The organism is Virgibacillus salinus, from assembly GCF_900102415.1.
GTDB lineage: Bacteria > Bacillota > Bacilli > Bacillales > Amphibacillaceae > Lentibacillus > Lentibacillus subterraneus.
Map to the genome: position 1 here is coordinate 403,223 of NZ_FNKD01000003.1, position 115,343 is coordinate 518,565.

Below are 115,343 nucleotides of genomic sequence, written 5' to 3' on the forward strand. Positions count from 1 at the left end.
AGGATTAACGGTACATATTTGATATAAAATGCGACGTACTTTTTAAAAAATTTGAGTGCTATTATGACGCTTCGGAAATACACTACGCTTTCCGCGGGCTCGTGGTAAGCCCACGGAAAGCGAGTATATTCAAGCTGCGTGGTTAGAGATTCTCACTAAATACTTCTAATCGTATCTATGTCGCATTTTATATCAACTACAAAATAGGAAAATTTAAGCGGTTTTGCTAAAGACAGGAAGGAGGTTAAACAAAAAGGGCGCCCTAAATTAAAGGGAGCCCCAAATATCGTTACTAATTGTTAATATCTTTCTTTCAGTTCTGGTAATTCGACTGTTTGTGTAACATACTCTTCTGACATATCATAAACTTTCATTTGGCTTAGGGAGAATGTGTATAATGTGTTCCCAACAGATACCATCCGTTTGATTTCAGATTCCCATTTTGGATGCTGCATTTGTTCCATTTTCTGCTGATGTGTAATGGTATCTTTTACATTAATTCCATTTTCAGGTGTAATGTTGTATAAAAAGGCACCTTCGTAAACTAGTGACTGTTCTTCATACGTTGCATCACCTTTATGAACTGTTTTAGTTTCAAACAATGTTGCTGGGAAGCCAAAAATATTATCCTCTGGATGCTTGTATAAAGCATTATGATTATGGTTGAGTTCCGTATAGGAGTGTCCCTGACCGATAATCTCACTAAATTCCTCTTTTGGATTTGTTGGATCAGCCACATCAAATACTGATATTTTCAGTCCGTTAATTCTGACTCGCGGCTCACGTTCATCCTTGGTTTCAACTAACTTTGTGTTTTGACCGAAACCAATTACATGGTTATCATCTAAGGGGTGCAAGTAGTTGCTGAATCCAGGGATCTTTAATTTGCCGAGAACAGCAGGTTTTTCTGGATTCTTTAAATCGATAACAAAAAGTGGATCAACCTGTTTAAATGTTACCATGTACGCAACTTCTTCCATGAATCTGACGCTATAGATTCGTTCGTCCTTGGCTAAACCTTCTAGTTTTCCAATCGGGTTCATCTGTAAATCGAATGTATACAGGTTATTGGTAGAAGGTTCTTTTTCATTCCACATATCTCCCTTTGTTGTTGCCACACGAAATGTTTTGTTACGTTCATCCATGGCAAACTGATTAATTAGTGTACCATTAACAACCGTAGAAGCATTATACGTTATTTTTCCGCTATCGATTTTAAATTGATTGATTTCTGTATTTGCCGGCGGTCTTGCAATAGCAATATCAGTTGTACTTTCACCAGCATCGTTTTCATCTTTTTCCTGGTAATTATATTTATTTACTGCAATATAGATATTTTCTTTGGACATATACATTTGATTGGAGGCACCAAGGTAGGATTCCATAGATATTTTTTTATCCATATTGTCTAAGTCAATTGAACCTAACAGCAAGAAATTCTCATCCTCACTTTCAGGGAAAAAGTACATGGAATCATAATCCAATGGCTTTACTTCGTTACTAACAGCAGTATCCTTAACAAATGGTCTTACATCAGTATCTATAGACTCCTCTTCAAGAATACGATATGGGGGATGCTGATTTGCAATTAAATACATATGTCCATCCATCAATCGCGAAGCTGTAAGAGATCCTTCAAATGATATTTCCCGAACTTCCTTTGGGTTGTTTTTGTCAGAAACATCGTAAATTAGCACTGAAGTTTGCATACGGTGCAGAGGAAAGCGTTCTACGCTACCAGATTTGGCTGATTGTTGTTCTCGGATAGGCTCCGATTTATGTCCAATCATGATCAGTTTATCTTTGTGTAAATAAAGTTCAGCTGGACGAAAGCTTTCCTGGGAAATCGTGCTTAATACGTTACTATTATCTTTATTAGCATTGGTTATCACAACGTCAGATTCTCTAGCAAAATACACAAATTCGCCATCGGTTTTGATAATATCACCTTCATCAATACCATCAACTTGAACATTTGTTGTAGAGGCTTTTTCACCACTGCTTGCTGTGTCCATTGCTGCATCACCACTAGAACTTTCTTCTGTTGAGCTATCATTTTGCTGTACAGTCATTTCTTTTCGTTGTTCCATTCGTTCGTTAAGTAATGTCATTAGTTGTTCATTGTCTTTTATGTTTGGTATTCTTGCTACAGCTGTGAAAGAGTGCGTAAATGTATTGTCCAATTGACTACCTGCAACTGTTTCAACTTCAGCAGAAACGGTTATCATATACGTATGGTCAATGTTATACCCGTCATTAGGTGCTTGTAGTGTCAATACCGTATTATCTTCATTCCATTTAAATGAAACATCAACTTGTTCGTTGTTGTTGTTCTTGACTGTTACAGTTTCGCTTGTAAACGTATCGGGATTCATCTTTTTGGAAAAATGAATAGTCCAATCTTTGAATGTAGGTGCGTAACTTGATTTGGAAGGAATGTTTGCTGTTATTGTGTTGGAAAAGAAGATAAACGCCACTGAAATAATAACAATAAAACTTGTTCCAATTATCCACCAGATTTTCTTTTTCATAATTTAGTCACCTCTATATTTTTTTGCGTCTTTAATTTGTTAGACGACAGAAGGGGAATAATGTTACAAGATTATTACAAAAAATACTGACCCAGACTAATTGGATCAGTATCTATAATTACTTATATTCTTTATTTAAGAAGAAAATTGCGATCGTTCCTGGTCCCGCGTGAGATCCAATAGCTGAACCGACCATTTCAATTACAATATCGTGAGCGCCAAATTTATCTTTAAACATTTCAGCATATTTTTCGGCTGTCTCCAAGTCGTCGCCATGACTGATGCCAATCGTTTGGTTTGTGAAGTCAGTTCCGCGTTCCTCCATAATTTCAAGCATACGGTTTAATAACTTTTTTGAGCCTCTTATTTTTTCGAGAGGGACAAGCTTTCCGTTCTCGACATGCAGAATTGGTTTTATTTTTAGGAGCGTACCAACAAATGCCGCTGTCTTACTTACACGACCACCACGATAGAGGTATTCCAAATCATCAACAGTAAAAATATGTTCCATATGTTCTGCATGATATGTAGCTGTTTCGATGATTTCATCAACACTTGCGCCATCTTTAGCAAGTTCGGCAGCACGGAGGACGATTAGTCCAAGTCCGATTGATACACATTTCGTATCAATAACATGAATAGATGCGTCAGGGTATGTTTCTTTAACTTCCTGTTCCATCATCTTTGCTGTTTGGTATGTACCGGATAACTCTGATGATAATGCCAGGTAGATTAATGGCTGATTTGATTCTGCATACGATGTGAAAATAGTTTTAAAGGATTGTGGAGCAACTTGAGATGTCTTGGGACTCTTTTCTTCTCGCATAGCATCATAGATTGCTTTAGGCTTTATTTCTCTACCATCTGCAAATTCATTCTCGTCTAAATGGACCGTTAATGATACCATTTCGATGTCATATTCGTTATAATGTTCTTTTGAGAGATCACATGCTGAGTCTGCTAGAATTTTAATACTCATTATAATCACCTTCATTCATATAAAGTACTTGTATATACTTAAGTTTAAAACTATATGGAAAGATAGTCAAAGTATATTTGTAAGAAATGTAAAAATAATGATAAAATTAATCGAAGCTCACAAGAGGGAGGTAGCTATGTTTTTATTTGAAGCAAGACGTATTATAATTGTAATATTCGGAGCAATGCTGAATGCTATGTCACTAAACTTCTTCTTAATTGGAGCAAATGTTTACGCAAGTGGCTTTACAGGTGTTGCACAGCTTATTTCCAGTGTATTCAATGATTTCCTGGGAATCGGTGTTAGTACAGGTATTCTATTATTCATATTAAATATTCCAGTTGCCATATTAGGCTGGTATAAAGTTGGTAAAGGATTTACCGTATATAGTGTTATTTCTGTTGTTTTTACGACAGTATTTTTAGAGCTGTTGCCTATTGTAATTTTTTCAGAAGATATTATACTTAATGCTGTTTTCGGCGGGGTTTTAGCTGGAACAGGTGTTGGAATTACATTAAAGCTTGGTGCTTCCACAGGTGGTATGGACATTGTAGCGATGGTTTTATCCCGTATGAAAGATAGACCAATCGGAACTTATTTTCTGTTGTTAAATGGAATAATCATCGCAATGGCTGGGTTCCTTTATGAACCTGAAAACGCACTTTATACATTGTTAACACTCTATGTTACAACACGTGTAATTGATGCGATCCATACCCGTCATGAGAAAGTGACAGCAATGATTATTACACTTAAGGCAGATGAATTGCAAAAAGCGATACATGATACTATGGTCCGTGGAATTACAATAATTCCAGCTAAAGGGGCATACACGAAAGAAGACAAAAATATGATGTACCTTGTTGTAACGCGGTATGAGTTATATGATCTGGAACGAATAATTGGTGAAGTTGATCCGAATGCATTTACTAATATAGTTCAAACAACAGGCATATTTGGTTTCTTCAGACGTGACAATTAAAACGGTACATTACAAGGGGTAGTTAAAAATGAAAAAGTTTATCATCACATTACTCTGCGCATTTGCTCTGGTGGCGGCTTGCAGCAGTGAAGAAGGAACTAGCTCCGAATCTGCTAATGAGAATAGCGAAGAAGAGAATGACTCAGAATCAAACGGTGAGAAGAGTGCAGAAACAGAGGGAAGTGCAGCGGTTCAATTTAGGAATGTTGAAATGAATATTCAAGAAAGTACTATTAGGGTTTCGGGTGAAGCCAAAGCTATGGACAATACATTCTTCTATAAATTTGAGCAGGGGGATTCAGTAATCGTGAAGGAAACTGCTGTTGACCTAGAAAAAAATGATCAAGGCTGGGGTAGTTTTCAGCTTGAATTAGAACTTACCCAAAAGGTAAGAGAAGCACAAGTAATGCCAGTTATTACGTTGTATGATAAAAAAGAAGATGGAACAATGGTAAATAAAAATTATCTTCCAGTCGATTTAAGAAATCTACAAAATCAGTAAAAAATTAGAGGTACATATCATAATTTTGATTTGTACCTCTCTTTGTTTACATATTACTTATGTAATTTAATATCCGTGTTTTTCAAATACTTCTTTAACTTTTGTTTCAAGTTGATCCCATTCTGCATCAAACATTTTATTTATCGTAATAAAGTTTTGGTATCCAAAAACATTATCAACACCGTCAAGTTTCATCATATCATTTAGTATCTCATGCTCACTTGTATCTCCAGGCATTACAGAAATACTACTGTCTCCTTGAAATATAAGTTTGTCCGTTGTAAATTTTAGTGCATTTGGATTAGGTGTAGCTTCAGCTCTAACTCCCATTGTTAATTACCTCCCTAGATAATACCTACTTAATTTTATTTTAGCAGAAAATCAATCGGGACAAAAGGAAAACACCCTTACCATTAAAATGTGGTAAGGGTGTTTATTTTGCACGTTATAATCCCTTGTCATCAGAAAAATGATTTGAAAATCAGTAACGCACATTTAATGGAGGTTAACTTAATTGGTTGTGTTGACGTAATTGCTGCTCAAGTTGCTGTAGTTGCTGTTGCTCTTCAGGAGAACTTTCGGCTTTAGCTGACTGTATGGCGTTTTGTGCAGCCTGTTTATCCTTTTGGTTTGCTGCTCCTCCTTGAGCATTCGTTATGCGGTTAACGGCAGTTTTAGCTTGTTGAAATAAATTATTTTCCATCTAAAACCCTCCTACTGTGTGGCTGTCCGCTTCCTCACGTTTCCGTTCAACATCGCTGAATCGTGATCGGTAAGGAAATCGTTCATCATGTTTTTTAACAGAATCAGCACTGTGTTGACTGAATCGCCTTGATTTGTTACGTTTCCCCATCGGTGATTCCTCCTTAGAAAAACAGTTGCAAACACTTGCGAAAAGTGATTGGTAAAGTTTATCTATTCCGGAAGTCAACAAAAAAGTAGTGAACGCTTTGATGCGCTCACTACTAGTATGGTTCAATATTTGTTTTATATTAAAGGAAATTTTTAGAGGGCTTCTGTAACTGAAGCTTTAAATAATCCTCAAGAAAAACACCAATGCCATCTTGTTCATTAGTGGCTGTTACATGTTTTGAAATAGATTTTAATTCATCTATTGCATTTCCCATTGCGACACCTACACCTGCATAGTCAATCATTTCCAAGTCATTATCTTCATCACCAAAAGCAATAATTTGCTCTTGCGGGATATGATAATAATGTGCAATTTTTTGAAGTCCTACTGCTTTATTCATACCTTTTCGGACAATTTCAATTATGTTCCATGGCGCACCCCATTTACGGTGCTCGATAAGTTCGGCATGATAATCATCTAAATGGCTTCTTAATTTATGAATATGTTCTTCCTTTGGGTGAATTAGCAAGGATGTTGGATCTTCTTTCAGCTCATTTTTAATACTGCCAATTGTAAAAGGTGGATCCTGTTGAGTTGTTTGAAAAATGTCGATAATTTTTTCGTCGTATTGATCAAGATAGACAGTATCCATAACTTCGGCTAAAACGTTATTAACGTTCAAATCATGGCATGCATCAATGATTTTATGCGCTGTTCTGATTGGCATTGGACTATGCAATGCATCCCACTTATGATCTGTTGGATGGTGGATTAATGCACCATTGAAATTAACCATTGGCGTATCCATACCGAGCGCATGGTAATAATTAATACTTGCACGGTGTGGTCTGCCGGTTGCTATAACCACAATATGCCCATCATTTTTTGCCTGTTGAAGCGTTTGCTGATTACGGATACTAATTTCTTTATTATCTGTCAGAAGCGTTCCATCTAAGTCTAACGCAATTAAGTGCCGTTTATTTTTCATAAGTTTTCACCTCATATTAGTTTAGTTTATAAGTCATTTCCATATATGTAAAGGATTATATTACTTGTCGCTTGCAATTTACACAAATTTAATAATATGATGTTCAGTAAATAATATTATATGAGAGGGTCCTGAGAATGATTGGGATATTTCACAAACAAATCAAATCCATTCCGTGTTTAATCATTGTTGATTCAGCAAAGGAAAAGGAACCATTACCAACACTTACATATTTCCACGGATTTACCAGTGCAAAAGAACATAATCTTCCTTTAGCCTACTTGCAAGCAGAAAAAGGATATCGCGTTATTCTTCCAGACAGCATGTACCATGGGGAACGCGAGGCAGAGATTTCCACAAATAAAAAGCAAATCTCCTTTTGGGATATCGTAATGCAAAATGTAAACGAATTAAAATTTATCAAGGGTGCATTAGATGAAGAAAATTTAATTTTGGATGATCGGTTTGGAATTGCTGGCACAAGTATGGGAGGAATTACAACTGCCGCTGCTTTAACACAATTTCCTTGGGTTAAAGTTGCTGGCGTATTAATGGGATCACCAAAAATAACAACTTATGCAAAAACGTTAGTAAACAGCTTTAAAAAAATGGGTGATTTACCAGTGACAGACGAAATGATTGATCAGCTGTATGAACAGTTGCAGCATTATGATTTATCGAATCATGTGGAGAAGCTTCAGGAGCGCCCATTGCTATTTTGGCATGGGGAAAACGATTCTGTTGTGCCATTTGATCATTCATATACGTTTTTTGAAGATGCAAAGCAGCATTATTCTGACCAGGGGAAAATTCAATTCTTGAAAGAAACAAATACTGGCCATAAAGTAAGCCGTTATGCAATACTCGAAACAGTAAAATGGTTTGAAAAACATCTATAGTGTGAGTTATATCATTTAAAAATTACTAAAAATATGTTTAAATAAAGGTAGTATAATGAAGGAGGTAATGGTTATGGATGAAGCTCTGAAGGAAAATATGATGGGCGCACTTGAGAATGTAATTGACCCTGAGCTAGGTATTGACATAGTTAATCTTGGGCTAATATATGACGTTGATTTAAATGAAGAAGGTATCTGTGATGTTACAATGACATTAACAGCAATGGGTTGTCCATTAGCTGCACATATCGAACAGGATGTAAAACATGCACTATCAGATATACCTGAGGTTAAAGAAATTAACGTTAATATCGTATGGAATCCCCCATGGGGCAAAGATAAAATGTCACGTTATGCCAAAATTGCACTTGGAGTTCCAGATTGATTTATTAAATACGAGGTTGGTTCATACGAAATGAATCGGCCTTTTTTTATATAGGTGCATTTAAGCAGTATTGCTTTTATAACTGTCAAAAAGCTAAAGACTGTGATGGGTGGGAATGTGGATAATTACTGAAATGCTATACACCGCTTCGGAAATACACTACGCGCACCTTAGGGCAACGCTTCAGCTGTTGCTGTTCCCGCTGGAGTCTCCATGTATTTCCTCCGCTGGATTCTACTCACTTTATCTTGACAAATAAAATGCATATTATGATGGATAATATCAAGAATATTCAAACCATAATACCAGCAGTTGGAATTTGCGATATTCCTGTGGGACAGCGATCCTAATAGCCCCAAAAGGGAGCATTCTTTGTGAGCGAGACAGACTAAGTACGCCACGACTATGCATTTACACTAGCACGTCCTATGCGTCGGAGGCTCGTGGTGAGGCCGCGGAAGGATATTCCGCGTGGTCAGTGTGCCACACTAAATACTACGAATTGGTTACCTTAAGCTATATCGCAGTTTATATTAACTGCGAAGATTAATAAAGCAACAAAATTTACAAAAAGATCCTTCTATAAAATGAGGTAAAAGTATGCAAATTTGTCAGATAGTTGGTTATAAAAATTCGGGGAAAACTACGGTAATGAATAATTTGATTCGTTACTTTTCATCAAGTGATATGAAAGTTGGTACACTAAAACATCATGGACACGGTGGCGAGCCAGATATAGTGGAGAATACGGATAGTACGATGCATATTGAATCTGGTTCACTCGTAAGTGGTGTCCAGGGTGAGACTATAACCCAATTGACTTTCCATATGAAGATGGAGCTGGATGAGCTCATTCAGATGTATAACAATTTTTCGATTGATTTACTATTAGTTGAAGGATATAAAAATGCTTCATATCCGAAGATAGTAATGGTGAAAAATGAGCAGGATTTTTCGCTTTTAAAGGGATTATCCAATATAATTGCAATAGGAACATGGGATGAGGGTTTATTTAAAAATAGTGGACTCCCCACATTTAGTATAAATAATATTGATGAAAACATAGTTCAACTAGCTGAATACGTAAGAAGGTGTTAAGATGAATAACAATTTTTGGATTACAGATAAGCCGATTCAAATTAATGAATGCATTGATAAAGTAGTCCGGGCCGAAGCAGGGGCAGTTAATACGTTTATTGGTACAGTTCGTGAGTTCACCAAAGGAAAAAGGACGTTATACTTGGAGTATCAGGCATATAAGGAAATGGCCGAAAAGAAATTGTCCCAAATTGGTGAAGAAATTAATGATAAGTGGAACGATGCTGAGACAGCGATTGTTCACAGGGTTGGCCACTTGGACATATCAGATATAGCGGTAGTGATTGCTGTTTCTACACCGCATCGAAATGATTCTTTTGAAGCAAGCAGGTACGCAATTGAAAGAATTAAAGAAATTGTCCCCATTTGGAAAAAAGAGCATTGGGAAGACGGTACAAAATGGATAGGTGATCAGAAGGAACAAACGACCTATATACCTTCCGAGGAGGATTTGCGAAATGATTGATGTATTATTTTTTGCCGAATTACAGGAGATTGTAGGTAACGAGAAAGTCTCTGTTGAAGCGGATGGAATTACCGTGACTGAATTGAAAAACAACCTTTTATCAACGTACAATTTGGATAATCTGAGCAATGCAATGGTTGCAGTAAATCAAGAATATGCGCAAGCGGATGCAACCTTAAAGAAGGGTGATGTTGTAGCGTTTATCCCACCGGTTAGTGGAGGGTAAATACAATGAATTACCTGTTAGTAAAAATTAAAAAAGTATCGTTCGGCACAATCTAAGTAGCCGTTCGATACTTTCAACAGATTAATTAGCGCATTCCAAGCATTTCCTTAGCACGATCACTCATTTTCACTGGGGTCCATGCCGGTTCCCATACAAGATCAATTTTTATTTCACCAACACCCTCAACTTGACTGACACGGTGCAGAACACCCGATTTAATGCTGTCATGCATTGGGCAGCCAGGAGTTGTCAATGTCATTACAATTCTAATATTGTCATCAAAGTCAACTTCGATTCCATATATAAGTCCAAGATCCATTATATTAACGCCAAGCTCTGGGTCAATTACTTCGAATAAAGTAGCTCCAACTCTTTTATCCAATGACATAAAGAAAGTCTCCTTCCATTTCACTTAATTAAAACTTGAATAATTGATAAAGCGTATAGCAAGGATGTAAACGCAAGTAGTCCCTGAAATATAAATACGAAAAATTCGATATACAATAAGCCGCTTCCGGTTAGGCCAAAGACGCTGATGACAAATAACGTAAACAGAATGACAGCGTGTTTTTCATTAATCATTTCTTTCAGTGTAGGTACCTTTTCTTTACCGATTTTGTCTGCGTATTTATGTGTCCACCACAGAAATGGGACGATTTTATACAGATAGCCCAGGATACTAAAGATTATCCAGCTCATAACATATAAAAATATCAGCCATCCCCAAACAGCAGATTCACGAATACCACTAACACTGAACACGAAGGCTAGCATATGAACACCCAATCCATTGAAAATAGCTAAAACAGAAAATGAAAAAGGCTTATCTAATTTTTTCTTCAGCCGTTTTGCTAAAATTTCTCTTATATCAAGAACAAAAAAGAAAAATCCTGCTAAAAGTAAAAACCAGCCAGTTGATTGGACAAGTGTATTTTCTATCCAGAATGAACTAATTAAACTTATTAGGCCTGCAATATATGTGATGAATGCGGGTTTCGCCCATTTCATCGAATAACCATGTGACAAACTGAACATTGGAACAAGCTTATAGGAAAATCCAAAGATCAATAATGTGAACCATCCAGAAACTCCAAGGACAATGTGAGACGATAAAATTGTCCCATGACTGCCGATACTGCCAATTGAGACGTTCCATGCCAGTAGAAAGCCAGCGACAATTGTAAGGAAAAAGCTTGTAATTGCCCCAATTACAAATAGTGTCATAGTGTTCTTTTTCTTTTGCTTAAAGATGGTATTCACCATTTGAATAATAAACATCATAATTCCGATGATGGCAACTATCCCACCGTATAATGCGAATTCAGGCATTACCCCAAGTAATATGGAAAAAGCTGTTACACCAATTGCAGTTACTAGAAACTGAATAAAGCCAAACGTTTGATTCCAGATTGGTGTTAAGAAGGCAACAGGAACGAGCTGATACATCGCTCCCATTGCAATCATTACCGCATACCCTAACAGCAAAAAGTGTGCTCCCATCCAAATGTCTGGGATCCTGAACTGTCCCGCTGCAAGTACATCATTATTTAAAAAAAGAACTATTTGTGAAATAACCAGTGCCGCTAGTGCATATAGGATAAAGGCTAGTGGCAATTTTATATTTGTGTCTGAATTAAGGCTTCCGCCAGCCATCATGTTATTCACCAGATTTCGTTATTGTAATTTTAAAGCTTCCATCCTCTTGTTCTTCTGTATCGTGCTGGTAACCTCGATCGTTCAATTCTTCATATAAAAATAACGGGCGCCGGTCATTAATGATTGAAAATGACGTACCGTATTCCATTTTATCCAGTGTCTTTAGAGTACGCATCATAGGTTGAGGTGGTTCAAGACCACGATTATCAATAATCATTTTACGACAGCCACCTTTTTTGTATAGGTTACTTTCCAATGTTTTGACTCTATTTTTTCAACGATGCGTTCAAATCCTTTACGTCTCAATATTGCATGCAGCGGAACCGGGTTGAACGGTGCGTGCAGGATAAATGATTCACCATCGTTTACCTCCTTGACAGCTCCCATGATTTTATCAAAAGGCTCCTTCTTCATGCGCAAGTCTTCACGGACATCGAGCTCAACAAATTTTACATCTGCTTTCATGAAATCACCTCATATTTTATTCTGAATCTAATATCATGATAATGATTTTCAATTAAAAAAGTAGTGACTTGTATCACGTTTTGATAATTTTATTAGAGGAGAGCGAGAACATCGACAGAAGAGGGCGAACATCGACAGAAGAGCAGGGAACATCAACAGAAGAGCGAGAACATCAACAGAACAATGAAACAAAAAATCACCCCTAATTTTGGGGTGATTTTTCTCTTTGGTTAAAACAGTTCTTCTTCTAATGCATCAGTATCTAGAATGAACGATCCTGACTTATCGGAAACTATTAGATTTTGTTTTTTTAACTGTGTGAGCGTACGGCTGACGGTCTCACGACTGGAACCTATCATGTTGGCAAGTTCACGGTTTGTGAAATGTGTTGTTATTTTAATCATTTCATCCTTGGTTTCTTTTCCATAGTCTTTGGCAAGTCTTAAAAGTAGCATAATAATCTGTTCATATGTGTTATGTAGAATTTTTTCTTCTAATCTATTATGTAGGTCCATAATTTTGTCGCCTAAAACACGGAAAAGTTTAATACAAATTTCAGGATGGGTAATTAGGAAGTTCTCGAAGTTCTTAATAGGAATATAAATTAGTATAGCATCTTCCAGTACTTCGGAGTGTGCCGGGCAATCACCTTGTCTAAAAAAACCTTGGTGCGGAAACATATCGCCAGGTTGCAGAACGTTAACAATCTGTTCTTTCCCATGAATGTCAGTTTTGTAAATTTTGACTTTTCCTTGATGAATAAAGTAGACGTTTGTCAATGGATCGCCTTGCATAAATATATGTGTGCCATGACGGTACATGCGGTGTTTAGCTAGTTCAACAATTGGCTCCATTTCATAGTCAGTCAAATCTTTAAACAATGGAACCTTTTGTAATAATTCTTGAATTGTATGTGTATTCAATTTCATACTCCCTTCTTCAATAATAAACAACAGCACTTTATTTTAGTATTAGTCCAATTACATTTTATCACTTTATATAGATTCCTATAACCAATAAGTGTGAAAATTATTTGTCAGCGTGATAAATATCATGTCAAGGTGTGTTCTCACTCACAACTAAGAATAGAATTTGCGTTTATGATGAAGTTGGTTAAAGGTTATCAAATCTTAATTTGGAGGGAAAAGCAATGAATGATACTCAGTTTGCAGTGAAAATTCATGCACCGGAAATAGAGCCAAGGTTTAGGCATCAAAAAATATTTGAGGTATTTGATGAGCTGAAATCAGGAGAGTTTATGGAGCTTTCCAATGATCATAATCCAAAACCGCTTCATTATCAGTTTATGATTGAACGTGAAGATACATTCTCATGGGAGTACTTAGAAGAAGGTCCATCTCTGTGGCGTGTAGCAATAGGTAAACAGTAAAATTGTTAAGCCCTTGGTGGTTAATCCAAGGGTTTTAATTTGCAGTTAAGAAGGTATTAATATCCTTTTTAAGTTTTCGCATTAAAACTTGGCGATTTTATGACATTTACATATTAGTGAGAAATGTCACATCTGGTCACAAGGGAAATAGGTAAGCTAGATGCAGCAACTAATTTAGGAGGGGTAGCATGTTTCCACAAGATTATAATGAAAACCCGTTTATCGTTATTTGGGAATTGACACGTGCCTGTGAATTGAAATGTCTGCATTGCAGGGCAGAAGCACAATACCATCGGCACCCATTAGAATTATCATTTGAAGAGGGAAAAAAATTAATTGATGATATATATGAAATGAATAATCCGATGCTTGTTTTTACAGGCGGTGACCCATTAATGCGTCCGGATGTCTTTGATATAGCTGAATACGCGGTGAAAAAAGGTGTACGTGTATCGATGACACCTTCTGCAACACCGAATGTAACGAAAGAAGCAATGGAAAAGGCGAAGAATGTTGGGCTAGCAAGATGGGCATTTTCCATCGATGGACACTCTGCAGAGGTTCATGATCATTTCCGTGGTACGTCAGGTTCGTTTGATTTAACAATGAATGCGATAAATTATTTACATGAGCTGGAAATGCCCCTCCAGATAAATACAGTGATTTCAAGATATAATGTCGACTATCTGGATGAAATGGCTGAAATGGTGGAGAAATTAGGTTGTGTGCTTTGGAGTGTGTTTTTCCTTGTGCCAACTGGTCGTGGAAAAGAAAGTGATATGATTTCACCTGCTGAACATGAGAAAGTATTACGCTGGCTATATAAACTGTCAAGACGTGTTCCATACGATATAAAAACAACCGCAGCACAGCATTATCGCCGTGTTGTTATTCAAGGAAAAATGCGCGAGAATAAAGATCATGATGATGCGATTCGTTATGAAGACGCACTAATGAGCGGCAAGACAGGTCAAATTGATGGGCTCGGTCGTGCACCTAAAGGGGTCAATGATGGCAACGGCTTTGTGTTTATTTCACATACCGGTGATGTTTTTCCAAGTGGACTGTTACCGATAAAAGCAGGAAATGTACGCGAGACACCACTTGCAACGATTTACCGTGAATCAGAAGTGTTCCAAAACTTGCGTAATCCCGATAAATATAAGGGGAAATGTGGAGTATGTGAATTCCGGCATGTATGCGGTGGATCAAGATCAAGGGCATATAACGTAACCGGTGATTACATGGAGAGTGAACCATATTGCGTTTATATTCCAAAAGCAATGCGGAAAAAGAAAAAACAAGCTAACTAAACTGCAAAAACTTCTAGCAGGTATTTGGCTAGAAGTTTTTTCTTTTATTGGAGAATTGAAAGGCGTGTATTAATTTTATAACAGGTCGGGCGAGTAGTTGCGCACTGCCCACGATAAATAAAATGGCGCCTGCAGTTTTTAAAGGTTCAAAAAGAAAAAACACACTTCCAATAAGAAACCAAAGCCCAAGTGTGAAGTCATTTAATAAAGATATCAGTCGGTATTTTTTGTTAAATGAAAGTTCATAGGTACCGAGATGGATATCCAGGAAATTTTTTTCATCTTTTATAAAAGCCATAAAAATCCCTCCATAGGGTTTAAATACCCAATTGGAGGGATCAGCAAAACATAATTATAGGAAGAGAATGACAAGTATACCTACGATAAAGCAATAGAATGCGAAGTATTTAAGGTTTCCGCGTGCCATTACATTCATAAACCAGCGTAATGAATAATAGGAGGCAACAAGTGATGCTGCAAATGCCAGGATATAAGGTATCGCTAGTACGCTTATGTTATCATCTCCAAGAATTTCACCGGCAGACATAACCGTTATTCCTAAACTTACTGGAATATAAAGCAGGAATGAAAAACGTAAAGCTGTTTCTGATTTCATGCCAACAAGCATTGCTGCGACAATCGTTGCACCTGAACGGCTAATCCCTGGTATTAGAGCAACAGATTGAGCTAAACCAACAATAATTGCGTCCTTTATGGTTATATCACCATCATTCTTATTGCCACGTAAATTGCGAATGATCCATAAAGCAAGTCCAGTTATAAGTAGTGTATAACCGATTACGGATACTGTGCTTAACTCTTCTTCAATATAATCTTCAAATAATACACCAAGAATACCAGTTGGAATCGTTGCAATAATGAGAAACAGGATAAATTGAAAATCACTTTTTGCAGCGTTATCCTTCGTTGAAATATACCGAACCCCATTTTCAACCAACCGATATATATCTTTTCGATAAATAACAAGGACAGCAATAAGTGAGCCAAAGTTAACCAGTATTTCGAACGATAGCCCTGTTACCTCGGTTACACCAAATAGCTCGCGTAAAATAACAAGATGGCCGCTTGATGAAATCGGAATAGGCTCAGTAAAACCTTGTATCAATCCTAAAAAAGTATATTTTATTAATACCCAAAGCGAATTAATTACTTCCATTGTGTTTCCCCCAAACGAAGATGGATTTTCAACCATAACAAGTCACCAACCTATAGGCAATTGAATAGTCTAGTTGGTGAGGAGGTTGAAAATATGAATCAGAATTATCAACAAATGTATGAATTATGTAAGAATCATATGCATTCTTATGTACTGGTTGAAATGAATGATGGAACAAAAGTAGATGGCATCATAACAGGTCTTGATGATGAATATGTATATGTTGCAGTTCCAATAGGGCAAGGAGATGAGCAGCATGCAAATGCATACCCGTCTGACCAACAACAGCGCCAATTTGGTTTCGGGTATCCCGGCTATGGTTATGGGGTCGGGTATCCCGGTTATGGCTATGGTTATGGGTTCGGTTATCCTAGAAGAAGATTCAGACGACTTATCTTACCTTTGGCAGCACTTACTGCATTAAGTGTATTACCCTGGTATTAAAACAAAAACCCTTGCCATTCGTCACCTTGAAGGCAAGGGTTCATTTCAACAGTTTAAATGACTGCTTAAGTACAATTATGACACTCGCCATAAAAGCCTAGTTAATGCCAAGTTTTCTAATAAATTTTAAATTATATTATTGTTCACTTTCACTTTTTAAAGCACCTTCACCCAAAATGCTGATAGCAATTGTAACGATTACGGCAAGTATAACTGTGTTCATCAAATTGAATGGGTTGCCAGCCATACTACTTAAAACGTATGAAATAACACCACTAATTAAAAGTGCCCAAACTAATGGAAGTAGAAACCGCATAATTTACACCTCTTTTTTTATTTACGACAAGTACTGATTCGTGAAACTTTCCTCATATAGTTTATCAAATCCACATAAAAAATAAAAGTATTTATTAGTTAAGAATAAAAGTGAAGGATGGATATTCATGTTATTTTTAGTAGAGAACTGTTTTCAATGGGTTGGTTTTCATATTGTTAATTGTTTACTGGAAAATGGTTATAAAGTAGATGGAATTGACGATCTCTCCTCAGATAAAAAAAAGCACCTATCAATGTTTGTGGGAAGAAATTCATCATTCCAGCATATATTTTCTTATAAAAGGGATGCAACGTACGATAGTTCAATTAAAATCACAGAAAATCAACTTGATTTAACACTTCAACAGAATACAAGCCATTTAATTAAACTTCCAATACTTTTTGGTGAATGGATGCCTATGAAAATTAATGGAATGTATCATAATAACTCATTTATACCGTTTGATTCGGATATTTTTTTGAATGAAGCAATTTATATAGGAGACTTTATGAAAAGCCTTACCCAGTGGATAAAGTCGTCTCAATTACCAGAAATCTTAGAAGTTAAATCAATAAATAATAAACAAAGTGAGGAGATAAAACTTGAAAATTCCGTCTATATTCGAAACAATAGAACTATAGAAGAAAATCTAAAAATGGTTATAAAGCACTATGAGAAATTTGAAGACGTTTATTAATATCCTGAGTATTAACAGGTAATTAGCATTTTTCAAGTTGTAGTTTATGGTTAAAATACAGACAAGCAATCATCAATCCGGATTGGAGTGCGCGCGTTGAAAAAAGTTTCCATTGTTATATTAACAGCTATTATATTTATGATTTTATCGGGATGTTCAAATTATTTTGATCAAGGTAAATTGCAGAAGGCAGGAATGCTGGTTGAAACATCTATTCACGATCAGCCATGGGGGAAAAAGGGGTATCAAGGATTACTTGAAATAGAGGAAGAGTTTAATGTTGATGTTTTTTTCAAAGAAGGTATTCAAACCGAACAGGAAGTTAACGAGGCAGTTGATGAACTGGTTAATCAAGGGGTAAATCTTATATTTGGACATAGCAGTACATATGGGAAACACTTTAAAGATATTTCAACAGCATACCCAGATGTTCATTTTGTCTATTTTAACGGTGGTCAGTTTGATGAAGATTTGACGAGTCTGAATTTCAACTCACATGCCATGGGGTTTTTTGGTGGAATGATTGCAGCAAGGATGACCGAAACGGATAATGTAGGGGTTGTTGGAGCGTTTGAATGGCAGCCTGAGATAGAGGGTTTTTATGAAGGGGCAAAATACCAGAACCAAGAAGTTGAGGTACACTTAAGTTATGTAAACAACTGGAATGAAAGTCAACTTGCATTGGAAAAGTATGAACACATGCAGAACAAAAATGTGGATGTATTCTATCCAACTGGAGATATGTTTAGTGCTTCTATTATTAAACAGGCAAGTGAAGATGACTTGTATGCTATTGGATATGTTTCAGATCAATCATATATCGCTGAAAATACAGTTTTGACAAGTACAATCCAGCATGTTGAAAAATTATATGTTCTTACTGCGGAAAAATTTGATGAGGGAGAGCTTCGTGGTGGGGTGTTAACGTTTGATTTTAAGGATGAAGTTATCTCTTTGGGAAAATATAGCCCGGATGTCCCTGAGGAATTTAAGGATAAGATGAAGGAAGCAGTTGAGGAATATAAGGAAACTGGATTATTACCGAATGAACAAGAGTCAGATTAATTCTTTTTCTTGCACATTGGGAAAGAATGCATTAAAATTAGTACCAAGTCATAAGATTTGATATTAACATTAGTTATAAGGGGATGAAAATATGAATGTTGGTCTTTTAGGCACTGGACATTACGTCCCAACCAACGTAGTGACGAATAAAGATATGGAAAAAATTGTTGACACAAACGATGAATGGATAAGAACAAGAACTGGTATTGAAGAACGCAGAATAGCAAGTGATGATATAAATACTTCAGATATGGCCTTTTTTGCAGCACAGGAAGCATTGAAAGAGTCAAATGTAAAGGCAGAAGATATTGATTTAATACTTGTTGCTACTGTAACACCAGATACACCGTTTCCATCAGTATCATGTATGATCCAGGACAGATTAGGAGCACGTAAAGCTGCGGCAATGGACATAAGTGCAGCTTGTTCAGGATTTATGTACGGGGTAGTTACAGCTAAACAGTTTATCGAAACAAATGCCTATAAAAACATTTTAGTAGTTGGTGCAGAAAAGCTATCTAAAATTACCGATTGGTCAGACCGTAATACATGTGTGCTTTTTGGTGATGGAGCTGGCGCGGCAGTAGTAGGACCGGTTTCAGAAGGTAAAGGAATTCTGTCCTTTGAACTTGGAGCAGATGGTTCAGGCGGAAAAGAATTATACCAAAATGATGAGGATCACCTTATGATGAATGGTAGAGAAGTATTTAAATTTGCTGTGCGACAAATGCCGGATTCGTCGGTAAATGTCGTTGAGCAAGCTGGATACAACAAAGAAGATGTTGATTATTTAGTACCACACCAGGCGAATATTAGAATCATGGAAGCGGCCCGGGAAAAATTAGGAATTTCAGAAGAAAAAATGGCGACTTCCATTAAACGATATGGAAATAATTCGTCTGCTTCTATTCCGATAGCTTTATCTGAAGGTGTAAAGAGTGGTAAGATAAAAGATGATGATTTAGTCGTTTTAGTTGGCTTTGGCGGAGGATTAACGTGGGGTGCTATTGCGCTTCGCTGGGGCAAATAACTTAGTTTACGTCATAGGAGGAATACGCAATGGAGGAAAGAAGAGTAGTTATAACAGGACTCGGATCAGTTTCCCCCGTAGGAAATGATGTACAGACAATGTGGGATAACGTTGTCGCAGGGAATTCTGGAATTGATTATATAACTAGACTTAATAAAGATGATTTTCCCGCACATGTAGCTGCAGAAGTGAAGGATTTTGATCCAACACTTTTCATGGAGAAAAAAGATGCAAGAAAGATGGATTTGTTTACACAATATGCTGTGGCTGCTTCTAAAATGGCAATTGACGATGCAAATCTTACAATCGATGAAAACAATGCTAATCGAGTTGGAGTTTGGATTGGGTCTGGCATTGGTGGTATGGGAACATTAGAAGATCAGCATACGAAGTTTTTGGAAAAAGGATATCGTCGTGTGAGTCCTTTCTTCGTGCCAATGATGATTCCGGATATGGCAGCAGGTCAAGTATCAATCCAGTTTGGTGCAAAAGGAATTAACTCATGTACTGTAACAGCATGTGCATCAGGCGCAAATTCAATTGGTGATGCCTTTAAGGCTATTGAGCGCGGTGATGCTGACTATATCATCGCAGGCGGAACCGAAGCACCGATTACAAATATGGCATTTGCGGGTTTTTCTTCGGCAAAAGCATTATCAACAAATGAAGATCCAAAAAAAGCAAGCCGCCCATTTGATTTAGATCGTGATGGATTTGTAATGGGTGAAGGAGCAGGTATTCTAATTTTAGAAACACTAGAATCTGCACAAGAGCGTGGTGCGCACATTTACGGTGAGATTGTTGGCTATGGTGCAACAGGTGATGCGTATCACATTACTGCTCCAGCAGAGAATGGTGAAGGGGCTGCACGTGCCATGCAGCATGCAATTGAGGATGCAGGAATTTCCCCTTCAGATGTCGACTATGTGAATGCACATGGAACAAGTACACATCTTAATGATAAGTTTGAAACAGTAGCAATCAAAACGGTTTTTGATGAATATGCTTCTAAACTGCCAATATCGTCGACCAAAGGGGTCACAGGGCATTTGTTAGGTGCAGCTGGTGGTATTGAATCAGTCATATCTATTAAATCGATTGCGGACGGTCAAATCCCTGGGACAATGAACTATGAAACACCAGACCCGGATTGTGATCTTGATTATGTTACCAACGGATCTCGGAAACAGGATGTCAACGTCGTGATGAGTAATTCACTTGGATTTGGTGGACATAATGTTTCGTTAATTTTTAAAAAGTTTAACTAGTCTAAGCAAGAGGCTGGCCTGAGGAGGTCAGCCTTTTTTATGGCGGTTTAGAAACTATAAATACTTTTTACTGGAGGTTTTAAGAAAGCAATTTACGATTTCATAAGAATACCTTTAACGAATGCCAAGTTTCTGAGATTTGGCAGGGGGAAGCGTGTGGAGTGGCCGGACCGCGAATAGTCGTACAAGAGTTGTATCACTTCGCTCTGCTTACAGCTATTCATGTATTCCATTGCCCATGCATAAAATAAAATAAATGCACTGGACAAGCATGGGTGGTGGAAAAAATGGGGACTGTCTTTTTATTTTTGATAGGCTTTGGACTGGCTGTTACAGGTGGGGTAACAACGATAGCATATATGAATTTCCTGCCTTCTGGGATTTCTTGGGGGGATTATTTAATTTTCATCACAGGACGGTTGGAATGTTATTTTTTACCAATAGGCTTTATATTAATGGCAATTGCACTTTTTCGATACCCTCACAATATGTAAACTTCTCGCAAATCGAATATTTTTTTGCATGATGGTCATAATGTATTTTAAATGATTTCATTTTAGAAAAAGACAAAGTGCAAAGAAGCGAGGGTTGTATATGTTGTATTTACACGATGTTTGGGTTAATTGGTTTGAAGGTGAAGAAAATGGCTATAGTGTTTGCTATTTTCATGAGTGGCGAAAAGAAGACGGGATAGAGCTGTTAGATCAGGTTCCACTACTATACATATCTGAAGTGCTTTATAACTACATAGAAAATGACATGCATGATTTACCTAAAGGACTTCTTGATATGATTCACAAACGTGCCTATGTCCGCAAAGGCCAGGAGAGAACGGTACTTGATTACGCATGTGTTGTTACCGATGGCAAGGATATTATTGCTTTTGATTCAATAGGCTATCGGATACCTATTCGTAAAAGCAGACTTATTCCACGTCAAGAGCAGCTTGTGTTTGATATGATTAAAACCACCAAACCAGAATCGTTTAAATTTGAAGGAGAAATCGTCGAAAAAGAATATCATATGCTTTCGATGGCTCCAGAACTTGTTCATGGATTGACACGCAGAGAAAGGCAGCTCAAGCAATTGTTGATGATTGCCCTTGATCAATTGAGAACTGCAAATAACCTGGAAGAGCTTCGCTACTGGCTGACCGAATGGGATCCGAAAAAATACCCTTATATTCGGTATATGAACGAGGATAAAGTGTGGGAAGCACTTTATGAGGGTGTTAAGCAAGGGTGGAGTATTGGGCATGAAGAATTGTGCAGCAAGATGATTAAAGGACAGCCATTTCTGGAAAGAATGTGGGAGCTTGAACAAGCGCCTGAGCAAAATACATCGAAGCAGAAGTAGAGCATTGGCGGGCTCGTCGAATTCACGGCGGATATAGCTGAAACGATAAAGTTCGACACAGAATCGATAAAGCCACCTCAGAATTGATGGAAGTTAAACTCGGAATAGATAAAGTTCGACAAGAAAACGATAAAGTTCACCTTTCACGAAAAATAAGGGGTGCTCCGATTAAATAAAATCGGAGCACCCTCTCCATTTAACGCTTTTTCTTCACGCGTCCTAATCCCATTGCTTTTTTAGCTTTTGCTAATGATTTATTAGCTGTTAATGAAGCCTTTTCTGCCCCTTTATCTAAAATCTCATCCAATGCTTCTGAATTGATTAACTCGTTGTAGCGCTCCTGAATAGGTTTCAGTACATCCACAATAGCATTCGCAACGTCCTGCTTAAATTCACCATATCCTTTACCTGCATAAGCAGCTTCGATAGCTTCTACTGATTTACCACTACAACTAGCGTAAATAGTCATCAGGTTAGAAACGCCAGGTTTATTTTCTTTATCAAACTTCACAATGCCCTCTGAGTCAGTGATAGCACTTTTAATTTTTTTCTCAATTTTCTTCGGTTCATCAAGCATGGAAATAAATGATTTTTCATTTTCATCTGACTTACTCATTTTACTTGTTGGTTCCTGCAATGACATAATGCGGGCCCCGACTTTAGGTATGTGGACTTCAGGTATCGTGAATATGTCATTGAATTTATTATTGAAACGTTGTGCCAGATTTCGTGTCAGCTCAAGATGCTGTTTTTGATCATCACCAACAGGGACAATATCTGTCTTATATAACAAAATATCCGCAGCCATAAGAGGAGGGTATGTTAGTAATGAAGATGAAACGGTTTCTTTACCTGCTGATTTATCTTTAAACTGTGTCATCCGCTCCAGCTCACCGATATAGCTGATGGACTGCAGCATCCAGCCCAGCTGTGTATGTGCTGGAACTTCTGATTGAATAAACAAGGTTGATTTATCCGAATTAATTCCAGCTGCAAGGTATAAAGCTGCTAGTGAACGAATGTTTTGTCTTAGCTTCAGTCGATCCTGAGGTACGGTTATTGCATGCTCATCCACAATACAAAAGTAGCAATCGTGATCCTCCTGAAACTCTACAAATTGCTGAATTGCACCTAAATAATTACCAATCGTTAATGTTCCACTCGGTTGAATTCCAGAAAATATTGTTTTCATTTTCCACACTCCAATATATTTTTTTCCATTAAAAAAAGCCCATTTATCCCTATCGAAAAGGGACGAATGAACCGCGGTGCCACCCTGATTATCCTACATGTGCAGGATCACTTACTGTTAAATTAGCTCGAAAGTCCAATTCCAATTCACCGTGGTACTTGTTTCCACCAGCCACAAGCTCTCTAAAAATCCAGCGGGTAATTGTACTTTATCTTTGTCAACGCTAAGTGTATTAATTTTGCTTTATTATATATGAAGATAGAGGAGAAAATCAAGTCTCATTGATCAACTGGTATATTTACAGGAAGTAGATGATGGGACAATTTATTTTTAGTAAAAGAATTTCAGAAAAGTACAGGAAGCCGTTTAACAAATTAACATAATAATTCTAATTATGATAAAATACAGGTATAAATTGAGCACTAATCTTAAAGATTGTTGAAAGGAAGAATAAGCTTGAAACGTAGAGTTGTGATTACAGGGACGGGTGTTATTTCACCATTGGGAAATGATACAGAAACCCTTTGGGATAACATAAAGAAGGGAAAGTCCGGTGTTAAGCGACTGGAATCCGAGGAATATGAGGATATTAACACAAAAATTGCGGGTTACATAGATGATTTTCATGGGGAGAAGTACCTTGAATCTAAGGAAATAAAACAGTATGATTTGTTCACACAATATGGGTATGCTGCTGCAATGCAAGCATTAGAACAGTCAAAAATAAATTTGGATGCGGTGGATAAGGATCGAGTTGGAATTTATATTGGCTCCGGTGCTGGAGGTCTGCAAACTCTATTACATAATCATAAAACAATGCTGGAAAAAGGAGCCAAACGGGTGTCCCCATTCTTAATCCCAACGTCTATAAATAATATAGCTTCGGGATTAGTTGCGATTAAGACAGGGTTTCGTGGACCTAGTTTTGCAACAGTTTCTGCCTGTGCGACGAGCAATCATGCTATTGGAGAAGCTTATTTAAATATAGCTCATGGATATTCAGATGCAATTTTAGCAGGTGGGGCAGAGGCTACCATTACACCACTTTATTTTGCCGGGTTTTCAAAAATGCGTGCAATGTCAACTAAAAATGATACACCTGAAACGGCTTCTCGTCCATTTGACCTTAACCGTGACGGCTTTGTTATGTCAGAGGGAGCAGGTGTTTTATTTTTGGAAGAATATGAACATGCAAAGAATCGTAGTGCACCTATACTTGGTGAAATTATCGGTTTTGGAAGTACAACAGATGCATACCATATTACAGCGCCGAATTATCAGGGGGCTGTAAAAGCGATGAAGCTGGCAATCGAGCGGGCACAGATTCAGCCGGAAGATGTGGACTATATCAATGCCCATGGGACAAGTACTCCGGCGGGTGACATTTCCGAGACAAAAGCGATTAAAGAAGCATTTGGGGAACATGCGCAACATCTCAAAGTCAGTTCTACGAAATCCATGACAGGTCACTTGTTTGGTGCAGCAGGAGCTATTGAGGCCGTGATTACACTGAAAAGTATGGCAGAAAATATTTTTCCGCCGACAATTAACCTGGAAAGTCCAGATCCAGAATGTGACTTGGATTATGTAGGAAATAAAGCTGTGAAAGGTAACATTACTATTGCTTTATCCAATGGTTTCGGATTTGGCGGTCATAATGCTGTGATTGCTTTTAAGAAGGGCTAACTCTTTTGTCTTACTGCATAAGTGCAACTGAGGCTTATCTATATTAAGGCACTTGGCGATAAGCCAAGTTTTCTAATGATGTTTGCTTCTAAAAGTTTGTGATATTTTCATAAAAACATGAAGGAGGAGTATGAATGTCTTCAATATCAAATCAAACGACTCTAAGTCAGAGTGTTTCAGTAAGACGAAAGGCACTAGAGGAACGTTTTCCGGTATGGCCGCGGGATACAATTGCAAGACACTTTTCAAAAGCATGTATTCAATATAAAGATAGACCTTATATCTACATAAATAATGAAGTAGTTACATATGGAGAAGTCTGGGACAGGGCAGTTCAATATGCAAAGGCATTTATAAAACTAGGGGTGAAGCGAAGAGATCATTTGGCGATTTTAATGGATAATGATTCCACCTTCCCATCATTGATGATTGCCTCTTCTCTAGTTGGAGCAGTATTTATTCCAATCAATGGGATGCTTACGAAGGATGAATTGAGATATATAATTTCTCAGTCAGATACCCAGTATTTAATTTTAGAGCAAATGATAAAGGATAAACAACATGGTGAAGCGATTTCCGAATTACTGGATGAAGCGGATTTTCAAGAAAATAGTGAATTAAAGCAAGTTATTTGCTTTGAAAATGAAAAACAGGATTCCGTCAAAAATCATTTTCTAACATGGGATGATTTTATCAAAGGATCAGAATCCGTTACATATGAGGAATTGGAACAAAGGTGGGGTGAGTCCCGTTATCCAGATGAAGTTGCTATTATAATGTATACATCCGGTTCTACCGGGAGCCCAAAAGGTGTAATGCTTACAGATGATATGCTTCTTCGTTCTGGATATGGTACATGTATGAGCAGGGCGATTGAAGAAGGACGGGTGACGTTTGCGCCTCTGCCATTTTATCATTGCTTTGCTATTATTGAAGCAATTTTTGCGATGTCCTTTGTCGGTGGTTCGTTCATATCAGCACTTGGGGCATCTCCGCTTTTATCACTGCAGTTAATGGAGAAATACAAGGCAAACGATTATCTGTGTGTACCTTCCACATTGGTCCCATTATTGAATCACCCTCGTGTTTCCGAATTTGATTTATCCAATCTTTTTGCCATGTGGTGTGGTGCAGCGCCAGCTCCAGTTCCTGTATGGAAAAAGGCAATAGACGTACTTGGTTTAACCGAAATAATTACTGGATATGGTCAAACAGAGGTGGCGTCATCAGGGGTCACGACGGAAATTGGTGATTCGCTTGAACGCATCTCATCAAGAGTTGGTCGTCCGAAGCTCAATGGGAGCAGTGGACTTCCGGAATTTAATGGCAGTGCAGTTCAGTATAAAACGATTGATCGGGATACCGGGGAAGACTTGCTTGCTGGTTCTGTAGGAGAACTTGCAGTTAGGGGTGCTACGGTTACCCATGGCTATTATAAAAAACAGGATGAAACGGCAAAGGCAATTGATAAAGATGGATGGCTCCGTACAGGGGATGTTGGAAGAATTGACGAAAATGGTTATCTGCAGGTTCTTGGCAGAAGTAAAGAAATGTATAAGGTATCAGGAGAATTGGTATCCCCTCGTGAGGTGGAAATAGCAATCTCCCATCATCCAGCAGTCAGTCAAGTAAACGTTATTGGTGTACCAGATGCCTTAACAACAGAAATAGGTGCTGGTTTTATTGAGCTAAAAGAGGGTGAAACCTGTACAAGAAGGGACATTATAGATTGGTGTTCTTCCCGTCTTGCCCGTTTTAAAATCCCTCGTCATATTTGGTTTATAGATTCTACTGAGTGGCCAATGACGAGCACAGGGAAAGTGCAAAAATTCCGTTTAACGGAAGTAGCAGAAGAAAAACTATCAAGAAACAATTGATAAAATTTTCATGACGGGAGGATTAACAAATGGCAGAAGCCTGGCAACAGGAAAAGATGCGTGTCCAGTATAAGGATACGGACCAAATGGGTATCGTACATCATGGCAATTATGTAACCTGGTTTGAAGTTGGCCGTACCGAATGGATGCGTCATTATGGGATTGCTTATAAAAAGATGGAAGTCCTAGGTCTTCTTCTCCCGGTAATAGATGTAAATGTAAATTATAAAAAATCTGCCCACTTTGACGATTGTATCGCTATTTATACAAAAATAGCCAACGCTTCTCCAGTGCGTTTGGAGTTTTTATATGAAGCCAGAAAAATTAGTGAAGCAGAATTCAAACAAAGCGAAGGGAAAGAAACAGTTGTACCTTCCGGGGAGCTGCTTGCAAAAGGTTCAACAATGCATATGTGGGTAAATCAGGAGTGGAAACCAGCACGCATCAATAAAGTTGCTCCTGAAGTTTATGCTGTTCTCCAAGAGCTAATATAAGAAATTAGCGAGCGAAAAAGACAGGAAAACGATATTATTATTAAATACTGAAATGACCATCAATTTGGTGGTCATTTTTTAGTGTTACTTTTGAAACAGTGTGTACTCTTGATTTTATTACTAGGCGTTTTCATTTTCCATATATCATAGGTTCTATAGTAAAACAAGACTTAGCGTTTATGCTAATATTTTAATTGTAATTAATGAAAAAGAGTAAAGAATATGACATGCACTATTTACTTAAATAGCTGAACAAACGACATAATCATTTAACCAAAATTGAAAGGAGTCTTACTTGATGAGAAATGAATTAATGGAAATGCTGGAAGAACGGAAAGATGAAATGATCGAAATCCGTCGCCATTTACACGAGCATCCTGAACTTTCTTTTAAAGAAGAAAGAACAGCAGCCTATATTGCCGATTTTTATAAAGGAAAGAATGTTGAAGCAGAAACGAACGTCGGAAATGGATATGGAATCATTGTAACGTTAAAAGGTCAATTGCCAGGCAAAACCATCGGCCTTCGTGCTGATTTTGATGCGTTGCCAATCACAGAAGAAACAGCTTTTTCGTTTAAATCAAGCAATGAAGGTGTGATGCATGCGTGTGGACACGATGCCCATACAGCGTATATGTTAATTTTGGCAGACTGCCTCATCCAATTAAGGGATAACATCAAAGGAACCATTAAAATTATTCATCAACATGCAGAAGAGCAACCTCCTGGTGGTGCAAGAAGCATCATTGATTCTGGAAAACTTGGTGAGTTAGAGGCAATCTTTGGCATTCATGTTTTACCAATGGCGAAAGCAGGAACAGTTGGCTATCATAGTGGATATTCATTTAATGGGCGTACTTATTTTAAGTTGCGGATTCAGGCAAGCGGAGGGCATGGATCATCCCCTCATAAAGCAAATGACGCTATTGTGGCAGGATCCTACTTTGTAACAGCAGTACAAACAATTATCAGTCGTAGAGTAGACCCGCTTGCTACAGGTGTCGTAACGATTGGTTCATTTGATGGAAAAGGTAGCTTCAACGTTATTAAAGATAGCATTGAGCTTGAAGGTGATATTCGTTATTCGAATGATGAAACACAAGCGGTTATCGACAAAGAATTTCATCGGATTGTGGGTGGAGTGGAAGAATTGTTTGGGGTAACTTGCGAGCTAACGTATACACCTGACTATCCACCATTATATAATGATCCTGAATTGACTGCATTTGTTGCAGAGACCTTGGAAGGGGTTAAGGATAGAAACATTACAGAAGTCAGAGAATTTCCTAGGATGGCACCATCAGATGATTTTGCGTATTACTTGGAAAAAATCCCTGGTTCTTATTTCTTTATTGGATGTACCCCAAAAGGTGTTACAGACCCTTACTTTAACCACCACCCAAAATTCGATATAGACGAGGATGCGATTCTTATTGCAGCCAAATCAATGGGTCATGTTGCTTGCAGTTATTTGGATATGGATTAAATGACTCGTTTCGTGACACATGAACCCGAGTGCCACCCTGATTCGGAGGGATGAGAGCGCGAAAGAGGAGCTGAAGCAGTCGAAAGGTTTCTCATGAAAGGGATGAGAGCGCAAAAGAGGTATTTAAGCCAGTAAAAAGTCCTTCATCGAGGTGATGAAGGACTAAAGGCATCATGAAATTTTATTCGTAGTAAGTCCACTGATGAACCCCGACAACATGAAAATTAGTTGCCAGTATTTGTCGAATCGCCCTTTTCGATTGTACTACTTGGCACCAGTCATGAATGGTATTGGTGGTAATCTTTTCGTTTAGGAATAGAATCTTAAATTCTTTTACACTTCTTAATACAGTGCTTGTAATTGGCTCTGTGAATCCACATTCGTGACAAACACATTTCCTTTTCATTATAGACACGGAAAATGAATCACATTTAGCACAGGTAGTCCCTTTTTTTAGTTGGTCATAATCGTAGGAAGGTATTTGTTTATAAGGAGAATCGGTGTTATTCAACGACAATAATTTTTCTGCAAGTTTTTTAGCAGATAAGAAAGTATAACTACTTTCTTACTGCATAAGTGCAACTAAGGCAATTCGCCCAAAGGCTTGGCGAATTACCAAGTTTTCTAATGACTTTCAGTTAATTTTGAAGGTATTATATTTAAATTTTCCATGTATTGCTTAACTTGAGTTGGAAAAATAATTGGTTTATCTAGAGGCGCTTGGTATAAGGTGAATTTAGGATTAATAAAGACTATGGAAGCATCAATTTGGAGTTTGAATCCGAGGCTGAGAAGTAACTGACGTAGTAAGGATTCGCTTCTACTCAATTGGAGATATGGATTAATAACTTCTAAGTTGGGTTTCTTGAATAGCTTATCATACTCATAATAATAATCGCCTTCATAGTTTTTCACTTCAAAAAAATAGATTTTACCTGCCAAGATAATGAGGGAGTCAATTTGGAATGTGGTATTATTTACTATCAGTAACAAATCATTTAATATCAAGCATTCACACTGTAGTTTTTCTGTTAAGCTATCAAATAACACCTCTCCTTCGTAGCCTTTTTTAAGATTGAAATAGTGCTGTGCTGCCTTACCTTGCTATCTAAATTCATTCGTTTGCTTAATAATTCTATGATTATTAATTCATTCGATTTCGTACGCGATTTATAGGGCATAGTCCACCTCCTCTTATTTATAGAACTGATTTTATTATACTATAATAGAATATTGAAATGGAATACAAAAGGAGCATGAAGCTAATGATTGACATCGAGTCTGTATTATAACTATAATATGAACATATACCGATATAAACATATATAAAGCTGAATTGAAACGGAAGGCGAGGGAATTATAATGGAGGAAAATAAAGAAGCTGAAGAAAACGAACTAAGAAAAGACTTGGATGAAGAAACATTGTTTGTGGTATCTCAAACTTTCAAGGCATTAGGGGATCCAACAAGAATTCGGATTCTTCATTTACTCTTTAATAAAGAATACTCCGTAAATGAGATAGCAGAAACGCTGCACCTTAGACAATCTACTGTTTCACATCAATTACGCTTCCTGAAAAATTTACGACTAGTTAAATATCGTAGAGCGGGTACGACGTTATTTTATTCTCATGATGATGAACATGTAATGAATATGTTAAAACAAACATTGGATCACGCTTGCCATCATTAATAAAATCACACATTTAATATGAGCGAATTGTTGCATAGGAGGTGTTACAAAAATGGGACACGACCACGGTCATGATCATACACATGGTGCAAACAAAAAAGCTTTAATGATTAGTTTTTTAGTAATCACGGCTTATATGATTATTGAAGCAATAGGAGGATTCCTTACTAATAGTCTTGCATTGTTATCTGATGCAGGTCATATGTTAAGTGATTCCATATCACTCGGAGTTGGCCTGTTAGCCTTTAAATTCGGGGAAAAAGTAGCTAATTACAGCAAGACTTACGGTTATAAACGATTCGAAATACTAGCAGCTGTGTTTAATGGGGTCACCCTCGTACTTATTTCAATTTATATTTTCTACGAGGCTTACAGAAGATTTACAGAACCACCTGAAGTCGCAACGACTGGGATGTTAATTATCGCTTCTATCGGCTTATTGGTTAATATTTTTGTAGCATGGATATTGCTTCGTGGAGATACAGAAGAAAATTTAAATTTACGTGCTGCTTTTCTTCATGTGTTAGGTGACTTATTGGGTTCAGTCGGTGCAATTACTGCTGCATTGCTAATCATATTTTTCAATTGGGGATGGGCCGATCCACTAGCAAGTGTTATCGTTGCTGTTCTCGTGCTTATAAGTGGCTGGAGAGTTACGAAGGATGGAATTCACGTGTTAATGGAAGGAACACCAAAGAACGTAGATTTAGATGACATCATAAATACGATGGAAAGCGCTGAAGGCATTAAAAGCATACATGACTTGCACGTTTGGAGTATCACTAGCGGACAAAATGCACTCTCTTGTCATGCGGTAGTAGATGGAGACTTATCTGTTCATGAAAGTCAGAGGCTGTTACGAACGATTGAACATGAATTAGAGCATAAAGGTATTGGCCACGTGACAATCCAGATGGAAAATAATGAACACCCACATGAAGATTCGCTGATGTGTCAAAATGACCATGAACAGTTGGGTCATCAACATAATCATTAGAAATCTTTATAAAAAACCTCCATTGAAGTATCAATGGGGGTTTTTTGCCATAAGAAGTAAGTTCTATTCATCCATTTTATATCGTAAACTTTAATATATAATGGATTATATCCATTACTAAAACTAGCATATTAACATACACTACTTTCTCCTTAATTACAAGTAAAATTGAACGAATTTTTTCGACAAATTTTGAAATATGATGTTCTAAATTTCCTCGTTATCCGTTATAATATAATTAAAATGTGAATGGGAGATTGATAGAAAATGGAGAAAAAAAACATCATGATCATAGCAACAATAAGTGTTATTCTCCTACTTGGGATTGCAGTTCCAATGACTTTACATACAAGCAGTGGTGAGGAAGTCTATAAAGCTAGTCCACATTTGGAAAGACAGACAAACATAACCCTAATTGACACGAGCAAAAAATTGCAGCGTTTTACATATGATGCCGGGGTAGACTTTGAGTATCCAGATGCCGTTCGTGGTATTTATGTTACAGGACCATCTGCTGGAGGAAGCAGATTTGAAAAACTTACTAGTTTAGTAGAAAATTCGGATTTAAATGCAATGGTAATTGACGTAAAAGAAGATCATGGTAATATAACATTTAAGCCAAAAGAAGGTTCACCATATGAGGATATTGGAATTAATTATATTAATGAACCACGAAAATTACTAAAAGTCCTTGAAGATAAGGGGATTTATCCAATAGCAAGAGTAGTAGTTTTTAAAGATTCCGTTTTAGCTAATAAACGTCCTGATTTATCTTTTACTAAGAATGGAAAAGTTTGGACTAATAATAAAGGGGAAGCTTTTGTTAATCCATTTGAAAAAGAAGTATGGGAATACAACTTAGAAATTGCCAAGAAAGCAGCTGAGCTCGGTTTTCAGGAAATTCAATTTGATTATGTTCGTTTTCCGGAGGGCTTTGAAAATTACGATAGTGAATTGAGTTATAGCCAAGGTGATTATAAAGATGATAAAACGAACAATATTAAACGGCGTGTGAAGGCGGTAACTGACTTTGTTTCATATGCAAAGGAAGAATTGGAATATTATGATGTAGATGTCGCAGTAGATATATTTGGTTATGCTGCAACAATTCAAGAAGCGCCGGGTATTGGACAGAACTTTACGAAGATTTCAAAGAATGTGGATATCATATCTTCTATGATTTACCCAAGTCATTGGACATCTTATTTTGATATTCCTGTGCCTGATAAAGAGCCATATAAGTTAGTAACGGAATATGCTAAAGTTGAGAATAAAGTGTTAGGAAAATTGGAAGAACCACCAACTTCCAGACCATGGATTCAAGATTTTGAAGCACCATGGTTATATAGTGGCGCAACTAAACAGTATGGAAAAGCTGAAGTAGAAACACAAATAACTGCATTAAAAGAAAATGGAATTAATGAATTTCTAATTTGGAATGCAGGAAATACTTATACCGAGAATGTTGATTATACACCTCTCAATTAATATAATAGTACAAACTCATATAACCATTATGAACAATCGGGCTTCTTTAACGTATAGAGCCCGGTTTTTTTACGTATAATAAACTTTAAAATCGATCTGTGGAAATAACTGGCTATCTTTAAAAAATAAGAGGATAATGGACTCTGTAGAAGATAAATCATGAATTTATCCATTATTTGTTATTCATAAGCCATATTCTCTATCAAAATCGATTTAACAAAGGCAGGCTCATTCGTTATAATGTAAAAGACTACTAAAGATTAAGGAGTAGATCTATGAATTGGTATCAAAAGCTAAACAAATATTTTCCAATCGAGGAAATGAAGTCCAAAGAGCATATGGATATGCTTTTAAAGGAGAAAGGTGACGTCTATTATAAGGATGAAAGCCCTGAGCATGTTTTGATGTATGCTGAGTTTAATTCATTTCTATTTATAGATTATGTCTGGGTCTCTTCGAACTCAAGAGGCAAAGGAACTGGACATAAGCTGATAGAAAAGCTTAAAGAAAAAGATAAACCAATCATTCTAGAAGTGGAACCAGTTGATTACGATGACACAGACACAGCGAAGAGACTTCATTTTTATAAGCGGGAAGGTTTTACCCACGCACAATCCATTGGTTACAATCGCCGCTCATTAGCTACAAATGAGGATACTCCTATGGAAATCCTGTTTTGGTCTCCAAGTGATGATTCCGAAGAGGAAATTTATGAAAAAATGAAAAAGATGTACGAAGACATTCATACCTATAAAGACGAAGAAATATATGGTCGAGCATATCAGCCTGTCGATGAAGTACTAAGTTACGATGAAGATCGTGAGTCTGATAACATATTTGAAAATCTAAAAGAAAAAGCATGAACAAGTTTTAGCCTCTTGTTATTTTAGCAGCAAGAGGCTAAATTTTTTAGGAAGTTTAGTATAAATACCTTCTTACTGCATAAGTGCAACTAAAGCTTGGCGATAAGATAAGTTTTCTAATTATTTTTCAATTAAAAGGTTTAATTTAAAATGAATTAGGGTAAGTTAAAAATACATGAGAACATTTCATGAACATTTATCAACACAGTAAATTTTATAGGAAATACTCTACCTTTCGTTTGACAAATGTAGTATAATTATACATATTGGTTATTTAAACTTATTTTAATCTAATAAGTTATTCAAATGTTTATGAAATGACCATATACACTTTTAGATTGAGGAGTGAAGTTTCATGGTAACACTTTATACCTCACCAAGTTGTACATCTTGCAGAAAAGCAAAAGCATGGTTAGAAGAACATGATATACCGTTCACAGAACGTAATATATTTTCCGAACCATTATCGCTGGATGAGATAAAGGAAATATTACGTATGACTGAAGATGGTACAGACGAGATTATATCAACACGATCAAAAGTCTTTCAAAAATTGGATGTCAATATTGATCAGTTGCCGATGAAAGATTTATTTAATCTAATCCAGAAAAATCCTGGATTATTACGTCGACCAATTATTCTTGATGAGAAACGTTTGCAAGTAGGGTATAACGAAGATGAGATTCGCAGGTTCCTACCTAGAACCGTAAGAACTTTCCAACTACGTGAAGCTCAGCGGCTGGTAAACTAAGTAATCGTCGATGTATAACAATTACTAACAAAAACGCAGAACCTGAAGTTAGAGGTCTGCGTTTTTTTTCATTAAAAGCTAGTGACAAATTGAACGAAATAGGTTAAAATATGAAATTAATTATTAATTTATAGGCATATGAATTTTCAATTTGTATAAGATGTCATACAATAATAATATAAGATAAAGAATGGTTAATAACGTGTAATAAAGGGAACACGAATAATAATAAACATTAAAGGTGAAGTAGTCTCTTCCACCATTACTATTGACCGTGTAGTCAAGCTTTTTCTAATAGAAGGGAGAGAAATAAGATGGAAATAGAACGTATAAATGAGAATACAGTAAAATTCTATATATCCTATATCGATATAGAAGATCGTGGATTTGAACGTGAGGAAATTTGGTATAATCGCGAACGTAGTGAACAATTATTCTGGCAAATGATGGATGAAGTTAATTATAAAGAAGACTTTAATGTCGAAGGGCCATTATGGATTCAGGTGCAAGCCTTGGATAAGGGGCTAGAAATTGTTGTAACCAAAGCACAGGTATCCAAAAATGGTGAGAATATCGAGTTGCCAACTGAGAATGGAAAGACAATCGATATCTCAGTTGATGATAAGATTGAGGATATGCTGGATGACAAGTTTGGTGAAGGTGATGAAAATTCATCCAAGTCCAAAAAAGAAGAGGACGAAGATGGAAACTTATCACTAAGTGTAATGTTTAATGACTTTGAAGATGTTATTCAGTTAAGTCATTATTTCCAAGATAACAAAGATAAAACAGATAAAATAGAAGATACACTCTTCCATTACGACAATAAATATTATCTGTATATAGAATTCCCACAGGATGAGGAAATTAAAGATGAACATCAAGAAGATTTGATTAGTCAGATTTTTGAATTTGCGAACGACACGGAAGTAACCATTCACTTTCTGGAAGAATACGGGAAACAAATATTTGCCGATAACACATTTGAACAAGTACGTTCCCATTTTCCAGCTATCATTGGACGCTCTTAATAGAGTGTCTTTTTTTATGGCTGTTTTTCTATTAGTTGATGTTGAATAGAAAACTTGAAGCGTTGCCCTAAGATATGCGAGGTGTATTTCCGAATCGGTGTCGTAGCACTCAAGTATTTTTCCACATTATGTCAAAGCTTATATCCAACTACGAAGATGAAAAATAACAAGACTTACGAAAAGAGCCTATTTTAATTGAAGGAATTTGTCACTCTCTGTCGAATAATTATAAAATGGAGGTGTAAAATTAATGCTTCAGGCTAAAACTAAATATGGAACCGTTGTTACGCCAGCAACCTTATCTAAGTCGGAAATTAAAGTACTAAAAGAGCGAGAAGAGTTCAGCTGTCCAACCTGTAATGAGCCAGTAATGATGAAAGCAGGCACGCAAATGATTCCGCATTTTGCTCATCATTCCAAAAACAATTGTCCTTCGAGTGAAGGTGGAGAAGGGGCATATCATGAGAGGGGAAAAATGCTGTTATATCAATGGCTTAAGCATCAACAGCTTACTGTTCAGCTGGAGGCGTATTTACCAGCGATAAGGCAGCGGCCAGATATTTTAATTTCGATTAACAATAAACTCGTAGCAATTGAGTATCAATGTGCACGGGTTCCGGTTGAACAAATCCGTGAACGTAATGAAGGGTATCTCAGTGTAGGTATAACCCCAATTTGGATTTTGGGTGCTAATCGTCTGACACAACATAATCGCAATCATTTAAAAATTGATCAGTTCCAGCTTCAATTTATTCATCAATTTTCTTCTGTTTTACCACTCATGTTATTCTACTTTTGTCCCAATAGTCTTCAGTTCATTTCATTTAAGGATTTTTACTTTTCCAAAACACAAACGGCAATAGGTAAATTTCATACGAAAAAATTGAATCAAATGTCATTTAAAGATATGTTCCAAGCTAACTTCTATTCTAAAAACGAATTGTTTCATTCTTGGAAGAGAGAAAAACGTTCATTTCGGCTAAAGAAGGCAAACCGCTTATATGGACGGGAATTGAATTGGCACGAATGGATTTACCTTAAGCGGACACACAAGGAGTTCCTCCCATCAATAATCCACCTGCCGATTTGCACACAATTTATGATGAAAACACCACCATGGGACTGGCAAAGCAGAATTTGTCTTGAAGTCATAGATCCGCTCCCAATAGAAAGCCATGTTTCAATTAAATCGTGTCAGTATCTACTTAGACGTCATATCCATCATCCTAAAGAATTCCCCTTAATCAAGCAAGCGGTGAACCCGGTTCATCAATACCTTCAATTGCTGGAACAGTTAGACGTAATCCAGCAAGTTTCTCCTAATTATTTTGCCAAAAAGAATCCTATAAAATTTCATAAAAATATTGAGCAGGCCTTGGCTGGCGACGAGAAGCTGCTAAATTTGTTAATTACAAACAAATTACGAGCATGATTACCAATTATTTCGTTATACTAATTAGAATGAAGGAATTTTTTCATTTTATCTAGAATTAGTAAGGAAAGAGGATAAAGGAGGAAACCATAGTGGCAAAAGCAACAAAGGAGTTACCAAAAAGAAGTGAAATTCCACAAGAAAAAACGTGGAAGCTGGAAGATATTTTTAAAACGGATGACGCATGGGAGAAAGAACTGCAAGCACTGAAAGATGACATCCCATCAATTGAAAAATTTCAAGGAAAAATAGCGGAGTCTGCGCAAAATCTGTATGATGTATTAAGGCTTCAGGATCAACTGTCAGAACGAATTAGCAAGCTATTTACATATGCACATATGCGATCTGATCAGGATACAACAAATTCAACATATCAGGAGATGAACTCAAAGGCTGAGAATCTGCTGACACTTGCATCAAGTTCAATGAGTTATATTGTTCCTGAAATCCTGGCAATGAACGAAGAAAAACTGCAAAGCTTTGTTAAAGAGAAAAAGGAATTAAAGTTCTATGATAAAACACTTGATGAGATTTCACGTCAGCGGCCACACGTGTTAAGTAAAAAAGAAGAGGAATTACTAGCTGAAGCGTCAGAGCCGATGTCTAGTGCAGAAAATACGTTTGGAATGCTGAATAATGCCGATTTAACTTTTCCAACGATTAAAAATGAAGATGGGGAAGAGATTGATTTAACCCATGGGCGTTATATAGGATTTTTGGAATCCAAAGATCGCAGTGTGCGTGAAGCTGCTTTTAAAGCAATGTATGAAACGTATGGCAAGTTTAAAAATACATTTTCTGCTACATTAACTGGCACGGTTAAAACAGATAATTTTAATGCAAAGGTCCGTAATTATAATTCCGCACGTCACGCAGCTTTAGATGGTAATAATATTCCGGAGCAGGTGTATGATAATCTGATTGAAGCAGTTAACGATAAATTATCATTGCTACATCGATATGCTGAACTGCGTAAGAAAGTGCTCGGACTCGATGAATTACACATGTATGATATGTATACACCACTTGTTAAAGATGTTGATATGACAATTCCTTATGAAAAAGCACAGGAATATGTGATTGATAGCTTTGCACCACTTGGTGAGGACTATGTGAGTAAAGTAAAAGAGGGCTTTGAGAGCCGCTGGATTGATGTCGAAGAGAATAAAGGTAAACGAAGCGGTGCATACTCATCAGGCGCGTATGGTACTAATCCATATATATTACTGAATTGGCAGGATAAAGTGAATGATTTATTTACTTTAGCACATGAACTTGGACATTCGTTACACAGCTATTACACACATGAGTCGCAGCCATTTCGTTATGGAAACTATTCAATTTTTGTAGCAGAAGTAGCATCGACATGTAATGAAGCGTTACTAAATGATTATATGTTAAACCATGTGGACGACGAGAAACAAAAACTTTATCTGTTAAATCACTTCCTTGAAGGATTTCGTGGGACTGTTTTCCGTCAAACAATGTTTGCAGAATTCGAGCATGACATTCATAAACGCATGCAGGAAGGTGAGGCTCTAACTGCAGAGAAGCTAACGGAAATCTACTACGAATTGAATAAAAAATACTTCGGAGATGAAGTTGTTTCGGACGAAGAAATTGGTCTAGAGTGGGCGAGAATTCCACATTTTTATATGAATTATTATGTCTATCAGTATGCAACTGGATATTCGGCAGCTACTGCACTCTCCAATCAGATTCTTAATGGGGAAGAGGGCGCGGTCGATCGTTACCTTGACTTCCTGAAAGCAGGAAGCAGTGATTATCCGATTGAAGTCCTGAAGAAAGCGGGCGTTGACATGACATCCAAAGAGCCGATATTGGCAGCACTTGATGTGTTTGAAGAAAAGCTTAATGAAATGGAAGAACTGCTGTTGAAATAAGGAAATGGGCTGTCACCGTCTTAATTGTGGGTGACAGCCCTCTTTTAACAATGCATAAAATCAACTAAGTTTCGTCATTAAAGCTTGGCCATAAGCCATGTTTTCTAATAAAACTCATCCTCGCATTCCTCCACGGTAAACATTTCTATGTGTAAACGTATAAATGGTTAGATAAATTGAAATAAATAACATTGGTAATGTAATATATAGTGGTATCAACTGCATTAGACCGAGAATGTTTAAGAAGATGACAATAACTGTTGTGATTAAAAAGATAAATGGGAGGAAATCCTGCATGATATCCACTCCAATCATAGTATGTTAGTATATCATATGTGACAGAAAAATGAATTAGAAGTGTGACATTTTTGTGAAAAGGTTCACCTGCGATTGAAAAAAACTCCTGCTGTTGATAACATTATAAATGTGAGATGAATCACAAACAAAAACCCCTTTTGTTTGATCATGAAACTTTCTCCCATCCCCCCTTTTGTTTATAATAAAGGTCGGAGATCTATTTAGGATATACGCTGCCCCGTATATCCTTTTTTATTGTTTGACTATGATTTTCCCCGTTTTCGCTGGCTGTCTTCCGAGTTTTCACCAATAGAGGAGAGCCATTAAAATCAGACAAAAAAATACCCAAAGCACAATCAACTCCATGCTTTGCGTATTATTCATCATTATATCTCCAAAATGTCCCGTATTTCACGGGGATTTTTTCTACTGACCGCCTTAACAATAATTTCTTCATTTCTTTTTCTGTCTTAGCTGTTGTCCAGTCATATACTACCGAAATTTCTTTGTTACCGACAACACCATAATTTTTAAGGAAGTTTTCCAATGGTGGTTTGCTTGAAGGTACTGGGTCTTTCTGTAGAATCTGTTTCAGCACTTGGACATAAATATCATATGGATAAAGACCGGAAATTTTAATCCCTTCTTCTTCAGAAGCTTGATTAAAAAACACAATCGTCGGGATATAGTCTACTTCCATTTCCTTTGTCAGCTTTAAATCACACTGAAATGCCTTTTTAGCTGAAGTAGAATATAAATCATCTTCAAATTCGTCAATGTCGAGATTTGATTGTTTTGCACATTCCATCAATACTGCTTCATCTGAGATGTTCTTCTTTTTCAGGAAGACATTCTCCTGTATTTTTCGTAAAAAGATTCGTCCCGCTTTTTTCCCTTGCAGTTCGGCTGCTTTTATTGCAAGCGATGCAATCCATGGTGACGAAACCGGATTCTCAATCCATAAATCACCATCACAACTCATACCTGTGCGGTTAGCTGTTTTTTCCCAAATATCTTTTAACCGCTTCGGTTTATCAAATTTATCTTTATTAAGTGTATTTAAATGCCCGCTGATAATCGGACGTATAGTGAAAAATCGTCCATATTCGATAGATAACTTTTTTAGATAAGGTTCCAGCGACCAGCATTCGGGACAAAGCGGATCTACAAAAACATAAATTTCAATTGGTTTTTTTACAAAATCAAAGTAGCTATATTTTGCCGATGTGTTTGTACTTTTTGAGCTTATTAGCCCAGATTGACTCCAACTCACATCGATTCTCCTTTCTATTATTACGGTGTATTCATCATATGGTGTGCCGTCATGGTCAGTTTTTCAAATATAGCTGTCTTGTACGGTTCCTCAATTTCTGCTTCTTCCAATGCTGCATTCATACATTCCAACCAAGCGTCTTTTCGTTCAGGTGTAATTTCAAAAGGTAAATGACGTTTGCGCAGCATCGGATGACCACGTTCTTCGGAATATAGTCTTGGTCCACCGAAAAATTGTGTTAAAAACATTCTTTGTTTTCGGGCGGTTTCCGTTAAATCATCTGGAAAAATTGGAATCAGCTTCGGATGATTACCTACTTTTTTATAAAAAGCTGTTACTAGTTTATCGATTGAATCAAAGCCGCCAATTGCTTCGAACATTGTTCCAGGTTTGGTCATACAGTTATTCTCTCCTACTATGTTTGTTTTAATTGTAGCAACGTAAAATTTTAAGAGCAACTAATCTGATTTATTCTACTGAATAATTGCTGTCGTTATTAACCTTGGAAGAGAAGAAACGTTGTATCTTATTAGGTGTTTGACGTTGTTTAATATTAAATTTTTCCAATATATCCTGCATCATCTTAAGACCAATTTCCTGGGAAGTAGCTTCTATTTCCAATTCATAGTCAGATGTGTCACCATATGAACTATAATCAAGTACTAATAACACGTCTTGATAATTTAGCTCACGTCGTTTGGTCGTCAAACTTCCGAAGTATTTTAAATCATCTAGATAAATACCCTTATTTTCCAATTGCTTGGAAGTATACTCTTTTGCTACAAATTCCCCGTTTATCCATTGAACAGCTTCCGGTTTTGTTAAGGTATCATGAGTTTCAAGCAAACCGGTATCATGTGGTTCTTTTAATGTTAGTGTAAATGTGTTATTTTTTTCCCTGATCCTTAGTGCACATCCATTTTTTTTAAGAGAAAAGTCAGCCGTTTCAAAATAATGATTTGTTTGTGTTTGCGCTCCATTTGGAAAAGGTAAACTATATAAGATGCGTTCAAACTCGTCTTTTGTTAATAAATTTTTATATTCGATTTCAATTTCCTGTGCCAATTAAAAACCTCCAAATATGAAAATTAATAGAAGTTTAAAAAGTTAAAAGGATGGTTGAATTTGTTTAAATAATAGAAATAGCTACATCCAATAACCAGTCACTTTCACTTTTGTTAATTATGGCGAATGATATACAAATATGCAAAGATTATCCATTTTCATATATTATGATAAAATGGGAAAAAAGATGATATAGGTGGTGTAAGGATGAATTGGGATGTAATACTTGCCCCTTATTCACAGGCAGTGGAAGAATTAAAAGTAAAATTAAAAGGAATTCGTGCACAATTTGAACACGAATCAAGACATTCGCCAATTGAGTTTATTACGGGGAGGGTAAAACCAGTTCCCAGTATCTTAGAGAAAGCAGAAAGCAGACAAATATTACTGGACCGGGTCGAACAGGAATTGCAGGATATTGCGGGAGTTCGAGTTGTTTGCCAGTTTGTTGATGATATTTATACAATTGTAAACATGATCAAATCACGTAACGATTTAAAGATTGTTGAGGAGAAAGATTATGTATCAAGAAAGAAGGAAAGTGGCTATAGATCTTATCATATGATTATCGAATATCCAGTTGAGACGATACATGGCGTGAAGATGATAGTAGCTGAAATTCAAATTCGCACATTGGCAATGAATTTCTGGGCAACAAACGAACATTCATTAAACTATAAGTATAAAGGCAGCATTCCATCGAATATTAAATCAAGACTGCAGCGAGCTTCTGAAGCAGCATTCAAATTGGATGAAGAGATGTCTATTATTAAAAATGAGGTACAAGAAGCACAACGAATATTCCACCGAAAGTAAGGAGAGAGTTGACTGTGAAATTTGCAATAGTATCAAAAGGCGATGAAAGATCAAACAAAATTAAAGCTACTATGAAACAATATTTAACAGATTTTGATTTGGAATATAATGAAGATGATCCGGGATTAGTTATTTCTGTAGGCGGCGATGGCACGTTCCTTGAGGCTTTTCATCGCTATGTGCATTGCATTGATTCAACCGCGTTTATTGGAGTACATACAGGCCATTTAGGATTCTATGCTGATTGGGTGCCAGATGAAGTTGAAAAATTAATTATTGAAATTGCCAAGACTCCTTTTCAAATTGTTGAGTATCCATTATTAGAAGTGATTATTCGCGGAAAAAACGGTGGAAAAGAGGATCGTTTCCTCGCTTTAAATGAAGCTACAATTAAAACGACAGAAGGGTCAGTTGTATTTGATGTAGAAATTAAAGGGGATCATTTCGAAACATTCCGGGGTGATGGCTTATGTATTTCAACCCCTTCAGGCAGTACAGCGTATAATAAGGCGCTAGGTGGCGGAATTATTCACCCATCACTTGAGGCGATTCAGCTTACTGAAATGGCGTCAATTAACAATCGCGTCTTCCGTACGATTGGTTCACCATTAATTTTGCCGAAACACCATACATGCCTGTTGAAGCCGGTTGTGGACCGCAGCTTTTTAATCACGATCGATCACTTTACGCAAAATTATACACATGTAAAATCAATCCAATGCCGTGTGGCAAAAGAACGAGTCAGATTTGCAAGGTTTAGACCATTTCCATTTTGGGACAGGGTGCGCGATTCATTTGTTGCAGATGATGATAAGGAATTTTAGTAATAAGGTAAAGAGTGTGGCAGGTGAAGTGTGTTGAAGTGGATAATTGAAAATGAATATCAAGGACTGATTATTCGAGAATATTTAAAGCAGGTACAAGCTTTCTCCAGAAATGTAATTAAAGCAATCGTTCATGATGGTGGGGAAATCTATGTGAATGGGTCACCCAAAACAGTTCGCTACCAATTAGAAGTTGGTGATACACTTTCGGTTACATTTCCAAAAGAGAAAAAAGGTCCTTTTATGACACCTGAAGAAATACCGCTTTCGATTGTTTATGAGGATGAGGATGTATTAATTATTAACAAGCAGCCACACATCGCAACTATTCCATCCAACATTCATCCTTCTGGAACTATTGCAAATGGGGTTCTTTTCTATTACGAAAACCACGATATACCATACACAGTTCATATTGTGACACGACTAGACAGGGACACCTCAGGGTTATTACTCATTGCGAAACACCGCTACAGTCATTCGATTATGGCGGCATCACAAAAGGCAGGCAGGATAAACCGACGTTATCATACAATAGTAGAAGGCCATTTAGAAAATAAAAAAGGATCCATCGATGCACCTATTGGACGCAAAGAAGGTTCCATTATTGAAAGAACAGTAACAGCAACAGGGAAGCCTGCTATTACGCATTATAATGTTGTAGAAGAGTCGCTAACCCATTCACTCCTGGATGTTCACCTGGAAACGGGGAGGACCCATCAAATACGCGTACACTTTTCTGATTTAGGCTATCCAATAGCAGGTGATGACCTGTATGGAGCTTCCACTGAGGTGATAAACCGTCAGGCACTTCATTGTTATCAGCTTTCATTTGTACATCCTTTAAGCAAAGAGAGAATGAATTTCACAATACCTATAGCTCATGATATGGTCGAATTGATTCACTCAAAATAATGAAATTTCTCCCCGACTAAAGGCTGTATTGATGGTACAGAAACGATTTTTTCCTCGGGTAATCGAAAAGCAGTCAACATATTTCCAAATACACATCCAGTATCAATATTAATTGTTTTATTAATTATACGCGGCTCTTTTATCGGTGTATGGCCATAGACAATCCAGTGACTACCTTGATAATCCTGGGCCCAATCGCGTCTAATCGGACGGCCATCCTCATCAAACTTTCCAGTAATATCACCATAAAGTACAAACGTTTTTACTCGATTATCTGTTCGTCCTATATATGCTTCTTTAATTCCTGCATGTGCGACAATAGTTTTTAATTCTGGTATTTCCAGATATAATGGAGTATTTTCGTATAACTCGATAAACTGTTCTTTTAACGTTTGCTGTTCAGACTTCGGTAATGATGTATATTCCGCTACCGTTGTTTCCAAGCCATAACGCTGCATGACATCGTTTCCTAAAAAGTAACGATATAATTTGTTGCAATGGTTACCTGGAACATAGTAAGCTTTCTTGTGTACGATTACCATCTCATATACAAGTTTAATTAACGCTATGGAATGTGGACCCCGATCGGTAATATCACCTAGAAATACAGGAGTTCTGCCGTCAGGGTGCAAGAAGATTTGTTTTTCATGTCTGTAGCCTAATGTATGAAAGAGCTCTTTAAGCTCATCCATACATCCATGTACATCACCGATAACATCTATTTTCATTATTCTTTCCACCTAGCCTCGCTAAACATATATTCTTTCGTTCTAGAATGCACATTAAGAACAATACCAATAGACAGCATATAGGTGATTGTTGAACTGCCGCCGTAACTTATGAATGGGAGTGGGAGTCCTGTAATAGGTAACAGCTGGATTGACATACCGATATTTTGGAAAATTTGATAGGCAAACATACCAACAAGACCTGTTACAAGATAGCTGCCATAAGTATCGTTACTTAACAATGCAATGTGGATCAGACGATAAACTAATAAGAAAAATAACATTACAACAAGACTTGCACCGACAAAGCCAAATTGCTCTGAAATTGCTGTGAAAATCATATCTGTATGGCGTTCCGGTACATAAACCTCCATATCACCAATGCCTTTTCCAAATAACTGGCCTGATCCTATTGCCATCATCGCCAATATCAATTGATAGCCCGCATCATAATTTTGCTGCGGATTTAGCCAGCCGTAGAATCTACTTGATACGTGGTCAAACACTGATTCTTCCAGGTAAACAGCAATTGGCCCAGGAAATAAATACCATAGGACAATAGCCAGTAACACGATATCAATTACGATAAAAGCTATTGAAAAAAGAATTCGCCATTGGACACCTGATACGAGAATCATAAAGCCAGTTATCGCTATCAGCACTAACAATCCACCCAAATCTGGCTGTACTGCCAATAAAGCCATTGGGGGAGCAGAAATTATAATTATTTTCGCAAGCAGTCCTAAATCACTTTTAATCGTTTTCTCAATATATTTAGTGTTATGACGAACCATTACATGTGCAAGTGTCAAAACAAGGATTACCTTCATAAATTCACCAGGTTGGATCGTTCCTATCACCGGAAATTTAAACCAGCTGACAGCACCATTTGCTTCATGGACAATTCCAGCCGGAAATCCAGCGAAAAGCATAAGCAGTGAAGTTAATCCAATCCCATATAGTATCCAGGTGATTTGATGAAAACGGTCATAATCAATAAGCATGACTGCAGTTATTACGATCCCCCCAGCTATGAACCATAATGCTTGTTTAAGCATAAAATTTGACCCGTCATATTTTTCCGGTAAGCTGGGTTCGATTGTAAATAAAGTAAATAGACTTACTAAACCTAAGAGTATTAAGATGAATACTAGCGTATAATCAATATTAAGATTTTTCATATTTAACCATGCTTTCTGTATAATCTAGTTTGTTTCTATCCTTTAGCAATTTTACACGATAATGACAAATAAATTAAGTCCTCATTTCAAAAAGAAATAAGCAGGAACATATTGGGAGTTAATTTTATAAATGCTATAATTACTGGAGGACAAAGATAGAAGAAGGATGTGATCATATGGAACATATAGATAACCAATTGCAGACCCTTATAAAAAATGAGCAAATAGAAGCATTCCGAGATGAATTTCTGGATTTGCATCCATATGATCAAGCCGTGTTTTTTATGGAACAGCCAGAAGATATTCGACTAAGAATTTATATGTACTTATCACCTGAAGAAACAGCGAATTTCATGGAAAACATAGATCTTGAAGATATTGAACCGTTTTTCATGGAGATGGATCCACGTTTTGCAGCGATGGTATTTGCGGACATGTCGACTGATGACGCGGTAGATATTTTAAATGAATTAGAAAAAGATGCCGTTGTTAGTTTTCTCACCATAATGGACAATAAAGCTGCCAACGAAATTAAACAATTACTGCATTATGAGGAAAAAACTGCCGGTAGTATTATGACAACGGAGTTTGTAGCGATATATCAAACCAAGACTGTAAAAGATACAATGCAGTATTTGAAGGCTGAAGCTCCAGTAGCTGAAACAATTTATTATTTATACGTAGTTGATCAAGATAAACGGCTTGTTGGGGTGCTATCGTTACGCGATTTGATTATTGCTGATGATGATACACTGATATCAGATTTAATGAGTGAAAAGATTGTTTCCGTATCGGTTGCAAAGGACCAGGAAGAAATTGCTCAGATGATGCGTGATTATGACTTCCTCGCCTTACCGGTAGTTGATTTTCAGAACCACTTATTAGGAATTATTACTGTCGATGATATTTTAGATGTAATGGATGAGGAAGCAAGTGATGACTATTCTAAACTGGCTGGTGTATCCGATATCGATCGACCAAATGATAACGCGTTTATTTCAGCAAAAAAACGCCTGCCATGGCTTGTAATATTATCGTTTTTGGGAATGTTTACAGCAAGCTTGATTGGTCAGTTTGAAAATACACTTGATGAGGTTGCAGTTCTAGCGATTTTTATCCCGTTAATAGCAGGAATGGCCGGAAACACGGGTACACAGGCACTAGCCGTTGCAGTTCGCGGACTTGCGAATGGTGATTATGGCAAACAGGGAAAGATGAAGCTGGTATTGCGTGAAGCTGGAACAGGGCTAATTACTGGGACAGTTTGCGGACTAGTCATTACTATAATTATTTTCCTGTGGCAGGGCCAGTTCTTTCTCGGATTACTAGTAGGCTTATCGATTATGGCAACGCTAATTGTTGCCACGCTAGCAGGATCACTAGTACCAATTTTGATGGATAGACTTAATATAGATCCGGCTGTTGCATCTGGGCCATTTATCACAACAATCAATGACATCATTTCAATTCTTATCTATTTTGGGATGGCAACAGCATTTATGAGCTTTTTGGTATAGGCATAGGCGAAATACACATATTCGAAACTGGGTTCATATAATGGTCTGACTAATGGAATACAAAGGAGAGAATGCATGATGGGAGAAAAAAAGTTTGCCAAAAGCCCATTACTCTATATTCATCAGCCATCAATAGGAACACCAAAAGCTCCAATGCAACATCAATACACAACGCCAAAAAATGCACCAGCTGAACAGGTGGTGGCTCAGGAAACCAAAAGTGTGCAGAAGCGTCCCTTAAGACGAGATCATTTTAATAAAAAAAGTGACGGGGAAGCAGAAGATACAAATGAAGAAGCAGATGAGAGTGATGAAAGCTCAGATCAAGAGCGAAAGAAATTTAAGGATATGACATTAAATGAGCGTGTTGACTATTTTGTTAATCCACCCAAGCATGTTCCTGCAATGAAATGTGAAGTTAAAACAGAAGAACGAAATTATCGCGGTACCATTGTTGATTTTCTGGAAGATAATGTTATCATGCGTCTTGGCAGAAGAACATCAACAACAGAAATACCTTTTGATTCGATAAATGATATTCGTCTTATTGGTTTCTAAAAAAAGAAAGTGCGCCGCATTGCTGCTGGCGCACTTTTTTGGGTTTATTGATTAGTTAAAAGCTGAAACTGCAGGAAGGCATGTTATATGACAGAAGCAATTTAGATCAACCGTCAAGCAGATTCCTGTAGCACGTAAAGGTTTCGTTTCCTGGTCTACTGGGTCCTTTGGATTGTCGTCATTGTCACCTGGGTCTCTTAATAATTCCACTACAGCACAGCAATCATCCATCACACGCTTAACGCGGAAGTAAAAGCTTGCCTGAACATCCCCAATATCATCTGGATGAGCACCGAAGCCTTTAAAAGGTTTACAGCTATCTTTACAGTATAATATTACTGGTACTGTGTCTAATCCATTGCCATTGTCTGTTTCCCCAAGCAAATCACTGATGGACCGTTCGCAGCTCGTGTCACAGCAATTCTCTACAACATCATTTTGTGCATCAACTATTTCTCTTAAAATATCGCATACACAGTTACCTGTATCAAAGTCTTTTCCACAACCCATGAATTATATCTCCTTCCTAAATATTATTGACTTGTTGTCTTTAATAGGATATGTGTCAGTAGGTATATGGTGTGGGCATTCGTCAGCATTATTGAGATATTTATAATAGAAATCTTTTTTAATTTGGGGCATTTGTCTATACCCATTGAAAAAAGATACATAGACTAATAGCGACCATGAATCTCAAAGGGAGTGTTAATGAAATGTCTGATAACAGAAAAGTTATTCATGTTAAGGATTTAGTAATAAAAGCAGATAATGTTTACTTTGACAGACCTGATCGTCGTCGTAGAGATCCTTTTTTCGGAGGTAGACAGGATGATGATGAGAGGGTAGAAGGTTTAGAAAGCTCAGGTCATCGGCATCGGGACCACGATGATGAAAGTTCAAGTTCCGATTCTAGCGACAATGATAATCGTGGACCATTTTCCTGGATATAGTAAGCAGAAGGTTGCAGACAGCTTTGGGTAGCTGTCTTTTTCTTAGTTTAGAAAATTATAAAATATAAGTGTTAATGATAACTGGACTTTCGAATCAGCAACGTCCAGCTCCAGCGTTTACGATAAGAAATAAAGGATGTTTGACTAAAACTCCCGCATCTTGTGGCTACATCCAACTGCCGGGATAAGCTGTCGCAGTCCATACGGTGCACTTACGCTATTGATCTAAGGGAGTGAATGAGAGTGAAGCGTGACATTCGTTTGCTTAAGCAGTTGAAAATAATTGAAAAACATTTAGCTAAAAATGAAAAATGGTTCCAATATCCAGAGAAGAAAATGCATGTTTTTGAGAAGGAAATGGATGACTGGAATAAAGAATTTTTGCAAGGGGTTTCTGAATTTGAAAAAATAATGCATGAATTTGAAAAAAAAATGGAATAAATTCTACTAATAAAGGGTATTGTTATATAGTTATCGAATATATAGATATAAAATGGTGTTCTTGGCGATAAGCCAAGTTTTTTAATACAAATAAATTTAAAAACAGGTAGAAGGGGATGTTCACGGTGGGTTATATTTTACCGATAAATCATTATCAGTATAAAGATTACCAGCAGCGTGTAACTGAAGATAAACAGGATCCTTATTACATTGAGAAACCATACAAAGCAATGTTGGAAGCAAAACACCTGGATATAGCTAGGCAAGAAGGGCGGCTCAGAACAATTAAAGACTCTGGATACAAGCTATCTGCTGTAAAATCACCAACTGCCGAAAAAATACTAGCTGATGTTACAGGAAAAGGCCATCATTTTAGTGATAGTATATAATAGTAAAAGAGAGCCCTTGCCAATTAAGGCTGGGCTCAATTAACCAGGCTTTCTTGCCTGTTAAATATATAATTAGGTTTTAACCATTAAATTCTTGCGATAAACAGGATTTCTAAAGTCAAAATAAGCTATGTCTCTTTTTCGGTAAATGGTAGTACAAATAATTCACCTTTCCCCTCATTCCACTCTGCATAAAAGACTTCTTTTACTGAATGGAATTCTTGTTTGGTTAGTTCCTGTTCGAGCCAGCCCTCCGATAGATTTACTTCTTTTAGATTATCCCACAATACCTCTCCATCATTAATTAATGTAATTGGCAGCCTGATAGTTTTAGGAGCTATATTAAAATCTTGTTTGGTCGTAGTTTGGTGAATGGATTTTTTCATCACGGAAACCGTGCCGTCTGTTTCCAAGATTGCGTATTCCACTTCCGAGATGGAAAATACGTCTTTAGACCTAAGTAAGTGTTGTAATTGGTTGATATCCAGCTTATTTTTCTTCATTTCTTCTCTTATTAATTTTCCTTTATGAATAATGATTGATGGCTGTCCTTCCAAGAGTGAACGGGTTCCTTTATATTTTTGCGTAATAATTTCTGTCAGGTATAAAACAATTCCAGCTACTAATACTGCGAAGGCAATTTCAATTATCCCGGCTTTATCATCAAAAATTGCATTTCCGACAAGTTCACCCAAGACTAACGCTGCAATAAAGTCGAATGCAGTTAGCTGTATTATTTGTGTTTTACCTAGCACCTTAGTCAATATAAATAAGGCAAGGAAGCCAAACAATGTTTCAATAAATATTGGCATTAAATTTTGCATCAGAAGCTCCCCCTCATAGCACTTTCTCCATTAGGATATCCGAAAAGGGAATCACCATACATCAGAAAACGTGGCTTTTCGCTAAGCGTTAGTTGCACTTATGTTGCAAGAAGGTTCGTAACTGCAAAAAAAAAGCGACAGTCCGTTTGGAAACAGACTATCGCCTTAATTTAGTTCTTTTACCATTGTTACATGAGGGATGCCAGCGTCCATGAATTCACCGGAAATTGTTTTGTATCCGAGTCGCTGGTAGAAATCAATCGCATGTGTCTGGGCATTCAATTTGGCTTTGCCGTAGCCTTCATTTTTGATGATGGCTTCCATTGACTCAATCATTTTTGCGCCATTGGATTTGCCTCGCTGATCCTTGAGAACACAAATTCGTTCTAATTTGCCGTAGCTGTCTACAAAACGTACCCGACTGGCTGCGATTGGCTTGTCATTATCGTAGCCAATCAAATGAATAGCTTGCTCATCAAACTCATCAAGCTCCTCTTCAGCTGGTACGTTTTGTTCATCAACAAAGACTACTGTTCGTACATTATATGCCTGTTGTCTCTGGTCATTTGTCTCAACTACTTTTACTATCACACTTTTTCCTTCCCAAAAACGAACGATTCATAAACAGTCCATGTTCCATTATCCAATTGATACAAAAGCTGGAAGCGATCTACAGTATCCTCAAATTGGATGTCTTTCATTTGCATGCTGCCAAACACGTCAGAATACTCATCATGTGAAAGTTTCTGAGCAATAGTTATATGTGGTACAAAGTTGTACTCCATATTTTCCGGGAACTTGCCTGTCTGCATTTTTTCAAATAAATCGATCAGCTGCTTTGTAGGCTCAACCTTCAGATAAATTGTGTTGGTTACAGGTGCAAATGTACTTACTTTGTTAATTTGTAACTTAAACGGTTCTGTATCATTTGCGATATGCTTTAATTCTGTAACAAGTTCATAGATTGTTTCATCATCAGCTTCAAATGCTTCCTTAAGTGTAAGGTGTGGTGGAATCAGAGCATAATGCGGATCGTAACGTTTTCTGTACGAGTTAATGTCATCTTGAATTGGTTTTGATGGAAAAATAGCTATACCATATTTCGTCATAAGAATCCTCCTACATAATTTTTAAAAAATTGGCTTATTGGCTTATCGCTAAACGGAACCTAAGAAATGTTTTCTTAGAGTATCTTTTACTTTGGAGTACAAACCTTAGTGGCGAAAGCCTTAGTTGCACTTATGCATTAAAAGAAATGCTTTATTGTATTTTGGTCTACCTTTTATTATAACAAAAATTTACTTAGTGTATAAAGAAGATTTTCAGAAATTAGTAAATATTTAGCCGAAAAGCGTTGATAGTGCTCGCTTTAAATCTTTTTGCCAAAATTTCCAAGTGTGTTCGCCTTCTTCCAATTCATGATACGTATAGCTCATGCCTATATCCTTAAGTAGTTCATTAAGCCTACGGTTTGGTGTTATGAAATCGACTTGTTTTCCATCTGTTGTATCTACCGCTGTTTCAGCTGTTCCAATTGTATGATAAATATCAATGGAATGGGAGTTTTTGGCGTTTTTAACGGCTTCTGTAACAGTGTCATCAACATAAGGCGATTGCATGATTACTTTGCCAAATGTGTTTGGATATTTCAAGGCTGTCATGAGAGCTAGTGTTCCAGCAAGTGAATCTCCCATTAGAGCACGGGACTGACCCATATGGTAAGTAGGGAGCAAGTCATCAAGGAAAGGTACTACTTCATGTACCAGGAATTTAATATAGGCATGCTGCTGATCACCAGTTGGGTGGTATTTTTTCTTGCGGTCATATTTATCCTGATAATGAATCCCAACAAAAACGGTATTATTAATTTCATCATTTGAGTGCAGCTTGTCACTTAATGTGGCAACGCGACCAAGCTGATAGTAATCATCACCATCCTGCATAATACATATGTGGTACTTGTAAAGAGGTGAAAACGATTCTGGCTGATATAGTTTAAGTGTCATTGTTTCATTTAAATAGTTGCTTTCAATTTCTTTGTCGACCATAGTTCCTTTTCGTCCGATTGTATACACCTCATTTGAATGTGTCTTGTTAGCTTCCTTTATTTCTGGCAAAATAAAACAGTTTACAAATAGAGTCTATCATGTTTGGATTGGATATTCTATGCACGTTGTTTAAGTTGACCTTTGTACAAGTCATAGTAGTTGCCTTCTTGCTCAATTAATGACTCATGAGATCCTTGCTCGATTATTTCACCATGCTCGAGCATGATTATTTTATCTGCTTCCTGAATCGTATTTAACCGATGGGCGATTACAAAACTGGTTCGGCCTTGCATGAGCTCTTTTAATGCATCCTGAATTTTTAATTCGGTTACTGTATCAATGTTACTTGTTGCTTCATCCAAAATAAGTATTGATGGATCGGCTAAAATCGCTCTGGCTATCGTGATAAGCTGTTTCTGACCTTGGCTGATTCCGCTGCCATCCTGGTCCAGAATAGTATTATATCCATTTGGTAGCCTTACAATAAAGTCATGCGCATTTGCATTTTTGGCAGCTGAAACAACTTCTGAATCAGTGGAATCCAGACGTCCGTAACGGATATTTTCCCGGATGGTCCCGTTGAAAAGAAAAGCATCCTGCAGCACAAACGCCATATGCTGTCTTAGACTTGAACGTTTTATGTCTTTTATATCCACACCATCAAGCGTTATTTCGCCGGAATCATAATTGTAGAAGCGGGAAATTAAATTAATAATCGTTGTTTTTCCGGCCCCAGTATGACCGACAAATGCAACTGTTTGACCAGGATGCGCCTCAAAGGTGACATTCTTTAAAATAGATGTATCTTCATAGGCAAATGAGACATTTTGGAACTTTAAATTTCCGTCAGTTTGCTTTAGGTCTCTTGCAGTCTGTTCATCGGTTTCTTCCTGTTCTTCATCGATTACATTGAAAACCCGCTCAGCACCAGCAACAGCTGACAGTAAAATATTAAACTGGTTTGACAACTCGTTTAATGGGCGGGTAAATTGTCGTGCGTATTCGGTGAAAATAACAATAACCCCAACTGTGATAATCTCCTCAATTGCAAGTATACCGCCGACCAACGCAATCAGACCAAAGCTTAAAAAGTTGAGCATGTTCATGACCTTTGGAATAAATCCGGAGATTGTCATCGCCCAAAAACCAGAATGCTGCAGGCTTTTGTTCCTTCCCTTAAACTCATCAATCACACGTTTTTCCTGGGAAAAAGCTTTAATAACGTGCTGGCCTGAAACAGTTTCCTCAACATATCCATTCAGATCACCCAAATGATTTTGCTGCAGTTTATACAATGGACCAGTTCGCTTGGTGATCCAGCGTATCCCAAGGAACATAACTGGGATAATCGTCATCGTCACTGCTGTCAGGAGGGGACTCAAGATAAGCATGACAACTAAAGTACCAACTAGGGTTAGGATACTCGCAAAAATTTGAATAACCGACTGGTTGAGAGTGTTATTTACATTGTCGATGTCGTTGGTAATGCGGCTCATCAATTCGCCATGCTGTCTTTTATCAAAATACGAAATCGGCAGGCGATGGAACTGATGGAACAGGTTTGAACGCAGCGAATAAACCGTATTCTGTGCAATACCTACCATCCAGTAATTTTGTAAAAAAATCGATAACGAATGGAACAGGTAGATAATAACCAGCCAGATTAACAGCATGCCAAGTCCTGATGCCTCTTGTGTCACAATATAATCATCAATCGCCATTCCGACCATGAATGGCCCAAGCAGACTTAATCCGGAACTGATTACCACCATGAAAATCACCAGTGAGAGCATCGCTTTTTCACGAGCAAGATATAGCCAGATTCGCTTGATCGTACCAGAGGTGTTGCGGGCTTTATCCTTTTTATCATGTTGTATATTCTCGAGCGGAATCTTTTTATATTGAAAAGGGCGTTTAATAGCTTTAAGTGGCATCAGGAAGCTCCTTTCCAAACTGTGACTCCACAATTCTGCGGTATAGGCTGGACTGCACCAATAGTTCACCATGTGTACCAAGGGCAAGCACTTCACCATAATCCATCAGTAAAATGCGATCAGCACTCATGGCAGTAGAGATTTTCTGAGTAATGATTAACGTTGTACAATCATCATGCTGAATCGCATCAAGCAATTTGGATTCAGTAGCAAGATCCAGAGCACTCGTACTGTCATCAAGCATTAGTATCTTCGGGCGGCGGATCAATGCGCGCGCAATTGAAATTCGCTGCTTCTGACCGCCAGATAAATTGACACCTTTTTGACCGATTTTTGTATCATATTGATCAGGCAAGTCCATAATCGTGTCATGAATTTGCGCATCCCGTGCCGCCTGAAAAATTTCCTCCTGTGATGCATGTTCTTTTCCCCATGCAATATTATCAGTGACGGAACCAGTGAACAGGAGCGGGTTTTGAGGAACATAACCGATACTCCGTCTAAGCTGTTCTAATGTATAGAACGTAATCGGGTCATCATCAATATAGATATTACCGTTTTTTACATTGTACAATCGTGGAATCAACTGGAATAATGATGTTTTACCAGAGCCTGTAGCACCAATTATCGCAAGCTTTTCACCTGGGTTCACTTGGAATGAAATGTCCTCAAGTACTGGATCTTTTTGGTTTGGGTAATTGAATGAAACGTTATCAAACTCAATTTTCCCACTAGGGACAGCAGCCTCATCACGTGCATCCTGATGGTCAACAAGGTCAACATTAACACTAAGCACCTGATTTAAACGTTCGGCAGACGCTTTTGCGCGTGAAAATGCCAGAATAATAAATGTGAACATCGAAATTGCCATTGCCACGCGTAATGCATAATTCACTATCGCAACAACGTCCCCAACAGATGTCTGCCCAGATACTGCTAGTGAGTTTCCATACCATAAAATGAAAATAAGGCTTAAGTTCATCACAAATAATAAAATCGGCATCGATGCTTCAATAAAACGGAATGTCGACCGCGTCATCGTTGCCAGATCGCTATTCGCTTTGGTAAATCGCTCTTCCTCATGATCACGGCGCAGAAACGCTTTAATCAACCGCATCCCAGCGAGATTCTCCTGCATCACGCGGTTCACATTATCTACGCGGCTCTGCACTTTATCAAACATCCGGCTCGCAACCTTAAGCACCCATAATATAAAAACAACAAGAAGAGGCACAGAAATTAGGAAAATCAGTGCCAGCCTGGCATTTACAATAAATGCCATCACCACACCACCGATAACAATCAATGGCGCCTTTGTCATAATACGCAATGCCATAAAAATCGTATTCTGAAGCTGGCGGACGTCATTTGTAAACCGTGTCACAAGCCCAGATGTCGGATATTGATTCAAATTTGCAAACGAGAATGACTGAATCTTATGAAACAGCTTCTCCCGAACATCATAAGCAAACCCCAAACTCGTATGCGACGCAAAAAAGGAATTCAAAATCCCTGCGATAAACGCAGTAAATGCAAGACCAATCATAATGAAGCCCCACATCATAATAGTATCCATATCCTTATTCATCACCCCATCATTAATCATTTTTCCAAGAAAGAAGGGGAGAAGCAGCTCAACCATAAGCTCAATTATCGTCAGGCTATATGCTACTGAAATAGGAATTTTATACGGTTTCAAAAAAGAAAAAACATTCTTCACGTGATGAACCTCCGATGCAAGAAAAACTTGGATTATCGTTACCTTGAAAGGCGAGATATGTATAAAATGGACAATTGTCATTCTATTATAATAGGAAAACAAACATATTTCGAGTGTGGAAGTATTTTTGAAGCGTTGGAAGCGGCTGTATTTTTTGGGAGAAGGGCGCGAAAACTGAATAAACTCGGATGAATCCTGAATGTTGTGCCACGAATCCTGAATGACCGGTGCTGAAAACTGATTAAACGCAGAATTACCTTATGAATCCTGAATAATCTCGTCGAAAACTGAATAAATCCAATTGGTAACACCTGAAGCGAGCAAGAGCAGAATTTTCCGGACTTAGTCCAAAAACGTATTGACAGAATTTATTACTCTACTATATAGTTATAGTTGTCCGATATTTACTATTACACGATTCCGTAGCTCAGCTGGGAGAGCGCATGCTTGACAGGCATGAGGTCGTTGGTTCGAGCCCAATCGGAATCATTAAGTCTTAAAAGCCTTTGGTCGTTGATCCGCAACGTCAGGGGCTTTTTTATATCGATTAGAAATAACTATAAAGCAAAAGAGGCTGATCCACAACGTCTTATACAGACTTATGGATCAGCCTCTTTTTATTTAACGACTATCAATTTATTGAAAAACGACTTGCAAGACCATGGCATCCGCAACATGGATGAACCCAGCATTATTGTTTTTAACGAAGGTAATAAATGTCTCTGCCTTTGATTGGTACTTGTACCATTAAGCGATCAAGTAGCACAATTTGGGTTAAACTCGACGATTTCCATGTTTACTCTATATAAAAATGTACAGGCTGCCATCTGTTCTGTGGGCCGTAATCTTCAGTAGCGGCTTGTGCGTTTTTCAAGCACCAGCCGATAGTTGCGATGGACAGCTTTTTTCATCGGAACAAAAAGAAATCGTGTTGATTTTTAAAAATAAGCTCATACTATTGACAAAAATCGATTACAATTGTAAACTAAAGTTGTTCGATTACAAATGTAAACGAAATGGAGGTATTCCAATGGCCATAGAAGAAAAGATAGAGATTACTGAATCCGAGTGGGAAATCATGCGTGTTGTCTGGACGCTTGAAAAAGCTACAAGTAAAGATATCATTCAAGTTTTACAGGATAAAAAAGATTGGAAGCCGGCGACTGCTAAGACATTTATAGGGCGTCTCGTTAAAAAAGGCATGCTCAATACGGAGCCGAAAGGCAATAAATATATTTATTCGGCTGCCTTCAGTGAAGAAGACAGTGTGAAAAGCGTTACGGATCGTCTTTTCGATCAAATATGCAGTAAAGAAGTAGGGAAAACAATTGCTGATATGATTGCAGGGGCGACATTGAGCCATAAAGATATTGAGTTGCTGCAAACTGTTTTAGATAAAAAGAAAGACGAGGCTGTCGACGAAGTGGCATGCAATTGTATGCCAGGTCAATGTAAGTGTAGAGATAACCACAATATGAATTAAGGAGTGAAAACCGTATGGAAAAGATGTTGAATATAGAAGGGATGACGTGTGCATCATGCGCGCAATCCGTTGAAAAATCAACGGGGAAGCTGCCAGGTGTAAAAGAAGCAAGTGTCAACCTTGCAACCGAAAAGTTGAAAGTAGATTATGACGAAAGCTCGGTTTCCCTGGAAGAAATTTATGGAGCCGTGGAACAATCTGGATACAAAGCGGTGGCGGATACAGAAACCAAGACGTTCAAAGTGGAAGGGATGACGTGCGCATCATGCGTTCAATCGGTAGAAAAAGCGACGAGAAAGATTGAAGGCGTCATCGAATCAAATGTGAATATGGCAACTGAAAAAATGGTCATCCAGTATGATCCAGCTATAGTGTCCGTAAAAGATATCAAAGAGGCCGTAGCTGGTGCGGGATATGAAGCATATGAAGAAATTGACGCAGCAAGCTCTGTGGATACAGACCGGGAGAAAAAAGAGCAGCATATCAAAGACATGTGGCGACGCTTTTGGCTCTCTGGTCTATTTACCATTCCATTACTTTTGATGTCGATGGGACACATGATCGGACTGCCTTTACCAGGGTTCATTGACCCAGAGTTGAATCCGGTCAACTTTGTCATCACGCAGCTGATCCTGACCACCCCGGTAATGATTTTAGGGAAAAGCTTCTTCACCGTAGGATTCAAAACATTGTTCAAAGGCCATCCGAATATGGACTCTTTGATTGCTTTAGGAACAAGTGCAGCTTACTTGTATAGTTTGATTGCTACGATATTCGTGTTAATGGGAGATGCAAGCTATGCGATGAATTTATACTACGAATCAGCGGCAGTTATTTTGACTTTGATTACGTTAGGGAAGTATTTTGAAGCACTGTCGAAAGGGAAAACTTCAGAGGCTATTAAAAAATTGATGGGCATGGCTCCAAAAACCGCGATCGTTGTGCGAGGAAAAGAAGTGGAAATCTCCGTGGACGAAGTGGCAGAAGGCGACATCCTTATCGTTAAACCCGGTGAAAAAATGCCGGTCGACGGCATTGTAGTTGAAGGGGCGACTTCCGTGGATGAATCCATGCTGACCGGAGAAAGCGTTCCAGTCGAGAAAGCTGCAGGCGACAATGTCATCGGAGCAAGCATCAACAAAAATGGAACCATCCGCTATAAGGCGACAAAAGTAGGCAAGGATACAGCCTTATCACAAATCATCAAATTGGTGGAAGATGCGCAGGGCTCAAAAGCACCAATAGCTAAGATGGCTGATGTCATCTCCGGTTACTTCGTGCCGATCGTTATCGTCATATCCTTAGTTTCCGGATTAGCCTGGTATTTTGGCGGTCAGACTGGATTATTCGCGTTTACCATCGCTATTTCCGTGTTAGTCATCGCCTGCCCATGTGCGCTTGGGTTAGCGACACCGACTGCAATCATGGTCGGTACCGGTAAAGGTGCGGAAAATGGTGTTTTAATTAAAAGTGGTGGAGCGCTTGAAACTACCCATGAAATTGAAACGATCGTATTTGACAAGACGGGCACGATCACAGAAGGCAAATTGAAAGTTACTGACGTCATTATTGCCAAGGAAGAGATATCAAAAGATGAGTTATTGACACTGGCAGGATCGGCAGAAAAAGGGTCAGAGCACCCGCTTGGTGAAGCAATCGTGGAAGGTGCGGAAGAAAACAACCTTCATTTTAAAAAGGTCGAAAACTTCACAGCCATTCCTGGTCATGGTATCGAAGTGACCATTGAAGGCAGTAATGTACTATTAGGCAACCGCAAGTTAATGGCTGATAACAAAGTTGCACTGGATGCTTTTTCCGAGACGTCCGATCAATTGGCCAATCAGGGGAAAACGCCAATGTTCGTGGCGCTTGATGGAGAGTTGGCAGGTATCATCTCAGTAGCAGACACGATTAAAGATACAAGTGTGAAAGCAATTGAAAAACTCCATGACATGGGCGTGGAAGTTGCCATGATCACCGGGGACAACAAACTTACTGCAGCCGCTATCGCCAATCAAGTAGGAATCGACCGTGTCTTAAGCGAAGTGCTGCCGGAAGATAAAGCAGCCGAAGTGAAGAAACTGCAGGAAGAAGGAAAGAAAGTAGCAATGGTCGGTGACGGTATTAATGATGCACCTGCACTGGCCCAGGCGGATATCGGGATTGCTATCGGATCCGGCACCGATGTCGCGATGGAATCAGCAGATATTGTCTTGATGCGAAGTGATTTGATGGATGTGCCGACGGCGGTCAACTTGAGTAAGTCGACGATTAAAAACATCCGACAAAATCTATTCTGGGCATTCGCTTATAATGTATCAGGAATTCCGATTGCGATGGGAATCCTATACTTGTTCGGAGGACCATTGCTGAATCCGATGATTGCAGCGGCGGCGATGAGTTTTAGTTCCGTGTCGGTATTGCTTAACGCATTACGCTTGAAAAAATTCAAACCCTCTACTGTTTAAGTTGCTGAGTTAGCGGAAAAAGACAATAAGTATCAGAAGGAGTGTGAAAAGCAATGAAAAACAATTTGGATCTTGTGCTTTATACGCGCCCGATTTGCTCAGACTGTCAGGATACGAAAGAGTATTTAGCATCTGAAAATATTGAGTACCAGCATAAAAATGTTGGGGAAAACCCCGAATTTGAAGAGGAGATGAAGGAAATCTCCGGCAACCGGATCGTTCCGTTGTTCGCTTTTTATAAAAAAGGGGTTTTCGGCAAAAGAAAACTGGTGAAAAACCTCATTGGATTTGATAACAATAAAGAAGAAATTAAAAGCTTGTTAAAATAAGCTAAATAGCCCCCTCTGAGTGACAGAGGGGGCATTTTATGGTGTGCCAGGCATGCACACATTCTTTAGGGTTAGAGTCCCGAACCGCGAAGGCAGTAGTAGCGGTTAGCTTAAGACAAGGGTGTCTGGGGTGACCGAGAATCTGAAGGAAGTCGGCGGCAAATCTCCGCCTTGAGGAACACGGACTTCATAGAAGGCTAGGTGTATTTGGGTGAGACTGCCATACAAGTTAAAAGCCCTTACTGCCGAAGGATACACAAAGTAAATACGTTTTGTAATACTTAGATTAATTAATATTTCAACTCTACCTCATCACAAGTCCAATGCTTTCAGGTTAGCGTATACTTTCAACAAAAGTTCTCATCTGTTTTACACCAAAACACAAATCTTGCAAAATAGGAGTTTTTTGAGTAAAAGAGGCTGGAATTTCATGCGATATAAAAATTCTACATGGGGAACCCGGCCCTGCGATCGTAGAATATAGTAATAAAAACGAAATTGACATTGTGATAATTGGAAGCAGGGGTCTTAATGCCCTTCAGGAATTTGTGTTGGGGAGTGTAAGCCACAAGGTCGCTAAGCAAGCGAACTGTCCTGTACTTATTGTGAAATAGGTTTTCTAAATAAGGATTGGTCAATGGTTGTGATATATTTGGAAATGGATAGTTTTATCCCTCAAGTAAGGGATGTGTGTCATGTTAAATTTGTAGAATTTACTTCTTTGTTTGTGATTTCGTAATAAGGTCAGTAAGATTTAGTTGCAGTTAAGAAACCAACATAGCTGTCGATTGCGCAGCCACCATCTATCATGAAAATGAATTTTTAATCGAATTAGAGATGTGTTTTCATATGGAAATTTGAGGTTTGGCGGACAGCAGAGACCTTATTAGGAAGAAATCCGCGAAAATGGTGGTGTTTGCGGATACGAGGGACCTTATTTGGCACAAATGCCCTCTATTAACCATGATATATGAAAAATAAGTGCTTCTGTGTCCGGATAACTTCGAAAAGGTCACTTTTATATAGAAATAGCGTCTCCTGTGTCCGCTCGTTAAGCCCTTTATAGAAGTTAAAGAATACCCCGTGCCTTTGCAACACGCAGACACCAGCTATTATGAAAATGAATTTGTAATCAAACTAGTTCATACAAGAGTATAAATTCTTCCTTATTGCATAAGTGCAACTAGGGCACACGCCATTAAGGCTTGGTCAGTGCCAAGTTTTCTAATCAGCATAGTTCAACTATTTACCTAACCTTTCCTTTGCTACAAAACCTGATACGTTTCTAGTAGAAAATTGCTATCATACCTATTCTTAAGCTTAATATTAATTAATTCTTGATAAACCAAACGTATTAAATTTTATTTTCCTCAATTGAACCAAATGGATTTCATTGAAAATTTTTGACAGGCATGAGGTCGTTGGTTCGAGCCCAATCGGAATCATTAAACTCAATTAGCTGTGAACCCTCGAAATTCGAGGGTTCACAGCTTTAAGGAGCCTTTCCTTCGTTCATTAAACAAATTTCTTTCCATTCTTCTGGTTTTGTAATAGCATAGTTCAAGTGATTAAGAAATTAGCTATTGGAGGAACAACTGATGTCTGATCGCAACAAAGGCATTATATTATTATTGGTATCTGCTTTAGGTTTTTCACTTATGGGGGCCCTTGTGAAGCTATCCGGTGATTTGCCAACAGTACAGAAAGCATTTTTTCGCAATATTGTAGCTGCTATTATTACATTAGGCATCGTGATGTATCATAAAGAAAGATTGTTCGGAAAAAAAGAGCATCAGAAGCTTCTGCTTTCCCGTTCTGCACTTGGGACTGTTGGAATTGTTTTGAACTTTTATGCCATTGATCGTTTGGTTTTATCTGATGCTGAGATGTTGAATAAACTCAGTCCGTTCATTCTTATTATATTCTCGGCGATTTTTTTGAAAGAAATCGCTCGCCGGTTTCAGGTCTTTGCTGTAATCGCAGCGTTTATTGGCGCATTATTCATCATTCAGCCCGAATTTTCCGTAGAGATTTTTCCGTACATTATTGGTGTACTCGGAGCAGTGTTCGCTGCTGGTGCTTACACATTTCTTCGGGTTTTGGGAAATAAAGAAAAATATTATACCGTCGTTTTTTACTTTTCTTTGTTCGCAACAGTGGCGCTACTGCCGTTCACAATTCTTTTTTACGAACCGATGAGTATGAAGCAATGGGCATTCCTTATCCTGGCTGGGTGTTGTGCCACTGTCGGTCAATTTGGAGTAACGCTTGCTTATAAATTTGCACCAGCTAATGAAATATCGATTTTCTTTTATTCGACGGTCGTTTATTCGGCATTATTAAGCATTGTTCTATTCGGACAAATTCCGACGATACTCAGTATCATTGGCTATATCATCATTTTTGGTTCATCGTTTTATATGTTCCTGAAAAATAACCGGATGGATATGCAAAAAGCAAAATAGGCAATATTTATAAAAAATAAGTTAGCTTGAGAGAAGAGTAGTATCTATAATGATGCTGCTCTATATTTAATTTCGCACGATGAGATCATTTATCCTTTGCATGCATATAATCAATTAGGAACTTTAGAACAGTATTATTAAGTCAAGAGTCAGGAACAGATACATAGGTAAATAAATTACTCACATAGGGAGTGAAGGCTCATGAAGGTGCTCGTAACCGAGTTAATGTGGGATGATGGAATTGAAGAGCTCAAGCGCAATGGCTATTCCGTGGATTATGATATGGAGTTGTCACGGAAAAGAAGTGAACTGCTTGAATTGGCACCGGCCTATGATGCACTCATTGTCAGGAATGAAACAAAGGTCGATGCTGAATTGCTTGATGCAGCAATAAACACCAAAGTCATCGGCCGTCTTGGTGTTGGACTCGATAACATTGATCTGGACGCGGCAAAAGCCAGAAACATGCCAGTCATCCCGGCTATACATGCGAATGCGACGTCTGTTGCAGAGTATGTAATGGCATCAATGCTGGATGCCTATCGTCCTTTGGCTGAAGCAGATGCTGATGTTCGTCAGGGCAATTGGGATCGAAAGTTCTTTACGGGATACGAATTAAACAGGAAAACGCTCGGACTTGTCGGAATGGGTGAAATTGCCCACCGTGTTGCTAAACGGGCCAATGCTTTCGGAATGAATATCATGGGCTATGATCCATTTGTTAAGCCATTCGATCATATACTGGCAGAAACCGGTGTTCGGCCGGTAGAAACACTTGATGAGTTGCTTACTCACTCAGACTTTGTTTCCATCCATGTCCCGCTGACAAAAGCAACACGGCATATGATCAGCAAAGATAATTTTGAATGCATGAAGCACCATGCTTATGTGATCAATTCAGCAAGAGGCGGAATCGTGCATGAGCAGGATTTGGTGGAGGCTGTGCAATCTGGGGAAATTGCCGGGGCGTATCTTGATGTACTGGAAACAGAGCCTGTTCAGAAGGGTTCTCCACTTTCCAAGGTTGAATCCATCCACCTTTCCCCACATATTGCCGGTTTAACAGATGAATCGCAATCCCGTACAGCTATGCTGGTTGCGAGAGAAGTGATGAAAGTTCTGGAAGGCGGAAAGTCTCTTTGTGCGGTGGTATGATTTGCGTTGCGTCTCCAGGTATGGAAGAGCATGACATTACACGGCTACTAAACTAAATCCAGTATTCCAATTCTCTGCAGGACCAACTTTTAAAGACCTCCAAATCCTCACTGGATACATAGGATTGGAGGTCTTCAGTTTGATATAATTCAAATCCGTCACGGGCATGTTTCCTAACATATTTAAATCCTGTTCTACTATTTCACTTGGATGAACAGGGAAGGGAAGATAAACGATTTATTACATGAACGATAAAACGGAGAATCTACTATTTCAGAATCTGTCATAAGATAGGAATAGCAATGCATCTTCTTGATATGCAGACCTGCTGAGATCAGCGAAGAGTCATATGCACGTAAAAATAATATATTTCTGTGAGTTACTTTCAAAGTATGATCTTCTTCTAAATCAAGGTAACTGCCTAACTCCGCAATCCAATCATTTTCGGTATATTGCTCTTCAAACATCCATATACGTACAGGATTTTCTTCTTTAAACATATCCTGTAATTTATGAAATATACCTACGATATCCTTAGGTTCATTCTGAAGTATCACTTCCTGGTCGATAAAATAAATATGATCTTCTATTTCACTTTTCGTTAAGAAATTTTCCAGTCGTTGCTGAATTTGTATGTAATTCCTTTTTTGTTCGATGATAATACAATAACTGTCTTGATGAACACCCGTAATAAGGAATGTTACTACATGTTCAAGATAGTTATCAAAATTATTAAAGAGGTATAGTATATCTCCTCTATTCATACTTCTGAAATATTCAGGTATATGACGATATGAAGGGGTTCTCTGATCAATATTAAGATTATCCTGAAAAAATTTCATAGGATCAAAATTTAAAACTTTTGCGATGTTTAGAGCAATGTTAAAACTGGGATTACGCTTTCCAGTTTCAATTTGTGAATAAAAAGCCCTGTCAATATAAGCATCTAAAGCCACTTTTTCCTGCGTGAATTGTTTTGACTTACGAAGTCGGATTAACCATTCTCTCTTCATTACTCCCCCCCCAGTCTTATGATGCAAGTATTTACTATACCCTTTAGGTAGTAAGATCAATATGCCTTCGTTTGTGGCAATTCGACACATTTCGCTTTTCGTCTTGAATTGAAAGCATCCTGTAGGTAACATTTATTATATTAAATAGAAAGATAGAGATTGCTATACTTATTATACCATGAAAATTCTGATTTATTTTCGATAGATTAAATATAATTATAATAGGGGTATTAAAATGATGATATATTTAAGTGACGAAGCGTTATTAAACGCATATAAGAAGGCGTTGAGACTAAAACTGGAAAGAGATTTTATTGATTTATTAATGATTGAGCTTGATAGAAGGGGAATTGCTTTCAGAAACTATGAAACAGAGTTATTAACCGAACTGACTGCGGAATGAACATGAGTGTTATGAGAACCCGAATTCTGTTCGAATAGCCTGGAACGGTCCCTCATCAGGGTTATGAGAACCTGGTCGAGTATTTTTCTGCAGCGTTGGATCAGCACTTCCCATTTAAAGGATGGAAGGAAATCAAGATGAAGTCGTGGCGCAGTTTATATCAGCTACTTGTTAAGATTCATTTCCTGGAAAAGCACCAATCTTTTTAAAACAGCCTATCTAATAACTTATTATAAGTCATTCGTTCGTTAAACAGTTGGTACAATTTGGATTGCTTGTCTCAATAGAAACCTGTTTCCCCCCTTATTCTTTTTGTTATAATATAATTGACGTATGGAGGGGTGTAACAATGCATCATTTAGCAGACAAATATAAAGAAGAGATTTTTGAAACGGTTTTTGAGAACGCTTACCATTGTTTCGTTGTAGTAAATGGTGATGGCTTGATAACATACATGAATATTACGTATTGTGACTTTCTGGAAACAAATAAACAAGAAGTGATTGGCAGACATGTAACCGATGTCATTGAAAATAGCAGAATGCATATAGTTGCTAAATCCGGAAAGGAAGAAATTGCTGACCTTCAATATATCCGTGGTAATCATATGATCGCAAATCGTATTCCTGTACGTTCTGATGGGGAAGTAGTTGGCGCCGTTGGAACCGTCCTGTTTCGTGATACAAAAGAATGGAAAAAGATGAACAGTCATATAAAGGATTTATTACTGGAGCTCGAACATTACCGCAGTCAATTGAATAATCAGCATGGAACAACATACTCGCTTCATGATATTGTAGGCAGTTCCCCGCAAATGAATGAATTGAAGAATAAAATAAAAAAAGTTTCACCTGGCGATGTTTCCGTATTGCTAAGAGGAGAGAGTGGAACAGGTAAAGAACTGTTCGCGCACAGTATTCATCACCTGAGTGAACGAAGTAGTAACCCTTTTATTAAGGTTAACTGTGCAGCGATACCTGAACATTTACTGGAATCGGAATTATTCGGCTATAAAGAAGGTGCTTTTACAGGAGCTAAAAAGGGTGGCAAATTAGGTAAGTTTCAGCTTGCTAATGGTGGTACCGTTTTTTTAGATGAAATTGGAGATATGCCATTAAGCGCCCAAGTAAAGATTTTAAGAGTTTTACAAGAAGGAGAAGTTGAAGCGCTTGGGGCAAATGATACTCAAAAGATAGATGTGCGGATTATAGCTGCCACAAATCAGTCCCTGGAAAAATTAATCGAAGAACAGCGCTTTCGGGATGATTTATTTTACCGGATAAATGTTGTACAGGTTCAGATACCTCCACTTAGAGAACGAACAGAGGATTTGCGGGTTTTATCCAAATATATCCTTAGCAAAGTGACAAAGCGCTCAGGTAAACGGGTTATCGACTTCGACCAGACTGTTTTGGACTGTTTCATGACATATCAATGGCCGGGGAATATTAGGGAATTGGAAAATGTTATTGAATCGGCGGTCCACTTAACGAATACCGAAATTATTACATTGGAAGACTTACCAGACCATATCCAGCCCAATTCCTATATCCTGCAACAGAATGGCACGTTAAAGGAAATCCTGAATAACACGGAAAAGCAAACGATTGAAAGAAGTTTAAATAAAGCAAACGGCGATAAGATGAAGGCTGCAAAACTGCTGGGAATCGGCAAATCTAAATTGTACGATAAGATAAAAAAATATGGAATATAAACTTTCCGTGATTTCGGAAATGTATTCCGTATTCGTGGAATTACTATATAAGTAAGGGCTTACATTACTATTAAATAAGAATTCAAATCCATTTTCCGTAAAATCGGAATTTGGATTTTTTTCGTTCGAGCTAAAAACGTCGATATTGTGACATTTTCTTAAGATCGCTGAAGTTGGCATGGTTTTTGCATATATAATTGTGAGAGGAGTGTAAAAGATGAAAAATACCTATACATCATTTAATGAAGCAGTTAAGAACATTCAGGACGGTTCCACTATTATGGTGGGCGGATTTGGCCTTGTCGGAATTCCGGAGAATCTGATACTTGCTTTAGTGGAATCGAATGTAAAGCATCTGACTGTAATATCCAACAATTGCGGTGTTGATGATTGGGGTCTTGGGCTGCTGCTGAAAAATAAACAGATTGATAAAATGATTGGCTCGTATGTTGGGGAAAACAAGGAATTTGAACGCCAGGTTTTATCAGGTGATTTAGAGGTTGAGCTTGTTCCTCAAGGCACATTAGCAGAGAGAATTCGCGCGGGCGGAGCTGGAATACCTGCATTTTATACACCAGCTGGAGTCGGGACACCACTTGCAGAAGGTGTGGAAGTACGAACATTTGATAATAAGGAGTACTTGCTACAGACTGCATTAAAAGCAGATTTCAGTCTTGTTCGGGCAGCAAAAGGGGACAAAAACGGAAACCTTGTGTACAACAAAACAGCCCGTAACTTTAGTCCATCGATTGCTGCAGCAGGAGAGGTGACAATTGCTGAAGTTGAGCAGCTGGTTGAACCGGGTGATCTTGACCCAGACCATATTCACACCCCTGGTATTTATGTGCAAGGGCTAATTGAAGGCAAGCAAGAGAAACGGATCGAACGATTAACATTAAGAAAACAAGCTTAAGAGGAGGATAATTATTTATGGTAAACCAAGCCGATAAAGCCACAATCCGTGAAAACATTGCAAAACGTGCGGAGCAGGAAATTGAAAGCGGTTCATATGTGAATTTAGGAATTGGCATGCCGACAATGGTTGCAAATTATATTCAGCAAGGTAAAGAAGTTGTTCTTCAGTCAGAGAATGGCTTGCTTGGTATTGGCAGATCACCAGAAGAGGAGGAAGTCGATCCTGATTTAATTAATGCCGGAAAAGAAACCGTTACAGCATCATTAGGTGCATCTTATTTTAGCAGTTCGGAATCCTTTGGCATGATTCGCGGAGGACACCTCGATCTTGCTATCCTCGGTGGCATGGAAGTTTCAGCAACAGGAGATTTAGCTAATTGGATGATCCCTGGAAAAATGATCAAGGGGATGGGTGGCGCAATGGATATTGTCCATGGAGCTAAAAAAATTGTTATTATCATGGATCATGTTAACAAACATGGCCAGCCGAAAATTTTAAAAGCATGCACACTTCCGTTAACAGGAAAAGGTGTTGTTAACCGGATAATAACGGATCGAGCAGTAATTGATGTTACTGATGCTGGACTAGAATTAGTAGAGGTAACGAACGGCTGGACAGTTGATGAGGTTATTCAATCTACAGAAGCAGAACTTATTGTGAGTGAAAATTTGAAAACGGCATCACTTTAAAAAAATGGAGGGATTCACATGTTAGTAGATAATAAAGTTGTTTTTATTACAGGTGCAGCAAGTGGAATAGGGTACGAGATTGGTGTTGATTTTGCTGAGAATGGAGCAAAGGTTGTTTTCTCAGATATCAATGAAGCAAAAGTTAATGAAGTTACGGAAAAACTGAGTAAAGAAGGGCATGACTGCTTTGGAATAAAGTGTGATGTAACAAAGGAAGATGAGCTCACCTCAGCCATTGATAAAACGGTTGAACGATATGGCAGAATTGATGTTTTGATCAACAATGCCGGGTTACAGCATGTTGCGTCAATTGAAGACTTTCCAACTGAAAAATTCGAATTCATTACAAAGGTTATGCTTGTTGCACCATTTATGGCAACAAAACATGTATTTCCAATCATGAAGAAACAAGGATATGGCCGGATTTTAAATATGGCATCGATTAATGGATTAATCGGTTTTGCTGGAAAAGCCGCTTATAACAGTTCAAAACATGGTGTGATTGGACTGACAAAAGTTACAGCGCTAGAGGGAGCTGAACACGGAATTACAGTTAATGCTGTATGTCCAGGTTACGTGGATACCCCGCTTGTCCGAAATCAGCTTGAAGATTTGGCAGGTAACCGAAATGTTTCACTCGAAAAAGTGTTAGAGGATGTTATTTATCCGTTAGTTCCACAGAAACGCCTGTTATCTGTTAAGGAGATCTCTGATTACACAATGTTCCTTGCCAGTGATAAAGCAAAAGGTGTAACAGGTCAGGCAGTTGTATTAGATGGAGGCTACACAGCACAGTAAAAGGGACATGGGGACAGGTCCCTTGTCCCGGAATATCAAACACAGCTCAATAAATAGAATCTGCTAATCTATGAGGAGTGAGAAGATGAACGATGTATATATTTTAGAAGGGGCACGAACTCCGTTTGGAACTTTCGGGGGAGGCCTTAAAGACAGCGACCCAACAGATCTTGGTGTAACAGCAAGCAAGGAAGCAATCAGACGCAGCGGGATAAGTCCTGAGGATATCAACTTAACTGTGATGGGGAATGTTATTCACTCGTCCAAAAATGCTCCATATCTCTCGAGACATGTTGCATTAAAAACCGGTATCCCACATGCAAGCCCAGCTCTTGCGGTGAATCGCCTGTGTGGATCAGGGTTACAATCGGTAGTTTCTGCAGCTCAATCAATCATGCTTGGTGAAGGTCAAGTGGCGCTTGCTGGTGGTGTTGAAAGCATGAGTCTGTCACCACATGCACTAAGAGGAAGTCGTTTTGGAACGAATTTGGGAACACCTCAAATTGATGACATGCTCTGGGCCGCTTTGACAGATGAATATATTGGCGGTGGTATGGGATTAACGGCAGAAAACCTTGCAGAAAAATATTCTATCTCACGTGCGGAGCAAGATGAATACGCTTACCTGAGCCATCAGCGGGCAGCAGAGGCTAGAAATCAGGGTAAGTTTGCAGAAGAAATAACGCCTGTTGAAGTGAAATCCAGAAAAGGTTCAACTTATGTTGAGAATGACGAGCAGATCCGTGAAGATACAAGTACCGAAAAACTTGCTAAATTAAAACCTGCCTTTAAAAAGGATGGCACGGTAACTGGCGGAAATGCCAGCGGGATAAATGATGGTGCTGGTGCAGTAGTTTTGGCAGATGAAAAGTTTGTCCAAGAAAACAAGGCAACCCCAATTGCGAAGATAATCTCATGGGGAGTAGGCGGTGTTGACCCAGCCTATATGGGTATTGGCCCGGTTCCTGCCATTAATAAAGCTTTGGCGAACTCGAATTTATCATTAGATGATATTGATTTAATAGAAGTAAATGAAGCATTTTCGGCACAATATCTTGCTGTTGAAAAAGAGTTAGGTCTGGACAGGGAAAAAGTGAACGTCAATGGTGGAGCTATAGCATTAGGTCATCCAATTGGCGCAAGCGGTACACGAGTGCTTTATGCCGTTATAAAAGAATTACAGAGAAGAAATAAAAAATATGGAATAGCTTCTTTATGTATTGGTGGTGGCCAAGGCATCGCTATGGTTGTAGAAGCAACGTAATTTAATTGATTTATATTTTTAGGAGGGGTTTTTGAATGTTTGGTATTTTACTAGGACTTGTCGTATTAATGGTACTAGCGTATCTGGGATGGTCGATTATATGGGTAGCACCAATTGCTGCCGGGGTAGTGGCAATCACAGGTGGTTTGGATATTCTCGAGGCATACAAAGACACATATATGGGTGGGTTTGTCTCGTTCGCAAAAGACTGGTTCCCTGTATTTATGCTTGGGGCAGTATTTGGTAAATTAATGGAAGATACAGGGATGGCAAGATCTGTTGCAGTTGCGTTTACTAAAGTTATCGGCACGCAGCGTGCAATATTGGGTGTGCTGGTTTCCGCAGCAGTATTAACATATGGAGGAGTAAGTTTATTCGTAGTTGTATTTGCTGTTTATCCTCTTGCATTAACATTGTTCCGTGAAGCAAATATCAGCAGAAAACTGATACCAGCAACGGTTGCGCTTGGTGCATTTACATTTACCATGACAGCTATACCCGGAACACCACAGATACAAAATCTGATTCCGATGGATTATTTTCATACTGACGCTATGGCAGCTCCTGTCATGGGGATAGTTGCAGGGATAGTAATGGCTGTTGGTGGTTACTTGTACTTACGCTGGCGCGAAAAAAAGATGACAGCGAAAGGAGAAGTTTTTACGGAGCCAAAGGATAACAAATTTATTAATGTGGAGGGAGATACACCTTCATTTCTGTTATCGATATTACCACTTTTAACAGTTCTAATTACATTGAATGTATTTGGCTGGGATGTAGTTGTAGCGTTAATAGCAGGAATTGTGTTAATTATGGCGCTTAATATTTCGAAATTTAAAGGTTTTGTTAAAACAATTAATGCCGGAGCAGTTGGTTCTGTAACAGCGATAATTAATACAAGTGCAGCAGTAGGATTTGGTACGGTAGTTAGGGCTGTTCCTGGGTTCGAACGGTTAACAGAACTGCTAATGGGAGTAAAAGGGAATCCGTTAATTTCCGAAGCAATTGCTGTTAATATACTTGCTGGTGCCACAGGTTCGGCTTCAGGTGGTATGGGTATAGCTTTGGAAGCTCTTGGAGATAAGTATTATCAAATATCCCAAAACACAGGAATAGATCCAGAACAGCTTCACCGGATTGCATCACTTTCGTCAGGCGGACTTGATGCCCTTCCACACAATGGAGCCGTACTGACACTATTCGCAATAACAGGAATGACACACAAAGACAGCTATAAAGACTTATTTGTCGTTGCAGTGCTAATACCAGTAATTTCCGTAATCGTAGTAATCCTACTAGCTACAATCGGAATCTTCTAGTCGTGGGTCAGGTTCCTCGTCCCGGGGGACAATGGGGACAGGTTTATTGTCCCAGATTGTTTTCCTAATCAGCCAAAGATAAACTGTTTCTATTGATATTTTATTCTATTTTAAGAAAAGGACAAGGAGATGATATTTATGGCAGATTGGCTCACAAGTTTAAAAACAGACACACCTCAAGAAGGGTTCGAACTTGCGATTACACTCTCTAGAAAAGGCGTAGGATACACCCAGACTTCTCCAGATGTTCGTGAAAAATTAAGGGCAGACTACGCAGAAAGTGCAGATAGTTTAACAATGGCATCACAAGTTATAGCAATACATTATCAAACAGTTGCTGCAGCAAATAACTATTGGAAATAAGAACATATCTAAGGACCGGGCGGTTTTCGCTCGGTCCTTTCTGTGGAGTTAATAAATCCTTTCATACTGTATAAGTGTGACTAGGAGGTTTGGCATTAAGGCTTACACTCCAGAGTATAAGGGGTTCTTAGAAAGCAAAATACGCTTTCCTAAGAATCCCTTTAACGGTGGGACAAGGAACCTGTCCCTCATGTCCCTTATTCTTCAAACATTGCGCTTACATTGGGGGTTTCTTTTTTAGATTGGTCTGTTACTTCAAATGATGGTTTTTGGCTGAAATTAAAGATAGTTGCGATGATGTTTCTTGGAAATGTTACGAGATAGGCATTGAAATCTGCTACTCTGGCATTAAAAGTTCTTCGTTGCGCCTGAATATTTTCTTCAATATTTGTAATCCGGTTTTGCAGGTGATTATATTGTGAGGTGAATTTAATATCGGGATACGCTTCCAATCTGCCTAACAGGGTGTTAACAGAACCGTCTAACCGTTGGGAGTCTGCTAGTTTATCTTCCACATTTTTATTTGAATTGCGATTTACCTGTGAACGTAAAGCGGTTACTTCTTCAAGCAATTCCTTCTCATTTTCTACAGCACTTTTCGTCGTTGAAATTAAATTTACAATTTCATCCGCCCGATTTTGTAAAAGTACATCCATATTGGAAAAGGATTGTTCCACTTTTACTGCGCCTTTTTTAACGTTATTGTATGTGATAATGATATAGAGAAGAAACAGTGCAATTACACCAATGATAATAAACATCGTCATGACTTTTCACCCCATTTACGCCTTATTCCATAGTTTTAAGTTCAAATCTAACTCTTCCACTAGCATTAATGCCTGGTTAATATCTTCAAAGTAATTATAAATCGATTCCTTATCAGCCTTCTTATCGATATTAAATTCGAAATGGTCTTGGAGTGTGTTTAACAAGAAGTACATTTTCCCATCCTTAAATGAAAAATAAGGAACAATCTTTTCGATAGTTTTAGCGACAATTTTTAGGTGCTGATTCGGTATACGTTCTTTTGACCTTTCTTTTGCTCCATCAGCCAAGGCCAACATTTTTTCCATGAAGCCTGGTGTTAAAATATAGCGTGCTTTGACTTCATCTGTTGTCTTAACTGCAAATCGCTCATTAAATTCCACGTTGTCAAGCTCGATTTCTTCAAGCTTAGGCTGCTTATGAAATATATCCAGTTTTTTAAAGTCGAAAAACAGATCTTTTCTTGGTGCTATGACAGTAGTTCCTTGAAAATCTTTATTAAAATCAACATCAAAGAATAACCCTTGAAAAATGACGGTTTCCTGTTGGTGTCCATCGGTATCTGACCATGTGTCTATAGCTGTCACTTCGGAAAAAGCGATATCTGTTTTGGGGCTATCATCCGGTTGTAATTCTTCCTCATTTCGTTCCAGACTGGAAGTAACCTGTTTAATATTTTCCGGCGTAGTATTTTGTGCTGATAATTCATGTTCCTTCTCGGTTTCAGACTGATCCGGGTCATAGACACTTCCCCAAATTAAATCGTCCCCGAGATATTTATCTGGTTTCTTTGGGAAAACTCTCGTATCTAAAAATGTTTCTTTAGGTATATGTTTTTCTGGTGCGTATTGGAATTCAGGGTTAATAAATGTTACAACCTTCCGTACAATTCTTTTCTTCATGACGCCTTCGAATGACTTGTATGTTTTGGACATCTTACTAAATCCAATAATAAGTACGACAAATGTTGCAATAAAAAAAGCAATGAAATAGTCTGAGAAAATCAGGCCAAGTAAGATAGGGATTAATGCAGCTACTGTAGTTATTTTCGCTTGTTTATTACGTCTCTTTTTTAAATTTTTTCGGTTTGCTTCTAACTCCTCAATCTCACCCTTTATTTCCTCTTCATAAAATTGGTCGAACTCTTCTCTCGTTTTCGAAATCTTTTTCACGGTACATTCCCCTCATTTATAGGTGACATTTCTATAACTACATCATACCGAGGGAAAATAAAAACGTATACTATACTCTGGTATACAATTTTAACAATACGTAGTTGGCAGCTAGTGCTGGAATTTTAATAAGAAAATAAAAACGCAAGGTATTTCACTATGAAATACCTTGCGTTTTTTTTAATGCTCACAATAAAATTTAATACAATAACAGGACGAAAGTGGAGGATTAAAAATGGAAGCTGATAGTGACATGAAAAAGGAAATAGCAGCGCTTACGATCGAGATGGGCCACAGAACATTAGCAACTTGGGCTACTGACTGTGCGGAACATGTACTATTTCTTTTTGAAGATGAGCATCCTCATGACAACCGACCAAGAAAAGCAGTAGAAGCGGGACGTGCATGGATACGTGGTGAGCTATCAGTAAGTGAAGCTCGTTCTGCCGCAGTTGCCGGACACGCCGCAGCTCGTGATACTGAAGAAGACTGCGCTCGTGCTACTAGTCATGCTGCAGCAATCGCCCACGTAGCAGGTCACACTGTACATGCTGCTAATTATGCTGCCAAAGCAGATAATAATGAACGTGCCTGGCAGTATCAGCACTTACTTGAATTGATGGATGATTTTTAAATAGCAATTCCAAAGTCAACACCACTTGACGGATCCTCATTCCGTTATTCCCTATAAAACCCTTGTTTAGAGCTTGGTTCAGGATCCTCGTTCCTTTATTTGCTATTTTAAGCCTCATATTCCATTGAATTTGTACTGTTAACGGAACGAGGATCCACATTGTATTTCGGATTGGAAAAGCTTCACCACTTAACTGAAGAGTCCTGCCGCAAAGTTGGACAACTCCTTATTCCAATCGCCTGAATCCCTCCTGATGGAGATAGTCAGCCGCGGCATTATATATTGAGTGGGTTCTGTCTAAATCATTCCCAGCATTGATTTCCCCACGTCTATACAGCTGGAAACATTCTTACTGCAAGACAATTATTTATAAAATAACCATCTTGTTAAGACAATACACCCCCAAACGCTAACTATTTTCTTACGATAATCCAAAATACCTAATAAAAAACACACAGTATTGAAACCAAGTTGATGTTTAATCGTAGGAAGGTTATGAAATATTTGAAATAACAGAAATTTTAAAGAGTTAATAGGGAATGAGTAAACACTTTTAAATGAATGACGACTAGAACAGGGGGGATTTTTTTTGCTTAAATTGATTTTAAGAAGAAAGATTTTAGTTACTTTAGTTACAGTGTTGATAATCATCTTAGGAGGCTACTCATTAACAAAGCTTGATCAAGTGCTGTTACCAGAAGTGGAATTTGATCAAGCCTATGCAATTGTAAGTGCTGGAGATATGTCTGCAGCTGAAGTAGAAAGGTCAATAACAAATCCACTGGAACAACGCATTCAAGGCGTCGATGGTGTAGAGGACATAGATTCAACTACGGCAATTGGGCAAAGTTCGATCTACATAATGATTGAATCCGGTCGAGGGCATGAAGTTTCACAAGAAGTTACATCGATTGTACAATCCACGACAGCTGATATAGCTGGAATAACAGATGTAGTTACAGATCAAGTAGGAACAACACAGAACTATGAATTTTATATGGATATTTCGAATGGCGATATGGATAAGATGACAGAATTTGCTGAGGATATATTAGAACCTCGTTTAGAAAACCTAGCTGAGGTTGATAATGTATCTCTAATGGGAAATCAGAGTTATGAAATGGCAGTTGAATTTGATAGAGAGGCAGTCAATGACAATGCGCTTGATATTTCAAAAGTCACTTCTGTAATTCAACAAACAAATACAGAAGCGACTCTTGGGGAATTAAGTGCTGAACAAAATGAACCATCGTTGCGATGGCAAACAAAATCGCAATCTGTAGAAGATGTGGAACACATTCAAATTCCTACTCAAACAGGATTTATTGATTTACAAGAGATAGCCAATGTTACCTTAAAGCCTTTAGCTTCTTCATCATACGTATGGAAAAATGGTACAAAGGATTTTATTTTTATCCAAATCGGTCGTTCAGCGAACACAACTCAAATTGAAATGGCAGAATCTGTCCGAACGGAAGTCAATGATATACGTGAGGAAGGGTTAATAAGTGGGTTCGAATTAAATGAGATGGTTGCGCAAGCTGATTATATTCAGGATTCGATTGATGGTATATCCAGCAATATACTTGTTGGTGGAATATTAGCGATCGTGATCTTATTACTATTTCTACGCAATTTAAGAGCAACCGTTATTATTGGTGTTTCCATACCGACATCTATTTTACTCACATTTATTACGATGTGGATATTGGACTATAGCTTCAATATCTTAACCCTTATTGGTTTGGGGTTAGGGATTGGTATGATGGTTGATTCGGCCATCGTAATATTAGAATCAATTTATAGAAAAAAAGAAGAAGGCCTAAACTCGGTAACAGCAGTTATCCATGGTACAAAAGAAGTAGCAACAGCAGTGATTGCCTCCATGCTGACAACAATTGCGGTGTTTTTGCCGATTGGAATTATGGGTGGCGAAGTGGGTCAATTTATGATCTTATTGTCTGTTGTTGTTGCTACAACATTAATTAGTTCTGTAATTGTCGCATTTACATTAATACCGACTTTAGCCGAGAAGTTTCTTAAGCTTCCTAAAAAGAAGAAGAGAAATGATTCAACGATAGTAAATAGTTATGGAAATTTCGTTGCATGGATTGTAAAGCAAAAGAGGAACAGTTTCTCGGTTGTTTTCATATTTTTCCTATTATTTGTCGGTTCAGTTTTTCTTGTACCAAAAATTCCGATGAATATCATGCCTGATATGTTAAACCGATATTCAGAGCTTTTAGTCGATGTAGAGTCAGGTTTAACCGTTGAAGAAAGAGAGGAACTTACCAATAAAATCAATGAAACCCTAATTGAGATTGATGATGTGGAATCAAACCATCTTATTGATGAAAGTGGATCCTTTTATACATTTATCAATATGACGAAAGGTGAAGATATTACCAGAGAACAAGAAGAAGTAAATGAAGACATTTTACAGTCATTACGCAACTTAAGTGAAGATACTCCTATTAAAAGTGTCCAAAGTATGATGTCAGTAAGTACAGGTTATCCAGTGCAAGTACAAATAAGTGGTGAAGATTTCGAACAACTGCAAATACTTGGCGAGGATTTCAGTAAGGAGCTTGAACAGATTCACGGCATTGAAGAAGTATCGAATTCTATTGAAAGAACTTCCGTTGAAAAGGTAGTTGAATTAAAAGAAAATGCTATGGAAGATGCAGGTTTATCAGAAAACCAAATCAGACAGTTTATCCAACAAGTATTTTTAGATATGCCAATTGGTGAGGTGACAGTCAGCGAAGAGAGTATTCCGTTAAATTTAAAATGGGGTAAAAAAACTACGACAGAAGATGCGTTGCTTGGCCTAAAGGTACCGACACAAAATGGAGAAGAACCCTTATCTACGTTTATTGAACTTCAAAGTGTTCAAGTACCAAATGAAATTTCACATCATAATGGGGAACGTTATATCACAATTTCTGCAGACACGAGTGATACGGATTTAGGGTCGGTTAATAGGGAAGTTCAACAATTAATAGATAATATAGAATCCCCCCTTGGTTATACGATTAGTGTTGCTGGGGACTTGGAAGAACAGCAGGAATTAATGCAAGATATGATTTTAATTTTAGCCATTTCAATCTTCTTAGTTTACTTAGTAATGGCCGTACAATTTAATCATTTATCACATCCATTAATCGTTATGTCTGTAATACCTATGACTATTGTTGGTGTCATTGCTGGATTGTATATCACCCAACAAGAACTCAGTGTTATGTCTGGAATGGGTATTATAATGTTAATCGGTATCGTGTTAAATAATGCAATTCTATTAGTTGATCGTGCAAATCAATTACGTAAGAAGGGTTATACCTTAATTGAATCCATCTCTGAGGCAGGAAAAAATCGTATTCGTCCTATCTTTATGACGACGTTAACAACAGCAGGAGGCATGTTGCCACTTGCTCTAGCTGGTGGTATATCAGGAAATTATCAAGCACCAATGGCAATAGCAATTATTTCGGGGCTACTATTTGCAACATTAATCACATTAGTCTTAATTCCAGCAGTTTATCAAATTTCTCATATTATCGGAAATGGATTTCAACGTGTATTTAAGAAAAAGAAATCAACAAGATTAGATGATTTAGCAGGCTAGGTTTTAGGGGTCATATGCCTACAAGGCAGTTCCATTTGAGGTGTCTGACCCCAATTCTTGTTTATTACGTCTCTTTTTTAAATTTTTTCGGTTTGCTTCTAACTCTTTAATCTCACCCTTTATTTCCTCTTCATAAAATTGATCGAACTCTTCTCTCGTTTTCGAAATCTTTTTCACAGTACATTCCCCTCATTTATAGATGACATATCTGCAGCTACTATATTCATCATATCGAGGAAAAATAATAACGTATACTATACTCTCGTATACATTTTTAAACTAATGAGCAAAATGAAGAATGTGTTATCTTTCCAACTAAATGAAATTCTGCAGATATTTACAGGGAAGGAGTGAATTTGATTGACTGATGCTATTAAAGCAAACATTGAAAAAATACTTCAAGATAGCCATGTTGGGCCAATGGCTACGGTACAAAATGATAAGCCGCATTCCAGGTATATGACTTTTTTTCAGGAAAATTTAAAACTCTACACAGCAACAAGTAAAGAAACCCACAAAACCGAAGAAGTAGAAAAGAACCCTTTCACACATATCTTACTCGGATATGAGGGGGATGGGTTTGGCGATGAATATGTAGAGTATGAAGGGAAAGTTACCATCAGTAATTCTGATGAGCTGAAAAAACAGCTGTGGATTGAAGACATGAAACATTATTTTGATGGACCTGAAGACCCAAATTTCATTGTACTTGAAATTGAGCCAATTCAAATTCGGTTAATGAATAAAAAAGGCAAAGCGCCAAAAGTGCTGGAATTATAAAAAGAAAGCAAAAACGCAAGCTCTTTCACTGTGAAAGAGCTTGCGTTTTTTTAATAATATGGACGAAATGGAGGAGCAGAAATGAGTCATGCCACCGATCAAGCTGTCCATACTGCTTATTATGCAGTATCGACACTTACTGGAAGGAATGAATAATTTTTAATTAGCACATTCGAAGCCAACATCCATTTGGCGGATCCTCATTCCGTTATTCCTTACAAAAACCCTGTTTGGAGCATGGATTAGGATCCTCGTTCCGTTATTTGCCTTTTTAAGCCCTATTTTCCATTGAATTTGTACAATTAACGGAACGAGGATCCGCCTCATCCCTTCTAGAGCAGCTTTTCACCCTTTTAACGGAACGAGGATCCACTTGTATTTCGTGTTGGAACAATTTCACCGAGTGGGTTCTGTCTAAGAGCATAACAGCTATTTTTTTCCAATTGTGGGATTGCAATGAAACCGTCTGGATAGTATAGTAAAAGATGCAAGTAGTTCAATTAATGAAAAAAGGTGAATGGAATGGGTCGAAATTCGAGAAAAATGGAAATCCTAAATGCTGCCTCAAGGGTTGTCAGTGAGCACGGCATCTTTGATTTAACGCTGGAGGCTGCAGCTAAAGAGGCAGGTATAAGTAAGGGTGGCTTGCTTTATCATTTTCCCTCAAAAGAAGCATTGGTTAAGGGGATGGTTGATCACCTTACGAATAATTATCGGCAGAAAATAGCTGATAATGTCACTGCTGATCCAAATGATAATGGGAAATGGACACGTTCCTATGTTGATGTCACATTTAATCAGACATATCAGAATAAAGATATGAACTCAGGATTATTAGCTGCCAAAGCTGTTAATGAAAAATTGCTGGATCCAATTCGTGATTTGTATTCTGAGTGGCAGGAAGAAATAGAAAACGATGGGATCGACCCAACCAAAGCAACCATTATTCGATTGGCAACGGATGGAATATGGCTGGCAGAACTTTTTGATATATATCATATTGGCGAAGAGAAAAAAGAGATCGTATATAAAAGATTAATTGAATGGGCGAATGAATGATTTACTGAAAAGCAATTAGCCCTATTTTATTCTTAATTTTAAAGAACCTAAAACCCTAATTATGTCAGGGGATTTAGGTTTTTTTTGCGTTCTCTCGCAAAAATTATTCGACAAATTTTTCTGATTATCTGGTTGCACACAAACCGTCCAGATGGTATAGTATCACTTGTGATTATAAACCGTCCGGATGGTACAGTATTAAATGGATAACTAAACCGTTTTACATGAAAGGAGAACTATTATGAATAAAAAAGTCATGTTAACTGCAGCTGTAACTGGTGCTGGTGATACAACGAGTAAAAGCAGTCATGTACCAGTAACACCTAAAGAAATTGCTGAAGCGGCTATTGAATCTGCTAAAGCTGGGGCAACCGTAGCCCACATTCATGCCCGTGATCCCGAAACTGGTGGTATAAGTCATCAGGTTGATCATTATCGCGAAATTGTTGATCGTATTCGCGAATCTGAAACAGATGTAATCATTAATATCACCTCAGGTGGTGGCGGTGACTTCATTCCAAGCTTAGACACGCCAGCTGCTGGTGGTGACGGTACAGACATTCAAACACCTGAACAACGTCACAAACCGGTAGGAGAATTGCTTCCGGAAATGTGCACACTCGACTGTGGCACTACTAATTTTGGCAACATGATTTATATGAGTCCCACTGATTGGCTAAGAGAGCAGGCGAAACTTGTCCAGCAAAGTGGTGTGAAGCCTGAGCTGGAATGCTTTGATACAGGGCATCTTCGTTTTGCTAATCAATTAGTCAAGGAAGGACTTATTGATGGTGATCCAATGCTTCAATTCTGCTTAGGTATCCCCTGGGGAGCGGCTGCAGATGTAGAGACAATTCAATATTTGAAAAGTCGTCTGCCGGAAAATGCTCATTGGTCAGCATTTGGAATTGGACGCATGCAGCTTCCGATAGCAGAAGAGACAGCAAACCTTGGCGGTAATGTCCGTGTCGGTCTTGAGGATAATCTTTATCTTGAAAAAGGTGTTTTTGCACGTAACGATCAACTTGTTGAAAAAGCAGCAAACATGCTGCAGGCAAATAATATTGAAATTTTGAAACCAGAGGAAGCACGCCTTCAATATGGTTTAAGAACCCCTTGAGGAGGAAATGACGATGCATGAAAACGAACAACAAATAGAAAAATTAGCTGTCATAGGAACAGGGGTAATCGGTAACGGATGGATCACCCGATTTTTAGCTAAAGGGTATGATGTAGTTGCTTTTGACCCGGCAGAAGGAGCAGAAGAACGCACGCACCAAAGTATTAAACGAGCGTGGGAATCGATGGAGAAAATTGGTCTGGCTGATGGTGCATCACCTGATCGCTTAACATTCGTTCCTACCGTAGAAGAAGCAGTCCAGGATGCTTATCTGATTCAGGAAAACGTTCCAGAACGAGAAGATTTGAAAAAAAGCGTACTGGAATCAATCGATCAGTTTGCAAAACCAGATGCGATTATCGGATCTAGTACATCCGGTATAAAACCAAGTACATTACAGAAAAATTTAAAGCATCCTGAGCGTTTACTAGTTGCACATCCCTTTAATCCAGTACACATATTGCCGCTTGTTGAACTTGTTGGAGGAGAATCAACAGAACAAACGATAATTAATCAGGCTGTTAAATTCTATGAATCTATTCATATGAAGCCATTAGTTGTACAGAAAGAGATTGAAGGACATGTGGCAGACCGTTTAATGGAGGCACTGTGGCGCGAAGCCTTGCATATAGTTAACGATGGCATTGCAACAACTGAAGAAGTTGATGCTGCGATAGTTTACGGTGCTGGCTTAAGATGGGCACAAATGGGACCGTTCCTGACATTCCATTTGGCAGGCGGCGAGCAGGGAATGCGTCATATGCTGGAACAATTCGGCCCGGCATTAAAACTTCCATGGACGAAATTGGAAGCACCTGAATTAACCGATGAATTGAAAGAAAAAGTAGTTGAAGGCTGCGAAACACATGCCGGCGATAAGTCTGTTGCGGAGCTGGAAGATAAACGTGATGAATTCTTGGTGAAGCTCCTTGATCTTGTTGAAGAATATTGGCCGGAGTCGAAAGGTATCGCTACGAGTGAAAAATAGAGAGGAGCATGATCATGTTTAGTTACCAGGATTATGTCCGCACTGATTGGGTTGACTATAATGGCCACATGAATGACTCTGCCTACGCGAAAGTATTTAGCATAGCCGTTGACCGGTTCATGGATTTTATAGGATTGGATGAAGATGGTCGAAGTAACCTGTCTTATACCATTTTCACGTTAGAAACACATCTTTGCTATCTTCAGGAAGCGCATCAGGATGAACAAATAAATGTGTCCGTACAAATATTGGATACTGACAGCAAAAGAGCCCATGTGTTTTTTGAAATGAAAAACGATAATGGTACTTTACTTGCAACAAGTGAACAGATGTTAATGGGAATGGATACTCAGCAGGTAAGACCAGCACCATTTCCAGGGCAGGTTGCGACTGAAATCAAGAAAATATGGGACGAGCATAAACAATTAGAAACACCTAAACAAGTTGGAAGACGTATTGGTATAAAGAAATAAGCATAGAAGGAGGAGAATTTATATGAATAAAATAGAGGTCAATAATCTAACAAAAATATTTGGTTCTCATCCTCAACAAGGGCTAAAACACTTAAAAAATGGCAAGAAAAAAGGTGAAATTTTAGAAGAAACAGGCATGACGGTTGGTGTGAATCGGGCTTCCTTCTCCGTGAAGCCTGGAGAAATATTTGTCATTATGGGTCTTTCCGGAAGTGGGAAGTCCACCTTAATCAGATTAGTTAATAGATTAATAGAATCTACAAAAGGCGAAGTATTGATTGATGGTGAGGATGTCACCAAAATGGACAAGAAACAGCTGATGGAAACAAGGCGCAAAAAGCTAGGAATGGTATTTCAACGGTTTGGTTTGCTTCCACATCGTTCAGTACTTCATAACGTGGCCTATGGCTTGGAAATTCAAGGTGTCAGCAAAGAAGAGCGTAATGAGAAAGCTATGAAAACCATCGAGGATGTTGGGCTTACAGGTTATGAGAACAGTAAGCCAAGTGAACTGAGCGGAGGAATGCAGCAGCGTGTCGGGCTTGCCCGAGCACTTACCAACGATACTGATATTCTACTGATGGATGAGGCGTTCAGTGCGTTAGATCCAATCATCCGTACAGAGATGCAGGATGAACTGTTGAAAATGCAGAGCAAGTTAGGGAAAACTGTTTTATTTATTACGCACGATTTGGATGAGGCATTGAAACTTGGTGAACGCATTGCAATTATGAAGGATGGCGAAATAGTTCAGATTGGTACTGCCGAAGAAATTCTAGAAAGTCCGGCAAACGACTATGTTTCAAAATTTGTTAAAGATGTTGACCGTTCCAAGGTATTGGAGGCATCACATGTCATGCGGAAACCAGAAGTGTTGCTGTCATATAAAGATGGCCCACGTATGGCAGTCAGAAAAATGGAAGACGTTGGAGCATCCAGTATTTTCGTTGTTGACAAAGAAAAGAAATTCAAGGGACTATTGACGATTGATGATGCGATAAAAGCATATAAAGAGGATATATCTATGGAGCAGTTTCTGATAAGTGATGTTCATACAACTTCTCCGGATACACCGCTTGATGATCTGCTTGGTGTTGCAGCAGATGCAAAATATCCGATTGTGGTACTGGAAGATAACCATTTGCTAGGCATTATTTCCAGAGTATCGATTCTTTCCGGATTAGTGCTTGGTAAAGAAAAAGATGAGGAGGTTACAACATGAATTACTTTAACTTCCCATTAGAGCAATGGACAAATTCATTCGTAAATGACTGGCTATTACCTGAGTTAAGTGGTTTTTTTAACCAAATCAGTATGATCTTGAGATCATTCGTGGAAGGTGTTACAAATCTTCTGGTTGCAATCCCTCCGGAGGCTATTACAATTGTCATCTTTTTACTTGCCTGGAAACTATCTGGCAAAGGTTTAGCACTGTTCACACTAATTGGCGGACTGTATTTGGGTTCTGTTGGGCTGTGGCCTGAATCTCTGCAGACACTGGCAATTGTAATTGTTTCCACTATCATATCTGTCATTCTCGGAGTCCCACTCGGTATACTCAGTGCAACAAATAAAGTTGTAGATCAAATTACGCGGCCCATTTTAGACTTCATGCAGACACTGCCGATATTTGTTTACTTGATTCCGGCTATTCTGTTATTTGGACTTGGTGGTGTTCCGGCTGTGATCGCGACTTTCGTATTTGCTACACCGCCAGCAGTTAGGTTTACAAGTTTAGGAATTAAGCAAGTACCTGAAGAAGTCGTCGAGGCATCCAGGGCGTTTGGATCAACACGTAAACAATTATTATTGAAAGTACAGCTACCTTTGGCAGTACCAACTATAATGGCTGGGATAAACCAGACTATTATGCTGGCATTATCAATGGCAGTTGTTGCGTCAATGATTGGAGCGCCAGGATTAGGGGCTCAAGTATTAAAAGGTATATCAACGGTTAATGTTGGTCTGGGCTTAACGGCAGGATTAGCAATCGTTGTACTAGCAATTATTTTAGACCGATTAACACAAAGCATCGGCAACAAACTATAAATTAAAGGAGAGGTTATTATGAATAAAATTCTACTAAGTTCACTTGCAACGCTTTTACTATTAATGGTTGTAGGCTGTTCATCAGAATCAAGTGACGGGGCAAGTGCAGACAGTAAAAAATCCGATGAAAAACAAACAATTACACTAGGTGTTACACCATGGACAAGCACTGTTCCTCCAACAAAGGTAGCTCGCATTTTATTAGAAGATATGGGCTATAAAGTTGAGGAAACACAAGCAGATGCAGGTAGTGTATATGTTGGTCTTTCACGAGGCGATATTGACGTGTTTATGGATGCTTGGCTGCCTGTACATCAAATTTATTTAGATAAATATTCAGATGATATTACAGATACCGCAGTAAGCTATCCTGAAGCAGCTGCCGGTCTGGTAGTTCCAACTTATATGGAAGATGTCAACAAAATTAGTGACATAAAAGGAATGGAAGACGGTTTTAATAATAAATTATTTGGCATTGAAGAAGGTGCAAGTGTAACCCAGGTTATTGATGAAGCTATTAAAGGATACGGGCTTGACATGACACAAATTAATTCTTCTGAAGGTGGAATGATGGCCCAGGCAATGCGTAAAATGCAAAACGAAGAACCGGTTGTATTTTACGGGTGGCGCCCACACACGATGTTCAACAAGTTTGACCTTAAGATACTTGAAGATGGAGAAGGGTTTTTTGAGAAGTCATCTGTCCATGTTATTACCAACAATAAGTTGAAGGAAAATGCGCCAGATGCACATGAGTTTTTAAGCAATTGGAGCATTCCAATTGACGATGTTGAAAACATGATCGTTAAGATTGAAGAAGAAGGCATGGATCCAAAGAAAGTAGCACAAAACTGGATTGATAATAACCAAGACAAAGTGGATAAAATGCTGGGTAAATAAACCAGATGTATGCCTTGTGCTGATTCAAGTTATGGTCAGCACGGGCATTATTTTTAGCAGTTAAGAAAGTATAACTATTTTCTTACTGCATAAGTGCAACTATGGCATTCACCAAAAGGCTTGCACTCCAGAGTATAAGGGGTTCTAAGAAAGCAAAATACGCTTTCATAAGAATCCCTTTAACGAATGCCAAGTTTTCTAATAGTGAGGTGTTAAGTATGGCAGAAATTAAAGAAAACAACCAGGTCATTGTTGACAGGGAAGTTCCTTGTACCGTACGAGATGGTGTTAAGCTATATGCCAATATTTACCGTCCGAATGATGGTGGGATATATCCGATCTTATTATGCAGATTACCATATAATAAAAATCTTCCTGACTTTTCACATCGGTACATAGATCCAATCAGAACTGCAATGAACGGGTTTATTGTGGTTATCCAGGATGTACGGGGACGATTCGCATCTGAGGGAGAATTTATGCCTTTTGAACAGGAAGCAGAAGATGGTTATGACACGGTCGAATGGGCAGCTCGGCTCCCATATTCGGATGGAAATGTTGGGATGTTTGGGCTATCCTATTATGGTTTCACGCAACTGTACGCAGCACTTGAAAAACCGCCATCGTTAAAAGCTGTTTTTCCTGCAATGACTGGAAGTATTTCCGGAGAAGCATTCAGCAGGGATGGTGTGTTTAATTTTGCTTCAGCAGAGACATGGATTCTGGAATCAGTGGCACCTGATTATCTAAAACGAAAACAGGATAGCAGTGAATATGCCGAAACAATCAAAGTAATTACCAATGACCTTAATAAAATAGAAAAATGGCATGACTTCAAACCGATAAATCAATGGCCGCCAGTCACGAAGCATCCGGAACTAAGAGAATTGTTCAGGAAATATCTTAATAAGGTATATCTGACGGACTCTCTTTCAAAAGGAACATTCACCTCAGAGGAATTAAAATTGCCTGCATATCACCTTGCTGGTTGGTATGATAACTTTCTAGGACCAACCATCAAAAACTATCAGGATATGAAAAAATCGGATCATAATCAGAAATTAATCATTGGACCGTGGGGACATGGGGCATTTAATTCTGAAATTGGTGAACGTTCATTTGGCATTACTAGTTCAGGATTGTCGATCGAAGGCAAGGAGGATATCACATCTCTTCATATAAACTGGTTTGACTATTGGCTTAAACAAGACAATACTGTTTTACCGGAAGATGACGAGCCAATTAAAATATTTGTAATGGGTATTAATCAGTGGCGTTCTGAGAAAGAATGGCCATTAAAACGCACAAATAACACACCATACTATTTTCATAGCAATGGCAACGCAAACGCTAATTTGGATTCAGGCACATTGACTACCGTTCGACCTGAAGCAGAACAGGCCGATCAATTTGTTTACGACCCAGAAAGTCCAGTTCCGACTAACGGCGGCAGTGTCTTATTTTACAATGGAAAAAATGCCGGACCTCGAGATCAAAGCGAAATAGAACAGAGGAAAGATGTTCTTGTCTATTCGTCCAAACCCATTAATACGCCTATAGAAGTAACAGGGTGGGTGAAGGTTGTGTTATGGGCGTTCACGGATGCACCTGATACTGATTTCACAGCAAAACTTGTTGATGTATTTCCAGATGGAACGGCCTATAATCTCACAGACGGGATTGTTCGGACATCGCATGTTTCTGGTGGCAATGGGCAGGAAAATCTTAGTGGCAAGACTGTAAAATATGAAATAGATCTATGGGCTACAAGTAACGTATTCTTGTCTGGACATAAGATTAGGGTCGAAATCTCTTCCAGTAATTACCCATGGTATGATGTTAACCCAAATACTGGAGAAACTACGCTAGATACATCGGAAATGGTACAGGCGACACAAACAATAGTACATGATAGCGAACACCCATCGCATTTAGTATTGCCAGTGATCCCAATCGAATAAAATTAGCAAGGGCTCAATATTTAATATGGAAAAAATTCTTAGAAGAACTAGGAACGTTGCTGGCCTTCTGGTGGATCCTCATTCCGTTATTCCTTACAAAAACCCTGTTTGTAGCATGGATTAGGATCCTCATTCCGTTATTTACTATTTTTAGCCTGATATTCCATTGAATTTGTGCTGTTAACGGAACGAGGATTCACATTGTATTTCGTCCTGGAAAAACTTCACCTCTAAACTGAAGAATCGGCTGCCGCATTATTCCAACCGTCTGAATCCTTCCTGATGCAGATAGTCAGCAGCGGCTTTATACGTTGCGTGGGTTCCGTCTAAGTCGTCACCAGCATAGATATTCCACGCGTTATAATCGTTCGTTAACATTAGTGTCTGGTTTTCAGAATTGATCCATGTTTCTTCAATAAGCTCTGATTCAGACAGCGAGTCAATTGATTGTTTTATCACTTTACGAAGCTCCTTTTCCGTAAAGTCACGGATATTAACCATCCCTTTCGAATCGAACGGGTAGTTATCATTTATTTGTTCAGCGTAAACAAAACCGTTTCCGTTTGGATGCAGCCGATAAACTACTATTTTCTTATCCATTACACTTTCTTCAAAGTGGAAATTGATTCGACCAAGGGAAACATCGTGACGCTGTAGTTCAGGAAATGATTCAATAATTGCTAGTTTTTCTTCAAATGTAAGCATGAGACCTCCACGTAGAATGTGATTTAATATTCAACCCCTATTATACCACTGGTTTTTTTAAAAATACGAATGATTGTGTTGTGTGCTCATTTGAATTAGTTACTCTTTTGCAAACCAAGGTTCTGTAGACCTGCTGGATTAGAATTTTTAAAAAAGCAGGCTATACCCTGGTATCAGTAAAGAATGTTGATAAACAAATTGGATGTATTTAGCCCTCCGTACAGAGAACAATTTGACAAAGTTATATAAACCTTCTAAACTAAGTTATGTAATATGAACTTGTTCATTAAAAGAACATGTTCACAAAATGAATGGATTCAATTTAATGATGAATCTCTGTGTAAACAACAAGATGAGGTTTACATATCATAAAAATCCAAAGGGGGGACTAATTTGATTGAATTAAAGAACATAGGAAAAACTTTTGATGATGGATTTCAAGCATTAAAAGATATTGATTTAACTTTTGAAGAGGGAAAAATAAATGTATTAATTGGTCCAAGTGGTTGTGGTAAAACAACAACTATGAAACTGCTAAACCGATTAGTAGATTATACACAAGGCGAGATTCTGATCGATGAAGAAAATATTAAAGACATTAACCCGATTACCCTTCGCCGCAAAATGGGTTTCGTTATCCAGAATATTGGCTTATTCCCTCATATGACCATTTACAATAATGTAGCAACCGTACCAAAACTATTGAAATGGGAAAAGAAAAAAATCCGCAATAGAGTTGTTGAACTGTTAGAAATGGTCAATCTCGATCCAGAAACTTATATGCTACGCTACCCTTCAGAACTTAGTGGTGGTCAGCAGCAGCGAATTGGTGTTATTCGTGCTCTTGCTGCAGAGCCTTCTACCATTTTGATGGACGAGCCTTTTAGTGCTCTAGATCCCATCAGCAGAGAACAATTACAAGATGAACTGCTTCGTCTTCAATCTGAAATCAACAAAACGATTATATTCGTCACACATGATATGGATGAAGCGATAAAAATTGCTGATCAAATTATTTTAATGAAGGATGGAAATATTGTCCAGAAAGGTTCTCCTCAGCAAATTTTAGAGAATCCTGCAAATGATTTCGTGAAGGATTTCATAGGAGAAAAAAGATTAGGAATGGACAGAAAGTTGCCACAGCTTAATGAGTTTATCTCCAAGGATTATATTGCTGTTTCGGATGACACTTCGGTTGAGCTAGCGATGGATAAGATGATAGCGAATCAAATAGCTGAAGCACCTGTTGTGAAGCATGATGGAAGTTATGCTGGTGTAATCAACTTGTATGAGATGCTGTCAAACAAGGATCAGGATTTGCAGGATTTAATAAATCAATCCAGCTCTGTAATTACTGAAGAAGAAGAAACGGAAAATGTATTAATGAAACTTGACAAGTTACATGGATCAACACCAATTATCTCTGCAGGTAATGCACTCGTTGGTATTTTGGACAAAGACAAATTGCTGCAGGCTTTGAAGGATGTAACAGAAGGTAAGAGTGGTGTTGCCTAAATGGAATTTCTATCAAAGTATTTGACATATTGGTCTGAAGATTATTCATCCATTTTAGATTACATGTACGAACATATTCTTATTTCATTTACCGTGATCATTTTAGCAGTTGCTATAAGCGTACCATTAGCTATTTATATGACGAAGATGAAGAGTAACAAAATTAAGGGTCTTATTTTTAACATTGCTAATGTGTTTCAGACAATACCAACTATTGCCATGTTAGCAATAATGATTCCTTTAATGGGAATTGGTTTCAGACCCGCAGTAGTGGCTTTGTTGTTATATTCATTGCTGCCATTGCTACGGAACACGTATTCAGGTATGGAGTCTGTTAGTTCAGAAATCGTTGAAGCAGCGAAGGGAATGGGATTCAGTACATTTCAGAGGTTGTTCAAAGTTGAATTGCCTGTTGCTTTTCCTTACGTTATGTCCGGGATTCGTGTAACTGCCGTTTATATAATTAGCTGGACAACATTAGCTGCATTAATTGGTGCAGGCGGATTAGGTGACCTTGTACTGGCAGGTATTGGTTACAATGATCAATATATGATTTTCACGGGTACTATATTGGCTATCGTAATTGCAGTTTCACTAGATCTAGTTTTAGGTAGAATTGAGAAAATAGTAAAAAGAGCTTAAAAAAAGGGGATTTATAAATGAATATAAAAAATTTTTTAGTCGTAAGTTTAGTTGCTTTAATGTTTCTAATTACAGCATGCGGAAATGATAGTTCAGCAGATGGTGGAGAGGTATTTACTGCAGCCGCAGCAAAAAATACCGATTCTAAAATAAATGTACAAATTTTAAAATCATTAGTGGAAGACCAAACAAGCCATGAAGTAGAGATTGTCGAAGATCTTCCAGCGAGTGCTCAAATTTTTGCTGGAATTGATCGTGAAGAATTTGACTTTGCTAATTTATTTTCTGGTGAAGTATATAACAACTATTTTGATGATGTAGAGTATTCAACTAATCCGGAAAAAACATTGAAGCAAGCCCAAAAATTCTTTGGTGAAGAATACGATATCAAGTGGTATGACCCAGTTGGCTTCATTAACAACTACAGTATTGCAGTAAATAGAGACTTTGCAGAAAAAAATAATGTAGAAAACTTAACACAATTAGAAGAATTTGCAGATGAAATGGTATTAGGTACTGATAACGCTTGGATTGAACGTGATAATGATGGGTATAAAGGCTTCCAGGAAACATATGGCTATAAATTTTCTGAAGCCCGCGGAATGGACGTTGCATTAATGTATGAAGGAATTGCAAACGGTGATTTAGACGTTGTAACTGCCTATACAGTAGATCCTCAATTAAAGGAATATGACTTGAAAGTTCTAAAAGATGATAAACATTTCTTTCCGCCATATGAGGCTTCTTTAGTGGCACGAAATAGTGTGATTGAAGAATATCCGGAAATTGATGATATCGTTGAATCTACAGTTGGGCTAATTTCTACCGAAGAAATGACCGATCTAATATATGAAGTAGATATTGAAAAGAGAAGTATCAAAGAGGTATCAGAGGAATTTCTAAAAGAAAAAGGAATGTTAGACTGAAGAAAAGGTGAATAAACATGGAGTTCATTAGTAGACTTGTCCAATATATAATTGAAAACTACAGTGAATTGTTATCTCTATCGATAGAACATCTATTAATGGTGGCCTATGGTATAGGACTGGCACTGGTTGTTGGCGTACCACTTGGCATTATCGCAGCAAAGTTTGAAAAGCTAGCACCAGTTATCATCTCGCTTACGAATATATTGCAGTTGATACCTAGCTTGGCAATGCTGGCGATATTAATGCTCTATCTAGGTTTTGGATTTGAAACAATTGTCGTTGGATTATTTTTATATTCCTTGCTTCCTATAGTGAAAAACACCTATGTTGGAATTAAAGAAGTTGATGACAGTATAATAGAAGCAGGAGTTGGTAACGGGATGACGACGCTTCAACTACTGTTAAAAATACAATTCCCCTTATCTATTCCGTTTCTATTGGCTGGGGTAAGACTGGCAGCAGTAATCGCTATTTCTGTTGCTACACTTGGCCCTTACGTTGGCGCGGGTGGCTTAGGAAAAGAGATTATATCAGGGATTAGTCTCCAGTCGGATGTAAAAATCTACGCTGGTACAATAATTGCTACTTTAATGGCGATTATAGCCGATATATTGCTAGGGAAAATCGAAGGGAAAACAAAACGTCGGCTTGCCTGATTCTAACCGAACCATAAGTTGCAGAAATTTCGTGAACTGGAATGATGAAGAAGCCCCTTGGTTGTCTTGACCAGGGGGTTGTTATAAGCAGTTAAGAAAGTACAAATCCTTTCTAATTGCAAAATTACAACCAAGGCTTTCACCATAGTGGAAAAATACATTAAATAAAATTTTGAGGTGTGCGGCTAATGAATGTAAAAAGAAAAGAGATTCAAACGGCTAGAATGTGGCGTTTTTTTCTTGATGCAACTTCAGAGCTTATTGAAGAGAAGGGTTTACACCATATAACTATCCGGGAAATTGCGGATCGGGCTGGGTATACAAGCTCTACAGTCTACAATTATTTTCGGGATTTATCTCACTTGAAGTTTTTTGCTGTCATGCGTGATACGGATAAATACTTAAAAGATCTGCCTAATTACATGGAAAAAGGTAACAACACAATTGAAAAATGGTTGTATGCATGGGAATGCTTTTGTAAACATTCCTTTCAATTACCTGAAGTGTACTCCCTTCTCTATATTGAAAATCTTGGTACTATTCCAGAGGAACTTATGCAGAATTATTATCAGGTTTATGCAAATGAATTAATTAATCTTTCTGAAGAAGTGCAATCCATTATCACACATCACAATATAGCTACCCGAAGTTCTCTCTATATTCAAAGTGCTAGAGAAGAAGGGTTTATCCATGAAGAGGATATTGAGTATATCGCTGATACGACTATGTTGATCTGGACGGGGATGCTAACAAATCTCCTCAATTTACGAAGAAATGTTTCAAAAGAGGAAGCTGCAAAACAAACAATGGATTATGTATACAAAAGTATTATGTCTACAGTCGTTCCTGAAAAAAGAAAAGAGGTTAACTATATATATGGTGACCGAAACGAAAACGGAAGTAGTACGTCTTAGAGGAGTGGAATAAGTTGGTTTTTAATGTAAGTGATTCAAATGATAGAAAAACAATAACAGAGTTTCCAAGAGAGATAGAAAAGAAAGATCATGTGTGGATTCCTATGTCTGATGGGACAAAATTAGCAGCAACAATCTGGTTGCCAAAAGATGCAACGGAAAACCCTGTCCCAGTTATTTTGGAATATCTGCCATATCGAAAAGATGATTTCACAGCAATTCGCGACTCAATTCGTCATCCTTATTTTGCCGGGCATGGATATGCAAGTATTCGTGTTGATATACGTGGAACGGGCAATTCAGATGGTTATTTGCCAGATGAATATTTGAAACAGGAACACGATGATGCATTGGAAGTGTTCGATTGGATTGGAGAGCAGTCCTGGGCAACAGGAGATGTTGGAATGATTGGGAAATCCTGGGGTGGATTTAATGGGTTACAGGTTGCTGCAAGACAGCACCCAGCCTTAAAAACAATTATTACACTATGCTCGACTGATGATCGATATGCAGACGATGTTCATTACCGTGGAGGAAATATACTGGCATCAGATATGCTTTGGTGGGCATCAACCATGTTCGCTTACAGTGCTCGTCCACAGGATCCAGAAGTAGTTGGAGAAGGCTGGAAAGAAAACTGGCTGGAGCGATTGAAGACAACACCATATGTTAATGAATGGATGAGCCACCAAACCAGAGATGCCTATTGGAAGCATGGATCGATAAATGAGGACTACTCGGATATTAAGATCCCAGTTTTTACTGTTAGTGGATGGCAGGATGGCTATACGGATGCAGTATTTCGTCTAGTTGAAAATCTTCCATATGCTAAAGGGTTGATTGGACCATGGGCTCATGAATATCCTGAAGTTGCAACGCCAGATCCGACAATTGGTTTTCTGCAGGAATGCCTCCGCTGGTGGGACCAATGGTTAAAAGGTATCGATACTGGAGTTAAAGAGGACCCGAAATTTATAACTTGGATTCAAGAGAACGAATTACCGGAAGTTAACTATGATGAAAGACCTGGAAAATGGGTGGTCGATTCTTCATGGCCTTCAAAAAATGTTAATGAAAAACATTTCTGGCTTAATGACGGGAAACTGGAATCTGAGTTGAATTCTAATGACAAGGTATTTGTGCCAAGCGTTCAGGAACACGGATATTATGCAGGTGTATTTTGCCCATTTGGAGAACCAGGTGATTTACCGTCTGATCAGCGATTCGAAAACGGAAAATCAGTCGTTTTTACAACGGATCCCTTTAAGGAAAGTTTTGATATGCTGGGGCATCCGATGTTTGACATGGAATTTACGGCGGATCAGGAAAGTGCTCTTGTTGCTATTAGGCTTTGTGATAAGGCACCAACGGGAGAATCTACTTTACTTAGCTGGGGAATGTTAAATTTAAATCACCTTAATTCCCATGAGCATCCAGAAGCTTTGGTACCTGGAAAGAAATATCAGGCATCTATTAAACTGGATAGTGTCGGCCAAACAATTCCAGCCGGGCACTCACTGGAAGTAGCTATATCACCAACGTATTGGCCGCAAGCTTGGCCATCGCCAAAACCAGTGACATTGGAAATTTATGCAGGGGAATCAACGAAAGTAAGACTGCCTGTCCGTACACCACAGCCGGAAGTGGATGGTGCAGTTCACTTTGACTCGCCGGAAACGGCTCAAGTGATTGATAGAGAAATTCTCAGAACCGAAAATCGGACACGACAGATTTCGCATAATACCATAACAAATGTATGGCAGCTTGAAGACTTTTCGGACGAAGGAGAGCGTTTGTTGCCTCATAACGGATTGAAGCATGGAAGTATAAATAAAAATACTTACACGATTCAATCAGGCAACCCTTTAGCTGCCAAGGCACAATGTGAATGGGAACTGACAGTTGGACGAGACGACTGGGAAGTAAAGCTAATCACCAATAGTGAGATGACAAGTGATAATGATACATTTTATCTAACAAATACAATGACCGCTTTTCATAATGGAGAAGAATGCTTCCAAAATACCTGGAAAAAAGAAATACCAAGAGTCTACCAGTAGAATGAAAAATAATTTATAAAAAGAGAAGTGCCTGTCGCATGGAAATAATCGTTTCCCCGTGACAGGCATTTTTTTGGGACGCAGGGACAGGTCCCTTGTCCCAGCTCATCCTGCTGAGGCGGCCAAGTGGGACAAGGAACCTGACCCCAATGTCCCACTAAAAAGAAGGAATAACCATGAGTGTTGTCGAATAATTAAAGAAAACATCACTTTAATTATGCTGGAGGATACGTATGAAAGTTTTAGAACTGAAAAGCGTTGAGACGGAGTTGGGTGGCAGTGTACTGCTCAGCGATATTTCGTTTGCGGTAGAGGAATCGAGCGTAGTGGCACTGGTTGGACACAATGGCGCGGGGAAATCGACATTAATGAAGACAATATTAGGTGAACTGCAAAAAGCAAAAGGTGAAATAACCATTAACGAAACGTCAACACAAGACGAAGATTTTTTAACCTATAAAGAGCAAATTTCCTATTTGCCGGAAGAACCGCTTTTACTGACAGAACTTACTGTCATGCAGCATTTTCAGCTTTACGCAATGAGTTATGGTATAGAAGAGGCAATAATGGAGGAGAAAATAAAAAGCTATACCTCTGGCTTTGAACTGGAGGATAAACTAAATGAATATCCTGAATCATTATCTAAAGGTATGCGCCAAAAAGTGCAGACCATCTGTGCGCTGCTTCCGGATACACCGCTGCTGTTAATCGATGAACCATTCATGGGACTTGATGTCTATGCAATGGATTATTTAGAGGAATTAATACGTGAAAAAGCCCATAGTGGAACAGCGGTATTATTGACATCCCATCAGTTGGAGCGGGTAAAGGATATTGCAGATACATATATTATGCTCCAGCACGGGGAAGTGTTGGATCAAGGCCCGATAAGTGATTTTAAAACAATTAGACGGAGGAAGCATGATGAGCGTTACAAAGACTGATCTTCGTGCATATTGGTTAATCCGCAGGGGCCGTTTCGCCAAAAAGAAAAAGGTTTACAAACAAGTGGCAGCAGTAGTATTTGATCTAACGACAGCCATTTATGTTGCTGCATTAGTTGGTTATATAGGGATGAGTTTGTTTCTTACCGGTAATATCACCGAGGAGCTCGCACCGTTTTTTACTTTTGTGGAAGAGAATGCGAGCAAAGGCTATTTACTATTATTAAGTGTGCTGCCAATCCGTTATATCGTTAGGTCTTTTCAGCATCCAGGTATATTGTTTTCCACCTCAGAGTATCAGTTGGGATTGCTGCCATTTAAAAGAGAAAAAATTTGGGCATTTATATACGTAGAAAAATTACTGAAGCTCCTCTTGTTTTTCGGTTCATTAGCAGCACTTCTGATTTTAGTAACGCCCATTTCCAGTTCATTAATAATCTCGTACCTAACACTATTTGCTGTGTATGATCTGGTAATGACAGTACCGCAATGGAAACTGTTTCAACAGCGTTTTTGGATGAAAGCTGGTTGGTTGCTGCTTTTTATTTTAAGTAATCTTATTGCAGTTATACTGGAGTCGGAATTGATTGGACTCATACAACTTGTCTTGATTATTTTCGCACATATTGTTATCCTGCGACGCTTATTCATGGAAATTAACTGGGTTCGGGTAACTGAACTCAGTGATTACTATATTTGGAACATGCTGGTGGTCTCACAAGTTTCGCAAACTAAATTTAAAAAGAAAAAGTCCTATAGTATTCTTCAAAACTCAACGAGGCGGAAGCGTTCTTTTGCTACTAAATTCTCTATCTACCATAGGCTTTGGCAGCTGTATCTTGCCAAAAACCTTGGTGTAATTGCACAGGTGATCGGTGCAATCCTGCTGATGCTGGTTGCGTTTCAATTTTTCGAGGAATGGATTTATTATATTGGGATGGCAATTGCAATTCATGTTTATACAGTCTTGTGCGCCAATCTGTTTCATAATCGTTTTCAAGCAGACATTGTCGAACTGCTCCCATGGGATCTATCTATGTATAAGCGGACATATTTCAAGTGGATGGCAATGGGTGGCGGGCTCTTATTTCTGCCGATCTTTTCATACTTCATCAGGCATTGGGATGTATGGGCTCCTTTTCAGTTAGTGTTCATAATTAGTGTTTTCTTGTATGCGTATCACGTGAACATGGATAAAACAATCATCCTGCTGGCTAAAAAATCTGGATTCCTTCAATTGCGGGAGGGGTTAAGTCTTCTGTTCATTATTTTAGTTGCAATCAGTCATATGCTCCCAGTAATTTCGCTTACAGCCATAGGAATTGCCTGGGGCTTTATATTTTCAACTGCAAAACAATAATGAAAATGGTCCCAAATCTATTAATTAGGTTTGGGACCTACCTTACTTAGAAAAATTAGTTTTTAATGCTATGAGCCGGAAGGTCCCCAGATTACGCTGCTATCCTCAAAATCATCCGGAGAGGCGAGCGGCAGATTTACAGACGATGGATATTCTGTGTTTCGCAAGATTTGATAATATCCGCCGATGAGATCTTTCCTTTGAGTTGTTGTTGGCAGCAAATGCGGAGTGTCCGCAGTTGTAACCGTAATTCGTATACGATGACCTGGAGCAATTTGTGCGAATGACGGAAATACTTCGACGTCATAACGTCCCACTTCTCCTGGTATCACTTTCTCTTTTGAATCTGCTGTATAAGGATGATTGGGAACAACTAGCTTCCCGTCTTCATCGTACCAGCTTAATTCTTTATTTAAAGCACGCTGACTTCCAATAAGCGCACCTGTTGTGAGCGGGTAGGATTTCCCGTTTGGTCCAATATCTTCAACTGTTACGACGAATTGTGCATCTTCGGTTGTTGTTTTTGCATACAAGGAAGCACTAATAGGCCCAGCTAACACCTTAGCCTCTTCAAATGGTTCGGTCGTAAAGGTTAAGCCGCCGACTTGTGATGTCCAGTCATTTCGATCCATAGTTGGCCAGCCTAACAATTCTCCAATGAAACTTGAAGACCCCATACTCGATTGTTCCGTCTGAAGCGTAAAAGGACTGCTTACCATTCTCCAATCAATATAATCTTTGCCAAAAAAGAACTTAGGTTTCTCAGTAGATAGATAACCGTCATTAAGTGATGGGGCAGTCCACGTTCGTCCATCCCTAAAATAATAAGTCTTTACATCTGACTGTTTAAACGGATAATGAGTAGTGTTGACCCAACGTTTAGAGCGTAATTCAAACGCATGGAGCGGTGTTTTAGTTTTATCAATTCCCGTCTGTTTTCCTTTCAGCCATCTATCAAACCACTGAAGTCGAAGCTCTTTCAGCCGTTCATTTAACAGAGCGGTTGTATGAAACCATGGCCCCATAACGAGTTGATAGCGTCCAGTTACAGGTTGTGATTCCGACATCGGAGCGTTAACTGGCCTGCCAGCATATGCGTTTTGTAAGCCCGAGTAATTCAGTGGTGTACCACGCTGGAAAATATCAAACCAGCCGCCAACCATAAATGCCGGAATCTTGTTTTCTGCAATTCTTTTTAAATAATTATTCGGTGAACGGCTTTCCCAAAATGTCCCTGCGTATGATTTTTCTCCTCCAGTTAAAAGATTTGTTACAAGTGGAGTATAGTAATTTCCCAGTTTTCCAGCTCGCTGCAGCTGTGTTTCAATCGCGCCTAATGGGTCCTCAGCTAAATCGTCCGGCGGAAGGAGATCAAGTGCTCCACGTAAACCTAACCAAGGCAGGCTGAACTCCACATTCGGAATACCTCCCTGTGTAACGGTATCTTTGTAAAGATCGTTAGCAGCAATGACTGGAAAAATAGCTTTTAAAGGAGAATTCTTCCCAACAAGTGCAGCCGTATAAAACTGGTTAATTCCTAAATATGAGGCCCCGGCCAACCCAACCTTACCATTTGAACCGGATAGATTATGGGCACTCCAATTTACGAGTTCTGCACCGTCTTTCCTTTCACGTTCCCCAAAAAATTCCCAAGATCCTTCCGATGAACCTGTACCGCGCACATCCACGGTGACGTTAATATATCCTCGTTTAACTAAGTACGGAAAGTGTCCTGTTGCTCCAGCAAGGTCCGTTGAAAGATGCGAAGTTGTTTTCTTATATGGTGTTTGTGCCAATATCACAGGGAATTCTTCATCAGCGGGCTCTCCAGTCTCAGGGTTAGCTGGTCTGTATACATCCGCTAACAAAGTCACTCCATCCGACATAGTAATGGGTACATTATGTTCCACTGCAATTTCATAGGAAGCGGATTGAGGCTGCCACTTCCCTCCAGGATAAAAGGAAGCCTGAATTCTCTCCTTATCAAAAAAAGAGTATCCACTGAAGATGAGACTGAATACAAGTAAACAAAATATCAATTTTTTTATCAAAAAAACACCTCTGTAATTTTCTATAAATTATGAGGTGTATTGAATTACTATTCAATCCCTTAAAATGTAGGGTTATCACGGAAGTCAGTTTGGGACAAGGAACCTGTCCCTCATGTCCCGCGTTTCTCTAATTCTGTTCGGATATTCATATGGTCGTCTTTGGTGTATGGATAGAGGAATGTTGCGATTAGTGCCATGATGACGAAGATGCCTGGTGCGATGCTCATTGTCCATTGGATGGTTGTCATGGCTGTTTCGCTTTGAACTTCGTTTGCTGTATAGCCGGACAATTCAAGAATAACGCCGATCAAAAATATGGCTATGGAGTTAGTAATCTTCATGAAGAAAGTCATCACTCCAGCATAGACACCTTCACGTCGTGCTCCTGTCTGGTACTCATCCATATCAACCACTTCCGGCAGCATCGCCCATGGAAGCACGTGCGCAACGCCATATCCTATACCAACAACTACCCCGATAATATAAACGACGAAATCAGCTGAAGCCTGTGATACCAACAGCCACCCGGCCTGTCCCGCAATCCAGATAAACAATCCAATTATTAGTGCACTTTTCTTACCTACTATTTTGGTAAGCTTTGCCCAAACAGGCAGGGACAAAATACTGATACCGATTACAATGACAAATAGAATCTCCATATCAAATTCACGATTCATCCAGTATTTCATGTAGTAAATGACGAAACCTTCAATAATATTTGCTGCTGCATAACACCCAACGTATATCCATAATAAATATTTCAGTGCTCGATTCTGCCGTAAATGATTGAATTCTTTTTTAAATTTAAACGTTTCTGGTTTGGGGGCATCCGCGTTTTCTCTTGTAAAGCCAAACATAATAAGTGCTAACGTCAAAAGGAAAATCCCAACACACATTGCCATGATCGACCATCCGTATTGATCGGCAATCATTTTCGGGATCGTCGCTGCAATCAGCCCAAAAAACAATTGGAAAAAAATCCGGTAATTATTGATGCTCGTCCGTTCATCATAGTCAGTGCTATATTCGGTGATAAGTGAGATGTATGGTACATGGAACAATGTAAGTGATGTCATAAATAATATATAAAAGAGGGCATAATACAGAAAAGTTATCAATTGATCATCAAAACCAACCTGACTCCATAGCAGAGAGAAGAAAATCGCAAGTGGAACTGCAGCTACCAGGAAGAAAGGACGTCTTCGGCCCCAGCGTGTTTTGGTCCGGTCAGTAATAACCCCAATGAACGGGTCAGAAATAGCATCCCAGCCACGGCCAATCATGAAGATTGCACCTGCTAATGCCGGTGAAAGACCAACAACATCTGTCATGAAATATAAAAAGTAAAGCCCAAGAATGGTAATCCCAACAACGGAAACACTTTCCCCGGAACCAAACAGCATCTTACGGCCAAATACTTTCATCCTAATTCTCCCTTAAATTTTTTTAACATATCTTTAGAACCTCATGACAATGGTTAATGCAATTCGCTAGAAAAAGGTAGCTTGATTCAATATATGTTTAAGCGTTGTATTTATAATTAAGAATTCTAGATTCATTCTGCGATAACCTCTATTCACTATCATTCAATTACGAAAAAATATTTATCTATTCCATGCCACTTTTTCCCCGCTACATACGATAGTAATAGTGACCACCTCTTTCTATATATACAATCGAACGACAGGCTGAAAAGGTGGCATTAGTACGTAAAAAAGGGAACTTCTCATCAAAAAGAAGTTCCCTCATTACAAACAATATTGGACTAACACCATTTTGTATTACCGAACGATCCGCCTTACACCAGCAATATACAGCACCCCCAGCATCACGAACAGACCCAGAAAGCCATTACGAAATCCAATGGTATCGATCATCAGTCCGAACAATGGAAACAGGAGCATAATGATGAAGCTCTCGACTACGCTAATCATCGAAAAGAAGGTAGCGCGGACACTGGATTCCAATCCCCCCTGGATGAAGTTCGAAAATATTGGTTCGTATAGTGTCACAAGCTGCGAAAGAATCAGGAATGACAATACGATTGCCCAGTCCGGTGACAGGGTGAATAACAGGAAAAACACAAGATATAATAGATACCCATAGTTTGTAATACTGACAAAGCTCCATTTTGACTCAAGTCTGTATGCTAACTTGGCCATTAAAACACCAAGCAGCCCTTCAACTGTGAAAATAATTCCGATTGTCATCGAGCCGTAACCCAAGCGTGTGAAGTATTCCTGACCATAAAAAGTCAGGATGACGATCGATGTTCCAATCATGATAAAAAAGATGATCGGAATATGGGCAGGCTGATTGGTTCGCCAAATCCTGATGCCTGACTTTAGCTGATTTATCCATTGCTGCTTTATACCGGTATGGGAGCTGGAATTCTTCTCCCGTTCTGGTTCGTGTAACATGGCAATTGGAATCAGGGCCAGCAAATGGGTGATAATAATACCTCCATAAACAAGCTCCCAGTTGATTTCAGCCATCCAGCCACCAGCCAGTTTGGCAAAGCTAAGCGATAGCAATGCAAGTGCCGTCATGTTACCAAATACTCGTGTATACTGTTTTTCCTTACCTTTTTCTTTCAGTGTGTCATAAATAAGTGCTTCTTCTGCACCTGACTGGAATGTGATACTTGTTCCAAGTGTCATGAGCGCCAGGCCGAATAAGGAAAGTGAATCACCGACAAGCATGAAAGTTCCATACCCAACACTTAAGATGTTACCGATAAACAGACTCACTTTCCGGCCGTAAACGTCGGCGATTATCCCGGTTGGAATTTCAAGCAGGACGACACTTAAGTGCATCAGTGCTTCGACTATTCCAATCTCACTCATGCTTAGTCCTTTGTCATTCAAATAAATAACCCATAGAGCCCTGTCAAAAAATAACTGAGCAACAAATATATAAATATAAATAAACCGAATGTTTTTTGTTAAACTTGTTGTTTTCAATGTTAGATCCTCCGTGAACTGACGCAAAAAAAAACCACAGGCAAAATAACTTACCTGTGGTGCGAGCGAAGGATGAACCTTTCTCAATTACATACCGATAATATCAGGGCAAGAAATTTTTACGTCAGATAAGTTTTTTGAATTGAAAGCTAAAATTAGACATACGTATCCAATTTAGCTGAACAATTCCAAAAACAGTTGCCATGAACGCAATAAATCTCTTCACTTTATGCACAACTTTAACTAACGTAAACATTTCATCTGCCTCCTTTTCTAATAAGTTAATTACATAATAAATCAACTTGGATGAAAAAACAATCCCTATTGTAGCTATTTTATTATAGCCTAATCAATGGGACAAGGGACCTGTCCCCACGTCCCGCAAAAACAAACATGATTTGTCCTTCTCCTGAATAGCAATATAGAAAGAGGGTCTATCAGGAGGAGTAACTATGCTGCAATTAATGTTGGAAATGTTTACGAGCGAACGTATAGCGGAAGACATTTTATCAAATCCAATTACCGAGCTTATTTTCGTGATTCTGTTCATTAGCTTTTTCCTTACCGTTTTGGTTCATCTTGGTCTATTTACGAAGCTTAAAAAAATAAGAAATTATATAGAAACAACAGATCAAATGGATATTGAACCACTTAACACATTTAAGGCACAGTTTGACAGAATTCGTGACAAGGAATCGGTGAAACCGGAGACTTTTGTACAGGAGAGATTTTCCGGTTGGCGTGTGTTTAATGTGCCTGTTGTCAATCTCATCAAAATGGTTCAGATGACCGTTTCCATTTTTATATTGATTGGGGTATTGGGGACGTTTATCGGTCTGACAATTTCACTTGGCAGTATTAATGCGACGGGCGCTCAATTGGTTGAGAATATAGCAGCAGTTTTATCAGGAATTGATGTGGCATTCTACACGAGTATAGCGGGGATGGGGCTTTCTCTTATCATGACCGTGCTTATTAAAATTTTTAACACGGAATATATGCTTACGGATATTATGTTAAAAGTAGAATCCAATCTAGATGGGGATGAACAGGAAGGGATGAGCCGGCTGATTGAAGTGTCAGAAACCATAAATCATTCCATTCAGCATTTGCAGGAAACGAATCAGGAATCACTGACAGGGATTGAGAACGCATTTTCAGGCTTTCAGGAATATACAAGCGGACTGCAGCAATCTGCAAAAGATCTGGCCAAGTTTAATGAAGGGCTTTCCAGCAATCTGCAGGAATTTCAGGAACTGTTCCACCATATGAAAGAGGTGACAGATGGGTTTGGCGAATCAACCAAGAATTTAAATGACAACTTTGATTCACTGTTTTCCTATTTTAAACGAATGGATGGAAAAAATGAGCGTATGGCTAAAGCGTTTGAGAATACCTATGAAAAAGTGAAGGAAGTTTCGACAGCTCAAATGGATACTCTGAATCAATTCGAGGAATCTGTTGTCGAATTAAAATCGTTTACGTCTTCGGTCATGGAAGGGCAGGAATCCATACAAGCTGCATTTGAAAAAATTACGCAGAAAAATAATGACCTGGCAGATAAAATGGATACGCATAATAAAGAATTTAAACAGGTCTTTGGAAGCGATCTCAGCTCCAAACTGGCCGGAATCATCTCCTACATTGGTGAGCTATCAAAGCAATTTGATAAGATGGGTGATTCGATTGTCCAGTTGCCGCAAGCCCTTGATGTGATCAATCAAACACAGGCTGAATATAAGTATCTGTTAACAGATCGTTTTGACGAGCTGAAAGAATTTAACCGAACGTTTAATAGTCATTTGAAAGCACATTCTGAGGAATCAAAGGCATTTGAAAAACAAATAAATGAAGCAACCCATACGTATGAGAAAGTCGGACTGCAGAATAACCAGCTGATTAACGACATAAACAAGACGATATCCCAGATGAACAATACGTTCAATCAACGCGAAAATCAGTTGGAAGTAAGTGTTGACGCTTTAAAAAATACACTCTTTAACTATGTGGCTAATCTGGAGGGGGTACTCGGAGATAAGCTTGATAAGGTTGCACGAAACATAACTGATTCAATGGAAATGACGAATGAAGGGATCAAGAAGGAATTCCAGGAAATACGGCGTCTATCTGAAGAAATCCAACAAAGCAATTCCCGTTATACCCAACAAACACTTCAGGATCTCGGTCGTGAGATAGAGGGGTTAAATCGGCAGCTGAATTCCTATAGCCAGCAACCAAGAAATAACGGTATAGGGTTGAGACAAAATGACTACTAAATACCAGCGACTCTTTAAAAAGGAGCAGGATGACGGACATTTTTGGCCATCGTTTACCGACCTATTGACAATTATCTTATTATGCTTCATCTTAATTTTCATTACCATGATGATCATAAAATCCCTGCAAATCGAAGAAATGAAAAAGACGATCGATCAAATAATGGGAGTACGAGCCAAACTCGTTAATGAGCTGCAGACGGAATTCAGCGGTTCAACTCTGGACATTGAAGTAGATGAGAAGACAGGTGCAATCATCTTTGATACAGAAATTTTATTTGCATATGATAAGTCCGAATTGAAGCCAGAGTCATTTCAGTTTTTGGATGAATTCGTCCCTAAGTATCTGAATATCTTGCTGCAAAACGGCTATGAAGAATATATTGCAGAAATCATTATCGAAGGTCACACCGATCGTGACGGCAGCTATTTATACAATTTAGAACTCGCACAGGAAAGGGCATACAGTGTCGCAGCCTACATTCTCAGCGATGATTTTCAATATAAAAATATTCAAGACCATCTGCAGGAAAAATTAACAGTGAACAGTAAATCTTATACCGACTTTCGGACGAATGAATCAGGTGATTACAGTGCGGCTGATTCCAGAAGGGTGGAATTTAAATTCAGGCTGAAGGATGAGGAGATTCTTGAGAGGACGCGTGAAATTCTAGCGGAATAGGCGGAGGATAAGGGACCCATCTTTCGACAGTTGAGCGGACACTACCTAAAACTCAAAGGGGTTTGATTTCTTTACCCGCACCAACATAATGAAGGTTGCGAAGAAAGATTTAACTTAACTTAGCTTTTTATAAGTGGATATTGGATTGGCCAAAAACTAAAAGACTAGAATTTTTAAAAGGGTTATACAATTGCTGGAGATAAACAAGCTATCATTTTATAGTCACCAATAGAGGGGCACTATTAGTCACCCTTGCTTTTTCTTTGCTAATTCATCACGGTCAAGTGCTCGTGGTGGCTCTTCCAACCACCCGTATTTAATCATCAATCTAGCCCCTTCATCCGCAAATTTTAAGTTTTCCGCTACAAGTCTGCTGTACATGACTCCAAGATCTCTTCTAGGGCTCACTGACATACTAGCTCCATAATAACCAACACTGATTGCCGTTAAGGCTGTAGTATAGAACAGCATCTTTCTATCAGAAAACGTGTATGTGATTGAATCCGTAACCTCTGTATCCAATGTCGTAGGACTAGGAATATCACATTCGCTTAAATAAGATCCAAATATCTCACAATGTTTTTGTGCTATTTCTTTCCCTCTTAGAATAAATTCAGTTACATCCTTCTTATTTGCAACCTGACTATACCCAATCATAGTGGCTGAGCCTAGTGCATTTCTTTGGAAATTGGCATAAAGATTCGTAATTTCAGTACCAGTTAATGGTCTTTTCTCTCCAAGGTATCCGGCAAGAAAGCTTTTCTTCTCCACAAAATCGAAGTTCTCAGGGGTTGGAAGAAGTGGTGGCTTCATATATAACCCTTTTTTTAACAATAGATCATTGGTCTTCTTAAGAATATCATCTGATTCACGTAGACATTCACTAAAAAAAGTATAAATATCTTCTCTCACCGCAAGTGGTAATGCTACGCTATATGCATTCAGCCCCAATTTACCTAAATTGTTAGTAGAGAATAAAGAATAAGTATCAGTAAATAACCTAGGAGCCGTAACGTCCACATCTTCATCTAACTTAAACCCGTGTGGAATAGGATAGTTTTCATTATTTAGTATTTTTGATATTGTTTCGATATGTGATTTTGATATATCCAAAGCATACTGAAGTAATGCCTTTATTTCCATATCTTCAGCTATATTAACTTCGTATTGTAAATGACAAATGACACCACTATCATTCATATACGTGTTCCACAAATTGGTTATTTCAGCAGAAGTTAACTTCATTTTTTTTATCACCTTTCATTTATTTTTCGTCCAACAAATATTTTAAGTCACTAGTTAATAATTTACCCATAATCATGTGAAATATGAACATCAGTGTTTTTCCTTTTTTTTCATTAGAATCAATTTCATAATTCAAAAATAAAGGAGTAAATCCAAACTATCTGTAAATGCTAGACCTGTTGATTTCCATTGCAGGCGGACGCTTTCACCCTCAGGGTACAAGTGCGACATCAGTTCAAACTGAAGGGACAGAGGGTCAGGTTCCTTGTCCCTGTTTGGGACGAGGGACCTCACTACGTCCCCATAAAATACTCAAGCATTGCTTGGTGTGCACAATAAGGAAACGATGCACCTGGCTGTTACCGTTTAGTAACACCAATATTACAGTTTGATGAAAAAAGTAATTGCGAGAATTATGGACAGGAAGAATCCATACATTGTAAGGATGTATTTGAAAATTAAAGGAGTATGTGAAAACACAGAACAGAGCCTTGGAATGTACCATAGTGTAAATGTGAACGTTCAGGTAGCAGCTATGGAGGTGTTTTTAATGGCTTTTTTTATAGGAATATTAATTGCATGGTTGTTCTATTTTAATTATTTAAGAAAACCCGCGGAAAACAGCTACATCCCCTCATTCAAATTAAGGTATGAAAACATTGGTACGGACCAAAATGAAAAACGGGAACGGATTGAGCCAAGCTTCATTACTCGATATATCAATGTACTCGAGGCTGATGGAGGGCGGATTATTAACCTTAGCAGACAGATGAAGGAGAATGCTGTGGAAGTGTTCGAATGTGAAGATCAGGATAGTGCGGATAATACAATTGACCTGTTATTAACAACATTCTCAGGATCAGTAGCAGACCACGATGCACGCCCTTTATACATCAACATTACAAATGAAGATCAAATTATAAATATAACAATTAGCAACGATAGGGATGACAATGCAATAGAAGTTGTTAAGTGTATGGATGAAAGAGAGTGCAAGGATCTTATCCGAAAAGTGGAATCACATTATGAAAAATATAGACCGGTGCTTGTCTATATGCGAGGGAGCACATGATTTTTGGAGCCAAATGGATGTGGCGAAATTGTAAGTGTAATGAGTGGATCCCCCCAAATTAAGTATCCCTATCCCCGGTGAAGGGTTGGGGACGAACCAATGTTTTAAAAGGAATCTAAAAGTCAGGTTATTTGTCGGCAGATAAGAAAGTATGAATCCTTTCTTACTGCATAAGTGCAACTAAGGCTTATCTATATTAAGGCTTGGCGATAAGCCAAGTTTTCTAAGCGGACACAGGAGCCGCTATTTCGCTAAAAAACAGTACTTTTTGGATATAAGCGGACACACTGGACCTTATTTTACATATATCAGGGTAAGACAGGGATGTTTTTGCCAAATAAGGGCTCTGGTGGCCGCTAAAACTAAAATAAGCTTGGTTTCGGTAAAATAGCGTACCTGGTGTCCGCTTATATTCTTTTGTGGCTTTACCACCAGTCATCAACCCTCTAATCAATCTGCAGCCGAAAAGGATTTGAAAGTATCAATTTCTTTTGCAAGGGTAGTTTGCATTTTTTCGCCGCATTCTTCGCTGCAGACTGCGAATAAGCCGTCCCCTCCATTTTTCTTGGCTTCAGAATCAGCTGTAGTAACGATCATCGGAACACTTGTCCTTCGTTAATTTAAATAAACTTGGACAATTTCCCTTCTTGATCCGAGTAGTCAATTCCCTCAGTAAACTTGACATTGAGAGCATGTAATGGTTGATCATCAGCAATTTTCTTCATACACCATGCACATCTGAACATTGTCAAATCTCCTTTTTATAAATACGTATTTTTCAACCAGAGAGCAGGGGCATCCTAAACTTCCAATCCTGCAATCCCAAAACCACCGGGTCCTGCATGAGTTGAAATCATAGAACCAGCTTGCATCCATTTTATATTTTTAAAACCATTTTCTTTAGCGATTTCTTCCACCCGCAGCTTGATACTTTCATCAAGTCCGATCGAATATTGAAAATAAAGCTGTTCCCGGTCAATGTCGAATTGATTTAAATAATCATGCAACGAACGGTATACATGCATCATGTGCTGGAACTTAGCCGACTCGGTCATTTTCATCCTCCTTTTTAACTATTACCGATTTTACTTGGCTGTTTCTACAATACTATAAGTAAATCGCACTGGACATCATTGCATTATGTTTTGCAATAAGTTAAAATATTAACATAATTCTAAACATACTGACCAGTTGGTTATTATTCTTGATTTTATGGAATATAATAACCAATAGATAAGTCAAAATAATAGTTTGGGGGGGTTGAAAATGGATTTTTCATACTCTGTAAAAGTAGTAGAACTGCAGAAAAAGTTATCCCGTTTTATGGAAGAACATGTATATCCCAATGAAAAAGTTTACAAAGATCAGTTGAATCAGCAGAAGAGTCGTTGGGCTTATATTCCTCCTGTTATGGAAGAGTTAAAACAGAAGGCTAAGGCAGAGGGGTTATGGAATTTATTTTTACCTGAAAGTGAATATGGAGCTGGATTAACCAATCAGGAATATGCACCGCTTTGTGAAATAATGGGAAAATCTTTAATAGGTCCTGAGGTGTTTAATTGTAGTGCACCAGATACAGGGAACATGGAAGTTTTGGTTCGTTATGGCACGGAACAGCAAAAGAAACAGTGGCTTGAGCCACTTCTTGCTGGAGAGATCCGTTCATGTTTCTCGATGACAGAGCCTGATGTTGCTTCAAGTGATGCGACAAATATTGAGGCAAGCATCGTAAGAGATGGTGATGAATATGTAATTAACGGGAGAAAGTGGTGGTCTTCTGGAGCAGGAGATCCACGGTGTGAAATTGCAATTGTCATGGGGAAAAATAATCCGGAAGTTGCCAGGCATGAGCAACAATCTATGATTCTGGTACCTCTGAATACACCAGGAGTAAAGATTGAACGAATGCTTCCAGTGTTTGGTTATGATGATGCTCCTCATGGCCACGCAGAAATACTCTATGATAATGTCCGTGTCCCGGCAGAAAATATGCTCTGGGATGAAGGGAAAGGTTTTGCTATAGCACAAGGGAGACTGGGACCTGGCCGGATTCACCATTGTATGCGTTTAATCGGTTCTGCAGAAAGAGCGCTTGAAGATTTATGTAAGCGCATACAAAGTCGGGTGGCATTTGGCAAAAAGATAGCGGAACAGGGTGTTGTACAAGAGTGGGTTGCTGATTCACGAATTGAGATTGAACAGGCACGCTTATTAACCTTAAAAGCAGCATATATGATGGATACAGTTGGAAATAAGGAAGCAAAAACAGAAATTGCTATGATTAAAGTTGTTGCACCAAATATGGCATTAAAAGTTATCGACCGTGCAATTCAGGCATTTGGCGGAGCTGGAGTAAGCGGTGATGTCAATCTTGCCCATCATTGGGCTAGTGCGAGAACGCTGCGGATTGCCGACGGACCTGATGAGGTGCATCGCAGGCAGGTGGCAAGGTTAGAACTTAAAAAGTATTCATAGAAGAGGGGAAGTGCGATATGAGTGTACTTGATTCATTTAGACTAGACGGAAAAACAGCTATTGTAACAGGTGGAGGAAGAGGTCTTGGAGCACAAATAGCCCACGCATTCGCTGAAGCTGGGGCAAATGTTGTTATTTGCTCAAGAAAGCTGGAAGCATGTCAGGAAATGAGTGAGAATTTAAAGAATTTAGGAGTCGATTCATTAGCTTTTGAATGTGATATATCGAATCCGGAAGATGTCAAAAAAGTAGTAAATAGCACTATTGAACATTTCGGCACTATTGATATTTTGGTTAATAACAGTGGTGCTACATGGGGAGCTCCCGCTGTTGATATGCCATATGAGGCATGGCAGAAGGTTATGAATGTTAATGTGACTGGAACTTTTCTGATGAGTCAGGAAGTGGGTAAAACTATGATTAAGCAGAACAAGGGCAAAATTATCAACATTGCTTCAGTTGCTGGGTTTGGCGGGACTGATCCAAGATACATGGATACAATCGGCTATAACACTAGTAAAGGGGCGGTTATGACATTTACCAAGGACTTAGCTGTTAAATGGGGTCAATATAATATTAATGTAAACGCAATTGCACCAGGATTCTTCCCAACAAAAATGTCACGTGGACTGCTGGCAGAAGGAGAAGAAAAAATTTTAGAAGGTACACCACTGAAACGATTGGGAAGTGATACTGATCTGCAAGGGACGGCATTATTTTTAGCTTCAAAAGCGTCTGATTTTGTCAGTGGTGATGTTATAGCTGTTGATGGCGGATCACACGCTTTATAACAAAAATCGTGCTAACCGATTTGATAGAGAGAAGCCTAAAAATAATACACTAGCGGGGTTAAGCCTATGAAGAATGGAATAACCGAACAAAGTATCTTGCTATTTGAGAAAAAAGGTTTTAGTCATACGTCTATCCAGGATATTGTGAACCAACTGGGAGTGACAAAAGGGACATTCTATTACTACTTTTCTAGTAAAGAACAGCTGCTGATGGAAATTCATCACGAATACATTACTAATCTTTTAGAGGGACAAAGTCGGGTTATCAATAATGGTAGTCTGACTTCTAAACAAAAATTGGCAAAAATAATCGGATTATTGATTAACGACGTAGCCACCAATGGACCAAGTGCTCGCGTGTATTTCAGAGAAGTAAGGCATTTAGCAGAAGAAAACATTAAATACGTTAAAGAAAAAAGAGAGCAATTTCGATTAAATGTTGAAAAGATAGTCCGAGAAGGAATGAACAAGGGTGAATTTAAGCATGATTTAAAAGTTGACATGATTACGTTCGGTATATTGGGCGTTACGAATTGGACCTACAGCTGGTACAAACCAAATGGAGAAGTTTCATCAGACGAATTAGTGAAAATTTACGTGGATATGATTCTGAACGGGATACAGTAAAGGAGTGAATAGCAGTGGATGTTAAAGTGCGCGTAGCTGAAACAGATATGCTGGGGCATGTAAATAATTCAAGTTACTTTATTTATATGGAAGAAACACGGCTTGATTTTTTACAGAAGCTAGGTATGGAGGTTCATAGCGACGATTATATGATTGTACTGGCTTCAGCGAAATGTGACTTTGTGAGACAAGGATATTATGGACAAACGCTGGAAATCAATACAATTGTAAAAAGAATCGGAAGAACAAGTTTTACATTAGTCAATGAAATCAGTGATAAAGAATCGGGTGATTTAATCGCAAATGGAGAGGTAATTATTGTTTACTTTGATATTGCCAAACAAAAACCGGCTGAACTTCCGGAATCTTTTAAAGCACCACTACAGGAACATCTGGACCCAGCATAAGAAGAATCGATAAAACTAAATTAAACAGATGATATAAATAGGAAAGGTGAGTGACAATGAATTCGAATCATTTCACATTTTGGCCCAACCGGTTATCGAAGACCCTTACAGTACCTGAGACTACTTTATATGATAATTTGACGATTACTGCTAAGAAATATCCAAATAAGGCAGCTATCACTTATTATGGGCAAACATTTACGTATGAACAGCTGGTTACTGAAGCAGATAGCCTTGCTGGATACTTAGAAAAGGAATTAGGTGTCAAAAAAGGTGAAAAAGTGCTTTTATTAATGCAAAATTCACCTCAATATATGATTAGCTTTTTTGCACTGCTTAGAGTGCAGGCGGCAGTAGTCCCAATTAACCCCATGAGTACAACAGACGACCTGGCTTTTTATGTAAGAGACTGTAACATAAAACAGGCGTTGGCTGGACAGGAATTACACCATAAACTTACCCCATTGAAGAAAGACACATCTCTCGAAAGAATTATTGTTGCAACATATTCAGAATATACTTTAGCGGAAAATGCGTTAGGTGAAATACCGCCTGAAGTCATTGCACCGGTAAATGTCCCTGATGATGATATCGAATGGAAGGATGCTTTATCAGCAAAACAAACTCCTTCACCCTACAAGGGAAAAAGTGAAGATGTCGCAGTGATTCCATATACATCTGGAACGACTGGATTGCCTAAAGGCTGTATCCATACGAATAGAACAGTCCAGGCAAATGCAACTGGAGCATATCATTGGATGAACGTGACACCAGATGCTGTGGCACTTGCAACACTGCCGTTTTTCCATGTGACAGGACTGGTGCATAGTCTGCTTACACCAATCACTGCAGGTGGAACAATCGTACTGCTTACACGCTGGGATCGTGATTATGCCGCAAAGGCAATAGATAAATATGGCTGTTCGCATTGGATTAATATCAGTACGATGTTAATCGACTTCCTATCTAACCCGAATCTGGCAAACTATGATCTATCATCATTGCAAGCTATTGGCGGGGGCGGGGCTCCTCTGCCTGAGGCGGTTGGCGAACAATTATACGAAAGAACAGGTCTGCGTTATATCGAAGGTTATGGGCTGTCTGAGACAATTTCACATACCCATTTTAATCCGCCAGATCGGCCGAAACTGCAGTGTTTAGGCATCCCGTCGTTTGATGTGGATGCACGGGTGATCGATCCAGCTACTGGGGAAGTCCTTGGTATTGATGAAGAGGGAGAACTTATTGTGAACGGTCCTCAAGTATTCAAGGGATATTATAACCGGGAAGAGGATAACCGTGATTCCCATATTCAAGTAGACGGAAAAGAGTTTTTCCGGACAGGTGATATTGTCAAGATGGATGAAGAAGGATACTTTTTCATTGTTGATCGTTTAAAGCGAATGATTAATGCTGCGGGCTATAAAGTCTGGCCAACAGAAGTGGAATCTATTTTGTATAAACACCCTGCGGTTCAGCAGGCTTGTGTCGTTCGTGCTCCAGATGAAAAACGCGGAGAGACTGTCAAAGCATTTGTGGTTTTAAATGATGATGCAATCGGAAAAGTAACTGAAGATGAAATAATTGAATGGTCTAAAGAACAAATGGCCGCATATAAATATCCAAGAATTTTAGAGTTTACTGATAGCTTTCCGACTACTAGCAGCGGGAAGGTTTTGTGGAGAGAATTGCAGAAGAAAACAGCTGATCAATTACAATAATTAGCTTCACAGATTTAGGTTCTTTTACAAGTTCTGTTGCCCTATCGCAGTTCTTATAAACTGCGGTATAGCGTCCATTCATCCTAGATAAATGCTAGTCCACTTTTGTGTCAAAACAACAATTTTTTAGAAGACAGTCTGGATTTAAAAAAATTACTAGGAGCTGATAGCAGTATGGGTGAGTCAATAAATACCGTTACCGGGAAGATTTCAGTTGAAGACATGGGGAAAACATTAATACATGAGCATTTTGTATTTGGCTACCCGGGGTTTAGCGGGGACATAACATTAGGTGCATTTAACAAGGAAGAGGCATTACGTGCTGGAATAGAGACGGCAAATGCAGTGATAGAGTTTGGGGTTAAAACGGTTGTCGACCCAACACCAAATGAGTGTGGACGAAATCCAGAGTTATTAAAGGAAATTTCTGAAGCAACTGGATTACAGATTGTTTGTGCAACTGGATATTATTATGAAGGTGAAGGTGCAACACCATACTTTAAATTTCGTCAATCATTAGGTACAGCAGAAAAGGATATCTATGAAATGTTTATGAAAGAAATAAATGACGGCATAGCCGAAACAGGTATTCGTCCAGGAATCATTAAGCTAGCATCCAGTAAAGATGAGATAACGGCGTATGAACAGATGTTTTTTGATGTTGCCGCGAAGGTACATCAGGAGACAGGGATCATGATTCTTACCCATACCCAGGAAGGAACAATGGGCCCTGAACAGGCAAAGATGCTGGTTGAAGCTGGAGTTGATCCTGCCAAAATTGTTATCGGCCACATGTGCGGAAACACAAATCCGGAATACCACAAGGAGACACTGAAAACGGGTGTAACAATTGGATTTGATCGATTTGGGCTTGAAAAACTTGTCGGTGCTCCACTTGATGCAGAACGAATTGAAACACTACTGGAGCTTTTGGAAGAAGGATA

118 protein-coding genes, 1 tRNA gene, 2 pseudogenes and 1 other annotated feature (1 of these 122 cut by a window edge) are annotated in these 115,343 nt (G+C 38.4%); of the genes and pseudogenes, 79 read left to right on the forward strand and 42 right to left on the reverse strand.

Going from position 1 to position 115,343, the window contains the following annotated elements:
* Window positions 1–299: 299 nt before the first annotated feature.
* The gene (locus BLS02_RS14020; protein ID WP_092493652.1) at window positions 300–2,531 is read right to left on the reverse strand and encodes a beta-propeller domain-containing protein; all 2,232 of its coding nucleotides are present in this window, start codon (window positions 2,529–2,531) and stop codon (window positions 300–302) included.
* A 118-nt stretch (window positions 2,532–2,649) separates the two neighbouring features.
* Window positions 2,650–3,510: a DegV family protein gene (locus BLS02_RS14025; RefSeq protein WP_092493653.1), complete on the reverse strand. Its 861-nt coding sequence runs from the start codon at window positions 3,508–3,510 to the stop codon at window positions 2,650–2,652.
* 136 nt (window positions 3,511–3,646) lie between these two features.
* Here BLS02_RS14025 and BLS02_RS14030 point away from each other — a divergent pair, with 136 nt between their 5' ends.
* Window positions 3,647–4,492: a YitT family protein gene (locus BLS02_RS14030; protein ID WP_092493654.1), complete on the forward strand. Its 846-nt coding sequence runs from the start codon at window positions 3,647–3,649 to the stop codon at window positions 4,490–4,492.
* A 28-nt stretch (window positions 4,493–4,520) separates the two neighbouring features.
* On the forward strand, window positions 4,521–4,994 hold the full coding sequence (locus BLS02_RS14035; RefSeq protein WP_092493655.1) for a hypothetical protein: 474 nt from the start codon (window positions 4,521–4,523) through the stop codon (window positions 4,992–4,994).
* 66 nt (window positions 4,995–5,060) lie between these two features.
* Here BLS02_RS14035 and BLS02_RS14040 read toward each other — a convergent pair whose 3' ends face one another.
* The 4 genes from BLS02_RS14040 to BLS02_RS14050 all read right to left on the reverse strand — a co-directional run bounded on the left by BLS02_RS14040 (window position 5,061) and on the right by BLS02_RS14050 (window position 6,835).
* Window positions 5,061–5,324 carry a NifU N-terminal domain-containing protein gene (locus BLS02_RS14040; protein WP_092493656.1) on the reverse strand — a complete coding sequence of 88 codons (264 nt, stop codon included), beginning with the start codon at window positions 5,322–5,324 and terminating at the stop codon, window positions 5,061–5,063.
* A gap of 175 nt (window positions 5,325–5,499) precedes the next feature.
* Window positions 5,500–5,697 (reverse strand): DUF3813 family protein, encoded by a 198-nt coding sequence (locus BLS02_RS14045; protein WP_092493657.1) that lies wholly within the window; start codon window positions 5,695–5,697, stop codon window positions 5,500–5,502.
* The gene (locus BLS02_RS19015; RefSeq protein ID WP_175476774.1) at window positions 5,698–5,847 is read right to left on the reverse strand and encodes a hypothetical protein; all 150 of its coding nucleotides are present in this window, start codon (window positions 5,845–5,847) and stop codon (window positions 5,698–5,700) included.
* 139 nt (window positions 5,848–5,986) lie between these two features.
* Window positions 5,987–6,835 carry a Cof-type HAD-IIB family hydrolase gene (locus BLS02_RS14050; RefSeq protein WP_092493658.1) on the reverse strand — a complete coding sequence of 283 codons (849 nt, stop codon included), beginning with the start codon at window positions 6,833–6,835 and terminating at the stop codon, window positions 5,987–5,989.
* A gap of 137 nt (window positions 6,836–6,972) precedes the next feature.
* Here BLS02_RS14050 and BLS02_RS14055 point away from each other — a divergent pair, with 137 nt between their 5' ends.
* The 5 genes from BLS02_RS14055 to moaD all read left to right on the forward strand — a co-directional run bounded on the left by BLS02_RS14055 (window position 6,973) and on the right by moaD (window position 9,909).
* Entirely contained in the window at window positions 6,973–7,734 is a 762-nt protein-coding gene (locus tag BLS02_RS14055) for a prolyl oligopeptidase family serine peptidase (RefSeq protein ID WP_092493659.1), read from the forward strand.
* 73 nt (window positions 7,735–7,807) lie between these two features.
* Window positions 7,808–8,119, forward strand: coding sequence for a metal-sulfur cluster assembly factor (locus BLS02_RS14060; protein WP_092493660.1), 312 nt, complete (start codon window positions 7,808–7,810; stop codon window positions 8,117–8,119).
* Between the two features lie 600 nt (window positions 8,120–8,719).
* On the forward strand, window positions 8,720–9,217 hold the full coding sequence (gene mobB / locus BLS02_RS14065; protein ID WP_092493661.1) for a molybdopterin-guanine dinucleotide biosynthesis protein B: 498 nt from the start codon (window positions 8,720–8,722) through the stop codon (window positions 9,215–9,217).
* Window position 9,218: 1 nt separating this feature from the next.
* A complete protein-coding gene (locus BLS02_RS14070; protein WP_092493662.1) occupies window positions 9,219–9,683 on the forward strand; it encodes a molybdenum cofactor biosynthesis protein MoaE in 465 nt (154 codons plus the stop codon).
* The gene (gene moaD, locus BLS02_RS14075) at window positions 9,676–9,909 is read left to right on the forward strand and encodes a molybdopterin converting factor subunit 1 (RefSeq protein ID WP_092493663.1); all 234 of its coding nucleotides are present in this window, start codon (window positions 9,676–9,678) and stop codon (window positions 9,907–9,909) included. The genes BLS02_RS14070 and moaD overlap by 8 nt, the downstream gene beginning before the upstream one ends.
* An 85-nt stretch (window positions 9,910–9,994) precedes the next feature.
* Here moaD and BLS02_RS14080 read toward each other — a convergent pair whose 3' ends face one another.
* The 5 genes from BLS02_RS14080 to BLS02_RS14100 form a co-directional block, all read right to left on the reverse strand.
* Entirely contained in the window at window positions 9,995–10,297 is a 303-nt protein-coding gene (locus tag BLS02_RS14080; RefSeq protein WP_092493664.1) for a metal-sulfur cluster assembly factor, read from the reverse strand.
* 20 nt (window positions 10,298–10,317) lie between these two features.
* Complete coding sequence (locus BLS02_RS14085; RefSeq protein WP_092493665.1) at window positions 10,318–11,565, reverse strand: heme-copper oxidase family protein; 1,248 nt, start codon at window positions 11,563–11,565, stop codon at window positions 10,318–10,320.
* 1 nt (window position 11,566) lies between these two features.
* Window positions 11,567–11,782, reverse strand: a complete 216-nt coding sequence (locus BLS02_RS14090; protein WP_092493666.1) for a DUF2249 domain-containing protein — start codon at window positions 11,780–11,782, stop codon at window positions 11,567–11,569.
* Entirely contained in the window at window positions 11,779–12,030 is a 252-nt protein-coding gene (locus BLS02_RS14095) for a DUF2249 domain-containing protein (RefSeq protein WP_092493667.1), read from the reverse strand. The genes BLS02_RS14090 and BLS02_RS14095 overlap by 4 nt, the downstream gene beginning before the upstream one ends.
* A gap of 230 nt (window positions 12,031–12,260) precedes the next feature.
* A complete protein-coding gene (locus BLS02_RS14100; RefSeq protein WP_175559501.1) occupies window positions 12,261–12,953 on the reverse strand; it encodes a Crp/Fnr family transcriptional regulator in 693 nt (230 codons plus the stop codon).
* Between the two features lie 227 nt (window positions 12,954–13,180).
* On the opposite strand from BLS02_RS14100, the gene BLS02_RS14105 reads away from it, so the two are divergent.
* Both BLS02_RS14105 and BLS02_RS14110 read left to right on the forward strand, forming a co-directional pair.
* Window positions 13,181–13,420: a DUF2249 domain-containing protein gene (locus BLS02_RS14105; protein WP_092493669.1), complete on the forward strand. Its 240-nt coding sequence runs from the start codon at window positions 13,181–13,183 to the stop codon at window positions 13,418–13,420.
* A 188-nt stretch (window positions 13,421–13,608) separates the two neighbouring features.
* Window positions 13,609–14,733, forward strand: a complete 1,125-nt coding sequence (locus BLS02_RS14110; RefSeq protein WP_092493670.1) for a TIGR04053 family radical SAM/SPASM domain-containing protein — start codon at window positions 13,609–13,611, stop codon at window positions 14,731–14,733.
* 28 nt (window positions 14,734–14,761) lie between these two features.
* Here BLS02_RS14110 and BLS02_RS14115 read toward each other — a convergent pair whose 3' ends face one another.
* Both BLS02_RS14115 and BLS02_RS14120 read right to left on the reverse strand, forming a co-directional pair.
* Window positions 14,762–15,031, reverse strand: coding sequence for a YrhK family protein (locus BLS02_RS14115; RefSeq protein ID WP_092493671.1), 270 nt, complete (start codon window positions 15,029–15,031; stop codon window positions 14,762–14,764).
* Between the two features lie 54 nt (window positions 15,032–15,085).
* Window positions 15,086–15,910 (reverse strand): undecaprenyl-diphosphate phosphatase, encoded by an 825-nt coding sequence (locus tag BLS02_RS14120; RefSeq protein WP_092493672.1) that lies wholly within the window; start codon window positions 15,908–15,910, stop codon window positions 15,086–15,088.
* Window positions 15,911–16,003: 93 nt separating this feature from the next.
* Between BLS02_RS14120 and BLS02_RS14125 the strand changes: the two genes are divergently transcribed.
* Window positions 16,004–16,354, forward strand: coding sequence for a hypothetical protein (locus tag BLS02_RS14125; protein WP_092493673.1), 351 nt, complete (start codon window positions 16,004–16,006; stop codon window positions 16,352–16,354).
* Between the two features lie 136 nt (window positions 16,355–16,490).
* Here the strand turns inward: BLS02_RS14125 and BLS02_RS14130 are convergent, their stop codons facing one another.
* Window positions 16,491–16,670, reverse strand: a complete 180-nt coding sequence (locus BLS02_RS14130; protein WP_092493674.1) for a DUF2929 family protein — start codon at window positions 16,668–16,670, stop codon at window positions 16,491–16,493.
* Window positions 16,671–16,797: 127 nt separating this feature from the next.
* Between BLS02_RS14130 and BLS02_RS14135 the strand changes: the two genes are divergently transcribed.
* From BLS02_RS14135 to BLS02_RS14160, 6 genes are all read left to right on the forward strand, one after another.
* Window positions 16,798–17,367 (forward strand): hypothetical protein, encoded by a 570-nt coding sequence (locus tag BLS02_RS14135; protein ID WP_092493675.1) that lies wholly within the window; start codon window positions 16,798–16,800, stop codon window positions 17,365–17,367.
* 87 nt (window positions 17,368–17,454) lie between these two features.
* Window positions 17,455–18,432, forward strand: a complete 978-nt coding sequence (locus tag BLS02_RS14140; protein WP_368073019.1) for a BMP family ABC transporter substrate-binding protein — start codon at window positions 17,455–17,457, stop codon at window positions 18,430–18,432.
* A 91-nt stretch (window positions 18,433–18,523) separates the two neighbouring features.
* Window positions 18,524–19,462, forward strand: a complete 939-nt coding sequence (locus BLS02_RS14145) for a beta-ketoacyl-ACP synthase III (RefSeq protein WP_092493676.1) — start codon at window positions 18,524–18,526, stop codon at window positions 19,460–19,462.
* 29 nt (window positions 19,463–19,491) lie between these two features.
* A complete protein-coding gene (fabF, locus tag BLS02_RS14150; protein WP_092493677.1) occupies window positions 19,492–20,730 on the forward strand; it encodes a beta-ketoacyl-ACP synthase II in 1,239 nt (412 codons plus the stop codon).
* Window positions 20,731–21,017: 287 nt separating this feature from the next.
* Window positions 21,018–21,224 carry a YuzI family membrane protein gene (locus BLS02_RS14155; protein ID WP_092493678.1) on the forward strand — a complete coding sequence of 69 codons (207 nt, stop codon included), beginning with the start codon at window positions 21,018–21,020 and terminating at the stop codon, window positions 21,222–21,224.
* 100 nt (window positions 21,225–21,324) lie between these two features.
* Window positions 21,325–22,086 carry a YjbA family protein gene (locus BLS02_RS14160; RefSeq protein WP_092493679.1) on the forward strand — a complete coding sequence of 254 codons (762 nt, stop codon included), beginning with the start codon at window positions 21,325–21,327 and terminating at the stop codon, window positions 22,084–22,086.
* A gap of 196 nt (window positions 22,087–22,282) precedes the next feature.
* Here the strand turns inward: BLS02_RS14160 and trpS are convergent, their stop codons facing one another.
* Entirely contained in the window at window positions 22,283–23,278 is a 996-nt protein-coding gene (gene trpS / locus BLS02_RS14165) for a tryptophan--tRNA ligase (RefSeq protein WP_092493680.1), read from the reverse strand.
* 55 nt (window positions 23,279–23,333) lie between these two features.
* Window positions 23,334–23,508, reverse strand: a binding site (T-box leader).
* Between the two features lie 226 nt (window positions 23,509–23,734).
* Here trpS and fabF (BLS02_RS14170) point away from each other — a divergent pair.
* From fabF (BLS02_RS14170) to BLS02_RS14185, 4 genes are all read left to right on the forward strand, one after another.
* Window positions 23,735–24,964: a beta-ketoacyl-ACP synthase II gene (gene fabF / locus BLS02_RS14170; protein WP_092493681.1), complete on the forward strand. Its 1,230-nt coding sequence runs from the start codon at window positions 23,735–23,737 to the stop codon at window positions 24,962–24,964.
* Window positions 24,965–25,098: 134 nt separating this feature from the next.
* Window positions 25,099–26,841 (forward strand): class I adenylate-forming enzyme family protein, encoded by a 1,743-nt coding sequence (locus BLS02_RS14175; protein ID WP_092493682.1) that lies wholly within the window; start codon window positions 25,099–25,101, stop codon window positions 26,839–26,841.
* Between the two features lie 29 nt (window positions 26,842–26,870).
* Window positions 26,871–27,335, forward strand: coding sequence for an acyl-CoA thioesterase (locus BLS02_RS14180; protein ID WP_092493683.1), 465 nt, complete (start codon window positions 26,871–26,873; stop codon window positions 27,333–27,335).
* Window positions 27,336–27,633: 298 nt separating this feature from the next.
* Window positions 27,634–28,821, forward strand: coding sequence for an amidohydrolase (locus BLS02_RS14185; RefSeq protein ID WP_092493684.1), 1,188 nt, complete (start codon window positions 27,634–27,636; stop codon window positions 28,819–28,821).
* Window positions 28,822–29,445: 624 nt separating this feature from the next.
* Here BLS02_RS14185 and BLS02_RS19435 read toward each other — a convergent pair.
* Window positions 29,446–29,871: a nuclease-related domain-containing protein gene (locus tag BLS02_RS19435; protein ID WP_342728897.1), complete on the reverse strand. Its 426-nt coding sequence runs from the start codon at window positions 29,869–29,871 to the stop codon at window positions 29,446–29,448.
* Between the two features lie 312 nt (window positions 29,872–30,183).
* Here BLS02_RS19435 and BLS02_RS14195 point away from each other — a divergent pair, with 312 nt between their 5' ends.
* The 8 genes from BLS02_RS14195 to pepF all read left to right on the forward strand — a co-directional run bounded on the left by BLS02_RS14195 (window position 30,184) and on the right by pepF (window position 38,979).
* Entirely contained in the window at window positions 30,184–30,513 is a 330-nt protein-coding gene (locus BLS02_RS14195) for an ArsR/SmtB family transcription factor (RefSeq protein WP_092493685.1), read from the forward strand.
* Between the two features lie 52 nt (window positions 30,514–30,565).
* On the forward strand, window positions 30,566–31,510 hold the full coding sequence (locus BLS02_RS14200) for a cation diffusion facilitator family transporter (RefSeq protein ID WP_092493686.1): 945 nt from the start codon (window positions 30,566–30,568) through the stop codon (window positions 31,508–31,510).
* A gap of 267 nt (window positions 31,511–31,777) precedes the next feature.
* Window positions 31,778–32,998 carry a putative glycoside hydrolase gene (locus BLS02_RS14205; protein WP_092493687.1) on the forward strand — a complete coding sequence of 407 codons (1,221 nt, stop codon included), beginning with the start codon at window positions 31,778–31,780 and terminating at the stop codon, window positions 32,996–32,998.
* A gap of 275 nt (window positions 32,999–33,273) precedes the next feature.
* Entirely contained in the window at window positions 33,274–33,861 is a 588-nt protein-coding gene (locus BLS02_RS14210; protein WP_092493688.1) for a GNAT family N-acetyltransferase, read from the forward strand.
* Window positions 33,862–34,216: 355 nt separating this feature from the next.
* The gene (spxA, locus tag BLS02_RS14215; RefSeq protein ID WP_092493689.1) at window positions 34,217–34,612 is read left to right on the forward strand and encodes a transcriptional regulator SpxA; all 396 of its coding nucleotides are present in this window, start codon (window positions 34,217–34,219) and stop codon (window positions 34,610–34,612) included.
* Between the two features lie 314 nt (window positions 34,613–34,926).
* Window positions 34,927–35,643, forward strand: a complete 717-nt coding sequence (mecA, locus tag BLS02_RS14220) for an adaptor protein MecA (protein WP_092493690.1) — start codon at window positions 34,927–34,929, stop codon at window positions 35,641–35,643.
* A gap of 250 nt (window positions 35,644–35,893) precedes the next feature.
* On the forward strand, window positions 35,894–37,075 hold the full coding sequence (locus BLS02_RS14225) for a competence protein CoiA (protein WP_092493691.1): 1,182 nt from the start codon (window positions 35,894–35,896) through the stop codon (window positions 37,073–37,075).
* Window positions 37,076–37,167: 92 nt separating this feature from the next.
* Window positions 37,168–38,979 (forward strand): oligoendopeptidase F, encoded by a 1,812-nt coding sequence (gene pepF / locus BLS02_RS14230; RefSeq protein ID WP_092493692.1) that lies wholly within the window; start codon window positions 37,168–37,170, stop codon window positions 38,977–38,979.
* Window positions 38,980–39,093: 114 nt separating this feature from the next.
* On the opposite strand, the gene BLS02_RS14235 is transcribed toward pepF, so the two are convergent.
* From BLS02_RS14235 to BLS02_RS14250, 4 genes are all read right to left on the reverse strand, one after another.
* Window positions 39,094–39,276, reverse strand: a complete 183-nt coding sequence (locus tag BLS02_RS14235; protein ID WP_092493693.1) for a hypothetical protein — start codon at window positions 39,274–39,276, stop codon at window positions 39,094–39,096.
* 376 nt (window positions 39,277–39,652) lie between these two features.
* The gene (locus BLS02_RS14240) at window positions 39,653–40,549 is read right to left on the reverse strand and encodes a ClpXP adapter SpxH family protein (protein ID WP_092493694.1); all 897 of its coding nucleotides are present in this window, start codon (window positions 40,547–40,549) and stop codon (window positions 39,653–39,655) included.
* Window positions 40,550–40,569: 20 nt separating this feature from the next.
* Window positions 40,570–40,947, reverse strand: a complete 378-nt coding sequence (locus BLS02_RS14245) for a globin domain-containing protein (protein WP_092493695.1) — start codon at window positions 40,945–40,947, stop codon at window positions 40,570–40,572.
* Between the two features lie 70 nt (window positions 40,948–41,017).
* Window positions 41,018–41,614, reverse strand: coding sequence for a CYTH domain-containing protein (locus BLS02_RS14250; RefSeq protein WP_092493696.1), 597 nt, complete (start codon window positions 41,612–41,614; stop codon window positions 41,018–41,020).
* Window positions 41,615–41,821: 207 nt separating this feature from the next.
* Here BLS02_RS14250 and BLS02_RS14255 point away from each other — a divergent pair, with 207 nt between their 5' ends.
* From BLS02_RS14255 to BLS02_RS14265, 3 genes are read left to right on the forward strand one after another with little or no spacing between them, the layout of a single operon-like run.
* On the forward strand, window positions 41,822–42,430 hold the full coding sequence (locus BLS02_RS14255) for a GTP diphosphokinase (RefSeq protein WP_092493697.1): 609 nt from the start codon (window positions 41,822–41,824) through the stop codon (window positions 42,428–42,430).
* A 14-nt stretch (window positions 42,431–42,444) separates the two neighbouring features.
* On the forward strand, window positions 42,445–43,254 hold the full coding sequence (locus BLS02_RS14260) for an NAD kinase (protein WP_092493698.1): 810 nt from the start codon (window positions 42,445–42,447) through the stop codon (window positions 43,252–43,254).
* Between the two features lie 30 nt (window positions 43,255–43,284).
* Window positions 43,285–44,169, forward strand: a complete 885-nt coding sequence (locus tag BLS02_RS14265) for an RluA family pseudouridine synthase (protein ID WP_368073020.1) — start codon at window positions 43,285–43,287, stop codon at window positions 44,167–44,169.
* Here BLS02_RS14265 and prpE read toward each other — a convergent pair.
* Both prpE and BLS02_RS14275 read right to left on the reverse strand, forming a co-directional pair.
* Entirely contained in the window at window positions 44,157–44,897 is a 741-nt protein-coding gene (prpE, locus tag BLS02_RS14270; RefSeq protein ID WP_092493700.1) for a bis(5'-nucleosyl)-tetraphosphatase PrpE, read from the reverse strand. The genes BLS02_RS14265 and prpE overlap by 13 nt on opposite strands.
* On the reverse strand, window positions 44,897–46,078 hold the full coding sequence (locus BLS02_RS14275; RefSeq protein WP_092493701.1) for an FtsW/RodA/SpoVE family cell cycle protein: 1,182 nt from the start codon (window positions 46,076–46,078) through the stop codon (window positions 44,897–44,899). Before BLS02_RS14275 ends, prpE begins: the two co-directional genes overlap by 1 nt.
* 176 nt (window positions 46,079–46,254) lie before the next feature.
* Between BLS02_RS14275 and mgtE the strand changes: the two genes are divergently transcribed.
* Together mgtE and BLS02_RS14285 are read left to right on the forward strand one after the other, a co-directional pair.
* Window positions 46,255–47,595, forward strand: a complete 1,341-nt coding sequence (gene mgtE / locus BLS02_RS14280; RefSeq protein WP_092493702.1) for a magnesium transporter — start codon at window positions 46,255–46,257, stop codon at window positions 47,593–47,595.
* Window positions 47,596–47,670: 75 nt separating this feature from the next.
* Window positions 47,671–48,153 carry a CotO family spore coat protein gene (locus tag BLS02_RS14285; RefSeq protein ID WP_092493703.1) on the forward strand — a complete coding sequence of 161 codons (483 nt, stop codon included), beginning with the start codon at window positions 47,671–47,673 and terminating at the stop codon, window positions 48,151–48,153.
* Between the two features lie 51 nt (window positions 48,154–48,204).
* On the opposite strand, the gene BLS02_RS14290 is transcribed toward BLS02_RS14285, so the two are convergent.
* Window positions 48,205–48,663, reverse strand: coding sequence for a CotY/CotZ family spore coat protein (locus BLS02_RS14290; RefSeq protein ID WP_092493704.1), 459 nt, complete (start codon window positions 48,661–48,663; stop codon window positions 48,205–48,207).
* 203 nt (window positions 48,664–48,866) lie between these two features.
* Here BLS02_RS14290 and BLS02_RS14295 point away from each other — a divergent pair, with 203 nt between their 5' ends.
* The 3 genes from BLS02_RS14295 to BLS02_RS14305 all read left to right on the forward strand — a co-directional run bounded on the left by BLS02_RS14295 (window position 48,867) and on the right by BLS02_RS14305 (window position 49,933).
* On the forward strand, window positions 48,867–49,103 hold the full coding sequence (locus tag BLS02_RS14295; RefSeq protein WP_092493705.1) for a hypothetical protein: 237 nt from the start codon (window positions 48,867–48,869) through the stop codon (window positions 49,101–49,103).
* Window positions 49,104–49,346: 243 nt separating this feature from the next.
* Window positions 49,347–49,544 (forward strand): hypothetical protein, encoded by a 198-nt coding sequence (locus BLS02_RS14300; RefSeq protein ID WP_425445152.1) that lies wholly within the window; start codon window positions 49,347–49,349, stop codon window positions 49,542–49,544.
* 125 nt (window positions 49,545–49,669) lie between these two features.
* Window positions 49,670–49,933 carry a hypothetical protein gene (locus BLS02_RS14305; protein ID WP_092493707.1) on the forward strand — a complete coding sequence of 88 codons (264 nt, stop codon included), beginning with the start codon at window positions 49,670–49,672 and terminating at the stop codon, window positions 49,931–49,933.
* Between the two features lie 128 nt (window positions 49,934–50,061).
* Here BLS02_RS14305 and BLS02_RS14310 read toward each other — a convergent pair whose 3' ends face one another.
* The 6 genes from BLS02_RS14310 to BLS02_RS14335 all read right to left on the reverse strand — a co-directional run bounded on the left by BLS02_RS14310 (window position 50,062) and on the right by BLS02_RS14335 (window position 56,459).
* A complete protein-coding gene (locus tag BLS02_RS14310; protein ID WP_092493708.1) occupies window positions 50,062–50,757 on the reverse strand; it encodes a DUF421 domain-containing protein in 696 nt (231 codons plus the stop codon).
* A gap of 165 nt (window positions 50,758–50,922) precedes the next feature.
* Window positions 50,923–51,348, reverse strand: coding sequence for a GNAT family N-acetyltransferase (locus BLS02_RS14315; RefSeq protein ID WP_092493709.1), 426 nt, complete (start codon window positions 51,346–51,348; stop codon window positions 50,923–50,925).
* A complete protein-coding gene (locus BLS02_RS14320) occupies window positions 51,345–51,866 on the reverse strand; it encodes a YjcG family protein (protein ID WP_092493710.1) in 522 nt (173 codons plus the stop codon). Before BLS02_RS14320 ends, BLS02_RS14315 begins: the two co-directional genes overlap by 4 nt.
* A 231-nt stretch (window positions 51,867–52,097) precedes the next feature.
* Window positions 52,098–52,823 carry an alpha/beta hydrolase gene (locus BLS02_RS14325; RefSeq protein WP_092493954.1) on the reverse strand — a complete coding sequence of 242 codons (726 nt, stop codon included), beginning with the start codon at window positions 52,821–52,823 and terminating at the stop codon, window positions 52,098–52,100.
* A gap of 98 nt (window positions 52,824–52,921) precedes the next feature.
* Window positions 52,922–54,739, reverse strand: a complete 1,818-nt coding sequence (locus BLS02_RS14330) for an ABC transporter ATP-binding protein (protein ID WP_092493711.1) — start codon at window positions 54,737–54,739, stop codon at window positions 52,922–52,924.
* Window positions 54,729–56,459, reverse strand: coding sequence for an ABC transporter ATP-binding protein (locus BLS02_RS14335; RefSeq protein ID WP_092493712.1), 1,731 nt, complete (start codon window positions 56,457–56,459; stop codon window positions 54,729–54,731). Before BLS02_RS14335 ends, BLS02_RS14330 begins: the two co-directional genes overlap by 11 nt.
* A gap of 416 nt (window positions 56,460–56,875) precedes the next feature.
* Here BLS02_RS14335 and BLS02_RS14340 point away from each other — a divergent pair.
* The 7 genes and pseudogenes from BLS02_RS14340 (at window position 56,876) to BLS02_RS14370 (ending at window position 64,359) form a co-directional block, all read left to right on the forward strand.
* A tRNA-Val gene (locus BLS02_RS14340) sits at window positions 56,876–56,948 on the forward strand.
* 541 nt (window positions 56,949–57,489) lie between these two features.
* Window positions 57,490–57,942 carry a CopY/TcrY family copper transport repressor gene (locus BLS02_RS14345; RefSeq protein ID WP_092493713.1) on the forward strand — a complete coding sequence of 151 codons (453 nt, stop codon included), beginning with the start codon at window positions 57,490–57,492 and terminating at the stop codon, window positions 57,940–57,942.
* Window positions 57,943–57,956: 14 nt separating this feature from the next.
* On the forward strand, window positions 57,957–60,410 hold the full coding sequence (locus BLS02_RS14350; protein WP_092493714.1) for a heavy metal translocating P-type ATPase: 2,454 nt from the start codon (window positions 57,957–57,959) through the stop codon (window positions 60,408–60,410).
* A gap of 53 nt (window positions 60,411–60,463) precedes the next feature.
* The gene (locus tag BLS02_RS14355) at window positions 60,464–60,739 is read left to right on the forward strand and encodes a glutaredoxin family protein (protein ID WP_092493715.1); all 276 of its coding nucleotides are present in this window, start codon (window positions 60,464–60,466) and stop codon (window positions 60,737–60,739) included.
* Window positions 60,740–61,152: 413 nt separating this feature from the next.
* Window positions 61,153–61,353: pseudogene (locus BLS02_RS14360) on the forward strand (universal stress protein); the annotation flags it as partial.
* A 984-nt stretch (window positions 61,354–62,337) separates the two neighbouring features.
* Entirely contained in the window at window positions 62,338–63,204 is an 867-nt protein-coding gene (locus BLS02_RS14365; RefSeq protein ID WP_092493716.1) for a DMT family transporter, read from the forward strand.
* A gap of 201 nt (window positions 63,205–63,405) precedes the next feature.
* Window positions 63,406–64,359: a hydroxyacid dehydrogenase gene (locus tag BLS02_RS14370; RefSeq protein WP_092493717.1), complete on the forward strand. Its 954-nt coding sequence runs from the start codon at window positions 63,406–63,408 to the stop codon at window positions 64,357–64,359.
* A 197-nt stretch (window positions 64,360–64,556) separates the two neighbouring features.
* On the opposite strand, the gene BLS02_RS14375 is transcribed toward BLS02_RS14370, so the two are convergent.
* On the reverse strand, window positions 64,557–65,372 hold the full coding sequence (locus BLS02_RS14375; RefSeq protein WP_092493718.1) for a helix-turn-helix domain-containing protein: 816 nt from the start codon (window positions 65,370–65,372) through the stop codon (window positions 64,557–64,559).
* A gap of 235 nt (window positions 65,373–65,607) precedes the next feature.
* Here BLS02_RS14375 and sda point away from each other — a divergent pair, with 235 nt between their 5' ends.
* The 8 genes from sda (at window position 65,608) to BLS02_RS14415 (ending at window position 72,838) form a co-directional block, all read left to right on the forward strand.
* Window positions 65,608–65,775, forward strand: coding sequence for a sporulation histidine kinase inhibitor Sda (gene sda / locus BLS02_RS14380; protein WP_092493719.1), 168 nt, complete (start codon window positions 65,608–65,610; stop codon window positions 65,773–65,775).
* A 349-nt stretch (window positions 65,776–66,124) separates the two neighbouring features.
* The gene (locus BLS02_RS14385; protein ID WP_092493720.1) at window positions 66,125–67,489 is read left to right on the forward strand and encodes a sigma-54 interaction domain-containing protein; all 1,365 of its coding nucleotides are present in this window, start codon (window positions 66,125–66,127) and stop codon (window positions 67,487–67,489) included.
* Window positions 67,490–67,706: 217 nt separating this feature from the next.
* Window positions 67,707–68,402, forward strand: coding sequence for a CoA transferase subunit A (locus BLS02_RS14390; protein ID WP_092493721.1), 696 nt, complete (start codon window positions 67,707–67,709; stop codon window positions 68,400–68,402).
* A 17-nt stretch (window positions 68,403–68,419) separates the two neighbouring features.
* Window positions 68,420–69,094 carry a 3-oxoacid CoA-transferase subunit B gene (locus BLS02_RS14395; RefSeq protein WP_092493722.1) on the forward strand — a complete coding sequence of 225 codons (675 nt, stop codon included), beginning with the start codon at window positions 68,420–68,422 and terminating at the stop codon, window positions 69,092–69,094.
* 18 nt (window positions 69,095–69,112) lie between these two features.
* On the forward strand, window positions 69,113–69,892 hold the full coding sequence (locus BLS02_RS14400; protein WP_092493723.1) for a 3-hydroxybutyrate dehydrogenase: 780 nt from the start codon (window positions 69,113–69,115) through the stop codon (window positions 69,890–69,892).
* Between the two features lie 85 nt (window positions 69,893–69,977).
* Window positions 69,978–71,156: a thiolase family protein gene (locus tag BLS02_RS14405; protein WP_092493724.1), complete on the forward strand. Its 1,179-nt coding sequence runs from the start codon at window positions 69,978–69,980 to the stop codon at window positions 71,154–71,156.
* Window positions 71,157–71,191: 35 nt separating this feature from the next.
* Window positions 71,192–72,475 (forward strand): GntP family permease, encoded by a 1,284-nt coding sequence (locus tag BLS02_RS14410; protein ID WP_092493725.1) that lies wholly within the window; start codon window positions 71,192–71,194, stop codon window positions 72,473–72,475.
* Between the two features lie 138 nt (window positions 72,476–72,613).
* Window positions 72,614–72,838 (forward strand): hexameric tyrosine-coordinated heme protein, encoded by a 225-nt coding sequence (locus BLS02_RS14415; RefSeq protein ID WP_092493726.1) that lies wholly within the window; start codon window positions 72,614–72,616, stop codon window positions 72,836–72,838.
* A 197-nt stretch (window positions 72,839–73,035) separates the two neighbouring features.
* Here BLS02_RS14415 and BLS02_RS14420 read toward each other — a convergent pair whose 3' ends face one another.
* On the reverse strand, window positions 73,036–73,605 hold the full coding sequence (locus tag BLS02_RS14420; protein ID WP_092493727.1) for a LemA family protein: 570 nt from the start codon (window positions 73,603–73,605) through the stop codon (window positions 73,036–73,038).
* A 15-nt stretch (window positions 73,606–73,620) separates the two neighbouring features.
* Window positions 73,621–74,775, reverse strand: a complete 1,155-nt coding sequence (locus BLS02_RS14425; RefSeq protein ID WP_092493728.1) for a DUF3137 domain-containing protein — start codon at window positions 74,773–74,775, stop codon at window positions 73,621–73,623.
* A gap of 235 nt (window positions 74,776–75,010) precedes the next feature.
* Between BLS02_RS14425 and BLS02_RS14430 the strand changes: the two genes are divergently transcribed.
* Together BLS02_RS14430 and BLS02_RS14435 are read left to right on the forward strand one after the other, a co-directional pair.
* Window positions 75,011–75,409 (forward strand): putative immunity protein, encoded by a 399-nt coding sequence (locus BLS02_RS14430; RefSeq protein WP_217633968.1) that lies wholly within the window; start codon window positions 75,011–75,013, stop codon window positions 75,407–75,409.
* 589 nt (window positions 75,410–75,998) lie between these two features.
* The gene (locus BLS02_RS14435; RefSeq protein ID WP_092493729.1) at window positions 75,999–79,034 is read left to right on the forward strand and encodes an efflux RND transporter permease subunit; all 3,036 of its coding nucleotides are present in this window, start codon (window positions 75,999–76,001) and stop codon (window positions 79,032–79,034) included.
* Between the two features lie 18 nt (window positions 79,035–79,052).
* Here BLS02_RS14435 and BLS02_RS19020 read toward each other — a convergent pair whose 3' ends face one another.
* Window positions 79,053–79,211, reverse strand: coding sequence for a hypothetical protein (locus BLS02_RS19020; protein ID WP_175559503.1), 159 nt, complete (start codon window positions 79,209–79,211; stop codon window positions 79,053–79,055).
* Between the two features lie 183 nt (window positions 79,212–79,394).
* On the opposite strand from BLS02_RS19020, the gene BLS02_RS14440 reads away from it, so the two are divergent.
* The 9 genes from BLS02_RS14440 to BLS02_RS14480 all read left to right on the forward strand — a co-directional run bounded on the left by BLS02_RS14440 (window position 79,395) and on the right by BLS02_RS14480 (window position 88,364).
* Window positions 79,395–79,814, forward strand: a complete 420-nt coding sequence (locus BLS02_RS14440; RefSeq protein ID WP_302846744.1) for a pyridoxamine 5'-phosphate oxidase family protein — start codon at window positions 79,395–79,397, stop codon at window positions 79,812–79,814.
* A gap of 522 nt (window positions 79,815–80,336) precedes the next feature.
* On the forward strand, window positions 80,337–80,873 hold the full coding sequence (locus tag BLS02_RS14445) for a TetR/AcrR family transcriptional regulator (RefSeq protein ID WP_092493730.1): 537 nt from the start codon (window positions 80,337–80,339) through the stop codon (window positions 80,871–80,873).
* A gap of 241 nt (window positions 80,874–81,114) precedes the next feature.
* Window positions 81,115–81,993 carry a beta-keto acid cleavage family enzyme gene (locus BLS02_RS14450; RefSeq protein WP_092493731.1) on the forward strand — a complete coding sequence of 293 codons (879 nt, stop codon included), beginning with the start codon at window positions 81,115–81,117 and terminating at the stop codon, window positions 81,991–81,993.
* 13 nt (window positions 81,994–82,006) lie between these two features.
* A complete protein-coding gene (locus BLS02_RS14455; RefSeq protein WP_092493732.1) occupies window positions 82,007–82,981 on the forward strand; it encodes an L-carnitine dehydrogenase in 975 nt (324 codons plus the stop codon).
* 14 nt (window positions 82,982–82,995) lie between these two features.
* Window positions 82,996–83,454: a thioesterase family protein gene (locus tag BLS02_RS14460; RefSeq protein WP_245736088.1), complete on the forward strand. Its 459-nt coding sequence runs from the start codon at window positions 82,996–82,998 to the stop codon at window positions 83,452–83,454.
* Between the two features lie 22 nt (window positions 83,455–83,476).
* Window positions 83,477–84,676 (forward strand): quaternary amine ABC transporter ATP-binding protein, encoded by a 1,200-nt coding sequence (locus BLS02_RS14465; protein ID WP_092493734.1) that lies wholly within the window; start codon window positions 83,477–83,479, stop codon window positions 84,674–84,676.
* A complete protein-coding gene (locus BLS02_RS14470; RefSeq protein WP_092493735.1) occupies window positions 84,673–85,503 on the forward strand; it encodes an ABC transporter permease in 831 nt (276 codons plus the stop codon). Before BLS02_RS14465 ends, BLS02_RS14470 begins: the two co-directional genes overlap by 4 nt.
* Window positions 85,504–85,521: 18 nt before the next feature.
* On the forward strand, window positions 85,522–86,403 hold the full coding sequence (locus BLS02_RS14475) for a glycine betaine ABC transporter substrate-binding protein (RefSeq protein ID WP_092493736.1): 882 nt from the start codon (window positions 85,522–85,524) through the stop codon (window positions 86,401–86,403).
* Window positions 86,404–86,621: 218 nt separating this feature from the next.
* On the forward strand, window positions 86,622–88,364 hold the full coding sequence (locus tag BLS02_RS14480) for a CocE/NonD family hydrolase (protein WP_254788778.1): 1,743 nt from the start codon (window positions 86,622–86,624) through the stop codon (window positions 88,362–88,364).
* A 255-nt stretch (window positions 88,365–88,619) separates the two neighbouring features.
* Here the strand turns inward: BLS02_RS14480 and BLS02_RS14485 are convergent, their stop codons facing one another.
* Window positions 88,620–89,069 (reverse strand): hypothetical protein, encoded by a 450-nt coding sequence (locus tag BLS02_RS14485; protein WP_092493737.1) that lies wholly within the window; start codon window positions 89,067–89,069, stop codon window positions 88,620–88,622.
* A gap of 393 nt (window positions 89,070–89,462) precedes the next feature.
* On the opposite strand from BLS02_RS14485, the gene BLS02_RS14490 reads away from it, so the two are divergent.
* From BLS02_RS14490 to BLS02_RS14525, 8 genes are all read left to right on the forward strand, one after another.
* The gene (locus BLS02_RS14490) at window positions 89,463–90,584 is read left to right on the forward strand and encodes a betaine/proline/choline family ABC transporter ATP-binding protein (RefSeq protein ID WP_092493738.1); all 1,122 of its coding nucleotides are present in this window, start codon (window positions 89,463–89,465) and stop codon (window positions 90,582–90,584) included.
* Window positions 90,585–91,226: an ABC transporter permease gene (locus BLS02_RS14495; RefSeq protein ID WP_092493739.1), complete on the forward strand. Its 642-nt coding sequence runs from the start codon at window positions 90,585–90,587 to the stop codon at window positions 91,224–91,226.
* Window positions 91,227–91,243: 17 nt separating this feature from the next.
* The gene (locus BLS02_RS14500; RefSeq protein WP_092493740.1) at window positions 91,244–92,152 is read left to right on the forward strand and encodes an ABC transporter substrate-binding protein; all 909 of its coding nucleotides are present in this window, start codon (window positions 91,244–91,246) and stop codon (window positions 92,150–92,152) included.
* 17 nt (window positions 92,153–92,169) lie between these two features.
* Window positions 92,170–92,811, forward strand: a complete 642-nt coding sequence (locus BLS02_RS14505) for an ABC transporter permease (protein WP_092493741.1) — start codon at window positions 92,170–92,172, stop codon at window positions 92,809–92,811.
* Window positions 92,812–92,999: 188 nt separating this feature from the next.
* Entirely contained in the window at window positions 93,000–93,725 is a 726-nt protein-coding gene (locus BLS02_RS14510) for a TetR/AcrR family transcriptional regulator (protein ID WP_092493742.1), read from the forward strand.
* A 14-nt stretch (window positions 93,726–93,739) separates the two neighbouring features.
* Window positions 93,740–95,785, forward strand: coding sequence for a CocE/NonD family hydrolase (locus tag BLS02_RS14515; protein WP_092493743.1), 2,046 nt, complete (start codon window positions 93,740–93,742; stop codon window positions 95,783–95,785).
* 233 nt (window positions 95,786–96,018) lie between these two features.
* On the forward strand, window positions 96,019–96,729 hold the full coding sequence (locus BLS02_RS14520) for an ABC transporter ATP-binding protein (protein WP_092493744.1): 711 nt from the start codon (window positions 96,019–96,021) through the stop codon (window positions 96,727–96,729).
* Window positions 96,710–98,089 carry a hypothetical protein gene (locus BLS02_RS14525; RefSeq protein WP_092493745.1) on the forward strand — a complete coding sequence of 460 codons (1,380 nt, stop codon included), beginning with the start codon at window positions 96,710–96,712 and terminating at the stop codon, window positions 98,087–98,089. The genes BLS02_RS14520 and BLS02_RS14525 overlap by 20 nt, the downstream gene beginning before the upstream one ends.
* Before the next feature lie 68 nt (window positions 98,090–98,157).
* Here BLS02_RS14525 and BLS02_RS14530 read toward each other — a convergent pair whose 3' ends face one another.
* The 4 genes from BLS02_RS14530 to BLS02_RS19350 all read right to left on the reverse strand — a co-directional run bounded on the left by BLS02_RS14530 (window position 98,158) and on the right by BLS02_RS19350 (window position 103,359).
* Window positions 98,158–100,140, reverse strand: coding sequence for a CocE/NonD family hydrolase (locus tag BLS02_RS14530; protein WP_092493746.1), 1,983 nt, complete (start codon window positions 100,138–100,140; stop codon window positions 98,158–98,160).
* 110 nt (window positions 100,141–100,250) lie between these two features.
* The gene (locus tag BLS02_RS14535) at window positions 100,251–101,564 is read right to left on the reverse strand and encodes an MFS transporter (protein ID WP_092493747.1); all 1,314 of its coding nucleotides are present in this window, start codon (window positions 101,562–101,564) and stop codon (window positions 100,251–100,253) included.
* Between the two features lie 357 nt (window positions 101,565–101,921).
* Window positions 101,922–103,103, reverse strand: coding sequence for an MFS transporter (locus tag BLS02_RS14540; RefSeq protein ID WP_092493748.1), 1,182 nt, complete (start codon window positions 103,101–103,103; stop codon window positions 101,922–101,924).
* A 124-nt stretch (window positions 103,104–103,227) separates the two neighbouring features.
* Entirely contained in the window at window positions 103,228–103,359 is a 132-nt protein-coding gene (locus BLS02_RS19350; protein ID WP_302846745.1) for a hypothetical protein, read from the reverse strand.
* 196 nt (window positions 103,360–103,555) lie between these two features.
* Between BLS02_RS19350 and BLS02_RS14545 the strand changes: the two genes are divergently transcribed.
* A complete protein-coding gene (locus BLS02_RS14545) occupies window positions 103,556–105,379 on the forward strand; it encodes a MotA/TolQ/ExbB proton channel family protein (protein WP_092493749.1) in 1,824 nt (607 codons plus the stop codon).
* Window positions 105,369–106,061, forward strand: coding sequence for an OmpA family protein (locus tag BLS02_RS14550; RefSeq protein ID WP_092493750.1), 693 nt, complete (start codon window positions 105,369–105,371; stop codon window positions 106,059–106,061). Before BLS02_RS14545 ends, BLS02_RS14550 begins: the two co-directional genes overlap by 11 nt.
* Window positions 106,062–106,307: 246 nt before the next feature.
* Here BLS02_RS14550 and BLS02_RS14555 read toward each other — a convergent pair whose 3' ends face one another.
* Window positions 106,308–107,306, reverse strand: coding sequence for a DUF3231 family protein (locus BLS02_RS14555; RefSeq protein ID WP_092493751.1), 999 nt, complete (start codon window positions 107,304–107,306; stop codon window positions 106,308–106,310).
* A 550-nt stretch (window positions 107,307–107,856) separates the two neighbouring features.
* On the opposite strand from BLS02_RS14555, the gene BLS02_RS14560 reads away from it, so the two are divergent.
* Window positions 107,857–108,378 (forward strand): hypothetical protein, encoded by a 522-nt coding sequence (locus BLS02_RS14560; protein ID WP_139180800.1) that lies wholly within the window; start codon window positions 107,857–107,859, stop codon window positions 108,376–108,378.
* A gap of 450 nt (window positions 108,379–108,828) precedes the next feature.
* Here BLS02_RS14560 and BLS02_RS19215 read toward each other — a convergent pair whose 3' ends face one another.
* The 3 genes and pseudogenes from BLS02_RS19215 to BLS02_RS14570 form a co-directional block, all read right to left on the reverse strand.
* Window positions 108,829–108,975, reverse strand: a complete 147-nt coding sequence (locus BLS02_RS19215; protein WP_254788779.1) for a hypothetical protein — start codon at window positions 108,973–108,975, stop codon at window positions 108,829–108,831.
* 23 nt (window positions 108,976–108,998) lie between these two features.
* Window positions 108,999–109,124, reverse strand: a complete 126-nt coding sequence (locus tag BLS02_RS19355; protein WP_302846746.1) for a hypothetical protein — start codon at window positions 109,122–109,124, stop codon at window positions 108,999–109,001.
* Window positions 109,125–109,178: 54 nt separating this feature from the next.
* Window positions 109,179–109,382: pseudogene (locus tag BLS02_RS14570) on the reverse strand (DegV family protein); the annotation flags it as partial.
* Between the two features lie 262 nt (window positions 109,383–109,644).
* Here BLS02_RS14570 and BLS02_RS14575 point away from each other — a divergent pair.
* The 6 genes from BLS02_RS14575 to BLS02_RS14600 all read left to right on the forward strand — a co-directional run.
* Window positions 109,645–110,853: an acyl-CoA dehydrogenase gene (locus tag BLS02_RS14575; protein WP_092493753.1), complete on the forward strand. Its 1,209-nt coding sequence runs from the start codon at window positions 109,645–109,647 to the stop codon at window positions 110,851–110,853.
* A 17-nt stretch (window positions 110,854–110,870) separates the two neighbouring features.
* Window positions 110,871–111,644 (forward strand): SDR family oxidoreductase, encoded by a 774-nt coding sequence (locus tag BLS02_RS14580; RefSeq protein WP_092493754.1) that lies wholly within the window; start codon window positions 110,871–110,873, stop codon window positions 111,642–111,644.
* Between the two features lie 66 nt (window positions 111,645–111,710).
* The gene (locus BLS02_RS14585) at window positions 111,711–112,271 is read left to right on the forward strand and encodes a TetR/AcrR family transcriptional regulator (protein ID WP_092493755.1); all 561 of its coding nucleotides are present in this window, start codon (window positions 111,711–111,713) and stop codon (window positions 112,269–112,271) included.
* A gap of 14 nt (window positions 112,272–112,285) precedes the next feature.
* Window positions 112,286–112,678, forward strand: a complete 393-nt coding sequence (locus tag BLS02_RS14590; RefSeq protein ID WP_254788780.1) for an acyl-CoA thioesterase — start codon at window positions 112,286–112,288, stop codon at window positions 112,676–112,678.
* 56 nt (window positions 112,679–112,734) lie between these two features.
* The gene (locus BLS02_RS14595; RefSeq protein ID WP_092493756.1) at window positions 112,735–114,399 is read left to right on the forward strand and encodes a long-chain-fatty-acid--CoA ligase; all 1,665 of its coding nucleotides are present in this window, start codon (window positions 112,735–112,737) and stop codon (window positions 114,397–114,399) included.
* A gap of 174 nt (window positions 114,400–114,573) precedes the next feature.
* Window positions 114,574–115,343 carry the 5' portion of a phosphotriesterase family protein gene (locus BLS02_RS14600; RefSeq protein WP_092493757.1) on the forward strand. 190 nt of this gene lie beyond the right edge of the window, so 770 of the gene's 960 nt are visible here — the first part of the coding sequence; its start codon is at window positions 114,574–114,576; its stop codon lies off the right edge, out of view.

What these genes read in the sequence shown, in the direction of transcription:
- BLS02_RS14020 (WP_092493652.1), bottom strand. Translation starts at nt 2,531, where the DNA reads ATGAAAAAGAAAATCTGGTGGATAATTGGAACAAGTTTTATTGTTATT.
- BLS02_RS14025 (WP_092493653.1), bottom strand. Translation starts at nt 3,510, where the DNA reads ATGAGTATTAAAATTCTAGCAGACTCAGCATGTGATCTCTCAAAAGAA.
- BLS02_RS14030 (WP_092493654.1), top strand. Translation starts at nt 3,647, where the DNA reads ATGTTTTTATTTGAAGCAAGACGTATTATAATTGTAATATTCGGAGCA.
- BLS02_RS14035 (WP_092493655.1), top strand. Translation starts at nt 4,521, where the DNA reads ATGAAAAAGTTTATCATCACATTACTCTGCGCATTTGCTCTGGTGGCG.
- BLS02_RS14040 (WP_092493656.1), bottom strand. Translation starts at nt 5,324, where the DNA reads ATGGGAGTTAGAGCTGAAGCTACACCTAATCCAAATGCACTAAAATTT.
- BLS02_RS14045 (WP_092493657.1), bottom strand. Translation starts at nt 5,697, where the DNA reads ATGGAAAATAATTTATTTCAACAAGCTAAAACTGCCGTTAACCGCATA.
- BLS02_RS19015 (WP_175476774.1), bottom strand. Translation starts at nt 5,847, where the DNA reads ATGGGGAAACGTAACAAATCAAGGCGATTCAGTCAACACAGTGCTGAT.
- BLS02_RS14050 (WP_092493658.1), bottom strand. Translation starts at nt 6,835, where the DNA reads ATGAAAAATAAACGGCACTTAATTGCGTTAGACTTAGATGGAACGCTT.
- BLS02_RS14055 (WP_092493659.1), top strand. Translation starts at nt 6,973, where the DNA reads ATGATTGGGATATTTCACAAACAAATCAAATCCATTCCGTGTTTAATC.
- BLS02_RS14060 (WP_092493660.1), top strand. Translation starts at nt 7,808, where the DNA reads ATGGATGAAGCTCTGAAGGAAAATATGATGGGCGCACTTGAGAATGTA.
- mobB (WP_092493661.1), top strand. Translation starts at nt 8,720, where the DNA reads ATGCAAATTTGTCAGATAGTTGGTTATAAAAATTCGGGGAAAACTACG.
- BLS02_RS14070 (WP_092493662.1), top strand. Translation starts at nt 9,219, where the DNA reads ATGAATAACAATTTTTGGATTACAGATAAGCCGATTCAAATTAATGAA.
- moaD (WP_092493663.1), top strand. Translation starts at nt 9,676, where the DNA reads ATGATTGATGTATTATTTTTTGCCGAATTACAGGAGATTGTAGGTAAC.
- BLS02_RS14080 (WP_092493664.1), bottom strand. Translation starts at nt 10,297, where the DNA reads ATGTCATTGGATAAAAGAGTTGGAGCTACTTTATTCGAAGTAATTGAC.
- BLS02_RS14085 (WP_092493665.1), bottom strand. Translation starts at nt 11,565, where the DNA reads ATGATGGCTGGCGGAAGCCTTAATTCAGACACAAATATAAAATTGCCA.
- BLS02_RS14090 (WP_092493666.1), bottom strand. Translation starts at nt 11,782, where the DNA reads ATGATTATTGATAATCGTGGTCTTGAACCACCTCAACCTATGATGCGT.
- BLS02_RS14095 (WP_092493667.1), bottom strand. Translation starts at nt 12,030, where the DNA reads ATGAAAGCAGATGTAAAATTTGTTGAGCTCGATGTCCGTGAAGACTTG.
- BLS02_RS14105 (WP_092493669.1), top strand. Translation starts at nt 13,181, where the DNA reads ATGAATGATACTCAGTTTGCAGTGAAAATTCATGCACCGGAAATAGAG.
- BLS02_RS14110 (WP_092493670.1), top strand. Translation starts at nt 13,609, where the DNA reads ATGTTTCCACAAGATTATAATGAAAACCCGTTTATCGTTATTTGGGAA.
- BLS02_RS14115 (WP_092493671.1), bottom strand. Translation starts at nt 15,031, where the DNA reads ATGGCTTTTATAAAAGATGAAAAAAATTTCCTGGATATCCATCTCGGT.
- BLS02_RS14120 (WP_092493672.1), bottom strand. Translation starts at nt 15,910, where the DNA reads ATGGAAGTAATTAATTCGCTTTGGGTATTAATAAAATATACTTTTTTA.
- BLS02_RS14125 (WP_092493673.1), top strand. Translation starts at nt 16,004, where the DNA reads ATGAATCAGAATTATCAACAAATGTATGAATTATGTAAGAATCATATG.
- BLS02_RS14130 (WP_092493674.1), bottom strand. Translation starts at nt 16,670, where the DNA reads ATGCGGTTTCTACTTCCATTAGTTTGGGCACTTTTAATTAGTGGTGTT.
- BLS02_RS14135 (WP_092493675.1), top strand. Translation starts at nt 16,798, where the DNA reads ATGTTATTTTTAGTAGAGAACTGTTTTCAATGGGTTGGTTTTCATATT.
- BLS02_RS14145 (WP_092493676.1), top strand. Translation starts at nt 18,524, where the DNA reads ATGAATGTTGGTCTTTTAGGCACTGGACATTACGTCCCAACCAACGTA.
- fabF (WP_092493677.1), top strand. Translation starts at nt 19,492, where the DNA reads ATGGAGGAAAGAAGAGTAGTTATAACAGGACTCGGATCAGTTTCCCCC.
- BLS02_RS14155 (WP_092493678.1), top strand. Translation starts at nt 21,018, where the DNA reads ATGGGGACTGTCTTTTTATTTTTGATAGGCTTTGGACTGGCTGTTACA.
- BLS02_RS14160 (WP_092493679.1), top strand. Translation starts at nt 21,325, where the DNA reads ATGTTGTATTTACACGATGTTTGGGTTAATTGGTTTGAAGGTGAAGAA.
- trpS (WP_092493680.1), bottom strand. Translation starts at nt 23,278, where the DNA reads ATGAAAACAATATTTTCTGGAATTCAACCGAGTGGAACATTAACGATT.
- BLS02_RS14175 (WP_092493682.1), top strand. Translation starts at nt 25,099, where the DNA reads ATGTCTTCAATATCAAATCAAACGACTCTAAGTCAGAGTGTTTCAGTA.
- BLS02_RS14180 (WP_092493683.1), top strand. Translation starts at nt 26,871, where the DNA reads ATGGCAGAAGCCTGGCAACAGGAAAAGATGCGTGTCCAGTATAAGGAT.
- BLS02_RS14185 (WP_092493684.1), top strand. Translation starts at nt 27,634, where the DNA reads ATGAGAAATGAATTAATGGAAATGCTGGAAGAACGGAAAGATGAAATG.
- BLS02_RS14195 (WP_092493685.1), top strand. Translation starts at nt 30,184, where the DNA reads ATGGAGGAAAATAAAGAAGCTGAAGAAAACGAACTAAGAAAAGACTTG.
- BLS02_RS14200 (WP_092493686.1), top strand. Translation starts at nt 30,566, where the DNA reads ATGGGACACGACCACGGTCATGATCATACACATGGTGCAAACAAAAAA.
- BLS02_RS14205 (WP_092493687.1), top strand. Translation starts at nt 31,778, where the DNA reads ATGGAGAAAAAAAACATCATGATCATAGCAACAATAAGTGTTATTCTC.
- BLS02_RS14210 (WP_092493688.1), top strand. Translation starts at nt 33,274, where the DNA reads ATGAATTGGTATCAAAAGCTAAACAAATATTTTCCAATCGAGGAAATG.
- spxA (WP_092493689.1), top strand. Translation starts at nt 34,217, where the DNA reads ATGGTAACACTTTATACCTCACCAAGTTGTACATCTTGCAGAAAAGCA.
- mecA (WP_092493690.1), top strand. Translation starts at nt 34,927, where the DNA reads ATGGAAATAGAACGTATAAATGAGAATACAGTAAAATTCTATATATCC.
- BLS02_RS14225 (WP_092493691.1), top strand. Translation starts at nt 35,894, where the DNA reads ATGCTTCAGGCTAAAACTAAATATGGAACCGTTGTTACGCCAGCAACC.
- BLS02_RS14235 (WP_092493693.1), bottom strand. Translation starts at nt 39,276, where the DNA reads ATGCAGGATTTCCTCCCATTTATCTTTTTAATCACAACAGTTATTGTC.
- BLS02_RS14245 (WP_092493695.1), bottom strand. Translation starts at nt 40,947, where the DNA reads ATGACCAAACCTGGAACAATGTTCGAAGCAATTGGCGGCTTTGATTCA.
- BLS02_RS14255 (WP_092493697.1), top strand. Translation starts at nt 41,822, where the DNA reads ATGAATTGGGATGTAATACTTGCCCCTTATTCACAGGCAGTGGAAGAA.
- prpE (WP_092493700.1), bottom strand. Translation starts at nt 44,897, where the DNA reads ATGAAAATAGATGTTATCGGTGATGTACATGGATGTATGGATGAGCTT.
- BLS02_RS14275 (WP_092493701.1), bottom strand. Translation starts at nt 46,078, where the DNA reads ATGAAAAATCTTAATATTGATTATACGCTAGTATTCATCTTAATACTC.
- mgtE (WP_092493702.1), top strand. Translation starts at nt 46,255, where the DNA reads ATGGAACATATAGATAACCAATTGCAGACCCTTATAAAAAATGAGCAA.
- BLS02_RS14285 (WP_092493703.1), top strand. Translation starts at nt 47,671, where the DNA reads ATGATGGGAGAAAAAAAGTTTGCCAAAAGCCCATTACTCTATATTCAT.
- BLS02_RS14290 (WP_092493704.1), bottom strand. Translation starts at nt 48,663, where the DNA reads ATGGGTTGTGGAAAAGACTTTGATACAGGTAACTGTGTATGCGATATT.
- BLS02_RS14295 (WP_092493705.1), top strand. Translation starts at nt 48,867, where the DNA reads ATGTCTGATAACAGAAAAGTTATTCATGTTAAGGATTTAGTAATAAAA.
- BLS02_RS14310 (WP_092493708.1), bottom strand. Translation starts at nt 50,757, where the DNA reads ATGCAAAATTTAATGCCAATATTTATTGAAACATTGTTTGGCTTCCTT.
- BLS02_RS14320 (WP_092493710.1), bottom strand. Translation starts at nt 51,866, where the DNA reads ATGACGAAATATGGTATAGCTATTTTTCCATCAAAACCAATTCAAGAT.
- BLS02_RS14330 (WP_092493711.1), bottom strand. Translation starts at nt 54,739, where the DNA reads ATGCCACTTAAAGCTATTAAACGCCCTTTTCAATATAAAAAGATTCCG.
- BLS02_RS14345 (WP_092493713.1), top strand. Translation starts at nt 57,490, where the DNA reads ATGGCCATAGAAGAAAAGATAGAGATTACTGAATCCGAGTGGGAAATC.
- BLS02_RS14350 (WP_092493714.1), top strand. Translation starts at nt 57,957, where the DNA reads ATGGAAAAGATGTTGAATATAGAAGGGATGACGTGTGCATCATGCGCG.
- BLS02_RS14355 (WP_092493715.1), top strand. Translation starts at nt 60,464, where the DNA reads ATGAAAAACAATTTGGATCTTGTGCTTTATACGCGCCCGATTTGCTCA.
- BLS02_RS14365 (WP_092493716.1), top strand. Translation starts at nt 62,338, where the DNA reads ATGTCTGATCGCAACAAAGGCATTATATTATTATTGGTATCTGCTTTA.
- BLS02_RS14370 (WP_092493717.1), top strand. Translation starts at nt 63,406, where the DNA reads ATGAAGGTGCTCGTAACCGAGTTAATGTGGGATGATGGAATTGAAGAG.
- BLS02_RS14375 (WP_092493718.1), bottom strand. Translation starts at nt 65,372, where the DNA reads ATGAAGAGAGAATGGTTAATCCGACTTCGTAAGTCAAAACAATTCACG.
- sda (WP_092493719.1), top strand. Translation starts at nt 65,608, where the DNA reads ATGATGATATATTTAAGTGACGAAGCGTTATTAAACGCATATAAGAAG.
- BLS02_RS14385 (WP_092493720.1), top strand. Translation starts at nt 66,125, where the DNA reads ATGCATCATTTAGCAGACAAATATAAAGAAGAGATTTTTGAAACGGTT.
- BLS02_RS14390 (WP_092493721.1), top strand. Translation starts at nt 67,707, where the DNA reads ATGAAAAATACCTATACATCATTTAATGAAGCAGTTAAGAACATTCAG.
- BLS02_RS14395 (WP_092493722.1), top strand. Translation starts at nt 68,420, where the DNA reads ATGGTAAACCAAGCCGATAAAGCCACAATCCGTGAAAACATTGCAAAA.
- BLS02_RS14400 (WP_092493723.1), top strand. Translation starts at nt 69,113, where the DNA reads ATGTTAGTAGATAATAAAGTTGTTTTTATTACAGGTGCAGCAAGTGGA.
- BLS02_RS14405 (WP_092493724.1), top strand. Translation starts at nt 69,978, where the DNA reads ATGAACGATGTATATATTTTAGAAGGGGCACGAACTCCGTTTGGAACT.
- BLS02_RS14410 (WP_092493725.1), top strand. Translation starts at nt 71,192, where the DNA reads ATGTTTGGTATTTTACTAGGACTTGTCGTATTAATGGTACTAGCGTAT.
- BLS02_RS14415 (WP_092493726.1), top strand. Translation starts at nt 72,614, where the DNA reads ATGGCAGATTGGCTCACAAGTTTAAAAACAGACACACCTCAAGAAGGG.
- BLS02_RS14420 (WP_092493727.1), bottom strand. Translation starts at nt 73,605, where the DNA reads ATGACGATGTTTATTATCATTGGTGTAATTGCACTGTTTCTTCTCTAT.
- BLS02_RS14430 (WP_217633968.1), top strand. Translation starts at nt 75,011, where the DNA reads ATGGAAGCTGATAGTGACATGAAAAAGGAAATAGCAGCGCTTACGATC.
- BLS02_RS14445 (WP_092493730.1), top strand. Translation starts at nt 80,337, where the DNA reads ATGGGTCGAAATTCGAGAAAAATGGAAATCCTAAATGCTGCCTCAAGG.
- BLS02_RS14450 (WP_092493731.1), top strand. Translation starts at nt 81,115, where the DNA reads ATGAATAAAAAAGTCATGTTAACTGCAGCTGTAACTGGTGCTGGTGAT.
- BLS02_RS14455 (WP_092493732.1), top strand. Translation starts at nt 82,007, where the DNA reads ATGCATGAAAACGAACAACAAATAGAAAAATTAGCTGTCATAGGAACA.
- BLS02_RS14460 (WP_245736088.1), top strand. Translation starts at nt 82,996, where the DNA reads ATGTTTAGTTACCAGGATTATGTCCGCACTGATTGGGTTGACTATAAT.
- BLS02_RS14465 (WP_092493734.1), top strand. Translation starts at nt 83,477, where the DNA reads ATGAATAAAATAGAGGTCAATAATCTAACAAAAATATTTGGTTCTCAT.
- BLS02_RS14470 (WP_092493735.1), top strand. Translation starts at nt 84,673, where the DNA reads ATGAATTACTTTAACTTCCCATTAGAGCAATGGACAAATTCATTCGTA.
- BLS02_RS14475 (WP_092493736.1), top strand. Translation starts at nt 85,522, where the DNA reads ATGAATAAAATTCTACTAAGTTCACTTGCAACGCTTTTACTATTAATG.
- BLS02_RS14480 (WP_254788778.1), top strand. Translation starts at nt 86,622, where the DNA reads ATGGCAGAAATTAAAGAAAACAACCAGGTCATTGTTGACAGGGAAGTT.
- BLS02_RS14485 (WP_092493737.1), bottom strand. Translation starts at nt 89,069, where the DNA reads ATGCTTACATTTGAAGAAAAACTAGCAATTATTGAATCATTTCCTGAA.
- BLS02_RS14495 (WP_092493739.1), top strand. Translation starts at nt 90,585, where the DNA reads ATGGAATTTCTATCAAAGTATTTGACATATTGGTCTGAAGATTATTCA.
- BLS02_RS14500 (WP_092493740.1), top strand. Translation starts at nt 91,244, where the DNA reads ATGAATATAAAAAATTTTTTAGTCGTAAGTTTAGTTGCTTTAATGTTT.
- BLS02_RS14505 (WP_092493741.1), top strand. Translation starts at nt 92,170, where the DNA reads ATGGAGTTCATTAGTAGACTTGTCCAATATATAATTGAAAACTACAGT.
- BLS02_RS14510 (WP_092493742.1), top strand. Translation starts at nt 93,000, where the DNA reads ATGAATGTAAAAAGAAAAGAGATTCAAACGGCTAGAATGTGGCGTTTT.
- BLS02_RS14520 (WP_092493744.1), top strand. Translation starts at nt 96,019, where the DNA reads ATGAAAGTTTTAGAACTGAAAAGCGTTGAGACGGAGTTGGGTGGCAGT.
- BLS02_RS14525 (WP_092493745.1), top strand. Translation starts at nt 96,710, where the DNA reads ATGAGCGTTACAAAGACTGATCTTCGTGCATATTGGTTAATCCGCAGG.
- BLS02_RS14535 (WP_092493747.1), bottom strand. Translation starts at nt 101,564, where the DNA reads ATGAAAGTATTTGGCCGTAAGATGCTGTTTGGTTCCGGGGAAAGTGTT.
- BLS02_RS19350 (WP_302846745.1), bottom strand. Translation starts at nt 103,359, where the DNA reads ATGTTTACGTTAGTTAAAGTTGTGCATAAAGTGAAGAGATTTATTGCG.
- BLS02_RS14545 (WP_092493749.1), top strand. Translation starts at nt 103,556, where the DNA reads ATGCTGCAATTAATGTTGGAAATGTTTACGAGCGAACGTATAGCGGAA.
- BLS02_RS14550 (WP_092493750.1), top strand. Translation starts at nt 105,369, where the DNA reads ATGACTACTAAATACCAGCGACTCTTTAAAAAGGAGCAGGATGACGGA.
- BLS02_RS14555 (WP_092493751.1), bottom strand. Translation starts at nt 107,306, where the DNA reads ATGAAGTTAACTTCTGCTGAAATAACCAATTTGTGGAACACGTATATG.
- BLS02_RS14560 (WP_139180800.1), top strand. Translation starts at nt 107,857, where the DNA reads ATGGCTTTTTTTATAGGAATATTAATTGCATGGTTGTTCTATTTTAAT.
- BLS02_RS19215 (WP_254788779.1), bottom strand. Translation starts at nt 108,975, where the DNA reads ATGATCGTTACTACAGCTGATTCTGAAGCCAAGAAAAATGGAGGGGAC.
- BLS02_RS19355 (WP_302846746.1), bottom strand. Translation starts at nt 109,124, where the DNA reads ATGTTCAGATGTGCATGGTGTATGAAGAAAATTGCTGATGATCAACCA.
- BLS02_RS14575 (WP_092493753.1), top strand. Translation starts at nt 109,645, where the DNA reads ATGGATTTTTCATACTCTGTAAAAGTAGTAGAACTGCAGAAAAAGTTA.
- BLS02_RS14580 (WP_092493754.1), top strand. Translation starts at nt 110,871, where the DNA reads ATGAGTGTACTTGATTCATTTAGACTAGACGGAAAAACAGCTATTGTA.
- BLS02_RS14585 (WP_092493755.1), top strand. Translation starts at nt 111,711, where the DNA reads ATGAAGAATGGAATAACCGAACAAAGTATCTTGCTATTTGAGAAAAAA.
- BLS02_RS14595 (WP_092493756.1), top strand. Translation starts at nt 112,735, where the DNA reads ATGAATTCGAATCATTTCACATTTTGGCCCAACCGGTTATCGAAGACC.